This window comes from Micromonospora thermarum (assembly GCF_012034245.1).
Taxonomy (GTDB): Bacteria; Actinomycetota; Actinomycetes; order Mycobacteriales; family Micromonosporaceae; genus Micromonospora; species Micromonospora thermarum.
In genome coordinates this window covers 57,316-152,807 of sequence record NZ_JAATEO010000014.1, presented here as the reverse complement: position 1 = coordinate 152,807, position 95,492 = coordinate 57,316, and the positions used below count along the sequence as shown (strand labels likewise).

General features: G+C 72.6%; 85 protein-coding genes and 4 pseudogenes. 46 read left to right on the top strand and 43 right to left on the bottom strand.

Going from position 1 to position 95,492, the window contains the following annotated elements:
• Positions 1-259, bottom strand: a 259-nt coding sequence (locus HCJ94_RS15150; RefSeq protein ID WP_309227287.1) for an ATP-binding cassette domain-containing protein, incomplete at its 3' end; no start/stop codon positions are given.
• A gap of 255 nt (positions 260-514) precedes the next feature.
• Here HCJ94_RS15150 and HCJ94_RS15145 point away from each other — a divergent pair.
• The 7 genes from HCJ94_RS15145 to HCJ94_RS15115 all read left to right on the top strand — a co-directional run bounded on the left by HCJ94_RS15145 (position 515) and on the right by HCJ94_RS15115 (position 9,535).
• Complete coding sequence (locus HCJ94_RS15145; RefSeq protein WP_168001655.1) at positions 515-1,063, top strand: Uma2 family endonuclease; 549 nt, start codon at positions 515-517, stop codon at positions 1,061-1,063.
• A 32-nt stretch (positions 1,064-1,095) separates the two neighbouring features.
• On the top strand, positions 1,096-2,532 hold the full coding sequence (locus HCJ94_RS15140) for a TldD/PmbA family protein (RefSeq protein WP_168001654.1): 1,437 nt from the start codon (positions 1,096-1,098) through the stop codon (positions 2,530-2,532).
• Positions 2,529-3,956 (top strand): TldD/PmbA family protein, encoded by a 1,428-nt coding sequence (locus HCJ94_RS15135; RefSeq protein WP_168001653.1) that lies wholly within the window; start codon positions 2,529-2,531, stop codon positions 3,954-3,956. The genes HCJ94_RS15140 and HCJ94_RS15135 overlap by 4 nt, the downstream gene beginning before the upstream one ends.
• 190 nt (positions 3,957-4,146) lie before the next feature.
• Positions 4,147-5,478 (top strand): BtrH N-terminal domain-containing protein, encoded by a 1,332-nt coding sequence (locus tag HCJ94_RS15130; RefSeq protein WP_168001652.1) that lies wholly within the window; start codon positions 4,147-4,149, stop codon positions 5,476-5,478.
• 234 nt (positions 5,479-5,712) lie between these two features.
• Positions 5,713-6,540 (top strand): succinate dehydrogenase subunit SdhC, encoded by an 828-nt coding sequence (gene sdhC / locus HCJ94_RS15125; protein WP_168001651.1) that lies wholly within the window; start codon positions 5,713-5,715, stop codon positions 6,538-6,540.
• An 11-nt stretch (positions 6,541-6,551) separates the two neighbouring features.
• Positions 6,552-8,468 (top strand): fumarate reductase/succinate dehydrogenase flavoprotein subunit, encoded by a 1,917-nt coding sequence (locus tag HCJ94_RS15120; RefSeq protein ID WP_168001650.1) that lies wholly within the window; start codon positions 6,552-6,554, stop codon positions 8,466-8,468.
• Positions 8,468-9,535 (top strand): succinate dehydrogenase/fumarate reductase iron-sulfur subunit, encoded by a 1,068-nt coding sequence (locus HCJ94_RS15115; protein ID WP_168001649.1) that lies wholly within the window; start codon positions 8,468-8,470, stop codon positions 9,533-9,535. The genes HCJ94_RS15120 and HCJ94_RS15115 overlap by 1 nt, the downstream gene beginning before the upstream one ends.
• Before the next feature lie 106 nt (positions 9,536-9,641).
• On the opposite strand, the gene HCJ94_RS15110 is transcribed toward HCJ94_RS15115, so the two are convergent.
• On the bottom strand, positions 9,642-10,085 hold the full coding sequence (locus HCJ94_RS15110; protein WP_168001648.1) for a (deoxy)nucleoside triphosphate pyrophosphohydrolase: 444 nt from the start codon (positions 10,083-10,085) through the stop codon (positions 9,642-9,644).
• A 182-nt stretch (positions 10,086-10,267) separates the two neighbouring features.
• Between HCJ94_RS15110 and HCJ94_RS15105 the strand changes: the two genes are divergently transcribed.
• Both HCJ94_RS15105 and HCJ94_RS15100 read left to right on the top strand, forming a co-directional pair.
• The gene (locus HCJ94_RS15105; RefSeq protein WP_168001647.1) at positions 10,268-10,573 is read left to right on the top strand and encodes a 4a-hydroxytetrahydrobiopterin dehydratase; all 306 of its coding nucleotides are present in this window, start codon (positions 10,268-10,270) and stop codon (positions 10,571-10,573) included.
• A 208-nt stretch (positions 10,574-10,781) separates the two neighbouring features.
• The gene (locus HCJ94_RS15100) at positions 10,782-11,144 is read left to right on the top strand and encodes a PH domain-containing protein (protein ID WP_130320299.1); all 363 of its coding nucleotides are present in this window, start codon (positions 10,782-10,784) and stop codon (positions 11,142-11,144) included.
• 74 nt (positions 11,145-11,218) lie between these two features.
• On the opposite strand, the gene HCJ94_RS29650 is transcribed toward HCJ94_RS15100, so the two are convergent.
• The gene (locus HCJ94_RS29650; RefSeq protein WP_205801297.1) at positions 11,219-11,725 is read right to left on the bottom strand and encodes an RNA polymerase sigma factor; all 507 of its coding nucleotides are present in this window, start codon (positions 11,723-11,725) and stop codon (positions 11,219-11,221) included.
• Positions 11,726-11,936: 211 nt separating this feature from the next.
• Here HCJ94_RS29650 and HCJ94_RS15090 point away from each other — a divergent pair, with 211 nt between their 5' ends.
• A complete protein-coding gene (locus tag HCJ94_RS15090; RefSeq protein ID WP_168001646.1) occupies positions 11,937-12,815 on the top strand; it encodes a S1 family peptidase in 879 nt (292 codons plus the stop codon).
• A 116-nt stretch (positions 12,816-12,931) separates the two neighbouring features.
• Here HCJ94_RS15090 and HCJ94_RS15085 read toward each other — a convergent pair whose 3' ends face one another.
• Complete coding sequence (locus tag HCJ94_RS15085; protein ID WP_168001645.1) at positions 12,932-13,288, bottom strand: cupin domain-containing protein; 357 nt, start codon at positions 13,286-13,288, stop codon at positions 12,932-12,934.
• Between the two features lie 579 nt (positions 13,289-13,867).
• On the opposite strand from HCJ94_RS15085, the gene HCJ94_RS15080 reads away from it, so the two are divergent.
• Entirely contained in the window at positions 13,868-14,074 is a 207-nt protein-coding gene (locus HCJ94_RS15080) for a site-specific integrase (protein ID WP_205801296.1), read from the top strand.
• Between the two features lie 20 nt (positions 14,075-14,094).
• Here the strand turns inward: HCJ94_RS15080 and ychF are convergent, their stop codons facing one another.
• Entirely contained in the window at positions 14,095-15,180 is a 1,086-nt protein-coding gene (gene ychF / locus HCJ94_RS15075; RefSeq protein ID WP_168001644.1) for a redox-regulated ATPase YchF, read from the bottom strand.
• 79 nt (positions 15,181-15,259) lie between these two features.
• Positions 15,260-16,024: a Type 1 glutamine amidotransferase-like domain-containing protein gene (locus HCJ94_RS15070; protein WP_205801327.1), complete on the bottom strand. Its 765-nt coding sequence runs from the start codon at positions 16,022-16,024 to the stop codon at positions 15,260-15,262.
• Between the two features lie 183 nt (positions 16,025-16,207).
• On the opposite strand from HCJ94_RS15070, the pseudogene HCJ94_RS30775 reads away from it, so the two are divergent.
• A pseudogene (locus HCJ94_RS30775) lies at positions 16,208-16,588 on the top strand (EamA family transporter); the annotation flags it as partial.
• Positions 16,589-16,641: 53 nt separating this feature from the next.
• Here the strand turns inward: HCJ94_RS30775 and HCJ94_RS30205 are convergent.
• The gene (locus HCJ94_RS30205) at positions 16,642-17,124 is read right to left on the bottom strand and encodes a hypothetical protein (RefSeq protein WP_240944229.1); all 483 of its coding nucleotides are present in this window, start codon (positions 17,122-17,124) and stop codon (positions 16,642-16,644) included.
• Between the two features lie 120 nt (positions 17,125-17,244).
• Here HCJ94_RS30205 and HCJ94_RS15060 point away from each other — a divergent pair, with 120 nt between their 5' ends.
• The 5 genes from HCJ94_RS15060 (at position 17,245) to HCJ94_RS15040 (ending at position 23,658) form a co-directional block, all read left to right on the top strand.
• A complete protein-coding gene (locus tag HCJ94_RS15060; protein WP_168001642.1) occupies positions 17,245-17,784 on the top strand; it encodes an alpha/beta hydrolase in 540 nt (179 codons plus the stop codon).
• 64 nt (positions 17,785-17,848) lie between these two features.
• Positions 17,849-19,354 (top strand): AlkA N-terminal domain-containing protein, encoded by a 1,506-nt coding sequence (locus HCJ94_RS15055; protein WP_168001641.1) that lies wholly within the window; start codon positions 17,849-17,851, stop codon positions 19,352-19,354.
• Entirely contained in the window at positions 19,351-19,917 is a 567-nt protein-coding gene (locus HCJ94_RS15050) for a methylated-DNA--[protein]-cysteine S-methyltransferase (protein ID WP_168001640.1), read from the top strand. The genes HCJ94_RS15055 and HCJ94_RS15050 overlap by 4 nt, the downstream gene beginning before the upstream one ends.
• A complete protein-coding gene (locus HCJ94_RS15045) occupies positions 19,901-21,739 on the top strand; it encodes an ABC transporter ATP-binding protein (protein WP_168001639.1) in 1,839 nt (612 codons plus the stop codon). Before HCJ94_RS15050 ends, HCJ94_RS15045 begins: the two co-directional genes overlap by 17 nt.
• Entirely contained in the window at positions 21,736-23,658 is a 1,923-nt protein-coding gene (locus HCJ94_RS15040) for an ABC transporter ATP-binding protein (RefSeq protein ID WP_168001638.1), read from the top strand. Before HCJ94_RS15045 ends, HCJ94_RS15040 begins: the two co-directional genes overlap by 4 nt.
• Before the next feature lie 15 nt (positions 23,659-23,673).
• On the opposite strand, the gene HCJ94_RS15035 is transcribed toward HCJ94_RS15040, so the two are convergent.
• Positions 23,674-23,835 carry a hypothetical protein gene (locus HCJ94_RS15035; protein ID WP_168001637.1) on the bottom strand — a complete coding sequence of 54 codons (162 nt, stop codon included), beginning with the start codon at positions 23,833-23,835 and terminating at the stop codon, positions 23,674-23,676.
• The gene (locus HCJ94_RS15030) at positions 23,826-24,239 is read right to left on the bottom strand and encodes a hypothetical protein (RefSeq protein WP_168001636.1); all 414 of its coding nucleotides are present in this window, start codon (positions 24,237-24,239) and stop codon (positions 23,826-23,828) included. The genes HCJ94_RS15035 and HCJ94_RS15030 overlap by 10 nt, the downstream gene beginning before the upstream one ends.
• A gap of 185 nt (positions 24,240-24,424) precedes the next feature.
• Between HCJ94_RS15030 and HCJ94_RS31195 the strand changes: the two genes are divergently transcribed.
• Positions 24,425-25,981, top strand: a complete 1,557-nt coding sequence (locus tag HCJ94_RS31195) for a trypsin-like serine protease (protein WP_168001635.1) — start codon at positions 24,425-24,427, stop codon at positions 25,979-25,981.
• 61 nt (positions 25,982-26,042) lie between these two features.
• The gene (gene valS / locus HCJ94_RS15020; RefSeq protein WP_168001634.1) at positions 26,043-28,607 is read left to right on the top strand and encodes a valine--tRNA ligase; all 2,565 of its coding nucleotides are present in this window, start codon (positions 26,043-26,045) and stop codon (positions 28,605-28,607) included.
• Positions 28,608-28,699: 92 nt separating this feature from the next.
• Here valS and HCJ94_RS15015 read toward each other — a convergent pair whose 3' ends face one another.
• The 4 genes and pseudogenes from HCJ94_RS15015 to HCJ94_RS15000 form a co-directional block, all read right to left on the bottom strand.
• The gene (locus HCJ94_RS15015; protein ID WP_168001633.1) at positions 28,700-29,410 is read right to left on the bottom strand and encodes an ABC transporter permease subunit; all 711 of its coding nucleotides are present in this window, start codon (positions 29,408-29,410) and stop codon (positions 28,700-28,702) included.
• Complete coding sequence (locus HCJ94_RS15010; RefSeq protein WP_168001632.1) at positions 29,410-30,366, bottom strand: ABC transporter ATP-binding protein; 957 nt, start codon at positions 30,364-30,366, stop codon at positions 29,410-29,412. The genes HCJ94_RS15015 and HCJ94_RS15010 overlap by 1 nt, the downstream gene beginning before the upstream one ends.
• Positions 30,363-31,253 carry an ABC transporter permease gene (locus tag HCJ94_RS15005; protein ID WP_168001631.1) on the bottom strand — a complete coding sequence of 297 codons (891 nt, stop codon included), beginning with the start codon at positions 31,251-31,253 and terminating at the stop codon, positions 30,363-30,365. Before HCJ94_RS15005 ends, HCJ94_RS15010 begins: the two co-directional genes overlap by 4 nt.
• Positions 31,246-32,067 (bottom strand): annotated as a pseudogene (locus HCJ94_RS15000) (ABC transporter ATP-binding protein); the annotation flags it as partial. The gene HCJ94_RS15005 and the pseudogene HCJ94_RS15000, both read right to left, overlap by 8 nt.
• A gap of 219 nt (positions 32,068-32,286) precedes the next feature.
• Here HCJ94_RS15000 and HCJ94_RS14995 point away from each other — a divergent pair.
• From HCJ94_RS14995 to galT, 4 genes are all read left to right on the top strand, one after another.
• Positions 32,287-32,847, top strand: coding sequence for a DM13 domain-containing protein (locus tag HCJ94_RS14995; protein ID WP_168001629.1), 561 nt, complete (start codon positions 32,287-32,289; stop codon positions 32,845-32,847).
• A gap of 142 nt (positions 32,848-32,989) precedes the next feature.
• Complete coding sequence (cysC, locus tag HCJ94_RS14990) at positions 32,990-34,522, top strand: adenylyl-sulfate kinase (protein WP_168001628.1); 1,533 nt, start codon at positions 32,990-32,992, stop codon at positions 34,520-34,522.
• 116 nt (positions 34,523-34,638) lie between these two features.
• Complete coding sequence (locus HCJ94_RS14985) at positions 34,639-35,451, top strand: DeoR/GlpR family DNA-binding transcription regulator (RefSeq protein WP_168001627.1); 813 nt, start codon at positions 34,639-34,641, stop codon at positions 35,449-35,451.
• Positions 35,448-36,524, top strand: coding sequence for a galactose-1-phosphate uridylyltransferase (gene galT, locus HCJ94_RS14980; protein ID WP_168001626.1), 1,077 nt, complete (start codon positions 35,448-35,450; stop codon positions 36,522-36,524). Before HCJ94_RS14985 ends, galT begins: the two co-directional genes overlap by 4 nt.
• Positions 36,525-36,853: 329 nt before the next feature.
• Here galT and HCJ94_RS14975 read toward each other — a convergent pair whose 3' ends face one another.
• The 3 genes from HCJ94_RS14975 to HCJ94_RS14965 form a co-directional block, all read right to left on the bottom strand.
• A complete protein-coding gene (locus tag HCJ94_RS14975; protein WP_168001625.1) occupies positions 36,854-38,068 on the bottom strand; it encodes an NADP-dependent isocitrate dehydrogenase in 1,215 nt (404 codons plus the stop codon).
• 262 nt (positions 38,069-38,330) lie between these two features.
• Positions 38,331-39,281, bottom strand: a complete 951-nt coding sequence (gene mdh / locus HCJ94_RS14970) for a malate dehydrogenase (protein ID WP_168001624.1) — start codon at positions 39,279-39,281, stop codon at positions 38,331-38,333.
• 136 nt (positions 39,282-39,417) lie between these two features.
• Positions 39,418-40,278, bottom strand: coding sequence for a bifunctional methylenetetrahydrofolate dehydrogenase/methenyltetrahydrofolate cyclohydrolase (locus tag HCJ94_RS14965; protein ID WP_168001623.1), 861 nt, complete (start codon positions 40,276-40,278; stop codon positions 39,418-39,420).
• A gap of 449 nt (positions 40,279-40,727) precedes the next feature.
• Between HCJ94_RS14965 and HCJ94_RS14960 the strand changes: the two genes are divergently transcribed.
• The 5 genes from HCJ94_RS14960 (at position 40,728) to HCJ94_RS14940 (ending at position 46,532) form a co-directional block, all read left to right on the top strand.
• Positions 40,728-42,332 (top strand): peptide ABC transporter substrate-binding protein, encoded by a 1,605-nt coding sequence (locus tag HCJ94_RS14960; RefSeq protein WP_168001622.1) that lies wholly within the window; start codon positions 40,728-40,730, stop codon positions 42,330-42,332.
• A gap of 82 nt (positions 42,333-42,414) precedes the next feature.
• The gene (locus tag HCJ94_RS14955; protein ID WP_168001621.1) at positions 42,415-43,353 is read left to right on the top strand and encodes an ABC transporter permease; all 939 of its coding nucleotides are present in this window, start codon (positions 42,415-42,417) and stop codon (positions 43,351-43,353) included.
• A gap of 150 nt (positions 43,354-43,503) precedes the next feature.
• A complete protein-coding gene (locus tag HCJ94_RS14950; protein WP_168001620.1) occupies positions 43,504-44,472 on the top strand; it encodes an ABC transporter permease in 969 nt (322 codons plus the stop codon).
• A gap of 7 nt (positions 44,473-44,479) precedes the next feature.
• Positions 44,480-45,517 (top strand): ABC transporter ATP-binding protein, encoded by a 1,038-nt coding sequence (locus tag HCJ94_RS14945; protein ID WP_168001619.1) that lies wholly within the window; start codon positions 44,480-44,482, stop codon positions 45,515-45,517.
• Positions 45,501-46,532, top strand: coding sequence for an ABC transporter ATP-binding protein (locus tag HCJ94_RS14940; protein WP_168001618.1), 1,032 nt, complete (start codon positions 45,501-45,503; stop codon positions 46,530-46,532). Before HCJ94_RS14945 ends, HCJ94_RS14940 begins: the two co-directional genes overlap by 17 nt.
• Positions 46,533-46,596: 64 nt before the next feature.
• Here HCJ94_RS14940 and purH read toward each other — a convergent pair whose 3' ends face one another.
• Together purH and purN are read right to left on the bottom strand one after the other, a co-directional pair.
• Entirely contained in the window at positions 46,597-48,165 is a 1,569-nt protein-coding gene (gene purH / locus HCJ94_RS14935; protein ID WP_168001617.1) for a bifunctional phosphoribosylaminoimidazolecarboxamide formyltransferase/IMP cyclohydrolase, read from the bottom strand.
• The gene (gene purN, locus HCJ94_RS14930; RefSeq protein ID WP_168001616.1) at positions 48,162-48,782 is read right to left on the bottom strand and encodes a phosphoribosylglycinamide formyltransferase; all 621 of its coding nucleotides are present in this window, start codon (positions 48,780-48,782) and stop codon (positions 48,162-48,164) included. Before purN ends, purH begins: the two co-directional genes overlap by 4 nt.
• A 172-nt stretch (positions 48,783-48,954) precedes the next feature.
• On the opposite strand from purN, the gene HCJ94_RS14925 reads away from it, so the two are divergent.
• Both HCJ94_RS14925 and HCJ94_RS29645 read left to right on the top strand, forming a co-directional pair.
• The gene (locus HCJ94_RS14925; RefSeq protein ID WP_168001615.1) at positions 48,955-49,245 is read left to right on the top strand and encodes a CD225/dispanin family protein; all 291 of its coding nucleotides are present in this window, start codon (positions 48,955-48,957) and stop codon (positions 49,243-49,245) included.
• Between the two features lie 18 nt (positions 49,246-49,263).
• Positions 49,264-49,767 (top strand): DUF4190 domain-containing protein, encoded by a 504-nt coding sequence (locus tag HCJ94_RS29645; RefSeq protein WP_205801294.1) that lies wholly within the window; start codon positions 49,264-49,266, stop codon positions 49,765-49,767.
• Positions 49,768-49,925: 158 nt separating this feature from the next.
• Here the strand turns inward: HCJ94_RS29645 and HCJ94_RS14915 are convergent, their stop codons facing one another.
• The gene (locus tag HCJ94_RS14915; protein WP_168001614.1) at positions 49,926-51,200 is read right to left on the bottom strand and encodes a cell division protein PerM; all 1,275 of its coding nucleotides are present in this window, start codon (positions 51,198-51,200) and stop codon (positions 49,926-49,928) included.
• Between the two features lie 146 nt (positions 51,201-51,346).
• On the opposite strand from HCJ94_RS14915, the gene HCJ94_RS14910 reads away from it, so the two are divergent.
• Positions 51,347-51,610: a DUF4190 domain-containing protein gene (locus HCJ94_RS14910; RefSeq protein WP_155330334.1), complete on the top strand. Its 264-nt coding sequence runs from the start codon at positions 51,347-51,349 to the stop codon at positions 51,608-51,610.
• 100 nt (positions 51,611-51,710) lie between these two features.
• Here HCJ94_RS14910 and sucD read toward each other — a convergent pair whose 3' ends face one another.
• The 3 genes from sucD to icmB all read right to left on the bottom strand — a co-directional run bounded on the left by sucD (position 51,711) and on the right by icmB (position 54,629).
• Positions 51,711-52,598 carry a succinate--CoA ligase subunit alpha gene (gene sucD / locus HCJ94_RS14905; protein ID WP_168001613.1) on the bottom strand — a complete coding sequence of 296 codons (888 nt, stop codon included), beginning with the start codon at positions 52,596-52,598 and terminating at the stop codon, positions 51,711-51,713.
• Between the two features lie 3 nt (positions 52,599-52,601).
• Positions 52,602-53,780: an ADP-forming succinate--CoA ligase subunit beta gene (gene sucC, locus HCJ94_RS14900; protein ID WP_168001612.1), complete on the bottom strand. Its 1,179-nt coding sequence runs from the start codon at positions 53,778-53,780 to the stop codon at positions 52,602-52,604.
• Between the two features lie 444 nt (positions 53,781-54,224).
• On the bottom strand, positions 54,225-54,629 hold the full coding sequence (icmB, locus tag HCJ94_RS14895) for a coenzyme B12-dependent isobutyryl CoA mutase small subunit (RefSeq protein ID WP_168001611.1): 405 nt from the start codon (positions 54,627-54,629) through the stop codon (positions 54,225-54,227).
• A gap of 421 nt (positions 54,630-55,050) precedes the next feature.
• On the opposite strand from icmB, the gene HCJ94_RS14890 reads away from it, so the two are divergent.
• Positions 55,051-55,758, top strand: coding sequence for a M23 family metallopeptidase (locus HCJ94_RS14890; RefSeq protein ID WP_168001610.1), 708 nt, complete (start codon positions 55,051-55,053; stop codon positions 55,756-55,758).
• Positions 55,759-56,032: 274 nt separating this feature from the next.
• Entirely contained in the window at positions 56,033-56,791 is a 759-nt protein-coding gene (locus HCJ94_RS14885) for a M23 family metallopeptidase (protein WP_168001609.1), read from the top strand.
• A gap of 147 nt (positions 56,792-56,938) precedes the next feature.
• On the opposite strand, the gene pcrA is transcribed toward HCJ94_RS14885, so the two are convergent.
• On the bottom strand, positions 56,939-59,332 hold the full coding sequence (gene pcrA / locus HCJ94_RS14880) for a DNA helicase PcrA (protein WP_168001608.1): 2,394 nt from the start codon (positions 59,330-59,332) through the stop codon (positions 56,939-56,941).
• 314 nt (positions 59,333-59,646) lie between these two features.
• Between pcrA and HCJ94_RS14875 the strand changes: the two genes are divergently transcribed.
• Positions 59,647-59,985, top strand: a complete 339-nt coding sequence (locus HCJ94_RS14875) for a chorismate mutase (protein ID WP_168001607.1) — start codon at positions 59,647-59,649, stop codon at positions 59,983-59,985.
• 132 nt (positions 59,986-60,117) lie between these two features.
• On the opposite strand, the gene HCJ94_RS14870 is transcribed toward HCJ94_RS14875, so the two are convergent.
• The 5 genes from HCJ94_RS14870 to HCJ94_RS14850 form a co-directional block, all read right to left on the bottom strand.
• Positions 60,118-61,128: an ABC transporter ATP-binding protein gene (locus HCJ94_RS14870; RefSeq protein WP_168001606.1), complete on the bottom strand. Its 1,011-nt coding sequence runs from the start codon at positions 61,126-61,128 to the stop codon at positions 60,118-60,120.
• Complete coding sequence (locus HCJ94_RS14865; protein ID WP_168001605.1) at positions 61,121-62,158, bottom strand: ABC transporter ATP-binding protein; 1,038 nt, start codon at positions 62,156-62,158, stop codon at positions 61,121-61,123. The genes HCJ94_RS14870 and HCJ94_RS14865 overlap by 8 nt, the downstream gene beginning before the upstream one ends.
• 5 nt (positions 62,159-62,163) lie before the next feature.
• Positions 62,164-63,105 carry an ABC transporter permease gene (locus HCJ94_RS14860; protein ID WP_168001604.1) on the bottom strand — a complete coding sequence of 314 codons (942 nt, stop codon included), beginning with the start codon at positions 63,103-63,105 and terminating at the stop codon, positions 62,164-62,166.
• A 75-nt stretch (positions 63,106-63,180) separates the two neighbouring features.
• A complete protein-coding gene (locus HCJ94_RS14855) occupies positions 63,181-64,191 on the bottom strand; it encodes an ABC transporter permease (RefSeq protein WP_168001603.1) in 1,011 nt (336 codons plus the stop codon).
• Between the two features lie 100 nt (positions 64,192-64,291).
• Positions 64,292-65,929: a peptide ABC transporter substrate-binding protein gene (locus tag HCJ94_RS14850; RefSeq protein WP_168001602.1), complete on the bottom strand. Its 1,638-nt coding sequence runs from the start codon at positions 65,927-65,929 to the stop codon at positions 64,292-64,294.
• A 223-nt stretch (positions 65,930-66,152) separates the two neighbouring features.
• Here HCJ94_RS14850 and HCJ94_RS14845 point away from each other — a divergent pair, with 223 nt between their 5' ends.
• Positions 66,153-66,887, top strand: a complete 735-nt coding sequence (locus HCJ94_RS14845; RefSeq protein WP_168001601.1) for a PIG-L deacetylase family protein — start codon at positions 66,153-66,155, stop codon at positions 66,885-66,887.
• A 29-nt stretch (positions 66,888-66,916) separates the two neighbouring features.
• Here the strand turns inward: HCJ94_RS14845 and HCJ94_RS14840 are convergent, their stop codons facing one another.
• Together HCJ94_RS14840 and HCJ94_RS14835 are read right to left on the bottom strand one after the other, a co-directional pair.
• Entirely contained in the window at positions 66,917-67,603 is a 687-nt protein-coding gene (locus HCJ94_RS14840) for a response regulator (protein ID WP_168001600.1), read from the bottom strand.
• Complete coding sequence (locus tag HCJ94_RS14835) at positions 67,603-68,868, bottom strand: ATP-binding protein (protein ID WP_168001599.1); 1,266 nt, start codon at positions 68,866-68,868, stop codon at positions 67,603-67,605. Before HCJ94_RS14835 ends, HCJ94_RS14840 begins: the two co-directional genes overlap by 1 nt.
• Positions 68,869-69,040: 172 nt before the next feature.
• Here HCJ94_RS14835 and HCJ94_RS14830 point away from each other — a divergent pair, with 172 nt between their 5' ends.
• From HCJ94_RS14830 to HCJ94_RS14820, 3 genes and pseudogenes are all read left to right on the top strand, one after another.
• On the top strand, positions 69,041-70,639 hold the full coding sequence (locus HCJ94_RS14830; protein WP_168001598.1) for a PspC domain-containing protein: 1,599 nt from the start codon (positions 69,041-69,043) through the stop codon (positions 70,637-70,639).
• Positions 70,636-70,890: pseudogene (locus tag HCJ94_RS31190) on the top strand (hypothetical protein); the annotation flags it as partial. The gene HCJ94_RS14830 and the pseudogene HCJ94_RS31190, both read left to right, overlap by 4 nt.
• A gap of 420 nt (positions 70,891-71,310) precedes the next feature.
• On the top strand, positions 71,311-72,564 hold the full coding sequence (locus HCJ94_RS14820) for a phosphatidylserine decarboxylase (protein WP_168001597.1): 1,254 nt from the start codon (positions 71,311-71,313) through the stop codon (positions 72,562-72,564).
• Positions 72,565-72,625: 61 nt separating this feature from the next.
• Here HCJ94_RS14820 and HCJ94_RS14815 read toward each other — a convergent pair whose 3' ends face one another.
• The 3 genes from HCJ94_RS14815 to HCJ94_RS14805 all read right to left on the bottom strand — a co-directional run bounded on the left by HCJ94_RS14815 (position 72,626) and on the right by HCJ94_RS14805 (position 75,943).
• On the bottom strand, positions 72,626-73,528 hold the full coding sequence (locus HCJ94_RS14815; RefSeq protein ID WP_168001666.1) for a CDP-alcohol phosphatidyltransferase family protein: 903 nt from the start codon (positions 73,526-73,528) through the stop codon (positions 72,626-72,628).
• A gap of 430 nt (positions 73,529-73,958) precedes the next feature.
• Complete coding sequence (locus HCJ94_RS14810; protein ID WP_168001665.1) at positions 73,959-74,873, bottom strand: NUDIX hydrolase; 915 nt, start codon at positions 74,871-74,873, stop codon at positions 73,959-73,961.
• A gap of 122 nt (positions 74,874-74,995) precedes the next feature.
• Positions 74,996-75,943: an NUDIX hydrolase gene (locus tag HCJ94_RS14805; RefSeq protein ID WP_168001596.1), complete on the bottom strand. Its 948-nt coding sequence runs from the start codon at positions 75,941-75,943 to the stop codon at positions 74,996-74,998.
• Positions 75,944-76,087: 144 nt separating this feature from the next.
• Between HCJ94_RS14805 and HCJ94_RS14800 the strand changes: the two are divergent.
• Positions 76,088-76,387, top strand: a pseudogene (locus HCJ94_RS14800) (PspC domain-containing protein); the annotation flags it as partial.
• A 136-nt stretch (positions 76,388-76,523) separates the two neighbouring features.
• On the opposite strand, the gene guaA reads toward HCJ94_RS14800, so the two are convergent.
• Together guaA and HCJ94_RS14790 are read right to left on the bottom strand one after the other, a co-directional pair.
• On the bottom strand, positions 76,524-78,077 hold the full coding sequence (gene guaA, locus HCJ94_RS14795) for a glutamine-hydrolyzing GMP synthase (protein ID WP_168001594.1): 1,554 nt from the start codon (positions 78,075-78,077) through the stop codon (positions 76,524-76,526).
• A 160-nt stretch (positions 78,078-78,237) separates the two neighbouring features.
• Positions 78,238-79,935: an FAD-dependent oxidoreductase gene (locus HCJ94_RS14790; protein ID WP_168001593.1), complete on the bottom strand. Its 1,698-nt coding sequence runs from the start codon at positions 79,933-79,935 to the stop codon at positions 78,238-78,240.
• 144 nt (positions 79,936-80,079) lie between these two features.
• Between HCJ94_RS14790 and HCJ94_RS14785 the strand changes: the two genes are divergently transcribed.
• On the top strand, positions 80,080-81,201 hold the full coding sequence (locus tag HCJ94_RS14785; RefSeq protein ID WP_168001592.1) for an LCP family protein: 1,122 nt from the start codon (positions 80,080-80,082) through the stop codon (positions 81,199-81,201).
• Between the two features lie 40 nt (positions 81,202-81,241).
• Here the strand turns inward: HCJ94_RS14785 and HCJ94_RS14780 are convergent, their stop codons facing one another.
• The 4 genes from HCJ94_RS14780 to guaB are packed head-to-tail and all read right to left on the bottom strand — an operon-like array spanning position 81,242 to position 85,703.
• On the bottom strand, positions 81,242-81,526 hold the full coding sequence (locus tag HCJ94_RS14780; protein WP_373684305.1) for a M1 family aminopeptidase: 285 nt from the start codon (positions 81,524-81,526) through the stop codon (positions 81,242-81,244).
• A gap of 7 nt (positions 81,527-81,533) precedes the next feature.
• The gene (locus tag HCJ94_RS14775; RefSeq protein ID WP_168001591.1) at positions 81,534-82,946 is read right to left on the bottom strand and encodes a M1 family metallopeptidase; all 1,413 of its coding nucleotides are present in this window, start codon (positions 82,944-82,946) and stop codon (positions 81,534-81,536) included.
• Positions 82,947-82,991: 45 nt separating this feature from the next.
• The gene (locus HCJ94_RS14770; RefSeq protein WP_168001590.1) at positions 82,992-84,110 is read right to left on the bottom strand and encodes a GuaB3 family IMP dehydrogenase-related protein; all 1,119 of its coding nucleotides are present in this window, start codon (positions 84,108-84,110) and stop codon (positions 82,992-82,994) included.
• A 30-nt stretch (positions 84,111-84,140) separates the two neighbouring features.
• Entirely contained in the window at positions 84,141-85,703 is a 1,563-nt protein-coding gene (gene guaB / locus HCJ94_RS14765; protein WP_309227280.1) for an IMP dehydrogenase, read from the bottom strand.
• Between the two features lie 185 nt (positions 85,704-85,888).
• Here guaB and HCJ94_RS14760 point away from each other — a divergent pair, with 185 nt between their 5' ends.
• Positions 85,889-86,296 carry a DUF5319 domain-containing protein gene (locus HCJ94_RS14760; RefSeq protein ID WP_168001589.1) on the top strand — a complete coding sequence of 136 codons (408 nt, stop codon included), beginning with the start codon at positions 85,889-85,891 and terminating at the stop codon, positions 86,294-86,296.
• A 7-nt stretch (positions 86,297-86,303) separates the two neighbouring features.
• Here the strand turns inward: HCJ94_RS14760 and HCJ94_RS14755 are convergent, their stop codons facing one another.
• The gene (locus tag HCJ94_RS14755) at positions 86,304-87,128 is read right to left on the bottom strand and encodes a helix-turn-helix transcriptional regulator (protein ID WP_168001588.1); all 825 of its coding nucleotides are present in this window, start codon (positions 87,126-87,128) and stop codon (positions 86,304-86,306) included.
• A gap of 242 nt (positions 87,129-87,370) precedes the next feature.
• On the opposite strand from HCJ94_RS14755, the gene HCJ94_RS14750 reads away from it, so the two are divergent.
• Complete coding sequence (locus HCJ94_RS14750) at positions 87,371-87,754, top strand: WhiB family transcriptional regulator (protein WP_109946349.1); 384 nt, start codon at positions 87,371-87,373, stop codon at positions 87,752-87,754.
• A gap of 224 nt (positions 87,755-87,978) precedes the next feature.
• Here HCJ94_RS14750 and HCJ94_RS14745 read toward each other — a convergent pair whose 3' ends face one another.
• From HCJ94_RS14745 to groES, 3 genes are all read right to left on the bottom strand, one after another.
• The gene (locus HCJ94_RS14745; protein WP_168001587.1) at positions 87,979-89,670 is read right to left on the bottom strand and encodes a molybdopterin-dependent oxidoreductase; all 1,692 of its coding nucleotides are present in this window, start codon (positions 89,668-89,670) and stop codon (positions 87,979-87,981) included.
• A 129-nt stretch (positions 89,671-89,799) separates the two neighbouring features.
• Positions 89,800-91,443, bottom strand: a complete 1,644-nt coding sequence (gene groL / locus HCJ94_RS14740) for a chaperonin GroEL (RefSeq protein ID WP_168001586.1) — start codon at positions 91,441-91,443, stop codon at positions 89,800-89,802.
• A 70-nt stretch (positions 91,444-91,513) separates the two neighbouring features.
• On the bottom strand, positions 91,514-91,822 hold the full coding sequence (gene groES / locus HCJ94_RS14735; protein WP_507236337.1) for a co-chaperone GroES: 309 nt from the start codon (positions 91,820-91,822) through the stop codon (positions 91,514-91,516).
• A 335-nt stretch (positions 91,823-92,157) separates the two neighbouring features.
• On the opposite strand from groES, the gene HCJ94_RS14730 reads away from it, so the two are divergent.
• The 4 genes from HCJ94_RS14730 to ybaK all read left to right on the top strand — a co-directional run bounded on the left by HCJ94_RS14730 (position 92,158) and on the right by ybaK (position 95,439).
• Positions 92,158-92,958 carry a helix-turn-helix domain-containing protein gene (locus HCJ94_RS14730; protein WP_168001585.1) on the top strand — a complete coding sequence of 267 codons (801 nt, stop codon included), beginning with the start codon at positions 92,158-92,160 and terminating at the stop codon, positions 92,956-92,958.
• The gene (locus HCJ94_RS14725; RefSeq protein ID WP_168001584.1) at positions 92,949-93,140 is read left to right on the top strand and encodes a DUF397 domain-containing protein; all 192 of its coding nucleotides are present in this window, start codon (positions 92,949-92,951) and stop codon (positions 93,138-93,140) included. The genes HCJ94_RS14730 and HCJ94_RS14725 overlap by 10 nt, the downstream gene beginning before the upstream one ends.
• A 450-nt stretch (positions 93,141-93,590) precedes the next feature.
• Positions 93,591-94,820 (top strand): THUMP-like domain-containing protein, encoded by a 1,230-nt coding sequence (locus HCJ94_RS14720; RefSeq protein WP_168001583.1) that lies wholly within the window; start codon positions 93,591-93,593, stop codon positions 94,818-94,820.
• A gap of 139 nt (positions 94,821-94,959) precedes the next feature.
• Positions 94,960-95,439: a Cys-tRNA(Pro) deacylase gene (gene ybaK, locus HCJ94_RS14715; protein ID WP_168001582.1), complete on the top strand. Its 480-nt coding sequence runs from the start codon at positions 94,960-94,962 to the stop codon at positions 95,437-95,439.
• Positions 95,440-95,492: the final 53 nt, after the last annotated feature.

Sequence of the window (95,492 nt, the reverse complement as noted above, 5' to 3'; positions counted from 1 at the left end):
GCAGGCCGACCAACTGCCGGCCGCCGACGGAGATCTCGCCGGTGATGGTGCTGCGCTTCGGGTCGTGCAGGCCGAGGATCGCCAGGGACGTCACGCTCTTGCCCGAGCCGGACTCGCCGACGATGCCGAGGGTGCGGCCACGCTCCACCGCGAACGACACCCCGTCGACCGCACGCACCACGCCGTCGGTCGTGTCGAACCGCACGCGCAGGTCGCTAACCCGCAGGTACGGCCCGTCATGGGAACGCGGCTCCGGCACGCTGGGGCGGCTCGGCGCCGACTCCGGACTGCCCACGACCGCCTCCCTCGGATTGATGTAGGGAACCTACAGCAGAACTCAGAGGGTGAAAATAAGCTACAAGCCGGCGGCTGTCAGCGGGCCCCAGCGTAACGACTGGGCAACGGCCCCGACAGCCCTGACCTCGCGACCTCATGCACCGTTCGATCGCACGGCAGGTGCGACGATAGGGACGGCGGTCAGGTGAAGATCCCGTCGGACGAGGTGGAGGTGACCATGACCGTGGCGGTGTTCGACCACGAGGGCCCGTGGACCGAGGAGGAGTACCTCGCCCTCAGCGAGACGCAGGATCGCGTCGAACTCTTCGACTGGAGCCTTCACGTGACCCCAGGACCCACCCCTCTTCACCAGAACATCTCCGGTGAGCTGCGCGCCGCCCTCCGGGCGCCCGTGCGTGCGGCGGGGCTCCGCGTGCTCGAAGCGGTCAACGTCCGGCTTAGACCAGGTCGCATCCCGATTCCCGACCTCGTCATCACGAACGACATTGATCTTCGGATGCCGGTCATCAACGCGAGTGACGTCCGGCTGGTATGCGAGATCATTTCTCCGAGCAACGCTGCCACGGACAAGGTGCTCAAGATGCACTACTACGCGGCTGCGGGCATCGAGTGGTACCTGCTCGTCGACCAAGAGAGCCTCACGATGCACCTCTACCAGCGGCAGGGTGCGCACTATGTCGAGCGGTCAGTCACCAAGGCCGGTGAGGTGCTGGAGCTGACCGAGCCGGTGCGCGCGACCATCCGGCCGGAGGACCTGCTCGCCTGACGGATGTCGGTCGGCTCGCCTAGGGTCGGCCCATGACCGAGTTCGACGCGGCGTCCGCCGCCGTCCAGGCCGCCCTCGACGCGGGTGCCCGGTACGCCGACGCCCGGGTGATGCACCGGCGCTACGAGTCGATGTCGGCCCGCAACGGGGACATCGAGGAGCTGACCCAGGACGAGAGCGTCGGGCTGGGCGTCCGGGCGCTGGTCGGGTCGAGTTGGGGCTTCCATGCCGTACCCGACCTGTCCGACGCCGCCGCCCGCGACGCCGGCCGGCGCGCCGCGCGGACCGCCGCCGCGAGCGCCCGCGTGCCCGGGCCGCCCGTCGACCTGGTGCCGAGCGACCCGGTCACGGCGAGCTGGGCGTCGGCCTGCGAGGTGGATCCGCTCGGCGTGCCGCTGTCGACCAAGGGCGACCTGCTGGTCGAGGCGACCAAGCTGGTGGCCGACCACGGCGCCGACGTGGCCGAGGGCCTCTACCAGATCTGGGACACGGCGAAGTGGTTCGTCTCCAGCGAGGGCCACCGGATCGACCAGCGCATCCGCGAGTGCGGCGGCGGCATCTCGGCCACCTCGATCGGGGACGGGGAGACGCAGCGCCGGTCGTACCCGAGCTACCGGGGCCAGTACGGCACGACCGGCTGGGAGCTGGTCGACTCGCTCGACCTGACCGCGCACGCCGCGCAGATCGCCGAGGAGTCCAGGGCGCTGCTCACCGCGCCGCTCTGCCCGGCCGGTGAGACCGATCTGATCCTCGGCGGTGAGCAGCTCGCGCTCCAGATCCACGAGTCCGTGGGGCACGCCATCGAGCTGGACCGGATCCTCGGGTGGGAGGCCGCGTTCGCCGGCACCTCCTGGCTGGACCTGGCCCAGCTCGGGTCGCTGCGCTACGGCTCGGAGCTGATGACGATCACGATCGACCCGACGATCCCCGGCGCGCTGGGCAGCTTCGGGTACGACGACGAGGGCTCGCCGGCCGTCACGCGGGACGCGGTCCGCGAGGGACGCTGGGTGGGTGTGCTCGCCGGCCGGGACTCGGCCGCGGTCGCCGGTCTCGACTACGGCGGCAGCGTCCGCGCGGACGGCTGGGCGCGGCTGCCGATGGTGCGGATGACGAACGTGGGCCTGGAGCCCGGCCCGCACACCCTGGAGGAGATCATCGCGGCGACCGACGACGGGGTGCTGATGGACGTCAACCGCTCCTGGTCGATCGACGACAAGCGGCTCAACTTCCAGTTCGGCTGCGAGATCGGCTGGGAGATCAAGAAGGGCCGACGCGGGCGGATGCTGCGCAACCCGACGTACACCGGCATCGGGCCGATCTTCTGGCGCTCGATGGACATGCTGTCCCACGAGACCGTCGCGTGGGGCACGCCGAACTGCGGCAAGGGCCAGCCCGGCCAGGTCGGGCACACCGGCCACCCGGCGGCGCCGGCCCGCTTCCGCGGCATCCGGGTGGGGGTGCGGGCGTGAGTACCGAACTGGACCTCGCCGGTGAGGTGATCGAGCTGGTCCGTCGGCTCGGCGGGCCGGCCGCCCAGGCCGAGGTGGTGGTGACCCGGGCGGACGTGGCGTTGACCCGGTTCGCCAACTCGTTCATCCACCAGAACGTCGCCGAGTCCGGCGTCGGAGTGCGACTCCGGGTGCACGCGGACGGGCGTACCGCCGCCGGCAGCGGCAGCGTGGTGACGCCCGACGGGCTGACCGCGCTCGTCGAGCGCACCCTGGCCGCCGCGCGGCTCTGCCCGCCCGACCCGGCCTGGCCGGGCCTCACCCCGCCCGCACCGACCCCGTCCGGCCCGCCGGTCGACGAGGCCACCGCCTACGCGGAACCGGACGAGCGGGCCGAGCGGGTCCGGGCGTTCGTGGCGGCGGCCGGCGGGCTGGAGGCGGCGGGCTACTGCCGCACCGCGCTCCGGTCGTCGGCGTTCGCCAACTCGGCCGGCCACTCGGCGCAGGGCCGCACGGCCGAGGCGGCGATGGACGGCATCGCCCGTACCAGCGGCGCGGACGGGGTGGCGCGACTGGCCGCCGACCGCCTCGCCGACCTCGACGGTGCGGTGCTGGGTGCCCGTGCCGCCGCCAAGGCCCGCGCGGCGGCCGACCCGGTCGAGCTGCCGCCGGGCCGCTACGAGGTGGTGCTGGAGCCGGCCGCGGTCGCCGACCTGCTGCAGAACTTCTCCTTCTACGGCTTCAACGGCAAGCGGTACGCCGAGCGGCAGTCCTTCGCCGAGCCGGGCGTCGCCCAGTTCGACCCGGTGGTCACCCTGGTCGACGATCCGCTCGGCGGCTCGGGGCTGCCGTTCGACGTGGAGGGCACCCCGCGTGGCCCGGTGACCCTGGTCGACGCCGGCACCACCCGCGCCGTGGCGCACGACCGGCGCACCGCGGCGGAGGTCGGCGCGGTCTCGACCGGGCATGCCGTTCCCGGCGGCGCCACGTGGGGACCGATGCCCCACAACCTGCGCCTGTCCCCCGCGCCGGAGGCGCCGGTCGCCGTGCGGCCGGACGGCCCAGGGGCCGGCGGGTCCGAGTGGGTGGGTGGCGGCGACCTCTCCGGCGCGGTGGTCGATCCGGACACCGCCGCACTCGTCACCGGGGTGCGGCGCGGCCTGCTGGTCAGCGACCTCTGGTACACGCGGGTGCTCGACCCGAAGAGCCTGGTCGTCACCGGCCTGACCCGCAACGGGGTGTGGCTGGTGGAGGACGGCGTGGTCGCCCGCGCGGTCCGCGACTTCCGCTTCACCGAGGCCTATCCGCGGGCGCTGGGGCCCGGTGCGGTGCTCGGCCTGGGGCGGCGGCCGGTGCGCCAGCCGGACCGGGTCGACGGTGTCTGGTGGGAGGCGCCGGCGTTGCGGCTCGCCTCGTGGAACTTCACCGGCGGGGCGTCCGGCTGACCTCGGGTAGGGTGAATTCCGGCGCGCTCGCGCGCCGGACCTCCTGACCAGGCGCCCACGCCGCCCGGCCGAGCGGAGGCGAAGGTGGCCCGTTGCCATCGCGAGTTCCGCGTGTCGTTCAGGTGATCCGCCGGACGGACGTGACGCTGGCGTGGGGTACGGCGGTCACGCTGTCCAGAAGGCGCAGATCATGACCGAACGGAAGAAGCTCAAGCAGCGGGTCCGGGCCCGGATGGCCGCCACCGGCGAGAGCTGGACCACCGCCCGCAGGCAGGTGCTTGCCGCGGCGACACCGTCCGCCGGCGCCGCCCTCCCGCCCGGGCTGGTCCCCGGATACCGCACCTTCGGCGCGCGGCAGCACCACGAGTCGGCGCTCGTCGCCCATGTCCTCGACGCCCACGGGGTCCGTGCCCCGCACACCGGGCAGCCGTACACCGAGGCGATGCTCGCCGGGCTCGGCGGCGGCATCGGGTTCCTGTACGCGGTGTTCGAGTACCGTGACCTGCCGCCGCTGCTGACCATCGTGGCCCAGCACCACCCCGAGCCCTGGGTGCCGGCCGTGCTGGGCCGGCTCGGCATCGCGTACGTGGACGAGCGGAGCGGGCGGGCGGGCCCGGCGGTGGCGCGGCTGCGGGGGCACCTCGGCGACGGACGGCCGATGGTCGCCACCGTCGACCGCAGCCGGCTGCCGTGGCACGGCCTCGACCCCGGTCCCGGCGCCGACCCGTACCCGGTGGTGGTCGCGGGCCTCGACGGCGACGTGCTGCTGGTGGACGACGAGGGGCCCCGACCCCACCCGCTGCCGGTGGAGGTGTTCACCGCCGCCTGGTCGGCCCATCGCAAGGGGCGGCACCAGAGCGTCACCGTCACCGACCCGCACCAGGGGACCGCCCTGCCGGACGCGATCCGGGCGGCGGTCGCCACCACGGTGGCGCACCTGACCGGTCCGGTGCTCGGCAACAGCTTCGACGCCAACTTCGGGTTCCGGGGCATGGCGAAGCTCGCCGAGCAGCTCCGGGACGGGCGTACCCGGTCCGGGTGGGCCCGCCGGTTCGGCGCTCCCGTGCCGTTCTTCCACGGCGTACGCCGTCTCTACGAGTGCCTGGAGCTGGAGTACACGGCGCCGGGCGCGACCCGGCCGGTGTACGCCGACTTCCTGGACGAGGCGGCGCCCCTGGTCGACTCCCGGTACGCGGAGGCGGCCGTCCTGTTCCGCCGATCGGGTGAACACTGGTCCCGGCTCGCGGCGCTGGCCCTGGAGACGGTCCAGGGGCTCGGTGCGTACACCGAGCTGGCCGAGGAGCGGATGCGCCTGGTCTTCACCAGGGGTCGGGACGCCGAGGCCGAGATCCGGGAGCTGACCGGGCGCCTGGCCGTCCTCAGCGCGGAGTACGCGGCGGCCGACGAGCTCGGTGACGCCGGGCGGGCGGACCTCTTCGCCGCCCTCGCCGACCTGGTGGACTCCTGCCTGGACCTGGAACGGGAGGCGGTGGGAGTCCTCGCCGCCACCAGCCGGTCCTGACGGCCGGACATCGATTGTGACGGAAGGGCTTTCCAAGCGCCGGAACACACGGGACACTGCCTTGCGCGGACGGCTCGCAAAGATCGGCGTAACGTGTGTCACTTAGCTGCGCCGTATCGCCGGCGCGGTCGTTGGTGTGCGCAAGACGTGGCAGTGGACGCGGTCTGGCCGGTCCGCTGACCGAAGGGAACGTGATCCGCCGCCCGTCAGGGCCCCGTCAGGGAGACGACTGGAATGACATCAACGGCAACGAGGCCGGGAGGGCCGGGAGGGCCGGGCGCGCGGCCGCGCGCCGCCATCGCGGCGAGGACGTTGCGTACGGACCGCTGGTGGGTGCAGCCCGCCATCATCGCCGCGATCCTGCTCTTCTTCATCGTCTACTCGACGATCCGCATCTTCATGGCCAAGTGGTACTACGTCGAGGACTTCCACTACCTCACGCCGCTGTACTCGCCGTGCGTGTCGAACGAGTGCGTGCCGGGCGCGGCCCACTTCGGCACCCCGTTCGGCGACTTCCCGTTCTTCATCCCGCTCGGCATCATCGCGTTCCCGATCGTGGCCGGGTTCCGGGTGACCTGCTACTACTACCGCAAGGCGGGCTACCGCTCGCTGTGGGCGTCGCCCCCGGCCTGTGCCGTCACCGAGCCGCACAAGAAGTACACCGGCGAGACCCGGTTGCCGCTGTTCGTCATGAACTGGCACCGGTACTTCTTCTACTTCGCGGCGCTGATCCTGCTGGTCAACATCTATGACGCCATCCTCGCGTTCCGCGGCCCGGACGGCGGCTTCGGCATCGGCCTGGGCACGCTGATCATCCTGGTCAACGTCGTCGCCCTGGCCGGCTACACGCTCTCCTGCCACGCCTGCCGGCACGTCATGGGCGGGCGGCTCAAACACTTCTCCAAGAACCCGCTGCGGTACCGCTTCTGGACGTTCGTGTCCAAGCTGAACGTCCGCCACGGCACGTTCGCCATGGTGTCGCTGTTCACGGTGATCTTCACCGACCTGTACATCATGGCCGTCTCCGCCGGCTGGTTCGACGACCTGCGGTTCATCAACTGAGGGCCCCTGACATGACCACAACCACGCGAATCGAACGACACCACTACGACGTCGTCGTGATCGGGGCCGGCGGCGCCGGGCTGCGGGCGGCGATCGAGGCCCGGCTCGCCGGCAAGAAGACGGCGATCATCTCGAAGTCCCTCTTCGGCAAGGCGCACACGGTGATGGCCGAGGGCGGCGCCGCCGCCGCGATGGGCAACGTGAACAGCCGGGACACCTGGCAGGTCCACTTCCGCGACACGATGCGGGGCGGGAAGTTCCTCAACAACTTCCGGATGGCCGAGCTGCACGCGAAGGAGTCGCCGCAGCGCATCTGGGAGCTGGAGACGTACGGAGCGCTCTTCGACCGCACCAAGGACGGGAAGATCTCGCAGCGCAACTTCGGTGGCCACGAGTACCCGCGCCTGGCGCACGTCGGCGACCGCACCGGCCTGGAGCTGATCCGCACCCTCCAGCAGAAGATCGTCTCCCTCCAGCAGGAGGACAAGCGCGACCACGGCTCGTACGACGCGCGGATCAAGGTCTTCGCCGAGACCACCATCACCGAGCTGCTGCTCGACGGGGACCGGATCGCCGGCGCGTTCGGCTACTACCGCGAGTCCGGCGAGTTCGTCCTCTTCGAGGCCCCCGCGGTGGTGCTGGCGACCGGTGGCGTCGGCCGCTCGTACAAGGTCACCTCGAACTCGTGGGAGTACACCGGGGACGGCCACGCGTTGGCGCTGCGCGCCGGGGCGACGCTGATCAACATGGAGTTCCTCCAGTTCCACCCGACCGGCATGGTCTGGCCGCCCTCGGTCAAGGGCATCCTGGTCACCGAGTCGGTCCGCGGTGACGGCGGCGTCCTCAAGAACTCCGACGGCAAGCGGTTCATGTTCGACTACGTGCCGGACGTGTTCCGCAAGCAGTACGCGGACAACGAGGCCGAGGCGGACCGCTGGTACGACGACCCGGACAACAACCGGCGCCCGCCGGAGCTGCTGCCCCGCGACGAGGTCGCCCGCGCCATCAACAGCGAGGTCAAGGCCGGCCGGGGTACGCCCGCCGGCGGCGTCTACCTGGACATCGCCTCCCGGCTGCCGGCCGAGGAGATCCGCCGCCGACTGCCGTCGATGTACCACCAGTTCAAGGAGCTGGCCGACGTCGACATCACCAGGGAGCCGATGGAGGTTGGCCCGACCTGCCACTACGTGATGGGCGGCGTCGAGGTCGACCCGGATTCGGGCGCGGCGTTCGGGCAGGTGCGCGGGCTGTTCGCCGCCGGTGAGGTGTCCGGCGGCATGCACGGCTCCAACCGGCTCGGCGGCAACTCCCTGTCCGACCTGCTGGTCTTCGGCAAGCGCGCGGGCGGTCACGCCGCCTCGTACGCCGACGGTCTGGCCGCCCGCCCCCGGGTGCCGGTGGCGGCGGTGGAGGCCGCGGTGGAGACGGCCCTGGCGCCCTTGCAGCGGGACACCGGCGAGAACCCGTACACCCTCCAGCAGGACCTCCAGGCGGTGATGGGCGACCTGGTCGGCATCATCCGGCGGGAGGGCGAGCTGGTGGAGGCGCTGAGCCGGCTCGGCGAGCTGCGTGAGCGGGTGGCCAAGGTGAGCGCGGCCGGCGGCCGGCGCTACAACCCCGGCTGGCACCTGGCGCTGGACCTGCGCAACATGCTGGTCGTCTCGGAGTGCACCGCGAAGGCGGCGCTGGAACGGCAGGAGTCGCGGGGCGGCCACACCCGGGAGGACTACCCGGCGATGGACCCGGCGTGGCGCCGGGTCAACCTGGTCTGCTCGCTGGACGGCGACACCGTACGCCTGGACCGCAAGCCGCTGCCGAAGATGCGCCCGGAGTTGGTCGCGCTCTTCGACCGGGCGGAGCTGGCCAAGTACCTGACCGACGAGGAGCTGGCGGAGTTCGACGCCCTCGCTGAGGAGGCGGGCAAGTAATGGGCACCAAGAGGCAATTCCGCATCTGGCGGGGCGACGAGACCGGCGGCGACCTTCAGGACTACATGGTCGAGGTCAACGAGGGCGAGGTGGTCCTCGACGTCATCCACCGGCTCCAGGCCACCGACGCGCCGGATCTGGCCTGCCGCTGGAACTGCAAGGCGGGCAAGTGCGGCTCGTGCTCGATGGAGATCAACGGCAAGCCGAAGCTGGGCTGCATGACCCGGATGTCGACGTTCGCCGAGGACGAGACGATCACCGTCACGCCGCTGCGGACCTTCCCCGTCATCCGGGACCTGGTCACCGACGTCTCGTTCAACTACGAGAAGGCCCGGGAGACGCCGGCCTTCGCCCCGCCGCCCGGCGTGGCGCCCGGCGACTACCGGATGCAGCAGATCGACGTGGAGCGCTCGCAGGAGTTCCGCAAGTGCATCGAGTGCTTCCTGTGCCAGACGGTCTGCCACGTGATCCGGGACCACGAGGAGAACAAGGCGGCCTTCGCCGGGCCGCGGTACTTCATCCGCGCCGCCGAGCTGGACATGCACCCGCTGGACGCGCGGACGGACCGCAAGGAGTACGCGCAGGCCGAGCAGGGCCTGGGCTACTGCAACATCACCAAGTGCTGCACCGAGGTCTGCCCAGAGCACATCAAGATCACCGACAACGGGATCATCCCCATGAAGGAGCGGGTCGTCGACCGCAGGTACGATCCCCTCGTGTGGCTTGGTAGCAAGATCTTCCGGAGGGGCCAGGTGCCTCAGACCATCGTGACCGGTGAGCACTCCCCGGGCGCCGTCGGCGCCCACGCGGCCGGGCCGGCCGGGGTCCACTCGCACGCGGGTGGCTCGCACGACGCGCGGGCCGAGACGCAGGCGCAGCAGGGCGTCAACTGGCACCGGGAGGTGCCCAAGCCCACCGCGCCGGCCGTCGACGCGTCGGGCCGGATGCCCCTGACCGAGCTCACCTTCGACCGTGCGGCCGCACCGTCGCCATTCGGCGACGACGTGACGTTCCCGCTGCCGCCGGAGCACCTCAACTTCGCCCACCCGGAGCAGGACAAGCACTGAGAGACGCACCGACGATGACGGGGGCCGCGGCACACGCCGCCGGCCCCCGTCCGTTTTCGGCCCGCCCCTCCCGTTCGAGGGACGGCCAGTCGGCGGCCAGGGCCTGCTATGAAGCAGGTCCTAGGAGGGGACGGAGTGCGGCGACGATCGGGGCGTCGGCGGGAAGCCAGGTGACGGTGTCCAGTTCGGTGGCGGAGAGCCAGCGCAGCGCCGAGTGCTCCAGGGGCTGCGGCTGGTCGCCGTGCAGCAGGCGGGCCGCGTACACCTTGAGCACCGAGCGGCCGTGGGCCATGCGTACGTTGCGGCCGACGCGGGCGCCGATCTCGACGCGGACGGCGAGCTCCTCGGCGCACTCGCGGACCAGAGCGGCGGTCTCGGTCTCCCCCGGCTCGACCTTGCCGCCCGGGAACTCCCACATGCCCGCCACCTCGGGGGGCGCCGAGCGCGCGCAGGCGAGCACCCGCCCGTCCCGGATGATCGCCGCACCGACGATCACCTTCGGCTCCCGTCGCTCAACCTGCCCGCCGTCGTTGGCCCGTTCGGTCCGCACGGGCGTCCAGCGTGCCAGATCAATCGGCGGTTTGGGTACCGTGGCCGACCGTCAGGGCAAGAAGACACGGAAGTGTGGCCGTGGACACACTCACCGTACGGCGACAGACTAGAGCCACCGGCAAGACACGGGACGGCGACGATTTGGCCACAAGCCGGCAACGGCGCCTGGGAGGTGTGGTGATGCGTGTGCTGTTCGGCGGGCGGGGGAAGCACGACTACCTCAGCGACGCGTTGACCCTCCTCCCCGGCTGGACCCGGGAAGGCGAGCAGATCCGGCGCACCTTCGTCATCGACGATTCGCAGCACGCGGCGCTCACCGAGCGGGTCAAGGTGGTCGCCGACGCCCTGCACCTGCGCCCCGAGATCAGCCGCCGCGCCGACCGCACCCAGATCCGGGTCGGACACGGCAACGCGCCGCTGACCGAGGGTGAGGTCCTGCTGGCGGCCCGCATCGAGGACGCGTACCGCGCGGTCACCGAATCCTGATCTCCCGCCTCTGGCGATCCGGCGTCTGGTCAGGCCGGCACGTCCTGCGGGTACCACCGCGCGCGCTGGGTGGAGGCAGCAACTTCCCCGAACTTGTCGCCTCGCGCCGCGACGACGCGGCGAGGCCGCAACTTCCCCGAAGTTGCAGCCTCGCCAGCCCTATCGCTGTTGATCTTGGTGGTGGTCCGCCCGACCTACGCTGGGGGTCATGGCGAACGCGACGTACGACCGCAAGGAGCAGTTCCAGCAGATCCAGAGTGGCCTGCTCGAGGGTGAGCAGATCATCGCCGTCTACGACGCCGTCGGCACCGGCACCGGCTTCATCGGCCTGACCGACCGGCGCGTGATCATCCAGGACCGCTCGTTCATCGGCAAGCGGTACGCGATCACCAGCATCCCGTACTCGAAGATCACCAGCGTGAGCGTGGTCAGCAACAAGTCGTGGGGCGGCTCGTTCTTCTCCACCGGCGCCATCGCCATCCACGTCGGCACGCACACCTACGAGGTGGAGTTCCGCGGCGCCCAGAAGAGCCACCACGTCCACAACGTCATCCTGCACTACATCAGCTGACGTCTCCGGATGCGGCAGGTCGCGGCCCCCGCCCGCGGGACACCGCGAACTGCCGCACACCCTGTCGATCACGGTCAGCCGGCAAGCTCGCTGGCGCGGTCCAGCAGAGCGCGGCGTTCGGCCCCGGAGTGGGCGGCGGCGGCCTCCCGGAACAGGTCGACGGCCCGCTCGGTGTCACCCCGGCGGGCGGTCAGATCCGCCTCGACGGCGAGCACGAGCGGGTAGCCGTCCAGGGCGCCGCCCGCCCGCACCGCCGCGAGCAGCGCCAACCCGGCGTCCGGCCCGTATGCGTAGCCGTGGGCGACGGCCCGATTCAGCTCGATGACGGGTGACTGCTGGAGACCGACCAGCCGGTCGTACGTCCGCGCGATGGTCGGCCAGTCGGTGGCCTCGGCGCGCTCGCCGGTGCGGGGCTGTTCCTCCTGCTGGCGCGCACCCGCCGGCAGCCGCTCGCCGCCGCACTGGTGACCGTCGGCCTGCTGCCGGGGGCGCTGTGCCACCCGGCCGGCCGCGATCCACTCGACTTCCTGGATGTCGGGGTGTCCGAGCGCCCCGGACACCCCGACATCCAGGAGGTCCACGAGGGTCGCCCTGCGACCGTCGTCCTGCGTCTCGGAAGTTGCACATCCGCCGCACCTTTCTCGTGCCGCACCCTTGCACAAGTGATCGACGGACACCGATACTCGCTGAATCGTCGCCAGGAACACGGGATCGACGGCCCGCTGGTGCGGCTCCTGACGACAGCGCAGAGGACCTCCACCCACCGGTCCTCTCACCTCCGAGGAGGAGACAGTGAGAACCACTCACCCCCCGGTCGCCCGCCAAATCCCCCGATCCGTCCGACTGCTCGCGGTGGCCGTCGGCCTCATCGCCACCGCGGCGTTCGCCCCGCCGGCCGCCGCCGCGCCCGCCCAGGGATACAGCGCCGGCCAACTCGCCACCGTGAGCGCCGCCGTGGACCGGTCGGCCGTCGAGGGCATCGCGTGGTACGTGGACACCGCGTCCGGCCGCGTCGTCGTGACCGCCGACAGCACCGTCTCCGCTGCCGAGATCGCGACGATCCGGCAGGGCGCGGGCGCCAACGCCGGTGCCATCCGGGTCCAGCGCTCGCCCGGCGTCTTCACCCGGCTGCTGTCTGCCGGCGATGCCATCTACGGCAGCGGCTACCGGTGCTCGCTCGGCTTCAACGTCGTCAGTGGCGGCACCTACTACTTCCTGACGGCCGGGCACTGCGGAGACGTGGTGGACACCTGGTACACCACGTCCAGCCAGACCACCGTCATCGGCCCGACGGTCGGCTCCAGCTTCCCGGGGAACGACTACGCGCTGGTTCGGTACGCCAACACCTCGCTCAGCCACCCGGGCGGGTTCACCGTGGCCGACGCCTACGTCGGCGAGTCGGTCAAGCGCACCGGGTCGACCACCGGCACCCACAGCGGTACGGTCACCGCGCTCAACGTCACCGTCCGCTACGTCGGTAGTGGCACCGTGCGGGGCATGATCCAGACCAACGTGTGCGCCGAGCCCGGCGACTCCGGCGGCCCGCTCTACGACGGCACCAAGGCGCTCGGCATCACCTCGGGCGGCAGCGGCAACTGCCGGACCGGTGGCACCACCTTCTACCAGCCGGTCCGCGAGGCGGCCGAACAGTACAAGGTGACCATCTTCTGATCCACGCGGAGGGCCCGGCCGGAGAGTTTCCACCGTCCGGCCGGGCCCGACCGCGAACACCACCGCAGGCTGTCGAGCGTCAGGAACGACCGCAGGCCGCTACTCCCGGAGGCTGCTCAGAGGCCGTCCTGCAGCCAGTAGACGGAGATGGCGAGGAGCAGCTCGGGCCCGTCGTTGCGGATCTGGTGCGGCACCTGGCTCTCGAAGGCCACGACGTCGCCGGCGCCGACATCCGTCGTCCGGTCGGCCCACGTCAACGTGCCGGCGCCGGCCACGATGACCCACACCTCGCGGGACCGGTGGACATCGAGGTCATTGGACGTTCCGGGAGCCACCGACCACCGTGCGACCTCGAACGGGGCGGGCGCCGCCGACGGGAACGGCAGTAGCGCGCGGTCTACCGGACCGCCCTCGGCGAAGGTGTACCAGTGTTCGAAGGGCACCGGACCGCTGGCTCGGCGTGTACTCGGCATGCCGTCGAGGCTGCCGCCCCGACGCTCACACGTCTGGCGGCAATCGGTCATCGTGGTCGCCGAGCGGCTGCGGCCGCGCAATCCGGCGACTACCGTGCCTCGGCCAGCGGAGAAGGGCGTGTTCGCCGGCACCCTCGCGCCGACACCGACCAGAGCGATCGTGGTGCCTCCACCGCCCTCGGCCGCCCTCCCCCGGACAGCGACACAGCGAGCACCGGTGGTTCGGTTATTGGTCGCGAACCCGGACCGCGTGGATCCACGCGCCTGCACACCGCCGGAGCCGCCCGAGCGACCCGAGGTAGTCGCCCTGGTGGAAGCGCCGGGTCTGGACCTCGCCGAAACTGTGGTGACCCTCAGCTATGAGGTGTTCGGGACGGACTACCAGGGCGAGGTCCGGATGCGATACGACCCGGCCCGAAGGATGTTCGTCCACCGGTTGCCGCCAGCGGCCAGGGCAGCGGTCGGCGAGACCGCGAACGGCGTCTCGCCGACGGTCCAGGCCGCGCATCCGTCCGTCCGGTCGGCTTGGGTGCCGCCCCCAACGCAAGCCGACGGAACTCGAGCAGATTCTCCGGTTCTGTGCCGTCGCCCCAAGCCGAGGTCCTGCTGGTGCAGGGCGAGTCGGTCATCGTGGTCGCCGAGCGACTGGGGCACGAGAACGCGTCCCTGGTTCTGTCCTCGTACCGGCACCTGATGCCGGACTCGGAGGAGCGGACCCGCCGGGCGGTCGATGAGGCATGGGGTTGTGCCCCCGGTGTGCCCCAGGGCGAGGCACCAACCTCCTGACCTGCGGGAACAGGCCGGATTCAGACGTTGAAGCGGAACTCCACCACGTCGCCGTCCTGCATGACGTACTCCTTGCCCTCGATGCGGACCTTGCCCGCCGCCTTGGCCGCGGCCATGCTGCCGGCCGCGACCAGGTCGTCGTAGGAGACGACCTCGGCCTTGATGAAGCCGCGCTGGAAGTCGGAGTGAATGACCCCGGCGGCCTCCGGCGCGGTCGCGCCGATCGGGACGGTCCAGGCCCGCGCTTCCTTGGGGCCGGCGGTGAGGTACGTCTGGAGCCCGAGCGTACGGAAGCCCACCCGGACGAGCTGGTCCAGTCCGGGCTCGGACTGCCCGATCGACTCCAGCAGCTCGCGGGCCTCCTCCTCGGGAAGGTCCACCAGCTCCGACTCGATCTTGGCGTCCATGAAGACGGCCTCGGCCGGGGCGACCAGGGCGCGCAGCTCGTCGAGGAACTCCGCGTTGGCGAGCTCGGCCTCGTCGACGTTGAAGACGTACAGGAACGGCTTGGTGGTGAGCAGGTGCAGCTCGCGCAGGTGCTCCAGCTCGATCCCGGCGGCGGCCGCGCCCGCGTACAGGGTGGTGCCCCCGTCGAGCACGTCGACGGCGGCCTTGGCGGCGGCCAGGGCGGCGGCCCGGTCCTTGCGGAGCTTGGCCTCCTTCTCCAGCCGGGGTACGGCCTTCTCCAGCGTCTGGAGATCGGCGAGGATCAGCTCGGTGTTGATCGTCTCGATGTCGTCGGCCGGGGAGACCTTGCCGTCGACGTGCACCACGTTCGGGTCGGAGAAGGCGCGGACCACCTGGCAGATCGCGGAGGCGTCGCGGATGTTGGCGAGGAACGCGTTGCCCCGCCCCTGCCCCTTGGATGCGCCGCGCACCAGGCCGGCGATGTCGACGAACGACACCGGCGCGGGGATCACCTTCTGCGACGTGAAGATCTCGGCGAGCTTGTCCAGCCGCTCGTCCGGCAGGCCCACCACACCGACATTGGGCTCGATGGTGGCGAAGGGGTAGTTCGCCGCGAGCACGTCGTTCTTGGTCAGGGCGTTGAACAGCGTGCTCTTGCCGACGTTGGGCAGGCCGACGATGCCGATGGTGAGACTCACGACGGGCCAGCTTACGCCGTTGCCCGCCGGTGGCCGGCGGCTCCCTCCGGTTTTCGGGGCCGGGTGCCGGGCGGCCCGCTCAGCCGAGCAGGCGCGGGCCGATCGGCGTCTCGCGTACGCTGCCGTCCGGGCCCCGGCTGACCTCGTACGCCGACACCCCCGGACGGTCCGCGACCGCCTCGACCAGCCGTTCGCCCCGGTAGAGCAGGCCCGTGCCGTCGTCCGTGCAGTGGGCGGTCGGCAGCGTGCCGTCGCCGACCAGCTTGTGCATCAGCGGCCGGCGCTGCTCCTCACTGTCGTAGTGCACGCCGTTGCCGTACGGCAGCCAGCCCAGCCCGTCCGTGAAGCCGCGCAGCGTGGGGCCGAAGCTGTCGGTGGCGCCACCGGTGTGCCAGCAGATCGAGCCGGCCGACACCCCGCCCAGCACGACGCCGGCCTCCCAGCACTCGCGCAGGATCTCGCCCAGGCCGTGCACCCGCCACACGGCCACCAGGTTCGCCACGCTGCCGCCACCGACCCAGATCACGTCCTGCGCCCGCAGGTGCGCCCGGACGTCGTCCACGTTCGGCATCGGGAACAACGCCAGGTGGGTCATCCGGAAGCGGCTGCCGGCGAACGCCTCGTACACCCGGGTCAGTGTGGTGGGCTGGTCCCCCTCGGCCTGGTTGAGGAAGCAGATCCTCGGCTCGGGACCGGCTCCGGCCAGGTCGGCGGCCAGGTCGAAGACCGGGTTGATCCGCCGTGCCGCGCCGGCCCGGCGCGGCGCGTAGATGCCCATGCTGGTCGCGAGGATGGTCGGTTCGCTGGCGGCCACGGTCGTCCTTCCGTCGGGAGCGCCGCCCATCCTGCCGCAGCCGATGCCCGCCCCGCCCATCGGCCACCACTGCCGTCGGATCGCGTCGACCCAGCCGATCAAGAGCAATTGGCCGGTGGAGAGTGCTCCCGGATCCCGAAACCTCTTGATCAACAGAGGCTGCGACACGGCGGCGGCCGCGTCACGGTTTCTGGTTGGTCGGACGCCCTCGGCGTGGCGGCCGGACTGACCGCCACCGCGGCGATGGGGACCGGGCTGGTGCTGACCCGGCGGTGGGGACGCCCACCGGGGACCGGGACGCTCACCGCCACCGGGTGGCAGCTCACCGCCGGCGGGCTGCTGGTGGTGCCCGCCGCGCTGCTGGTGGAGGGAGCGGCGCCCGCCCCCGACCTGCCCGCACTGGCCGGGTACGCCTGGTTGACGCTGGCCGGCACGGCCCTGGCGTACGCCCTCTGGTTCCGCGGCGCCGCGCGGCTGCCGGTCACCCAGGTCTCCCTGCTCGGGGCGCTGAGCCCGCTGACCGCCGCCGTGCTCGGCTGGGCGGTGCTCGGCCAGGCGTTGGCCGGGTGGCAGCTCACCGGCTTCGCGCTGGCCGTCGGCGCCACCGTGGCCGGCCAGCTACCCCCGCGCCGGCCGACCGGCGAGCGTCAGTCGCGGGGACCGGGCTGGCGGGGGACGACGGGCTCGATCCGCAACGTGCCGGGGGCGAGCTCGGCGGCGGCGGCGAGCGGCAGGGTGAAGCGGGCGTCGGCGGCCGGGCCGGTGGCGTACGACTCGCGGAGCATCCAGCGGACCTCGTCGGCCGTCCAGCCCAGCCCCGGCCGGGCGGCGATCTCCCGCAGCAGGCGCAGCGCGGCCCGGGTGTCGTCGTCGTAGAACCGCATGCACCAGTGGTGCACCCACATGCCGAGGGCACGCAGCCCGTCGTCGTCGAGGGAGCGGACGAGCCGGCCGCAGGCGGTGTCGCCGAAGGCCCGCCCCGGGTCGCCGGAGCGGTCACGGTCGAGGGCGCCGACCGCCGCGGGAGCGACGGCGCGCATGCGCGAGTAGAAGCCCTGCACCACCGCCCGGTCCAGCGGAGGGTGCCCGTCCCGCGTCGACGCCGCCTGCCGACCCGCCCCGCTCGCCATCGCCGCACCCCTTCTTGAGTTGGTGCCGGGACGGTACCGACCACAACCGACAGTTTCCGCTCGACCGGAGCGAATGCGCGGCTAGGCTCCGCACGACGGGCCAGGTAGCCGGGGGGTGTCATGAAGCCCGACACGATCGTGCTCATCCACGGCTTCTGGGTGACACCACTGAGCTGGGAGGCGTGGAAGGCCCACTACGAGGCCCAGGGGTACCGGGTGCTCACGCCCCCCTATCCGGGCTTCGAGGTGGGTGTGGAGGCGCTGAACGCCGACCCGACGCCGATCGAGCGACTGACCGTGCCGGACATCATCGCGTCCTTCGAGGCCGTGCTCCGCGAGCTGGACCGGCCGCCGATCATCATGGGCCACTCCGCGGGCGGCGCGTTCGCCCAGATCCTGCTCGCCAACGTCCAGCCCGGCCGGCAGGACACCTGGGTCGACTACCGGAACGACTCCCGGGCGCCGCTGCTGTTCGTCTCCGGCGGCGAGGACCACCTGATGCCGCCCGCGGTGCAGCGGTCGAACGTCGCGCACTACACGCCGAACGCGGTCACGGAGATCCGCGAGTACCCGGGCTACGCCCACCTGCTGCCGGCGCAGCAGGGCTCGGAGGGGATCGCGGACGAGGCGCTGGCCTGGGCGCTGGAGCACGCCCGCTAGCCGGTCCACGCCCACGTCCGAATCCCGCCAGCAGGCGCGTCGGGGGCGGGGGCATCATCGGTGCGTGGACCTGGACTTCGAACGGTGTTACCGGGCCGTCGACAGCCGCGACCAGCGGTTCGACGGCTGGTTCTACACCGGCGTGACCTCGACCGGCATCTACTGCCGGCCGTCCTGCCCGGCGATCACCCCCAAACGGCAGAACGTCCGATTCTTCCCGTCGGCCGCTGCCGCCCAGGGCGCCGGCCTGCGCGCCTGCCGCCGGTGCCGGCCGGACGCCGCGCCCGGCTCCCCGCAGTGGGACGTCCGGGCCGACGTGGTGGGTCGCGCCATGCGGCTGATCGCCGACGGTGTCGTCGACCGGGACGGGGTGCCCGGCCTCGCGGCGCGGCTCGGCTACACCGAGCGGCACCTACACCGGATGCTCCGCGCCGAGTTGGGCGCCGGCCCGCTCGCACTGGCCCGGGCGCAGCGCGCGCAGACCGCCCGGACCCTGATCGAGACCACCGGGCTCGGGATGGCGGACGTCGCGTTCGCGGCCGGGTTCGGCAGCGTACGGCAGTTCAACGACACGGTCCGCGAGGTGTACGGGGTCGCGCCGACCGAGCTGCGGACCGCCCGGGGGCAGCGTCCGGCGCCGGCCGGGGCGGGCACGATCACGGTACGGCTCGCGTACCGGCCGCCGCTGCACGCCCGGGCGCTGCTGGACTTCCTCGCCCTCCGGGCGCTGCCGGCCGTCGACGAGGTGCGCGCCGGGACGTACCGCCGGGGCTTGCGGCTGCCGCACGGCACCGGCGAGGCCGCCCTGACCCCGGCGGACGGGCACGTGGTCGCGACGCTGCGGCTGACCGACATGCGGGACCTGGCACCGGCGGTGGCCCGCTGCCGCCGCCTGCTCGACCTCGACGCCGACCCGGTGGCCGTCGACCAGACGTTGGCCGCCGACCCGGCCCTGGCCCCGGCGGTCGCGGCGGAGCCGGGCGTCCGCGTCCCCCGCGCGGCCGACGGCTTCGAGATGGCCGTCCGCGCCGTGATCGGCCAACAGGTGTCGGTAACGTCCGCCCGCACCACCCTGACCCGCCTCCTGACCCACCTCCCTGCCCGGGCCGCCGCCGTCGATCATGAAGCTGGCGGGCGCGAAGGAGATCGACTCACCCGTCAGCTTCATGATCAACCCGAGGCGGGGCGGGGGTTGCGGGGGTTTCCCTCGGCCGAGGACATCCTGCGGGTGCCGGATCACGGGTTCGGGATGCCCGTTGCGCGGCGGGAGACGATTCGGGGGCTGGCGCGGGCGGTCGTTGACGGGGCGCTGGACCTGGAGCCGGGTGGGGACCGGGAGGAGACCCGGCAGCGGCTGCTGGCACTGCCGGGGATCGGGGCGTGGACGGCGGACTACGTCGCGCTGCGCGCGCTCGGCGACCCGGACGTGCTCCTCCCCACCGACCTCGCCGTACGCCGCGGCGCCGCCGCCCTCGGCCTACCCGACGACCCCAAGACCCTCGACACGTACGCGGACCGCTGGCGCCCCTGGCGCTCGTACGCGGTCATCCGACTCTGGAGAGCAGCATGAGCACGATCGACAGCACCGTCATCGCCACCCCGGCCGGCCCGCTCAGCATCGTCGCCGGGCCCGACGGGGCGGTCCGGGCCGCCGGCTTCACCCCCGACCCGCAGACCCTGGTCCCCCTCATCCACCCGAGCCTGCGGGCGCCGCTGCGGCACCGGCCCGACCTCGGCCCCGTCACCGTCGCCGTGACGTCCTACCTGGACGGCGACCTGACCGCGATCGACACGGTGCCGGTCGAGCAGCACACCGGAGGTGCGTTCATGGCGTACGCCTGGACGGTGCTGCGGGACGTGAAGCCGGGCGAGCCGGTCACGTACAGCGGGTTCGCCGGGCTGGCCGGACGCCCGGCGGCGGTCCGCGCCGCCGCGGCGGCCTGCGCCCGCAACGCCGCCGCGCTCTTCGTCCCCTGCCACCGGGTGCTGCGCACCGACGGGACGCTCGGCGGCTACCGCTGGGGGCTGGACGTGAAGAAGTGGCTTCTCGGTCATGAGCGGCAGTTGACGACAAGCCGACAGCGGCAACGCTCCCAATTGCCGCTACCGTCGGGTAGTGCCTGCGGAGTGTGAAGGAGACTCGATCCCCGCCACGGGCCGACATCCGCTGCACAACCTCTGGCGCCTGCGGCACTACCTGCGCCCGTACGCGACGGAGTTCGCCTGGCTGCTCGTCGCCGGGCTGGCCGCCACCGCGGCGGGAATCGCGGTACCGCTGGTGGCCCAGCGCGTGGTGGACGGCCCGGTCGCCCGGCAGGACCCGGGCGGGCTGGTCCGCCTCGCCGGCCTGGCGCTGCTGCTGGGTCTCGCCGAGGCACTGCTGATCTTCATCCGGCGCTGGGTGCAGTCGTCCTCCTCGGTGGGCATGGAGGCGGCCATCCGCGCCGACGTGTACGCCCACCTGCAACGGCTGCCGCCGAGCTTCCACGACCGGTGGCAGTCCGGGCAGCTGCTGTCCCGGATCACCACCGACCTGTCGGTGATCCGCCGGTTCCTCTCCTTCGGCCTGTTCTTCCTGATCCTCAACCTCGTCACGTACGTGGTCGTGGTGGTGCTGCTGATCCGGCTGCACGCCGTGCTGGGACTGCTGGTGGCGGCGAGCGCGGTACCGCTGTTCCGCATCGCCCGGCGCTTCGCGCAGGCGTACCACACCGCCTCCCGACGCATGCAGGACCAGCAGGGCGACGTGGCGACCCTGGTCGAGGAGACGGCGCAGGGGCTGCGCACGATGAAGGCGTACGGGCGGGGACCGGAACTGGCCGCGCGGTTCGCCGAGGGGGCCCGGGCCCTGCACGACACGGGGGTCGGCAAGGGGCGGCTGCTCGCCGCGACGTCGGCCCGGCTGGACCTGGTGCCGAACCTGACCCTGGGCGTCGTGCTGGTCGCCGGGGCGGCCGCCACCGCGAACGGCGTACTCACCATCGGGGAGCTGGTGGCGTTCGTCAGCCTCCAGCTCATGCTGGTCTGGCCGGTGCAGGGCCTCGGCTGGATCATCGCCGGCGGGCAGGAGGCGGCGACCGCGGCCGACCGGGTCCGGGAGGTGTTGGACACGCCGCCCGCCATCGTGGACCGTCCGCACGCGGTCGCGCTCGCCCGGGCCGACGTACGCGGTCGGCTGGTGTTCGAGGGAGTCTCGTTCCGCTACCCGGGCGCCCAAGCGCCCGTCCTGCAGGCCCTCGACCTGACCGTCGAGCCGGGCGAGACGGTGGCGCTGGTGGGCGCGACCGGCTCGGGCAAGAGCACCCTGCTGTCGCTGGTGCCCCGGCTGCACGAGGTGAGCGAGGGGCGGATCACGCTGGACGGGCACGACCTGCGGGACCTGCGCCTCGCCTCGCTGCGCCGGCTGGTCGGGGTGGCCTTCGAGGAGCCCACCCTGTTCTCGATGTCGGTGTGGGAGAACCTCACGCTCGGCCGGCCGGACGCCGGTGAGGAGGAGGTCCGTGCCGCGCTCGCGCTGGCGCAGGCCGACTTCGCGTACGACCTGCCGTGGGGGCTCACCACCCGCGTCGGCGAGCAGGGCCTGTCGCTCTCCGGCGGGCAGCGGCAGCGGCTGGCGCTGGCCCGGGCCGTGCTCGGCCGACCGGCGGTGCTGGTGCTCGACGACCCGCTGTCCGCCCTCGACGTGCACACCGAGGCGATGGTGGAGGCGTCGCTGCGGCGGGTGCTGCGCACCACCACGGCGCTGGTGGTGGCGCACCGGCCGTCCACCATCGCGCTCGCCGACCGGGTCGCCCTGCTGGAGGCGGGACGGATCACGGCGGTGGGCCGCCACTCGACCCTGCTCGCCACCGTGCCCGCGTACCGTGCGCTGCTCTCGGCGGAACCACCGGCGCGCCCGCCCGGTACAACGGCGGGTGATTCCGCACCCGGCGGACGGGGGCTGGTGCGGTCGTGACGGGGGCCGACGGCGACACCGGTGCGCCGCCCCGGCCCGTGCCGTCGCCACGGCGGCCGTCCGATCCGCCGCCGCGACCATCCGACCCGGACAGTTGGCGCGGGATCGCCACCGACCCCGACGCGGACCGCAGCCGCGCCGAGGACAGCGATCCCACGGCGGTGGCCCGCCTGCGCGCGCGCAGCCGGGTGCTGCTGCGGAACCTGCTGCGCCCGCACCGCTGGCGGCTCGCCGCCGCGGTCGCGTTGCTGCTCAGCCAGAACGCGGCCGGCATGGCCGGGCCGTACCTCGTGATGCTCGGGATCGACCGGGCCATCGCGCCGTTGCGGGCCGGGAACCCGGGCCCGCTGGTCGGGATCGCCGCCGCCTTCGCCGTCGCCGCCGCCGTGGAGTACGCGGCACGCCGCGGCTTCCTCGTCCTCTCCGCGCGGATCGGCCAGGCCGTCCTGCTCGACCTGCGACAGCGGGTGTACGGGAAGTTCCTGCGGCTGTCGGTGGCGTTCCACGAGCGGTACACGTCGGGGCGGATGGTCTCCCGGCTCACCAGCGACCTCGACTCGATCGGCGAGCTGGCCGGCGGCGGCATCGACAGCCTCGTGCTCGCCGCCCTGTCCATCCTGTCGGTCGCCGTCATCCTGCTCTGGCTCGATCCACCGCTGGCCGCCGTGACGCTGCTCGCGTTCCCGTTGCTCTACTGGCTGTCGCGCTGGTTCGCGCGCGCCTCGGCCGCCGCGTACCGGCGCACGCGGGAGACGATCGCGCTGGTGATCGTCCACGTCGTCGAGTCGATGCGCGGCATCCGGGCGGTGCAGGCGTTCCGCCGCGAGCCCCGCAACCAGCGGATCTTCGCCGCGGTCAGCGACGACTACCGGCGGGCCAGCCTGCGCGCCTTCCGGCTGATCGCCACCTACTCCCCCGGAATCAAAGTGATCGGCAACGTCACCGTGGCGGTGGTGCTCTGCTACGGCGGCTGGCGGGTGCTCGACGGCCACACCGAGATCGGCGTGCTCGCCGCCTTCCTGCTCTACCTGCGGCGGTTCTTCGAGCCCATGCAGGAGCTGAGCCAGTTCTACAACTCGTTGCAGTCGGCGACGGCGGCGCTGGAGAAGCTCGCCGGGGTGCTCGACGAGCGGCCGGCGGTGCCCGAGCCGGCCCGGCCGGTGCCGCTGCCGGCCGGGCGGGCCCCCGGCGCGGTCACCTTCCGGTCGGTCACCTTCGGGTACCGCCCCGACGCGCCGATCCTCACCGGCCTGGACCTGGACATCCCGGCCGGGCAGACCGTCGCCCTGATCGGCCCGACCGGCGCCGGCAAGTCGACCATCGCCAAGCTGCTCGCGCGCTTCCACGACCCGGTGGCCGGCGAGGTGCTACTGGACGGCGTCGACGTACGGGACGTCGCCGACGCCGAGCTGCGCCGCGCGCTCGTGCTGGTCACCCAGGAGACCCACCTCTTCGGCGGCACGGTCGCGGAGAACATCCGGTTCGGCCGTCCGGACGCCGACGACGCCGCCGTGCAGGCCGCCGCGCGGGCGATCGGCGCGCACGACTTCATCGCCGCGCTCCCCGAGGGGTACGCCACCCAGGTGCAGCGCCGGGGCGGGCGGCTCTCCGCCGGTCAGCGGCAGCTCGTCGCCTTCGCCCGCGCGTTCCTGGCCGACCCGGCGGTGCTGATCCTCGACGAGGCGACGTCGTCGCTGGACGTCCCCACCGAACGGGCGGTCCAGCACGCCCTCGGCACGATCCTGCGGGACCGCACGGCGCTGGTGATCGCGCACCGGCTGTCCACGGTCGAGATCGCCGACCGGGTGGTGGTGCTGGAGGCGGGACGGATCGTCGAGGACGGCCCGCCCGCCGAACTGGTCGCCGCCGACGGCCGGTACGCCGCGCTGCACCGGCAGTGGCGCGACTCGCTCGTGTAGGCCTATCCGCGTGCCCTACGTGGCGGACGCGGCCGCCTCGGCGCGCCGGTCCGGGCGGGGACGGTCGACCACGTCCGGGCGGACGACGAAGTCGGGACCGGGGCGGTAAGACCGGATCATCTCCATCCGCAGTGCCAGGCCCAGGATGAACAGCGCGGCGACGGCGATCACCGCCACGGGCGCTCCGGGACGGAACCGGGCCGGGCCGACCACGCCTTTCCCGCTCCCCCGGACGTACGTGACGACAGCGGCGACCACGACCAGCCCGAGGGCGAGCCAGAGCCGGGGCGGATGACGCCCGGTTCCACGCTCGGCACGGTCGTGCCGGACGGCGGCGACGCCGCGACGAACAGCTCGGTGCCGGCCGCCACCAGCCACCCCAGCAGCCGCGGCAGCAGCGGCAGCAGCGCCGGCACGGCGATCGCCGCGGCGAGCACCGCCGGCGCGTACACGCCCGGTCCCATCGGCCCGCGGGCCAGCACTTCCGTGAACAAGGCGAAGACCGCCAGAGGGAACTCGTCGGCCGCGGCGACGCCGACCACCTCGGGCCACACCGCGCGTGGTCGGAGATCCTCGTCCATGGTGGCCCTCCCCCGCGCGCCCTACGAACGCGATGATGCTGCCACAGGAACCCGCGGCCGTGTGTCCCCTGAATCGGCGTCCGGCCTGGTCACCCGGACCACAACTAGAATCACGGTTGGTCGATCGGCTCCGGCTTCCGGTACCCGCCGATCGCGCACCGCCGGACGAACGGGGAGGTTGCGGCGTGCGTACCAGGACACGGATCGCGGTCGCGGGACTGGCTGCCGCCTGCACGATCGGCGCGGCGGCCGTCGCGCTGGCGCCCAGGGATGAGGCCGGTCGGGCACCGGCCGCCCCGGTGGGCGCCGCGGAGGACCCCGGCGTCGACGACGGGAGCGGCCCGTCGACGGGCACCGACGAGGCGACCGGCGACACGCCGCCGTCCCCGGAGGAGAGTCGCGCCGCGGCCGGCGATGGCTCCGCCGCCCGGGCGCCGGTCGCGCCCGCCTCCGTCGCGTACCTCCGGGACCGCTACCGCGTGTCGGCGACCGAGGCCACCCGCCGCCTGGCCCTCCAGAACCGGTCCGCGTCGCTCGCCGAGCGGCTCGCCGACCGGTTCCCCGACACCTACGGCGGCATGTGGTTGGACCAGGCCGGGGGCGGTCTCCTCACGATCGCCGCGACGGACACCGCGCCGGTCCGGGCCGCGCTGTCCGACGACCCGGACCGGACGCGGATCCGCCTGGTTCCGGTACGCGTCCCGCTGGCCCGCCTCACCGCCGCCGCCTCCCGGCTCGCCACCGCGCTCGACGGGGCCGCGGGGACCGACGTCGTCGTGAACCAGCCGGCCAACGAGGTCATCGTGCTCACCGGCGACCGGATCGCCGCCGACGACCCACGACTGGGCGACGCGCTCGCCGACGCCGGCGTGGCCGCCCGCGCCCAGGCCCGGGGCGCCGGAACGAGCGTGTCGAAGGCCTGCGACCCCCGCTACTGCGCGCAGGCACCGATGCGGGGTGGGATCCGGCTGGACGTGCCCCGCGACGACGGCACGGTCGGTGGCTGCACCACCGGCTTCAACATCGTGGGCCGGGGCGCGGTCTCGTACGTGTTGACGGCCGGGCACTGCGTCGTCGGTGGGCGGCACCAGCACGTCGACCTGACCTGGCACCAGTACCTCGGACCGAAGGTCCGGGTGGGCATCGAGTCGACCACGCCCGTGCTCGCCGAGAACGCCTTCCCGTACGACTACGCGATCATGCCGTACGTCTCCAACGCGATCGAGCGCTGGGCGTACCCGAGGACGCCCGGCGACCAGCCCAGCCTGGTCAACTACTGGTGCGTGCCGGACAACCCGCGCTGCACGAGCAGCCGGGACGTCCGGATCACCGGTCTGGTGCCGGCGAGCGCCGTCCAGGTCGGCTGGGTGGTCTGCGCGACCGGCTCGGGCTACACCCCCAAGCCCGGTGAGCAGTACGTCGACTCCGGCGCCGGGGCCGGCTACCTGCCCGGTACCCGATGCGGCGAGGTCACCGACAAGACGAGCGGCGGCATCGGGGTTCGCATCTGCGCCCGGCCGGGCGACAGCGGCGGCCCGCTGTTCACCGAGTCGGACGGCAAGGCGATCGGCATCCTCTCCCACGGTGACCCGGGCAGCGGCCCGTGCACCAACCCGAACGAGCGCAACGTCTACGCGCCGGTCTCCACCATCCTCGACCGGGCGAACGCCCGGACCGGCGGGTCGCTCAGCCTCACGCTGGCCACCCGCGGCCCGATGCTCGTACGTCCCGCCCAGCGGTGAACGAGGAGCGCCACGCGGATAACCCGTCGTTCGGGGGTCGCCCCGCGCCTACCATCGACGGATGACCGATACGGCGAGGACGGCCCGCGCCGGCGTCCCCGAGCGTCCGACCCTGGACGGGCTCGAGGAGACCTGGGCGCGCCGCTGGCAGGAGGAGGGCACGTACGCGTTCGACCGCAGCAAAGCGCGCTCGGACGTGTACGCGATCGACACCCCGCCGCCGACCGTATCCGGCGAGCTCCATATGGGACACGTCTTCTCGTACACGCACACCGACCTGGTGGCTCGCTTCCAGCGGATGCGCGGCCGCACCGTCTTCTACCCGATGGGCTGGGACGACAACGGCCTGCCGACCGAACGCCGGGTGCAGAACGTGTACGGGGTGCGCTGCGACCCGGACCTGCCGTACGACCCGGCCTGGGTGCCGCCGGACGCGCCCGTGGACGACGCCGCCCGCAAGGACCCGAGGCCGATCTCCCGACGCAACTTCATCGAGCTGTGCGAACGGCTCACCGTTGCCGACGAGCAGGTGTTCGAGGCGCTGTGGCGGCGGCTCGGGCTGTCGGTGGACTGGTCGCTGACGTACACGACGATCGGGCGGGTCGCGCGGGCGACCAGCCAGCGGACGTTCCTGCGCAACCTGGCGCGGGGCGAGGCGTACCAGGCGGAGGCGCCGACGCTGTGGGACGTCGGGTTCGCCACCGCCGTCGCCCAGGCCGAACTGGAGGACCGGGAGCGGCCCGGCGCGTACCACCGGCTGCGCTTCCACGGGCCCGGCGACCGGGAGGTGCCGGTCGACACCACCCGCCCGGAGCTGCTGCCGGCGTGCGTGGCGCTGGTCTGCCAGCCCGGCGACGAGCGGTACGCGGACCTGGTCAGCACGCTCGTGCGTACCCCGGTCTTCGGGGTCGAGGTGCCGGTACGCGCGCACCCGCTGGCGGACCCGGCCAAGGGCACCGGCATCGCGATGGTCTGCACGTTCGGTGACCTGACCGACGTGACCTGGTGGCGCGAGCTCCACCTGGACACGCGGGTGGTGATCGGCCGGGACGGCCGGCTGCTGCCGGAGGCGCCGGCCGGCGTGCCGGCGGAGCCGTACGCGGCGCTCGCGGGGCAGACCGTCAACGGCGCCCGGCGGACGATCGTGGAGCTGCTGGCCGACGCGGGCGACCTGGTCGGTGAGCCGCGCCCGATCACCCACCCGGTGAAGTTCTACGAGCGGGGCGACCGGCCGCTGGAGATCGTGTCGACGCGGCAGTGGTACCTGCGCAACGGCGGCCGGGATCCGGAACTGCGCGAGGAGCTGCTGGCCCGGGGACGCGAGCTGCGCTGGGTGCCGGAGCACATGCGACACCGCTACGAGCACTGGGTGGGGGGCCTGACCGGTGACTGGCTGGTCAGCCGGCAGCGCTTCTTCGGCGTGCCGGTGCCGGTGTGGTACCGGCTCGACGACGCTGGCGAGCCGGACTGGAGCCACCCTCTCACACCGGAGGAGTCCGCGCTGCCGATCGACCCGTCCACCGACGCGCCGCCCGGGTACGACGAGTCGCAGCGCGGGGTGCCGGGCGGCTTCGTCGGTGACCCGGACGTGCTGGACACCTGGGCCACCTCGTCACTCACCCCACAGATCGTCGGCGGCTGGGAGACCGATCCGGACCTGTTCCGCCGGGTGTTCCCGATGGACCTACGCCCGCAGGGGCAGGAGATCATCCGCACCTGGCTGTTCGCCACGGTGGTCCGCTCCCACCTGGAGCACGGCGTGCTGCCCTGGCGGGACGCGGAGCTGTCCGGCTGGATCCTCGACCCGGACCGCAAGAAGATGTCCAAGTCCAAGGGGAACGTGGTCACGCCGATGGCGCTGCTGGAGCAGCACGGCTCCGACGCGGTGCGGTACTGGGCGGCCAACGGGCGGCCCGGCACCGACCTGGCGTTCGACCCGGCCCAGATCAAGGTGGGCCGGCGGCTGGCGACGAAACTGCTGAACGCGTCGCGGTTCGCCCTCGGGCTGGGCGCCGCCGACGCATTGCGGGCCCCGGCGACCGAGCCGCTCGACCGGTCGATGCTCGCCGACCTGTCCGGCGTGGTCGCCACCGCGACGTCCGCGTTCGAGGCGTACGACCACACGGCGGCGTTGCAGGTCGCGGAGGCGTTCTTCTGGCGGTTCTGCGACGACTACATCGAGCTGGTGAAGGAGCGCGCCTACGGCAGCGGGCCGGCGGCGGACTCGGCCCGGGCGGCGCTGGCCGGCGCGCTCTCGGTGCAGCTGCGACTCTTCGCCCCGGTGCTCCCGTACGCGACCGAGGAGGTGTGGTCCTGGTGGCGGTACGGCTCGGTGCACCGAGCGCCGTGGCCCACCACGTACGAGGTGGGGCGGACGATCTCCGGCGAGGGTGACCCGGAGCTGCTGCGCCTCGCCGGGGACGCGCTCAGCCAGGTGCGCCGCGCCAAGTCGGAGCGGAAGCTGTCGATGAAGGCGGAGGTGCCGCTGGCCGAGGCGCTCGGCCCGGCCGCGCTGCTCGACCAGCTCACCCTCGTCGCCGACGACCTGAAGGCGGCGGGGCGGATCGGCAAGCTCGACCTCCTCCCCGACCGCACCCCGGAGCTGGTCATCGCCTGCGCCTTCTGACCGGCGAGATCCGCGCTCCCTCACGGCCCTGAGCGCGTCGAGGGCACTCCTTCGGTGAAGGAGTGCCCTCGACCGGAGCGGCGGGCGCCGGGTCAGCTGGTTTCGCCGGCCACGCTGAACGAGCGGAGGCGGTCGATCGCCAGAGCGGTGAAGCCCACCGCGATGAGCGCGCTCATCACGGTCGCGACCGGCACCGACACGTCCGTGCTGAGCAGCTCGGTCGGTGCGAAACGGTCGGCGAGCGCGATCACGTACTGCTGGATGGAGAGCTGCTTCGTGCCGCTCACGAAGTTGCCGAGCAACCCCTCCCAGATCAGCACGTAGACCAGGCCGAGCAGCACCGGCCGCCGGGTGACCAGGCTGAGCGCCACGAAGAACGCCGAGTACGCCAGCGCCCCGATCGCGGCGGCGGCGGCGAGCGCCAGACCGAGGCGTACCGAGTCGGCGAGCACGCCCGCGACGTAGATCGGCACGGCGACGGTGACCGCGGTGACCCCGGCGGCGACCGCGAGCTTCGGCAGCACGATCTGCCAGCGCGGCAGCGGCTTGGTCAGGATGTGCACCACCGTGCCGTCGTCGATCTCGGCGCCGAGCACGCCGGTGCCGACGATCAGGGCGACCACCGGCAGCACCACGGCCAGTCCCAGGCCGACCAGGACCGGCGGGCCCCACTCGCCCGGGTCCACCCCGAGGGAACGGGACAGCACGGCGAGCAGCACCAGCAGCGCCGGCAGCGGAAGCAGCAGGAGGAAGCGGCGCCGGCCGAACAGTCCACGCGCCGTGATCCAGGAAACGGTAGACATCAGGCCTCCACCAGGTAGGAGAAGACGCTCTCCAGGGACTCGTCCTCGGGCACGAGCTGCCGGACCCGGATGCCCTGGGCCAGGGCGACCTTCGGCAGCGCGCGGGTGAAGGAGCCGTAGTCGCCCGCCCGCACGGTCAGTTCCGTGCGGCCCAGTTCCACGCCGGTCACCGACGGCTCCGCCATCAGTGCCACCGCCAGGGCCCGGTCGTCGGTGGACCGGATCGCGAAGACGTGCGGCCGGTTGGTCATCAGACGGCGGATGGTCCGGAAGTCCCCGGAGGCGGCGAGCCGGCCGGCCACCATCACCTGGACGGTGCCGGAGACCTGCTCGACCTCCTCCAGGATGTGCGAGCTGAACAGGATGGTCCGCCCGGCGGCGCCGAGGCGGTGCAGCAGGTCCATCATGTGCAGCCGCTGCCGCGGGTCCATGCCGTTGAACGGCTCGTCGAGCAGCAGCACCTGCGGGTCGTGGACCAGTGCCGCCGCCACCCGGGCGCGCTGCCGCATGCCCTTCGAGTACGTGCCGATCCGGCGGGACTGCGCACCCTCCAGCTCGACCAGCGCGATCGCCCGGCGGGCCGCCTCCTCGGGATCGGGCAGCCGGTGCAGCTTGGCGCTGGCCAGCACGAACTCGTACGCGGTGAGGAAGGTGTGCACGGCCTCCCGCTCGCTGACCAGGCCCAGCCGCCGGTAGACCTCGGGGTTGCGCCAGGTCGGCGACCCGTCCAGCGTCACCGTGCCCCGCGACGGCGACAGGAAGCCGGCCATCATGTGCAACAGGGTGGTCTTGCCGGCGCCGTTCGGGCCGAGCAGGCCGGTGACGCCCGGGCCGAGGGCCATGCTGACGTCGTTGACGGCGACCACGTTGCCGTACCAGCGGGAGACGCCCTTCAGCTCCAGGGTGCTCGTCGTGCGGGTGGGGGCCGGCGTCCGCTCGGCACTGATCGCGCTCATCGGGTGGCCACCTTCCGGTACCGGGCCAGCAGCAGGGTGACGCAGGCGGCGACGAGCAGCACGGCGGCGAGCGCGTAGACCGGGCCGAAGTCGCCGATCAGGGAGCCGGCCGCCTCGGCGGCGTCGTCGGTGATCAGCAGATCGCCGAGGGACCAGACCCCCACCCCCTGCACCAGGGTGGACGGTGACGCGAGGAAGGCCAGCTCGTTGACGGCGCGGGACGGCATGATCGACAGGACGCCGACGATGGGCGTGGTCATCAGGAAGACCGCCACGATGCCGCCGGCGGCGAACGCCCGCTTGCCGGTGAGCGAGGCGACCAGCAGGCCGATCGAGGCGAACACCACCGCCCAGAGGCCGGCGTAGAGCAGGCCCGGCAGCAGGTCGAGCAGCTCGTTCCACACGCCCCGCATCCCGTCCTTGGTGGTGAAGGCGGCGCCGAGGAACATCACCAGCTGCGGCCCGCCGAGCAGCAGCCACAGCGCGGTGACCAGGGCGAGCAGCTTGGCCAGCGGGTAGTCCGACCGGGGCAGCGGCCGGGAGAAGTACAGCGGCAGCACGCCGCTGCGCAGGTCGCGGCTGACCAGCTCGGGGGCGGCGACCGCGACGAAGAAGATGACCAGCCAGCTCATGTTGTCGGCGAACTGCGCGTACGTCATCACGACCTCGCCGATCTGGCTGCGGACCGCGGCGGCACCGGCGGCCACCACCGTCACGATGCCGACCACCAGCCAGGGGAAGATCTTGGCCTTGGCGCTGCGGCCGAAGCCGAAGACCGTCCGCAGCCCGTGCAGGTACAGGGCCCCGAACACGGCGCCCCGGCTCAGCCGGGGGCCGGTGTAACGCTGGTACCCGATGTCGTGGATGACACCGGCCGGCTCAGACATGGCTGGGCTCCCTCGTGGCGAAAAGCTCGGCCACCCGGTGCCGCCGCTGGTCCAGCCGGTGCAGCGGCAGGTCCAGCTCGGCGACCGCGCCGAGGATCAGGTCGTAGGTGGCCTCGTCGGCGAGCGGGACGAGCAGCAGCCGCCCCTCCCGGCTGACCGGCAGGCGGTACGCGGCGAGCCGGGCGGCCAGTTCCTCCGTGCCCTCGCTGACCTCGACCGCGAGGACGTCGGTGGCCGTGGTCATCGCGGAGATGTGGTCGGCGCGCAGCAGCCGGCCCCCGTCGATCGCGACGAGCGTGTCGCAGATCCGCTCCACCTCGCCGAGCAGGTGCGAGCAGACGAGCACGGAGATGCCGAACTCGGTGCCGATCCGGTGGATCAGGGCGAGCATGGCGTCCCGCCCGGCCGGGTCGAGGCCGTTGGTGGGCTCGTCGAGCAGCAGCAGGTCCGGGTCGTGCACGAGCGCCTGGGCGAGCTTGACCCGCTGCTTCATGCCGGTCGAGTAGCCGCCGACCGGCCGGTAGCGCTCCTCGTAGAGCCCGACGTGCCGCAGCGCCTCGCTGGCGCGCTCCCGGGCGACGGTGCGCGGCAGGCCGCTCATCCGGCCCAGGTGCGTGACCAGCTCGGCGGCGGAGAGGTCCGGCGGGAGGGCGTCGTGCTCGGGCATGTAGCCGACCCGGGCGCGCACCTGGTCGGACTGCGTGGTCGGGTCCAGGTCGAGGACCCGCACCCGCCCGCTGGTGGGAGGGAGCAGGCCGAGCAGGATCTTGATCAGCGTCGACTTGCCGGCGCCGTTCGCGCCGACCAGGCCGATGATCCCGGGCTCGACCGCGACGGTCAGGTCGGCCAGCGCGGTGACCCCACCCCCGTACGTCTTGGTCAGCGACTCGGTCGCGATGAGTGTCACGCCGACAGCCTAGGCAGGTCACGCACCTCCCCGGCATCCGGCGCGCCCCTGATCCGCCCACTAGGGGTAGGCGGTGTAAGGCGTTGGTAATCCCTCCGGCGGCCCCGGGGCGGAAGACTGTGCGGCATGCTCCTCCGACTGCTGCGCGCTCCGCTCACCTGGGTCGCGGTCGCCGTGCTCGCCGCCGGCGCCGCGTTCGGTCTCTGGTGGTTCCAGCCGTGGAAGCTGGTCACCGACACCGAGGTGGACGACGACCTGGCCGTGGTGGTGACCGCGGCACCGCCGTCCGCCGCCACCACCCCACCGTCCGGCGCGACCACCGCCCCGGCGGGTCCGGTGATCGTCCGCAGTGGTGAGTTCGTCACCCACGAGCACGACACGACCGGCACCGCCCGCGTCGTCCGCGCGGCCGACGGCCGGCTGCGGCTGGAGCTGGTCGGGCTGGACACGTCCAACGGGCCGGACCTGCGGGTGTGGCTGACCGACCAGCCGGTCCGCGACGGCACCGCCGGGTGGCGGGTGTTCGACGACGGCCGCTGGGTGGAGCTGGGCCGGCTCAAGGGCAACCGGGGCGACCAGGCGTACGACATCCCGACCGACGTGGACCTGGCCGGGCTCACCAGCGTGTCGATCTGGTGCAAGCGGTTCGCCGTGTCCTTCGGCGCGGCGCCGCTGGCCCCGGCCTGACCGGTCACCGTCCCGCCACCGGGCCGTCACCCGGGACCCGTCGCGCCGGTCACCCGCGTCTCCCCCGACACCGGGAGTGGCACTCGACCGATCCCGGTGCGGGCTGAGAAACTGTGTGCCGGTCAGCGGGTTGGGGGATTTGATGAGCAACGGCTGGGTGCTGCCGGACGAGCTGCTCCGGGACGCGCCGGCGTACACGCCGCGCCCCGGCGAGCTGGCGGATCTGGAGCTGTTGCTGACCGGGGCGTACGAGCCGCTGACCGGGTTCATGACCCGGGCCGACCTGGTCTCGGTGAGCCGGCGCGGCCGCCTCGCCGACGGCTCGACCTGGCCGGTGCCGGTGACCCTCCAGGTGCCCGCGGCGCTCGCCCAGGGGCTGGACGTGCGCGACCCGGCGCGCCGCACGCTGGTGTTGACCGACGGCGAGGGCGCTCCGGTGGCCGCGCTGGAGGTCACCGACGCGTGGCAGGTCCGCGACGGGGTGGCGGGCGTCGGCGGGCCGGTACGCCGGCTGGGCGACGGGGGCCACGGGCCGTTCCAGCGGCTGCGCCGCACCCCGGAGGAGGTCCGCGCGCTGCTGCCCCCCGGGCGGGTGCTCGGGGTGATCGCCGACCGCCCGCTGCACCGGCCGCAGCTCGCGCAGATCGCGCACGCCGCCCGTACCCTCGGCGCCCACCTGCTGGTGCTGATCCCGGTCGGCGAGGACGGCGGCGCCGGTGGGCTGCCGCCGGAGGCGCTGGTCCGCAGCGTCTTCGCCGCCCGGGACCGGATGCCCCCGGCGACGCTGGTCGCCGTGCCGCTGTCCCGCCGCCGGGAGGAGATCAGCGACGCGCTGCTGCGGGCCCGGGTGTCGGCGGCGTACGGGGTGACCCACCTGCTCTCCACCGGCGAGATGCTCTCCGGCGCCGGGCTGCGGGTGCTGGTGCCCCGCGAGCTGGCGTACGACAACCGGGACGGCCAGTGGCGCTGGCGGGAGGACATCCCGCCGCGCAACCGGCGGCTGGCACTGAGCCAGGCGGAGATCGACGACCTGCTGGACCGGGGTTTCCCACTGCCCGAGTGGCACACGCCGCCGGCGGTGGCGAAGGAGCTGGTGCGGGCCCGCCCGCCCCGGCGCTACCGGGGTCTGGTGATCTTCCTGACCGGCCTCTCCGGCTCCGGCAAGTCCACCATCGCCCGGGGTCTGGCGGACGCGCTGCGGGAGCAGGGCGAACGGACGATCACCCTGCTCGACGGTGACGTCGTCCGCCGGGAGCTGTCGGCCGGCCTGGGCTTCAGCAAGGCCGACCGGGACGCGAACGTCCGCCGGATCGGCTGGGTGGCCGCCGAGATCGCCCGGCACCGGGGCGTGTCGATCTGCTGCCCGATCGCCCCGTACGCACAGGCCCGGGCCACCGCCCGGGAGATGGCGCTGGCCGCCGGGGCGGGCTTCCTGCTGATCCACGTCGCCACGCCGCTGGAGGTCTGCGAGCAGCGGGACCGCAAGGGCCTGTACGCGCGGGCCCGGGCCGGCCTGCTCAGCGGGATGACCGGCATCGACGACCCGTACGAGGAGCCGACCGACGCCGACCTGGTGATCGACACGACCGATCTGCCGGTCGACGAGGCGGTGCGGTCGGTGCTGCACCACCTGACCGAGACGGGCTGGGTCGAGCCCCGCCACCCGACCGTCTAGACCGGCTGGACCACCCCTTCCCTTTCGTGGGTGACACCCGCGCGCTAGTGTTCATTCTTGTTGGAACACGTTCGACCGCGTGAGAGTGCGCGGTGACAGGTGCGGAGGTGCGGCGCATGCTGGCGCAGCAGCGGCAGGCGGCCATCCTCGACCGGGTGCGCGCCGCCGGCGGGGTACGGGTGACCGAGCTGGCGGCGGAGTTCGGCGTGTCGGACATGACCATCCGACGCGATCTCGACCTCCTGCACGAGCGCGGGCTGCTGGCCAAGGTGCACGGTGGCGCGACGGTCGCGGGGCCGGGCTCCACGGACGAGCCGGGGTTCCGCGCCAAGTCGGTGCGCCAGCTCGCCGAGAAGGCCGCCATCGCCAGCCGGGCCGCCGAGCTGGTCCGGCCCGGGGCCGCGATCGCCCTCTCCGCCGGCACCACCACCGCCGAGCTGGCCCGGCGGCTGGTCGACGTGCCCGGCCTCACCGTGGTCACCAACTCCCTACCGGTCGCCGAGATCCTGCACGCCGGCGGCCGGCCGGACCAGACGGTGGTGCTCACCGGCGGTGTCCGTACGCCTTCCGACGCGCTGGTCGGGCCGCTCGCCGTCGGCGCGATCCGCTCGCTGCACCTGGACCTGCTGTTCCTCGGCGTGCACGGGATCACCGAGCGGGCGGGGTTCACCACGCCCAACCTGATGGAGGCCGAGACCGACCGGGCCCTGGTGACCGCGTCCGACCGTCTGGTGGTGCTCGCCGACCACACGAAGTGGGGCACGGTCGGGCTCTCGTCGATCGTCGAGCTCTCGGCGGCCGACGTCGTGGTCACCGACGACCGGTTGCCGTCCGACGCCCGGCGGGTACTCGACGAGCAGGTGGGCGAGCTGGTGGTCGTCAGTGGCGCGGGCCGGACCACGCCGACGGGTGGAGGGGTGGCGGAGTGAAGCGCACCGCGATCGAGCTGGCCGACGGCCGCGAGCTGATCTACTTCGACGAGCGGGACGACGCCGTCCGCGACCAGCCGGACCGCCGGGAACTGCCGCCGCCCCCACCGGCGTCACAGCTGCGGTACGACCCGCTGACCGACGAGTGGGTGGCGGTCGCCGTGCACCGGCAGACCCGTACCTTCCTCCCCCCGGCCGACCAGTGCCCGCTCTGCCCGTCCACCGCCGACCGGCTCAGCGAGATCCCGGCCCCCGACTACGACGTGGTGGTCTTCGAGAACCGCTTCCCGTCGCTGAGCGGCCGGATCGCCGAGGAGCCGGCGGAGATCACGCCGTTCACCCCGGTCCGGCCGGGGCAGGGCCGGTGCGAGGTGGTCTGTTTCACCGACGACCACAACGCCTCGTTCGCCAGCCTCTCCCCCGGCCGGGTGCGGACCGTGCTCGACGCGCTCGCCGACCGCACCACCGCGCTGGCCGAACTGCCCGGCGTGGAGCAGGTCTTCCCGTTCGAGAACCGGGGCGTCGAGATCGGCGTGACGCTGCACCACCCGCACGGGCAGGTCTACGCGTACCCCTTCGTGACGCCGCGGACCCGGGCGATGCTGGCCGCCGCCCGCCGGCACGCCGACCGCACCGGGGGCCGCAACCTGTACGCCGACGTGCTCGCCGCGGAGCGCGCCGACGGGGGCCGCGTGGTCGCCGGCAACGAGCACTGGACGGCGTACGTCCCGGCGGCCGCCCGGTGGCCGTTCGAGGTGCACGTGGCGCCGCACCGGCCGGTGCCGGACATCCCGGCGCTCACCGACGCGCAGCGGGACGCCTTCGGGCCGCTGTACCTGGACCTGCTGCGCCGCTTCGACGGGCTGTTCGACGTGCCGATGCCGTACATCGCGGCCTGGCACCAGGCTCCGGTCCGCGTCGACCGGGAACTGGGCCACCTGCACCTTCAGCTGTTCAGCATCCGGCGGGCGAAGGACAAGCTGAAGTACCTGGCCGGGTCGGAGTCGGGGATGGGCGTGTTCATCAACGACATCGCCCCCGAGCGCGCCGCCGAACTCCTCCGCGCCGCCTGAGAGGGAGAACGTCGGCAGCGCCGGACCTGCCGCGCCGCACTGCGGACAGGGCGCGGGGGGCCCGGGACAGGGCCCCCCGCTGGGAAGGGACGGCTGGCTGCGCACGACAGCCGGGAAGGCTGGCTGATCGGCACGCACGTCGCGAGGCGACCGCGTCAACCTTCCTGGACGTGACTGGCATCTCGTCCACCCAGGTCAACGAGGCGCGCCGGGCAAAGTGACGCAAACCGGCGTGTCGCCTGCCCGACACGCCGCCCGCCCTCGTCGAAGGTGTGAGGAAGGGCCCCTGTGCAACGCGAGGCGTTGACAGGGCCCCTTCCTCACACACGTCAGGCGAGCTTGCGGGCCAGGTTCTCGTCCAGCGCGTTCATGAACTCGTCGGTGGTCAGCCACGGGGCGTCCCGGGAGATGAGCAGCGCGAGGTCCTTGGTCATCTGGCCGCCCTCGACGGTCTCGACGATGACCTGCTCCAGCGTGTTGGCGAACTCGGTGACCGCCGGGGTGTTGTCGAGCTTGCCCCGGTGGGCGAGGCCGCGGGTCCAGGCGTAGATCGACGCGATCGGGTTCGTCGAGGTCTTCTCGCCCTTCTGCCACTGCCGGTAGTGCCGGGTGACCGTGCCGTGCGCGGCCTCGGCCTCGACGGTCCGGCCGTCCGGGGTCATCAGCACCGAGGTCATCAGGCCCAGCGAGCCGAAGCCCTGCGCCACGGTGTCGGACTGGACGTCACCGTCGTAGTTCTTGCAGGCCCAGACGAAGCCACCCTCCCACTTGAGCGCGGCGGCGACCATGTCGTCGATGAGCCGGTGCTCGTAGGTGATGCCGGCGGCGTCGAACTCGGCCTTGAACTCGTTCTCGAAGACCTCGGCGAAGATGTCCTTGAACCGGCCGTCGTACGCCTTGAGGATCGTGTTCTTGGTCGACAGGTAGACCGGGTAGCCACGGTCCAGGCCGTAGCGCATGGAGGCACGGGCGAAGTCCCGGATCGACTCGTCGAAGTTGTACATGCCCATCGCGACACCGCCGCCGGGGAAGTTGGCGACCTCCATCTCGACCGGGGCGGAACCGTCGGCCGGGGTGTAGGTGATGGTCACCGTGCCCGGGCCGGGGACGACGAAGTCGGTGGCCTTGTACTGGTCGCCGTGGGCGTGCCGGCCGATGATGATCGGCTTGGTCCAGCCCGGGACCAGCCGCGGCACGTTGGACATGATGATCGGCTCGCGGAACACGACGCCGCCGAGGATGTTGCGGATGGTGCCGTTCGGCGACCGCCACATCTTCTTGAGGCCGAACTCCTCCACCCGGGCCTCGTCCGGCGTGATGGTGGCGCACTTGACGCCGACGCCGTGCTCCTTGATGGCGTTGGCGGCGTCGACGGTGACCTGGTCGTCGGTCTCGTCACGGTGCTGGATCGACAGGTCGTAGTAGTGCAGGTCGACGTCGAGGTACGGCAGGATCAGCTGCTCCCGGATCTGCTTCCAGATGATCCGGGTCATCTCGTCGCCGTCGATTTCCACGACCGGGTTGTTTACCTTGATCTTCGCCATCGGCCGGCGCTCCTCTCGGGGGACACGTGCTCAAGCAGTACGAGCGTACTGGAAACAGGCCGGCGGCCCCCAGGCGGCCTCACCGGTCGGGGCGGGCGGCGCGGAGGTCACTGGCAGGCGTCGCCGCGTGCCACTGAGCCGTACCCCTGGGTCTATCACGGCCGCCGCCCCGCGGCAGCGGCGAGGGCGGCATTGCGTACGGCGTCGGGAACGGCGGAGGGCCGCCAGCGACGCCGGCGGCCCTCCACGGGGATCGGTCAGCTCACATGTTGGCGACGTCGGCCTGCTTGGCGCGGACGGCCTCGGCGGCCTCCTTCAGGGCGGCCAGCTCGTCGGCGTCCAGGTCGGTCTCGACGACCCGCTTGACGCCCTCGGCGCCGATCTCGGCCTCCACGCCCAGGTAGACGCCGGAGATGCCGTACTGGCCGTCGACCCAGGCGCACACCGGCATGACCTCGCCGGAGTCCTCCGCCACGGCCTTCGCCATCCGGGCGGCGGCCGCCGACGGGGCGTAGTACGCGGAGCCGGTCTTCAGCAGCGCGACGACCTCGGCGCCACCGTTGCGGGTCTTGACGACCAGTTCCTCGATCTGCTCGGCCGGCATGACCTCGCGCAGCGGCTTGCCGTCCACCGTGCTCTTCGAGGGGACCGGGACCATCGTGTCGCCGTGCGAGCCCAGGGTCAGGGTCTTCACCGACTTCACCGGTACGTTCAGGGCCTCGGCCACGAAGTTGGTGAACCGGGCGGTGTCCAGCATGCCGGCCTGGCCGAGCACCCGGTTCTTCGGGAACTGGGTGGCGAGCTGGGCCAGCGCGGTCATCTCGTCGAGCGGGTTGGAGACGACGATGACGACGGCGTTCGGGGCGTACTTGGCGACGTTCTCGGAGACCTGGCGGACGATCTTGGCGTTGGTCTCCAGCAGGTCCATCCGGCTCATGCCCGGCTTGCGGGGCAGGCCGGCGGTGATGACGACGACGTCCGAGCCCTCGATGGCCTCGTAGCCCTCGCCGTTCGGGCCGGTGGTGACGCCGACGACCTTGGTCTCGAAGCCCTCGACCGCGCGCGACTGGTTGAGGTCCAGGGCGAGGCCGGCGGGCTTGCCCTCCACGATGTCGGTGATCACGACGGTGTCGAAGACGTCGTACTCGGCCAGGCGCTGTGCGGTGGTGGAGCCGTAGAAGCCGGCCCCGACGACAGTGACCTTCTTACCCATGGTCGTCCCACTCCCTGATACCAGTCGGTTTTCCGGACCGTATCAGCCATCCTGGCACCGTTCCGGCCAGGGGCGGACGGTTATGACCTCGATGGGTGGGACGTCTCAGAGGCTGCCGGGGTTTCCGGACGGCCGCTCAGTCGCGCTCGGCCCGCTCGACGACGTTGGTCAGCAGCATGGCGCGGGTCATCGGCCCGACGCCGCCGGGCATCGGCACCAGGGCGCCGGCCACCTCGGCCACCTCCGGGTCCACGTCGCCGGTGTAGCGGCCCTTGCCGTCGGGACCGATCACCCGCGTGATCCCGACGTCGACCACGACCGCGCCGGGCGTCACCATGTCGGCGGTGAGCAGCCCCGGTACGCCGGCCGCGACGATCACGATGTCCGCGGCGCGCGTGTGCGAGGCGAGGTCGAGGGTGCCGGTGTGGCAGAGGGTGACGGTCGCGTTCTCGCTGCGGCGGGTGAGCAGCAGGCCGAGCGGCCGGCCCACCGTGTTGCCCCGACCGACCACGGCGACCTTGGCGCCGCGCAGCGCAACGTCGTGCCGGCGGAGCAGCTCGACGATGCCGCGCGGAGTGCAGGGCAGCGGGCCCGGGTAGCCGAGCACCAGCCGGCCCAGGTTCACCGGGTGCAGGCCGTCGGCGTCCTTGTCCGGGTCGATCAGCTCCAGCACCCGCTGGGTGTCCAGGTGGGCGGGGAGCGGCAGCTGGACGATGTAGCCGTGACAGGCCGGGTCCGCGTTCAGCTCGGCGAGGACGGCGTCGACCTGCTCCTGGGTGGCGTCCGCCGACAGCTCGCGCCGGATGGAGGCGATGCCCACCTCGGCGCAGTCACGGTGCTTGCCGTTGACGTACGCCTGGGAGCCGGGATCGGTGCCGACCAGGACGGTGCCGAGCCCGGGCGTGACGCCCCGTTCCGCCAGAGCCTTCACCCGGGTCCGCAGCTCGTCCTTGATCTCGGCCGCGGTCGCCTTGCCGTCCAGAAGCGTCGCCGTCACGCCCAGATCGTCTCACGCCCGACCCGCCGCGGGCCGACGACCCGGCCAGCGGCCGCCGCACCGTCCGCGCCAGTGGACAGCGTGACGGTGTGTGACGTGGCTTTGGTCACCGTATGTGATTTGACGGGGCCGGCTGGCGGCGGTCATCCCGACGACCGCCGCGCGGCGGGGAGGATCGGGACAGCCGGGCGGACGGCTCGCAAGCGGCACCAAACGGTCCCATCTCGCGATGCGGCTTGCCGGTCATAAACCCTGGTGAGATGCCATTCCGGGGCTCGGCGCACTACCAGCACGGCGAGCCGGACGCAAGCCCCGACCTCACACCCTGTTATCGGTTCGCAACGGCATCGTTGTCGATCGCGATTGCGCGACCTACCGTTGCCCATCGTTGCGCAGCGTAAACCCAGCGCCGGGCCCGACTGCGCAGTGTGAGGAGATGAGGAGACTTCATGCGCGTTCGTAGGCTCGCCGCCTGGACCGCCCTCCCGCTCGCGGTGACCCTGGGCCTGGTGGCCTGCGGCTCGGGCGGCGACGGCGGATCCGGCGGGACCAACCCCGACGCGGCGGTGCGAATCGAGATCGCCGAGCCGCAGCACCTGGTGCCGACCAACACCACCGAGACGAGCGGCTCCCAGGTGCTCGCCGCCCTGTTCAGCCCGCTGGTCGACTACGACGAGGCCAACAAGGCGTACGAGGTGGCCGCCGAGTCGGTGACGTCCGAGGACAACAAGACCTGGACGGTCAAGCTGAAGGACGGCTACACCTTCCACAACGGTGAGAAGGTGACCGCCGACAACTACATCGACGCCTGGAACTACGGCGCGTACGCCCCGAACGGCCAGAACGCCAGCTACTTCTTCGAGAAGATCGCCGGGTACGAGGACCTGCAGGGCGAGCAGCCGAAGGCGAAGACGATGTCCGGCCTGAAGAAGGTCGACGACCTGACCTTCACCGTGGCGCTGTCGCAGCCGTACACCGAGTTCAAGACCATGCTCGGCTACACCGCCTTCTACCCGATGCCGAAGGCCGCGTTCTCCGCCCCGGGTGTGCTGGCCGAGGGCTACGAGCAGGCGCCGATCGGCCAGGGCCCGTTCAAGATGAAGGGCACCTGGCAGCACGACGCCAAGGTCGAGGTCGAGAAGTACGACGCCTTCCCCGGCGAGAAGCCGAAGGTGGCCGGCGTCGAGTTCCGGATCTACCAGCAGCAGACCGCCGCGTACGCGGACGTGCTGTCGGACAACCTGGACGTCATCAAGACGATCCCGACCGAGAACCTGTCGACCGCCGCCACCGACCTGGGCGACCGCTTCAAGACGAGCCCGGCGTCGACCTTCCAGTTCCTCTCCTTCCCGACGTACCAGAAGGAGTTCAGCAACCCGGACGTCCGGAAGGCGATCTCGATGGCGATCGACCGCGAGGAGATCACCAAGTCGATCTTCAAGGACTCACAGACGCCGGCGCGCTCCTTCGTCTCCCCGGTCGTCGCGGGCTACCGCACGGACACCATCGGTGAGGCCGGCAAGTTCGACGCGGCCAAGGCGAAGGCGCTGTACCAGGCCGCCGGCGGCCCGAGCCGGATCGAGCTGTCGTACAACGGCGACGGTGGCCACAAGGACTGGATCGACGCCACCTGCAACCAGCTCAAGGCGAACCTGGGCGTGGACTGCGTCGGTACCGCCGAGCCGAAGTTCGCGGACCTGCTGACCAAGGTCAAGGCGAAGCAGCCGGTCGGCCTGTTCCGGATGGGCTGGGTCATGGACTACCCGTCCATGGAGAACTACCTCGGCCCGCTGTACACCACCAACGGCTCGTCGAACTACTACGGCTACAGCAACCCGGAGTTCGACAGGCTGGTCGCCGAGGGCTCGGCGGCCGCCACCGAGGAAGAGGCGATCAAGAAGTACCAGCAGGCCGAGGAGCTTCTGGCCAAGGACATGCCGGTGGTCCCGCTCCGGTTCGGCCAGAACAACTTCGGTCACTCGACCAAGGTCACGAACGTCGAGGTGGACCTCTTCGACCGGGTCGACCTGGTGAAGATCGAGGCCGTTCAGTAACACGGCGCGACGGGTCGGGCCACTGCCAGTCGGTGGCCCGACCCGCCATCCTGTTCGCCCTTTTTCAGAGAGACTTCCTAGTATGTTCCGCTTCATTCTGCGGCGACTGCTCCAGATGGTCCTCGCGTTCTTCGGGACCACACTGATCGTCTACGCGCTGATGTTCGCCGGTCAGGGCGACCCGATCCAGGCACTCGCCGGCGAGCGCCCGGTCACCGCCGCCCAGCGGGCATACCTGACGGAGAAGTTCCACCTGGACAAGACCGGGATCGACGGCTTCTTCTACCGCTACTTCGACTACGTCACCAACCTGCTCCAGGGCGACCTCGGCCAGTCCCTCACCGGACGGCAGATCGGCGACATCCTCGCCGCCGCCTGGCCGGTGACGATCAAGCTGGCGCTGATCGCCATGGCGGTCACCATCCTCGTCGGGGTCACCGCGGGCGTGCTCGCCGGCATCCGGCGGGCCAGCATCTTCGACAACTCGACGCTGCTGCTGACCCTGCTGGTGCTCGGCATCCCGACCATCGTGCTGGCCCCGCTCGCCCAGTACTTCCTCGGCGTCAAGTGGCAGCTCTTCCCGCCCACCGCCGGCGCCGAACCCGACCTGTACGCGCTGCTCCTGCCCGGCATCGTGCTCGGCTCGCTCTCCCTGGCCACCGCCCTGCGGCTGACCCGGACCTCGGTGGCGGAGAACCTGCGCGCCGACTACGTCCGCACCGCCCGGTCCAAGGGCCTGGTCAAGCGGCGCATCGTCGGGATCCACGTGCTGCGCAACTCGCTCATCCCGGTCGTCACCTTCCTCGGTGTCGAACTGGGCAACCTGATGAGCGGCGCGATCATCACCGAGGGCGTGTTCAACATCCCCGGCGTCGGCTTCAACCTCTTCCGCGGCATCCGCACCGAGGACGGTCCCCTGGTGGTGGGCATCGTGAGCGTGCTGGTCGTGGTCTACCTCGTCTCCAACCTGGTGGTGGACGTCCTGTACGCCGTACTCGACCCGAGGATCCGCTATGAGTGAGCGCAGCGAACGAATCAGCAACGCAGCGTTTCGCGGCTCGCCGCGTCCCGGAGCGCAGCGAGGGGACGCGGCGACAGCGCGCAGCGAACGAATCAGCAACGCAGTGTGCTCGGTCGCTCAGGTCCGCACCGAGCGGAGCGAGGTGCGGGCATGAGTGACTTCGAAACCGTGGCGGCGTCGGAGGACCAGGCCGCGCGACGCGGGCCCTCCGGCGAGCCGGGCGCCCCGAACCAGGTCGGCGGCACGTCGACCGTCACCGGCCGGCCCCGCAGCCTGGCCGGCGACGCCTGGCGCGACCTGCGCCGCAAGCCGATCTTCTGGATCAGCCTCGCGCTGGTCGTGCTGTTCACCGCGATGGCCGCGGTGCCCGCCCTGTTCACCAGCAACGACCCGACCAACTGCGTCCTCGCGCGGCAGCACGCCGCACCGTCCGGCGGGGCCATCTTCGGGTACGACTTCCAGGGCTGCGACACCTACGCCCGGGCCGTGTACGGCGCCCGCGCCTCGCTCCTGGTCGGCGCGCTCTCCGCGCTGCTGACCGGGCTGATCGCGCTCACCGTCGGGATGCTCTCCGGCTACTTCGGCCGGTGGGTCGACGCGATCCTCTCCCGAGTGATCGACATCGTGCTCGGCATCCCGCTGCTGCTCGCCGCGATCGTCCTGCTCAAGCGGGTCGCCAGCGACAGCTCGACGGTCCGGATCGCCTCGGTGATCTTCGTGCTGGCGGTGCTCGGCTGGACCACGGCGGCCCGCGTGGTCCGCTCGTCGGTGATCACCGCCAAGGAGCAGGACTACGTCGCCGCCGCCCGGATGCTCGGCGCGAGCAACGGCCGGATCATGTGGCGGCACATCCTGCCCAACGCGCTCGCCCCCGCCGTCGTCGTGCTGACCATCGCGCTCGGCTCGTTCATCGCCGCCGAGGCGACGCTCTCCTTCCTCGGCATCGGCCTGAAGGAGCCCACGATCTCGTGGGGCATCGACATCAACAACGGCCGGGTGCACATGCGGGAGTCGGCGACCCCGCTGATCGTCCCGTCGACCTTCCTCGCGCTGACCGTGCTGGCGTTCATCATGCTCGGCGACGCCATCCGTGACGCCTTCGACCCGAAGCTCCGGTGAGGCCCTCATGACCCAGTCCGCTGTCCACCCCACCCCGGCCTCCCCCACCCCGGAGGGCGGTCACCTGCTCGAGGTGCGGGACCTGCACGTCGAGTTCCGCACCACCGAGGGCGTGGCGAAGGTGATCAACGGTGTCTCGTACCACCTGGACGCCGGTGAGACCCTCGCCGTCCTGGGCGAGTCCGGCTCCGGCAAGTCCGTCACCGCGCAGGCGATCATGGGGATCCTCGACACCCCGCCCGCGGTGATCCGCTCCGGCCAGATCCTCTACCGAGGCCGGGACCTGCTCACCCAGCCCGAGGAGCAGCGCCGGCAGGTACGGGGCAAGGAGATCGCGATGATCTTCCAGGACGCCCTGTCCGCGCTGAACCCGACCTTCCCCGTGGGCTGGCAGATCGGCGAGACGCTGCGCCAGCGCGCGGGGATGTCCCGGGGAGACGCCCGCCGCCGGGCGGTCGAGCTGATGGACCTGGTGAAGATCCCGGCCGCGGCCACCCGGCTCGGTGACTACCCGCACCAGTTCTCCGGCGGCATGCGGCAACGCGTCATGATCGCCATGGCGCTGGCGATGAACCCGAAGGTCCTCATCGCCGACGAGCCGACCACGGCGCTGGACGTCACCGTGCAGGCCCAGATCATGGACCTGCTCGCCGACCTGCGCCGCGACCTCGACATGGCGATGATCCTCATCACCCACGACCTCGGCGTGGTCGCCGGCGTCGCCGACCGGATCGCCGTCATGTACGCGGGTCGCATCGTCGAGCACGCCGACGTGCGGTCGCTGTACAAGGCGCCCGCCCACCCGTACACGAAGGGGCTGCTGGAGTCGATCCCGCGGATGGACGTCCGCGGCCAGCAGCTGTCGACGATCCGGGGTCTGCCGCCGAACCTGATGCGGATCCCGTCCGGCTGCCCGTTCCACCCCCGGTGCCCGTACGTCCAGCAGGTCTGCGTGGACGTCGTCCCGCACGACCTGGTCCTCGGCGACGGCCGGACCAGCGCGTGCCACTTCGCGCAGGAGGTCCGTGATGACAGCGCCCGCTAGCCCGACCAAGGTCCGGGGCGAGACGATCCTCGCGGTCGAGAACCTGGTCAAGCACTTCCCGATCACCCGCGGCGTCGTGTTCCAGAAGCAGATCGGCGCGGTCAAGGCGGTCGACGGGGTCAGCTTCGAGCTGCGCCGCGGCGAGACGCTCGGCATCGTCGGCGAATCCGGCTGCGGCAAGTCCACCCTGGCCCGGCTGCTGATGCGACTGGAGAAGCCGACCTCCGGCAAGGCGACGCTGGAGGGCCGGGACCTGTTCAAGGCCTCGGGCGCCGAGCTGCGCCGCCTGCGCCGCAACATGCAGATGGTGCTCCAGGACCCGTACACGTCGCTGAACCCGCGGATGACCGTCGGCGACATCATCGGCGAGCCGTTCGAGATCCACCCGGAGGCGGCGCCGAAGGGCAGCCGGCAGCGGCGGGTGCAGGAACTGCTGGACGTGGTCGGCCTGAACCCCGAGCACATCAACCGGTACCCGCACCAGTTCTCCGGCGGCCAGCGGCAGCGCATCGGCATCGCCCGCGCGCTCGCGCTGCGACCCGAGGTCATCGTCTGCGACGAGCCGGTGTCCGCCCTGGACGTGTCGATCCAGGCCCAGGTGATCAACCTGCTGGAACAGCTCCAGGACGAGCTCGGGCTCTCGTACATCTTCATCGCCCACGACCTGTCGGTGGTGCGGCACATCTCGGACCGGGTCGCGGTGATGTACCTGGGCCGGATCGTGGAGATCGGCACCGAGGACGAGATCTACGAGCGCGCCACCCACCCGTACACCCAGGCGCTGCTGTCGGCGGTGCCGGTGCCCGACCCGGAGCTGCGCGACAGCCAGAAGATGATCCGCCTGGTCGGCGACGTGCCGAGCCCGGCGAACCCGCCGAGCGGCTGCCACTTCCGGACCCGGTGCTGGAAGGCCCAGGAGGTCTGCGCGGTCGAGGACCCGGCCACGGTGCCCCGCGCCGCCGACCCGCACCCGTCGGCCTGCCACTTCGCCGAACTCCGGCCTGCCGCCGCCTGACGCCGCGACAGTGACGGAGGCCCCGTCCCTCGAGAGGGGGCGGGGCCTCCGGCGTCGGGGTCCGTCAGTGGAAGAAGTGGCGGGTGCCCGTCAGGTACATGGTCACGCCGGCCTCCTTGCAGGCCGCGATGGTCTCCTCGTCCCGGATCGAGCCGCCGGGCTGGACGATCGCCCGCACACCCGCGTCGATGAGGATCTTCGGGCCGTCGGCGAACGGGAAGAACGCGTCGGAGGCGCACACCGCCCCGCGCGCCCGCTCGGCGCCGGCCCGGTCGACCGCCAGGCGGGCCGAGTCGACCCGGTTGACCTGGCCCATGCCGACGCCGACGGTCGCGCCGTCCTTGGCGAGGAGGATCGCGTTGCTCTTCACCGCCCGGACCGCCCGCCAGGCGAAGGCGAGGTCGTGCAGGGTCGCCTCGTCGGCCGCCTCGCCGGTGGCCAGCCGCCAGGTCGCCGGGTCGTCGCCCTCGGCGTCGACCCGGTCCCGCATCTGCACCAGAACGCCGCCGGTGATCTGCCGCCACTCGGCCGGCAGCGGGGCGTACGCCGGGGCACGCAGCAGCCGGATGTTCTTCTTGCCCTGGAGGACCTCGACGGCGCCGGGCTCGAAGTCCGGCGCGACGACCACCTCGGTGAAGATCTCCGCCACCTGCCGGGCCAGCTCCACACTGACCGGGCGGTTCACCGCGATCACCCCGCCGAACGCCGAGACCGGGTCGCAGGCGTGCGCCTTGCGGTGCGCCTCGGCGACGTCCGCGCCGACCGCGATTCCGCACGGGTTCGCGTGCTTGATGATCGCCACCGCCGGCTGGTCGGCGAAGTCGTTCGCGGCCCGCCACGCGGCGTCGCCGTCGAGGTAGTTGTTGTACGACATCTCCTTGCCGTGCAGCTGCTCGGCCTGGGCGAGCCCGGCCGGGCTGGACGGGTCGGCGTAGAGGGCGGCCGCCTGGTGCGGGTTCTCGCCGTACCGCAGCACGGCCTGCCGGCGCAGCGCCAGACCGGCGAACTCCGGCCACCAGTTGTCCTCGACGAGCTCCTGCGCGCACCACTCGGCGACGGCCACGTCGTAGTCGGCGATCACCGCGAACGCGCGGGCCGCGAGCGCCTTGCGCTGCGCCAGCGTGAACCCGCCGGCCCGCACGGCCTCCAGCAGCACCGGGTACGCGGCCGGGTCGGTCACCACCGCGACCGAGGCGTGGTTCTTGGCGGCGGCCCGGACCATCGCCGGCCCGCCGATGTCGATCTGCTCGACGCACTCGTCCTGGCTGGCGCCGGAGGCGACGGTGGCCTGGAACGGGTACAGGTTGGACACCAGCAGGTCGATCCCGGCGATGCCGTGCTCGGCGAGCTGCGCGGCGTGCGACTCCTTGCGCAGGTCGGCGAGGAGCCCGCCGTGGATCTTCGGGTGCAGCGTCTTGACCCGGCCGTCGAGAATCTCCGGGAAGCCGGTCACCGACTCCACCGCGGTCACCGGTACGCCCGCACCGGCGATGGCCGCGGCGGTGCTCCCCGTCGAGACGATCTCCACGCCGGCGTCGTGCAACGCCCGGGCCAGCTCGACCAGGCCGGTCTTGTCGTAGACGCTGACCAGCGCCCGCCGGATCGGGCGGCGCTCGTCCTGACTGGAACTCACGGAACCGTGACCTTTCTTCCGGTGATCGTCCAACCTTCGCGGACCAGGCGGCCCACCTGCTCGACGAGCTGGCGCCGCTCGGCTTCCTTGATGCGCTCGGTGAGCGTCTCCACGTCGTCGTCGTCGAGCACCGGCACGGCCACCTGCGCGACGATCGGGCCGGTGTCCATCCCGGCGTCGACGAAGAAGAGGGTGGCCCCGGTGATCTTGACGCCGTAGGCGAGCGCGTCGCGAGGCCCGTGGATGCCGGGGAACGCCGGCAACAGCGTGTTGTGCGTGTTGAGGTAGCGGTCGCCGAACGCGGCGAGGAAGTGCGGGCCGACCAGCTTCAGGAAGCCGGCGGAGATGACCAGGTCCGGCTTGTGCTCGGCCACGCGCGCGGTGAGGGCGGCGTCCCAGTCCTCGCGGGTCGCGTGGTCCTTGACCCGCTCGACGAACGTCGGCACCCCCGCGGCGGCGGCCCGGTCCAGCCCCGCGATGCCGTCCCGGTCGGCGCCGACCGCGACCACCCGGGCCCCGTACGCCGGGTCGGCGGACGCGTCGAGCAGTGCCTGGAGGTTGCTGCCGGAGCCGGAGACGAGGACGACGATGCGGGCGACGGACGCGGGCTCGGTCACCGGACAACCCTATCGGGACGGCGGCGGCGTCCAGCCGCTGGGCGGCGCGCCGGTCACGGACGCCCTGACTGGCACGAACCGGGTACGCTGCCGGTCGCTCTGGCCGGCGTGTGCCCGGCCGTCACGATCCGACGCCCCCGGCGTCGACCCCCCGTTGAGGAGTTACCAGAAGATGCAGCCCGGATACCCGCCCCAGCAGCCGGCCCCCGTCGACAACAACATGACGATGTCGATCGTCTCGATCTTCCTGTTCTGGCCGCTGGCCATCCCCGCCATCATCAACGCCAGCAAGGTCAACCCGCTGCTCCAGCAGGGCGACTACGCGGGCGCCCAGGCCGCCGCCGCCGAGTCGAAGAAGTGGTCCAAGTGGGCGCTCATCGTCGGCATCGTCATCTGGGGCGTCACCATCCTCTGCTGCCTGGCCTCCTTCGCGCTGAGCGGCAGCACCACCAACAGCCTCTGACCGGACGCGGTGACACACATGCAGCCCGGCCCGGATCCGTACGGTCCACGGCCGACGGACCCCACCGCCCCGCCACCGCACGACCCGTACGCGCCGCCGTACGGGTCGGCACCCGGCCAGCCGCACGACCCGTACGGCCCGCCGCCGGCCCAGCCGTACGGCGCACCACCCGCCGCGCCGTACGGCCCGCCGCCCGCCGCGCCGTATCAGGACCCGTACGGCGGGACGCCGATGTACCCGAACGCGGGCTACCCGTTTCCGCAGGGGCAGCAGAACACGCTCGGGCTGATCTCCATGATCCTCGGCATCGCGTCGGTCCCGCTGGTCTGCTGCCACCTCGGCCTGCCGCTGGGCGTCGCCGCGCTGGTGACCGGTTGGCTCGGGAAGCAGAAGGCCGACCGGGGGTTGGCGGGGAACTCGGGTCAGGCCATCGCCGGAATGGTCTGCGGCGCGTTCGGGGCGGTGCTGGGCCTGGCCTGGGGCGCCCTGGCGATCGTCGGGTTCACCCTCTCCGGGCCGTGACCGGCGTACCCGTGACGCCTTCGGCGGGGGCGCCCGGACGATCCGGGCGGCCCCGCCGCCGTCTCGGCGCCGGGGCCGGTCGCACCGGACGGTGACCCGGCCGGCCACCTCGGCGCGTCGGGGCGGACCGGACGGCAGGATCGCCGCGGGCGGCGGCGTCAGGGGCGGGACAGGACCCGGGTGGCGGCGGCGCCGAGCAGCACACCGACGCCGGTCACCACGGTCGCGACGGCCGCCACGTGCCACGGCACCGGGCCGATGTCGGCGAGTCGACCGCCGCCCAGCGGCCCGGCGGAGGCCGCCGCGGCGAGCCCGGTCAGCAGGCCCGCGACGGGCCCGGCGAGCACCGCCGGCCGCAGCAGGGGCGCCCAGGGCAGCGGCGTCTTCTCGTCGGCGGCGGACCGGATCACCCGGCGGGCCAGCAGGCAGCCCGCCACCATCCCGGCCAGGACCGGCACCGCGAGCAGCGCGCCGGCGGGCCCGTCGACGGGCCCGCCGGGAAGCCCGGCCACCAGGGGTACGGCCGGCAGCGCGCCCACCGACACCTCGCTCGTCCGGACGGCGGTGTCGGTGCCGACGGCGAAACCGGGACCGAGCAGGTAACTGGCCGACCAGACGGCGGCGTTCGGTGCGTACGCCAAACTGACCAGCGTGATGCCCGCCTGGCCGGCCACGCCGGTGCGGTACGCCCCGATCAGGTCGGCCGCGTCACCGCCCCCGGTCGCCACCGCCAGGCCCGCCGCACCGGCGCCGCCCCCGAGCAGCAACAGCCCGGCGACCAGGCCGGCCCGAACCCCGTCGCGCAGCGGCAGCGGCGCCCGCTCGGCGAGCAGGTGGGCGACGCCGGTCGTTCGGGCGGCACCGACCAGGGCGGCGAGCGTGCCGACCACGGCCAGGGTCACTCCCGCCCGCACCGGCGACACCCCGGGCCCGCCGGCCGCCACCAGCAGGGCAGCGAGCACGCCGAGCACGGCGTACGCGACGCCGACCGCGCCGGCGGCGACGAGCGCCCGGCGTGGGGAGCGGCTGCCGCGGGCGCCGATCGCGCGGCTCGTGTGCACGCCGGCCCGGGTGAGCCGCCAGACGGCGAGCAACGTCATGGCCAGCGGGGCGAGCCCGAGCGGCCCGGCGTCGGTCGTCAACGGGACACCGTGCCCGAGGAGCCAGCCGGCCAGCCCGGCACGGACCGCGGCCGGCACGGTCGCGGCTCCCTCACTGAGCTGGAAGAGCCAGAGCACCACCGCCACCGGCAGCCAGGAGGTGAACGCGGCACCGGCGGCGGCGACCCCGGCGGCGACGGCGAGCGGCGGCCGGCGGCGGGGCGGCTCGCCCGTGCGCGGCGCGGGGATCCGTCGGGCCGCGCCGGGGCGCCCGGGTGGCCGCGGGCCCACCTCCGTGGGTCGGCTGGGCTGATCGGGGGTGACGAACGACATCGGGTCTACTCTGGCACGCCGCACCGCCGATGGCAGTCCGATACCGCGCCCGGACGGCGGCGAGTTCCGTGATCCACCGTTCCCCACCTCGGATCGGGTCTAGCCTCGGCCACAGGACCGTGATCGCGACGCGGAGGAGGCACGCCGTGAACGCTCCCTATCCACCGCCCCCGCCGCCACCGGCGGGCGGCCGGGACCGGACCACGCTCTGGGGTGTGCTCGGCATCATCACCGGCCTGCTCTGCTGCGGCATCCTGGGGATCGTCTTCGGCTACCTGTCGATCCGCGACGCCCGGCGCTTCGGTCAGTCACCGGTGCTGGGCTGGCTGGCCATAGCCTTCGGCGTGATCAACATCATCGGCAGCGGCATCCTCTGGGCCGGCGGCAACTATCCGCTCTACAACGACTAGGGCCTGTCCTGCCGATCATGTCGAGCCGAGGCCGGGATCCGGAGACGACCGAAGGGGCCGACCGTGAACGGTCGGCCCCTTCGTGACGATCACCGAGGGCTCAGCCCGCGGACATGATCTCCCGCATCAGCTTCGCGGTCTCGGTCGGGGTCTTGCCGACCTTGACGCCGACCGCCTCCAGCGCCGCCTTCTTGGCGTCGGCCGTGCCGGCCGAGCCGGAGATGATGGCGCCCGCGTGACCCATGGTCTTGCCGGGCGGCGCGGTGAAGCCGGCGATGTAGCCGACCACCGGCTTGGTCACGTTCGCCTTGATGAACTCAGCGGCCCGCTCCTCGGCGTCGCCACCGATCTCACCGATCATGACGATCGCGTCGGTCTCCGGGTCGGCCTCGAACGCGGCCAGCGCGTCGATGTGGGTGGTGCCGATGATCGGGTCACCGCCGATGCCGACGCAGGTGGAGAAGCCGATGTCGCGCAGCTCGTACATCATCTGGTAGGTCAGCGTGCCGCTCTTGCTGACCAGGCCGATCCGGCCGGTGCCGGTGATGTCGGCCGGGATGATGCCGGCGTTGGAGGCGCCCGGCGAGGCGATGCCGGGGCAGTTCGGGCCGATGATGCGGGTCCGCTCCCCCTGCGCCACGTTGTACGCCCAGAAGGCGGCGGTGTCGTGCACCGGCACGCCCTCGGTGATCACCACGGCCAGCGGGATGGCGGCGTCGATCGCCTCGATCACCGCGCCCTTGGTGAACTGCGGCGGCACGAAGATGACCGTCACGTCGGCGCCGGTCTCCTTCATGGCGTCCGCGACGTTCGCGAAGACCGGCAGCTCGGTGCCGCCGAAGTCGACGGTGGTGCCCGCCTTGCGCGGGTTCACGCCACCGACGACGTTGGTGCCCGCGGCCAGCATCCGCCGGGTGTGCTTGGAACCCTCGGAACCGGTCATCCCCTGAACGATGACCTTCGAGTCCTTGGTCAGCCAGATCGCCATGTGTCAGACCCCCGCAGCGGCCAGCTCGGCGGCCCGCTCGGCCGCGCCGTCCATCGTGTCGACCCGCTGCACGAGCGGGTTGTTCGCGCCGTCGAGGATCGCCCGACCGGCCTCGGCGTTGTTGCCGTCGAGGCGGACGACCAGCGGCTTGGTGACCTTCTCGCCACGCTGCTCGAGCAGGGCCAGCGCCTGCACGATGCCGTTGGCGACCTCGTCGCAGGCGGTGATGCCGCCGAAGACGTTGACGAAGACGCTCCTGACCGACGGGTCGGACAGCACGATCTCCAGGCCGTTCGCCATCACGGCCGCGCTCGCGCCGCCGCCGATGTCGAGGAAGTTGGCCGGCTTGACGCCGCCGTGCCGCTCACCGGCGTACGCGACCACGTCGAGGGTCGACATGACCAGACCCGCGCCGTTGCCGATGATGCCGACCTCGCCGTCGAGCTTGACGTAGTTGAGGTCCTTCTCCTTGGCGGCCTGCTCCAGCGGGTCCACCGCGGCCTGGTCGACCAGCGCCTCGTGGTCGGGGTGCCGGAAGGCGGCGTTCTCGTCCAGGGTCACCTTGGCGTCGAGCAGCAGCAGCTTGCCCTCGCCGGTCTTGGCCAGCGGGTTCACCTCGACGAGGGTCGCGTCCTCGGCGACGAAGGCCTTCCACAGGCCCACGGCGACCTCGACGACCTGGTCGGCGACCTCGGCCGGGAACCCGGCCGCGGTGACGATCTCCCGCGCCGTGGCCTCGTCGACGCCGGTGTTCGCGTCGATCGGGGCCTTGACGACCTTCTCCGGGGTCTCGGCGGCGACCTGCTCGATGTCCATGCCGCCGGCGACGCTGGCGATGCAGAGGAAGGTGCGGTTCGCCCGGTCCAGCAGGTAGGAGAAGTAGTACTCCTCGGCCACGTCCGCGGTCACGGTGATCATGACCTTGTGGACGGTGTGCCCCTTGATGTCCATGCCGAGGATGTCGGTGGCCCGGGCCACCGTCTCCTCCGCGCCCTCGGCCAGCTTCACACCGCCGGCCTTGCCGCGGCCGCCGACCTTCACCTGCGCCTTGACGACCACCCGACCGCCGAGGCGTTCGGCGATCGCGCGGGCCTCCTCCGGGGTCGTGGCGACGCCGCCGGCGAGCACGGGCAACCCGTGCCGCTCGAACAGGTCCCGCCCCTGGTACTCGTACAGGTCCACGATTGCGCGTCCCGTCCCGTCTCCGCGGCGCGCCGTCGCGCCGCCACCAGCGATATGGAAAACAGTTTGACGCCTGTCATCAGTTGAAGCAGGCCATTGGGCGCAGCCTAGCGAGGTCGACACCGCTGGCAACCGAGCGGGTGCGCGGTGTGCGGTAATGCACAACCGCCCCGCCGCAACCCGCCGGTCACCCCCGCGTCAGCCTTCTGGGCGATGTTGTCGGGGGTGCGTAACCCCTCCGGAGGGGCGTCGTTGAGTCAGGTGTCGGAGCGCTGGTTCGGCGCGACGACGGGAGACGGCCGATGCCCTGTCGGTCGAGGGGTGGCGGCGGGGCATCGTGCATAGAGGGGCCGGACGTGTGAGGGGTGCGTCCGGCCCCTCCCCCTGTCCGGGTACGGCCGCGGGCCGACGGTCTCCGCCGGCCCGGCGCGGAGTCGATGCGCCTCAGCTGACGGGCTGCGCCACGTTCTGCCGGACCCACTCCACGATCGACTGGGTGGTCGCCCCCGGCGTGAAGATCTTGGCGACTCCGAGCTTCTCCAGCTCCGGGATGTCGGCGTCCGGGATGATGCCGCCGCCGAACACGACGATGTCCCGCGCGTCCCGCTCGCCGAGCAGCTCCAGCACCCGACGGAAGAGCGTCATGTGGGCCCCGGAGAGAACGGAGAGCCCGACGGCGTCGGCGTCCTCCTGGATCGCGGTCTCGACGATCTGCTCGGGGGTCTGGTGCAGCCCGGTGTAGATGACCTCCATACCGGCGTCCCGAAGGGCACGCGCGACGACCTTGGCGCCACGGTCGTGGCCGTCCAGGCCCGGCTTGGCGACGACGACCCGAACACGAGAGCTCATCTGCGCATCCCTTTCACCGGCTCCGCGGCTTTACCTGAACGAACGGTAACCCGACCGGGCCGGGCCCGGAAATCCGGGCCGCATCACATCGGGCGGACGACGGACACCGGTGCGTGGCCGGGCAGTGACAGACAGGGCCTCGGTCGTCAAGCGGGACGACTCCGCCGATCGGTCACGGTGCGCGACGAACGGTCGGTATCGGGGCACGTTCACCGGGTCACGAGGTGCCACAATCAGGGACGCAATCGGACAGATCGCAACACCAATTCGGCGATGCGGCTTGTGACGGGCGTGGCGGTTGGCTAACGTGTCCACGGTTGTCATCAGGTCCATGGACGGGTGGCGACGCGGTCAGCGGAGGTTCAGCAGAGCTTCACGAACGCCCCGGGCCGCTTCGGTACCCCGACAACGGAGGGTGTGCGTGCGCCAGCGCCTGTCGTCTGAGCCCGATCGATATCGCGGTCGCCGCCGCGTACCCACCCCGCCGCGGAGCCGCTACGCCGCAGTCGTCACCACCGCTTTCGTCGGTGCCGGCGGAGTCGCGCTCCTCGCGGGCGCCCTGCCGGACGCCAAGAGCGTCAGCCCGTCGGTCCTCGACGAGCTGAAGGCCGCGTCCACGCTGAGCCAGGACGCCGCCGACCGCGCCGACGCCGCCGCCCGGGCCGACCGCTCCACCCGCGGCGGCGCCGAGGCCGAGCCCGAGGTCTGGCTGCTCCCCCTCCAGGGTTACGACTTCAACTCCCCGTACGGGGTGCGCTGGGGCAAGCTGCACACCGGCGTCGACCTGGTCGCCCCCGAGGGCACCCCCTACGTCGCCATCCACGACGGCACGGTCGAGAAGGCCGGCTGGTTCGGCGGGTACGGCTACACGGTGATCGTCCGCCACGCCGACGGCAGCGAGGCCATCTACGGCCACTCCTCCGCGGTGACGGTCAAGGAGGGCCAGCAGGTCAAGGCGGGCGACCAGCTCGGCCTGGTCGGCAACACCGGCCACTCCTACGGCTCCCACCTGCATCTGGAGATCCATGTCAAGGGCGAGCCGCTCGACCCGGTGCCCTGGCTCAAGGAGCGCGGAGTGGACATCAAGCTCCAGGTGGAGGCAATCTACAACGAGGTGGCCGCGTCCTGACGCTGCGTCACGCCCGATGACCGCCCGGATCGCTCGATCCGGGCGGTTTTTCCTTGGGCGTCCCGACCTGAAAGTGTCTCCGGTCACGTGGCGTGATGTGACCAAGGGCACGGCCGGCCATGATCACTTTTGCCGGCATTCCGGACGTCGACGGACATAGGGTCGCCGACTACATCGGACCCGACCGCAACTCCCCCGATCCCCTTACCCGGCCTGATCTGGACCGACACCAGTATTTCGAGGTCACGTGTCCCTCGATCAGTGAAGGTCCGTAGTGCAGGACGACAGCTTCAACCCGACCGAGAACATCGCCCCCGCCCGGCATCGCAGGCGGGCCAGCACCCGTACCCGCGTGCTGGTGACCACGGCGGCCGCGGTGGCCGGGCTCGGCCTCGGGGGCGTCGCGGTCGCCGCCACCGGCAACGACGACGCCACCGTGCCGGCCGCCGCCGCGATCGACGCGCAGGCCCGCGCCGACGCCGCCGCCCGGGCCGACCGCTCCACCCGCGAGTCGGCCAGCCCCACCCGGGCGAGCCCGACCCCCGGCCCGTCCACCAGCCCCTCCCCGAAGGCCACCGCCAAGCCGAAGGTGACGGCGAAGCCGACGCCGACGAGGACCACCAAGCCGAAGCCGACGTGGGTGATCCCCATGAAGGGCGCGGAGATCACCTCCTGCTACGGCCCCCGCTGGGGAGTCCTCCACGCCGGCATCGACTTCGCCATGCCGGCCGGCACGCCGGTCCGCGCCGTGTACCGCGGCACCGTGGAGAAGGCCGGCGACGCCGGCGACGGCTACGGCATCTCCGTCGTGGTCAACCACGGCAACGGCTACCTCACCCACTACGCCCACCTCAGCACCGCGAAGGTGAACGTCGGCGACACGGTCGGCGCCGGGGAGACCATCGGCCTGGAGGGCTCCACCGGCGACTCCACCGGTCCGCACCTGCACTTCGAGGTGCACAAGGGCCAGATGTGGAACCAGATCGACCCGGCGCCGTTCCTGCGCGCCCGGGGCATCGACGTGGCCTGCTGACGGCCACGGCACGAGGAGGGGCCCGGCCCGGCGCTCAGCCGGACCGGGCCCCGCGGCGTTGCCGGCCCGGCCCGGGGCGCTCGTGGCGGGACCGCCTGGGCGACCTCGTACCTGCGGCCCCGGCCTCCCGGACCGGCCCCGACCGACTCAGAGCTTGTCGATCGGGGCGTGCCGCAGGACCAGCCACATCGTCTGGTCGCCGAAGTCGATCTGCGCCCGCGCCCCCGGACCGTGCCCCTCCACGGCGAGCACCCGGCCCAGCCCGTACCGCTGGTGGTTGACCCGGTCCCCGACCGCCACCTTGGGCGCCTGGGGCAGCTCGCTGGCCGTGGCCAGCCGGCTGCCGTCCACGCCGAGGCGCCGCGCGAGCTGCGCCGCCTTCGGCGTACCCCCGGTGAAGCCGCCACGGCCGCGGTCCGGTCGGTCCGCGCGGCCGCCCACGCCCCCGCCACCGCCGGCCCACGACGTGTACGAGCCCTCGGTGCGCTCCCAGCGCACCAGCTCCGTGGGAAGCTCCTCCAGGAACCGGGACGGCGGATTGTAGGCCGGCTGCCCCCACGCCGAGCGGGTCACCGCCCGGGACAGGTAGAGGCGCTGGCGGGCCCGGGTGATGCCCACGTACGCGAGGCGCCGCTCCTCCTCCAGCTCCCGCGTGTCGCCGAGCGCGCGCAGGTGGGGGAAGACGCCGTCCTCCAGGCCGGTCAGGAACACCACCGGGAACTCCAGGCCCTTGGCGGTGTGCAGCGTCATGAGGGTGACCACGCCCTGGTGCTCGGGGTCGTCGCTGGGGACCTGGTCGGCGTCGGCGACCAGCGCGACCTGCTCCAGGAAGCCGGCGACCGTGGCCCGCTCCCCCTCGGCGCCGAGCGCCTCGACGCGCTCCGTGTACTCCCGGGCGACGCTGACCAGCTCCTGGAGGTTGTCGACCCGGCCGGCGTCCTGCGGGTCGAGGCTCTCCTCCAGCTCGGTCAGGTAGCCCGAGCGGGTCAGCAGCGCCTCCAGCACCTCCTCGGGCGTCCCCGTCTCGGCCAGCTCCCGGGCGCCGTCGAGCAGCGCGACGAACTCGGCGATGCCGTTGGCGGCCCGGGTGGAGATGCCCGGCGCGTCCTTGGCCCGGCGCAGGGCCGCGCCGAAGGAGATCCGGTCCCGGCCGGAGAGCGCCTCGACGCACGCCTCGGCCCGCTCCCCGATGCCCCGGCGCGGCGTGTTCAGGATCCGGCGGAGGCTGACCGTGTCGTCGTCGTTGACCACCGCACGCAGGTACGCCAGGGCGTCGCGGACCTCCTTGCGCTCGTAGAAGCGCACCCCGCCGACCACCTTGTACGGCAGGCCGACGCGGATGAACACCTCCTCGAAGACGCGGGACTGGGCGTTGGTGCGGTAGAACACCGCCACGTCCCCCGGGCGGGTGCCCCCGTCGTCGACGAGCCGGTCGATCTCCCGGGCCACCCAGTCCGCCTCGGCGTGCTCGGTGTCGGCGACGTAGCCCACGATCGGGTCACCGGACCCGGCGTCGCTCCACAACCGCTTCGGCTTGCGGGAGGTGTTGCGGTCGATCACGGCGTTGGCCGCGTTGAGGATGGTCTGGGTGGAGCGGTAGTTCTGCTCCAGCAGGATCGTCCGGGCGTCGCTGAAGTCGCGCTCGAACTCCAGGATGTTGCGGATCGTCGCGCCCCGGAACGCGTAGATCGACTGGTCGGCGTCGCCCACCACGCACAGCTCGGCCGGGTCGAGCCCCTCGGTGCCGGAGACCAGCTCCTTGATCAGCACGTACTGGGCGTGGTTGGTGTCCTGGTACTCGTCGACCAGCACGTGCCGGAACCGGCGGCGGTAGGTCTCCGCGACGTGCGGGTGCGACTGGAGCAGGTGCACCGTCGTCATGATCAGATCGTCGAAGTCGAGCGCGTGCGCCTCCCGCAGCCGCCGCTGGTAGAGCGTGTACGCCTCGGCGAGCGCCCGCTCGTTGGGGCCCTTGGCCCGGGCGGCGAACGCCTCCGGGTCGACCAGCTCGTTCTTCAGGTTGGACACCTGGGCCGCCAGGCCGCGTGCCGGGTAGCGCTTCGGGTCGAGATCCAGCTCGCGGGCGACGAGCTGCATCAGCCGGCGGGAGTCGTCCGCGTCGTAGATCGAGAACGTGGACTTGAGGCCGGCGTGCTCGTGCTCGGCCCGCAGGATGCGGACGCAGGCGGAATGGAACGTCGACACCCACATCAGCCGGGCGCGCGGGCCCACCAGCGCGGCCACCCGGTCCTTCATCTCGCCGGCGGCCTTGTTGGTGAAGGTGATCGCGATGATCTGGCCGGGGTGCACGTCCCGCGCCGCCAGCAGGTACGCGATCCGGTGGGTCAGCACCCGGGTCTTGCCCGAGCCGGCGCCGGCCACGATGAGCAGCGGCGACCCGGCGTGGGCGACCGCGTCCCGCTGGGGGCCGTTCAGCCCGTCGAGGAGCTGCTGCGGGTCGAGGCGCACAGCGGCGGACCGGCGCGGCGGGGCAGGCGCGGGCGCGGGCGGGGACACGGGGATGTCGAAGAGAGGATGCATCGCACGGCGAGTCTATGCCGCCGCCCCGACGAAACCCGCCACGCACGCCTGGGGTGTAAGGAAGGGCCCCTTCGCCACGCATCCGGTCGTGGAAGGGCCCCTTGTTGACAGCTTTCCTTGCGCCGGCCGCAGCGCCCACGGCATACTCGACGGCGTGTTCGGTCAGCGCTTCTACTTTTACTACGGCTCCGGGAGTCCGGCAGCCGTAGGTCGCGCCTGATCAACCAGACCTACGAAAGCCCCGGGCTCCGAGAGCCCGGGGCTTTTCCGTCCCGGGATCCGGGCACCGGGCCCGACATCCGGAGGGTACGGCGATGATGACAGACGTGGCGGAGCAGAACGGGAGCCGGGCCGAAGCGGGCGGGGCCGGCGGATCCGTCGATCCCCGCACCGGCACCCAGGAGCCGATGGCGGCGGCCCGGATCGCGGAGATCCGCCAGCGCATCGACGAGATCGACCAGGCGCTGATCGAGCTCTGGCAGGAGCGGGCCCAGCTCTCCCAGCAGGTCGGCGCCACCCGGATGGCCTCCGGCGGCACCCGCCTGGTGCTCTCCCGCGAGCAGGAGATCCTGGAGCGGTTCCGGTCGGCGCTCGGCGCGGACGGCACCCAGTTCGCCCTGCTGCTGCTCCGGGCCGGCCGCGGCCCGCTCTGAGCCTCTCTCGTCGAGGGGGGGAGACGAGGACCGGGGCGCCGGCCGTGGTGCGGCCGACGCCCCGGATCACTGAGGAGGCACTACCTTCACCGCCGGCCCGGTCAGGGTGGTCGGGCGACGGCGTCTGCAGGGCTACTCGACCGCGTGCACCACGTCGCGGACCTCGGCGAAGTGGCAGGCGCTCGGGTGCGCCGACTTCTCCCGCACCGCCAGGGCCGGTTCCTGCTGGGCGCAGATGTCCTGGGCCTTCCAGCAACGGGTCCGGAACCGGCAGCCCGACGGCGGGTTCGCCGGCGACGGGACGTCGCCGGTGAGGACGATCTGGTCCCGCAGGCCGCGCAGCTTCGGGTCCGGCACCGGCACCGCCGAGAGCAGCGCCTGGGTGTACGGGTGGGTGGGGTTCTCGTAGATCTGGTCCTCGGTGCCGATCTCGACGACCTTGCCGAGGTACATCACCGCGACCCGGTCGGCGATGTGCCGGACCACGGACAGGTCGCGGGCGATGAAGATGTACGACAGACCCAGCTCGTTCTGGAGCTTCTCCAGCAGGTTGATCACCTGCGCCTGGATCGACACGTCCAAGGCGGAGACCGGCTCGTCGCAGAGGATGATCTCCGGGTTGAGCGCGAGCGCCCGGGCGATGCCGATGCGCTGGCGCTGGCCGCCGGAGAACTGGTGCGGGTACCGGTTGATGTGGTCGGGGTTGAGGCCGACCAGCTCCAGCAGCTCCTGCACCCGCGCCCGCCGCTTCGACTTCGGCAGCACGTCGGGGTGCACCTCGAAGGGCTCACCGACGATGTCGCCGACGGTCATCCGCGGGTTGAGCGACGTGTACGGGTCCTGCATGACGAGCTGGATGTTGCGCCGGCCACGACGCCGCTCGGCGGCGCCCACCTTCGACATGTTCTTGCCTTGGACGAACAGGTCACCGGAGGTCGGGGTCTCCAGGCCCACCAGCATCCGGGCCAGCGTCGACTTGCCGCAGCCGGACTCGCCCACGACGCCGAGGGTCTCGCCCCGGCGCAGCTGCAGGTTGATCCCGTCGACCGCGCGGACCGCGCCGATCTGCTTCTTGAAGACGACACCCCGGGTCAGCGGGAAGTGCTTCACCAGGTCGCGGGTCTCCAGCACGATGTCAGACATCGCCCTTGACCTCCTTCCAGAAGTGGCAGGCGGCGGTCCGGACCGGCGACACCTGGTACAGCGGCGGCGCCGGGTCCTGACGGCAGACGTCCTGCGCGTAGCGGCACCGCGGGTTGAACGCGCATCCCTTGGGGATGTTCGTCAGCGCCGGCGGCAGCCCCTTGATGGCGGAGAGCTCCTGGCCCTTGAGGTCCAGCCGCGGGATCGACTCGAGCAGGCCCTTGGTGTACGGGTGGGCCGGGCTCGCGTAGATGTCGTCGACCGGCGCCTCCTCGATGACCCGACCGGCGTACATCACGGAGATCCGGTCGGCCACGTCGGCCACCACGCCCATGTCGTGCGTGATCAGCACCAGGCTCATGTTCCGCTCGCGCTGGAGCTCGGCGAGCAGCGACATGATCTGCGCCTGCACGGTCACGTCGAGGGCGGTGGTCGGCTCGTCGGCGATCAGCACCTCGGGGTCGAGCGCGAGCGCCATGGCGATCATGACGCGCTGGCGCATGCCACCGGAGAACTGGTGCGGGTAGTCGTTCACCCGCTGCTTCGCCGCCGGGATCTTCACCAGGTCGAGCAGCTCGACCGCGCGCGCCTTGCCGTCCTTGCGGGACATGCCGCGGTGCTTGCGGAACAGCTCACCGAGCTGGAACCCGACGGTGAAGACCGGGTTCAGCGCGGACAGGGCGTCCTGGAAGATCATGGCGATCCGGTTGGCCCGGACCTTGCGCCGCTGCGCCTCGGGCAGCTTGAGCAGGTCCACACCGCGGTACAGGATCTCGCCACCGGTGATGAAGCCGGGCGGGCTGTCCAGGATGCCCATGATCGCCTGGGCGGTGACGCTCTTGCCGCAGCCGGACTCGCCGAGGATGGCCCGGGTCTCGCCCGGCCGCAGGTCGAAGCTCACGCCGTTGACCGCGTGGGCGATGCCGTTGCGGGTGCGGAACTCGACGTGCAGGTCCTTGACCTGGAGCGGCATGGCGTTCGGGTCGAGGCCGGGCAGGGCGTCCAGCTTGACGTTCACATCAGTGCTCATGGGACTCACCGGAACTTCGGGTCGAGGGCGTCACGCAGGGCGTCACCCATGAGGATGAAGGACAGCACCGTGCCGACCAGCAGACCACAGGGGAAGAGCAGCAGCCACGGGTCCTCCAGGAAGTAGACCTGGTGGTCGGAGATCATGATGCCCCACGACTCCTCCGGCGGCTGGAGGCCGACACCGAGGAAGGTCAGCGTGGCCTCCGCGGCGACGAACGCGCCGAGCACGATGGTCGCGTACACGAGCATCGGGGCGATCGCGTTCGGCAGGATGTGCCGCCACATGATCCGGCCGTTGCTGGCGCCCACCGCCTTGGCCGCGTGCACGTAGTCCAGGTCCTTCGAGGAGATGACGCTACCCCGGATGATCCGCGCGATCGTCGGCCAGCTCAGCAGGAACAGCACCAGGGCGATGGTCAGGATGTTCTGCCGCTTGATCACGGTGAGGAACACGATCGCGCCGAGCAGGAACGGCAACGAGAAGAAGATGTCCATCAGCCGGGAGATGATCGTGTCGACCCAGCCGCCGTAGTAGCCGGCGAGCAGGCCGAGCGCGCCGCCGACGACCACGATCGCGCCGGTGGCCATGATCGCGATCACGATCGACGGGCGAGCCCCGTAGATGGCGTGCGAGTAGTAGTCGCAGCCCAGGATGTTGAAGCCGAACGGGTGGTCCCCGCTCGGGGCGAGGCGCGACCGGTCGGTGCTGCAGTTGCGCGGGTCCTGGCTGGTCCACAGCGTCGGGAACGCCGCCATGGAACCGACGACGAGGACGTAGACGAAGGCGAGCATGAAGACCGGGTCGCGGACCAGCTGCCGTCGGGCGTCCGCCCACAGGCTCGCGCTGCGCTCCTTGCCGCCGGTGGCCGGCGCATCCGGCACCGGGCCCTCGGCGCCCACCGGTGCGCCGCCGATGGCGGTGCCCGCGCTCGTCAGGTCGCTCATGTCCACACCTCGTTTCGCTTCGCCCTGCCAGGGACGGTCGGGGTCGCCGGCCGCCGCACGCTGACCATGGTGCCGTCACTCATAGCGGATCCTCGGGTCGAGGACGGCGTACAGGATGTCGACCAGCAGGTTGGCGACCAGCACGACCAGGACGAGCATCGTCACCACGCCGATGACGACGGAGGACTCGCCGGTCCGTGCGGAGAGGGTCACCAGCCGGCCGATGCCGGGCACGTTGAAGATGGTCTCGGTGACCACCGCGCCGGCCATGGCGGCACCGATGTCGACGCCGAGGAAGGTGATGACCGGGATCAGCGAGTTGCGCAGCGTGTGCACGCCGATGACCCGCTTGTTGGCCAGGCCCTTGGCCCGCGCGGTGCGGACGTAGTCGGCCCGGATGTTCTCCATGATGCTGGTCCGGGTGAGCCGCGCCGTGGTGGCCAGGGACACCGCACCCAGCACCATGCCGGGGATGATCAGGCTGGCGAAGGGGTAGTCGGGCTTGAAGCCCGGGCTGAACATGCCGTTCGAGATGACCTCGGGGATCCAGGCCTGGTCCCGCAGGACGTTGCCGAACTTGACCCCGACGAACTCCCGCACCACGACGCCGAGCACGAAGATCGGCACCGAGATCACGAAGACCGTGCTGATCTTGACCAGGTTGTCGGCGAAGCTGCCGCCCCGCAGACCGGCCCACACACCCGCGGCGATACCGACGACCGCCTCGAAGACCATCGCGATCACCAGCAGCTTCAGCGTGAACGGGATGGCGTCGGCCACCAGTTCGGTGACCTCACGCTGGCGCAGGTTGATGCCGAAGTCGAAGCGGAGGAAGACGTCGGCCACCCGGTCGAAGAACAGCCCGAAGCAGGGGTTGCCCCGCTGGTCCAGGCAGGGGTCGGCGTAGCCGAGCCGCTCGGTGACCGCCTCGAGCAGAGCCGGCGGCGGGGTCCGGTCGCCGAAGAGGGCGCGGACCGGGTTCCCGCTGAACTGGATAGCCAGCGAGGTCATGTAGTGGAGCAGGAACATGGTGCCCAGCACGGTGGGGATGAACTGGAGCAACCGTCGTATGACGTAGCGCCCCATGTCGGGGTCTCCTCTCGGCGCTGACGTGGCGGCAACGATCGCCCTGGTGGGGTGATCGTTGCCGCCACGTCGTGTTACGGCTGGATCAGGGAACTGAAGCTCAGTTCTGCTTCAGCGAGGTCGCACCGTAGTCGGCGTCCGAGACAGCGTTCCAGACGAACTTGTCCACGTTCTCACCGTAGACCGCGCCGACCTTGCCCCACCACATCGGGATGACCGGCAGCTCCTCGACCAGGATGTCCTCCGCCTTCTGGTAGAAGGGGATCGCCTCGTCGATGGACTTGGCCGAACCACCCTGCTGCAGCAGCGAGTCGAACTCGGGGTTGCTGAAGGTGGAGTTGTTGCTGTCGGCACCCGTGCTGTACAGCGGACCCAGGTAGGTCTCGAGGTACGGGTAGTCCGGGCCCCAGCCGAGGCGGAACGGACCGGTGAACTTCTTGCTGTCCGCGGTCTCCAGGTACTCGGCGAACTGCAGGTTGACCTTCAGCTCGTAGTCGATGCCCAGCGCGGCCTTGATCTGGTCGCCGACGGCCTGCAGCCACTTGTCGTGACCGGCACCGGCGTTCGCCCACAGCTGCAGCTTCTTGCCGGCCGGCCAGCCGCCAGCCTCCTGCAGGAGCTGCTTGGCCTTCTCGACGTCCTTCTTGCAGTAGGTGCAGACGTTCTCGCGGGCGCCCTGGAAGGACGGCGCGATGTAGCCCGTGGCCGGGGTGAACCGGCCGTCGAAGACGGCGTCGATGATGGACTGCCGGTCGATCGCCAGCGAGAGCGCCTGGCGGACCCGCTTGTCCTTGAACTCCGGCATGTAGATCGGCATGCCGACGTAGGTGAAGTTGTCACCCGGCTGCTCGTACAGGCGGTCGCCGTAGGTGGCCTTGGCCTCCTTGTAGCGGGCCGGCGGCAGGGTGTACATCACGTCCAGCTCGCCGGCCTGGAAGGCGGCGTAACCGGCGTCGACGTCCGCGAAGATCCGGTAGGTGATCTTGTCCGGCTTGCCGGCCTCACCCTTCCAGGTGTCGCTGCGGACCAGGTTGATGGCGACGTTGTGCTGCCAGCTGCCCTCGATCTTGTAGGGGCCGTTGCCGATCGGGGTCTCGTTGCACTTGTCGGCAGCGTCGACGCACGCCTGGGCCATCGGGAAGAAGCCCGAGTAGCCGACCGTGGTCGGGAAGCCGGAGAACGGCTCCGACAGCTCGACGGTGAAGGTCTGGTCGTCGACCTTCTTCAGGCCGGACAGCTCCTTGGCCTTCGGCTCGGGAGCCTTCTTCGGGCCCTCGCCGTCCGGGTCCTCGGACGAGACGTCCTTGATGCCGGCGATCCGCTTCATGAAGTAGCTGTTGTTCTGGGCGTTCGGCCCGTAAGCAGCGTAGTTCCACGAACGGATGAAGGCGTCGGCGTTGACCGGCTCACCGTTGTCGAAGGTGTAGCCGCTCTTGATCTTGATCGTCCAGGTCTTCTGGTCGTCCGAGGTGATCGACTCGGCCAGGTCGTTCTCCGGGGCGCCGGTCTCGGCGTTGTACTTGACCAGACCGCGGTAGAGCTGGCGGATCACGTAGATCGACGGCTCGTCGTCACCGGCGGACGGGAGCAGGAACGCCGGCTCCGCCGCGTAGACGCGGAGCTCGCCACCGGCCTGCCCGGCGGCGTCGTCCGAGTCATTGCCGCCACCGCTGCAAGCAGTGGCCAACATGGCGGTGGCGGTCGCCGCGACCGCCACCTTCAGGAATTTCCCGCGCATGGGAGTGCCTCCTCAGGGCGCTCGGCTCACGAGGGGGTTGTGAGGTGCCTGCCACTGTAACACCCGATGCGTCCTGGCGGGAAGGCGTGTTATCAACCCGATACCCGGCCGGGACGGCGCCGACACCGATCCGGAGGTGACGTCGACACGCCCGGCCAGGCATGGTAAGAGCTGCGAGAACGCCGCCGCCGGGCCGATTCGCGACGGGTAGGGTCGATCCACGATGACCTTTCCGCCCTCCGCCACGCCCCTGGCCGACGTGCGCCGGGCCCTCGCCATCTTCGCCCATCCGGACGATGTCGACTTCGGCTGTGCGGGCACCGTGGCCACCTGGACGGACAACGGGATCGAGGTCGCCTACCTTCTGGTCACTCAAGGTGACGCCGGGGGCTACGACGGGACGCCGCGGCCGGAGCTGGTGCGGCAGCGCGCGGAGGAGCAACGCGCGGCGGCCGCCGCCGTCGGCGTCCGGCAGGTCGACGTCCTGACCGGGTACGCCGACGGCACGCTCGCGCCGACACCGCAGCTACGCCGGGACCTCACCGCGGCCATCCGCCGGTTCCGCCCGGACCGGGTGCTGACCAGCTCGCCGCTGCGCCGGTGGGAACACATCGCCGGGCCGGGCCACCCCGACCACCAGGCGGTCGGCGAGGCGGCCACCTGCGCCGTCTACCCGGACGCGCGCAACCCGTTCGCGTACCCCGACCTGCTCGCCGCCGGCCTGGAGCCGTGGGTCGTGCGGGAGGTCTGGTACGCGGGCGGACCGGCACCCGATCACACCGTCGACGTCACGGACAGTTACCACCGCAAGGTCGCCGCGATGCGCGCCCACCGGTCGCAGACCGCCCACCTCGACGTGGACACCTGGGTACGCGACCAGCTCGCCGCCATCGCGGCCGACGCCGGCCTGCCTCCGGGCCGCCTGGCCGAGGCGTTCACCGTCCTCCGGACGGAGTGAGCGGCGGCCGGGCCGGGCACCCGGCACGATCAGACGAGGCGGCGGTCGGCCGCCCAGCGGGACAGCTCGTAGCGGTTGGACATCTGGAGCTTGCGCAGCACGTTCGACACGTGCGTCTCGACCGTCTTTATCGAAATGTACAGCTCCTTGGCGATCTCCTTGTACGCGTACCCCCGGGCGAGCAGGCGCAGCACCTCGCGCTCGCGGTTGGTGAGCTGGTCCAGTTCGGGGTCGGACACGGGCGCGTCGGGCCGGGCCGCGAACGCGTCCAGCACGAACCCGGCCAGCCGGGGGCTGAACACGGCGTCCCCGTCGGCGACCCGGCGGATCGCCGCCGCCAGCTCGTCGGGTGAGATGGTCTTGGTGACGTAGCCGCGGGCGCCGGCGCGGATCAGCCCGATCACGTCCTCGGCGGCGTCCGACACGCTCAGCGCCAGGAACCGCACCTGCGGGTGCGTACGCCGCATGGCCTCCAGCACCGCCCGGCCGCCGCCGTCGGGCATGTGCACGTCGAGCAGCACGACGTCGGGCTCGGTGGCGGCGATCCGGCTGACCGCCTCGGCCACCGTGCTCGCCTCACCCACCACCTCGACGTGCGCGCCCAGCTCGGCGCGTACCCCGGCCCGGAACATCGCGTGGTCGTCGACGAGGAAGACCCGCAGCCGCTCCGGGGCGGCCTCCGTCTCCTCGACCGGGCCCGTCGTCTGGTCCACCATCACCTGTCCCTTTCCGCCGTGGACGAGTCCCGGGAGATCGGCAGGATCAACCGGACCTCGGTCCCCTCCCCCGGCTCGGACCGGATCTCCGCCCGGCCGCCGTGCCGCTTCATCCGCCCGATGATCGAGCCCCGGACGCCGTGCCGGTGGTCCTCCACCGTATCCGGGTCGAAGCCCTTCCCCCGGTCCCGGACGAAGACGCTGACCTGTTCCGGCTCGACCTCGGCGTACAGCGAGACGGTCTGCACGCCGGCGTGCCGGGCGGCGTTGACCAGGGCCTCCCGCGCGGCGGCCACCAGCGCGCCCACCCGTTCGTCGGTCTCCCGGTCACCGACGACCACCGTCTCCACGGTGATCGCGAAGGTGTCCTCCACCTCGGCCGCCGCCTGCTCGAGGGCCGCCGCGAAACGCTCCGTCGGGGAGCCGGTCGGCTTGTAGAGCCAGTTGCGTAGCGAGCGCTCCTGACCCCGGGCGAGCCGTTGCACCGTTTTCACGTCACCGGCGTTGCGCTGGATCAGCGCGAGGGTGTGCAGCACCTGGTCGTGCACCATCGCGGCAAGCTCGGCCCGCTCCTGTTCGCGGATGCGCCCCTCGCGCTCCGAGCGGAGCTGGTTCCACGTCCGCCAGAGCACCGGCGCGGCGACCACCCCGACGCCGGCGAGCCCGACCAGCGCGAAGATCACGCCGTTGAGCACCGCGTCGAAGTTCTGCGCCGGGGAGTAGACGGCGGCGACGCCGATGATGCCCACCGCGACCAGCACGCCGCCGCCGATGAACCGCAGCACGAACGCCCGCCGGTCGCTCTCCTCGACCACGGCGCTCAGCCAGGGCACCGGCATCGCCTCGCCCCACTGCCGCCGCCGCTCCGGGGCGGACTGGTGCCAGATCACCCCCGCGCCGACCGCGATGATCGCCACCAGCCAGCCGGCGGTGCCGGCCGCGCCCACGGAGTCGAAGAGCACCATCTGGAGCAGCAACACCACGAGCCCGATCGCCACGAACGGCAGCAGTTGCGCGACGTCGCGGCGCGGGGGTACGGCGGTGTCGCCCGGGCGCAGCGGCACCACCGCCCAGAAGGCGGCGTAGAGGAGCAGACCGAGGCCGCTCAGCCCGAGCAGCACCATGAAGGCGACCCGGACGCGGAGCACCGAGATGCCGAGGTGCTCGGCGATGCCCGCGGCCACCCCGGCGGCCATCCGGTGCTCGGGGGCGCGGTAGAGGCGAGGGGGCTGCGTCACGGTGCTGATCGAGGGCTCCCTGGTCACGACGGGTACGGTGTGGGCGACCGTCCGCTGCCGGCGCCGGTTCGATCGTCACACGGCACGCCGCCGCCCGGCCACGGGGACGCCCCGGACATCCGGGCCTCCCGGATCTCAGGGTGGCGTCAGGGTCTCCTCCTGAGGTCGCCGACGCGACGCGGGGAGCAGGATCGAGGACATGACCGAGGAAGCCGCCCAGCCCCCGACGCCCGGGGCGACGCCGCCACCCGCGGCGTCCCCGCCGGCCGGCGGGCCGCCGCCCCCGCCAGGGGACCCGACCGGCGCACCGCCCACGGCGGGCGCCACCCCGCCGCCGGGTGGGGGCACCAGCTTCACCTCACGGTACGGGCTGGTCCGCCCGCACGACGGCCGCTACCTGGCCGGCGTGTGCGCGGCCATCGGCCGGGCGACCAACACCGACCCGGTGCTCTGGCGGGTGCTGCTGGCGGTGCTCGGCTTCTTCGGCGGCATCGGCATCCTGGTGTACGTCTCGGCCTGGCTGATCATCCCGGGCGAGGGCGACAGCGCCTCGCCGGTCGAGTCGATGCTGGGACGCGGGCGGTCCAGCATGTCCCCGGTCACCGTGATCGTCCTCAGCATCCTGGTGGCGGTCAGCTTCGCCTTCATCGTCACCGACGCGTTCCGGGCCGTGCTGCTCGGCGCGGCCATCCTGGTCTGCGGGGCGCTGCTGCTCAACCGGGAGCGCCCCGGTGGCCCGCCGGTCGGCGCCGCGCCGCCCGGTGCCGTTCCCGCGCCGCCCGGCCCGGTGCCGCCGGTCGCCTACCCGGCCCCGGTCGGGTACCCGGCGCCGGCGGACGCGACCCTGGCGGCCGGCGCCGTTCCACCCGCCGCGCCGGCGGAGCCGGCCGGGACGACGACCGTGCCGCTCCCGGTGGCCGCGTCCGGGACCGCCGAGCCGACGGCCGAACTGCCGACAGCGGCACCCGCGGGCGTGGCCCCGCCGGCGTGGGGGGCTCCGGTCACCGGTACGCCGGCTGCGCCGGCCTGGCCCCCGGCGCCGTCCGGGCCGCCGACCGCACCCCGGCCCCCGGGCGGGTACCGGCCGCCGTTCGCCCCGCACGGCCCGTACGCCGGCCGGCCGGCGGCACCGCCCGCACCGGCGCCCCGGCCGCCGAAGCGGCCACGGGAGCGGTCCGCACTCGGTGCGGTGACCTTCTCGCTGATCTTCCTGACGCTCGGCGTGGTGACCGTCCTCGACCTGCTGGACGTCTTCCCGGTCGGCGCCTCGGCGTACTTCGCGGCGGCCCTGGCGACCATCGGTCTCGGCCTGCTCGTCGGCACCTGGTTCGGCCGGGCCCGGTGGCTGATCGCGCTCGGTCTGGTGACCGCCGCCGCGCTGACGGTGGCGACCGTCGCCGAGTCGTACGACCACATCCGGGGTGTGGACGGCGCGGTGACCTGGGCCCCGGCCAGCCACGCCGAGCTCGCGACCCGGTACGAGAACAGCTTCGGCGACTCGGTGCTCGACCTGCGCGCGGTGGACTTCAACGGGAAGGACACCGAGATCGTCGTCGCGGTCAACTTCGGCGAGGCGACCGTGGTGGTGCCGCCGGACGTCGACGTGACCGTCCTGGCCGACGTCAACGCCGGTGACGTGGTCGTCTTCGGCCGCCGGTCGGGGACGCTCGACGAGCGCGCCGGCGGTGTCGACGGGCCGCTGCGCGAGACCACCGACCTGGGTGCGAACGGCCCCGGCGGCGGGAAGCTGCACCTCTACATCCACGTCAACGCTGGCAAGCTGGAGGTGACCCGGTGAGGGCGCATCGCACGGACCTCGTGTCCCTGGCGTTCGGGCTGCTCTTCGTCGGCCTCGCCGCCTGGTGGCTGATCGCCCGGCTGCTCGGGTTCGTCCTGCCGCCGGTCGGCTGGTTCCTGGCCGGCGCGCTGCTGCTGGTCGGCGTACTCGGTCTGGTGGGTGCGCTGCGCGCGGCGCGCTCGCCCCGCCCGGGCGCCGCCGACAGGACCGCCGCGACGGACGGGACGGTCGGCCCGACCTCCGGGCATCCGGATCCCGAGGTGGCGGCCTGGGAGACCGGCAGGGCGGACGACACGAACGGATGGCCGGTGCCCGACCAGCACGACCGGGACGTGTCGGCGCCCCTGTCGGGTGCCCCGGCGACCGGGAACGCCGGTCGGGAGGAGGCCGACGAGTGGCCGACCGAGGCGGTCACCGATCGCCGTGACGAGGCCGTCGAGGACCGGTCGGCGGACGTTCCCGAGGACTGGCCGCCGGCCCCGCCGGTCGGAGGCGACCGTCGCTGACCGCGGCGGTGCGTCGCCCGTACGGCGGCGCATATGCTGGCCGGTGGAGACCGTCCCGGCCGGCCGCCTCACGCCCGCGCCGGCCCGCACGCGGCCGAGCCGGCGCCAGCCGTGCCGGAATTCCGCCTCAACCGTCGTCCCGACCCCGTCAGGAGCCCGCCCGACATGACCCAGTCCCCCGCCGTGCGCCCCTCCGGCCGGTCCGGTCCGGTCCGCATCGGCGAGCGTGCCGCCCGTACCCTCGTTGCCGAGTTCGCCCGGATCAACGACCCGAAGGCCGCCCTCCTGGTCGGTGCCAGCCCGGAGTCCCCGGTGCTCGCCGCGGCGATCGAGGCGCTGCTGCCCGGTGACACGCTCACCGTGGTGCCGGCCGCCTCGATGAGCGCCACGCTGCTGCGCGAGCACGTCTCCGCGCAGGGCCGCTGGGTCGCCGACCGGGTCCGCGTCGTCGACACGCTGGCCGAGGCCGAGGTCGCGGCGGTCGCCATCGTCGGTGAGCCGTTCACCGGCACCGCCGAGGAGACCCGCGCCGCCATCGAGGGCCTGGGCAAGTACCTGGCCGACGGGGCGGTGCTCAGCGTCGCCGCACCGGTCGCCCCGGGTCGCAGCGCCGGCGCCGCCGACGAGTTGGACCGCCAGGGGGCGCTGTACGGCGTCGGCAGTGACCTGGTGCTGCGCAACAACCCGCCGCTGCGGGTGCACCGGCTCCGGTTCACCCCGGTGGACGCCGCCGCGGCCGCGCGGCTGGCTCCGGCGTACCGGCCGTCCAGCGTGCCGCTGACCCGCACCATGCACATCGACTCCAACGGCGTGGCCGCCGCGGGCATCGCGCTCGGCCTGGCGGGGCTGGCCCGGCTGACCCGGCCGAAGTCCAAGCTGTGGCTGCTGCCCGCGCTGGCCGCGGCACCGGTGGCCGCCTTCTTCCGCGACCCGGAGCGGGACGTGCCGGAGGACCCGTCGGCCGTGGTCGCCGCAGCCGACGGGCAGGTGCTCTCCGTGCAGCGGCTGCACGACGAGCGGTTCGGCGAGGGCGAGTGGCTGCGCATCGCGGTCTTCCTGTCGGTGCTCGACGTGCACGTCAACCGCTCCCCGGTGGCGGGCAAGGTGGTCGACTACTTCGTGGCCGACGGCGGCTTCGTCAACGCGATGAAGCCGGAGGCCGAGCACAACGTCGCCGCGTACACGGTGCTGGAGACCGCGCACGGCACGGTGGTGGTGGCGCAGCGCACCGGGCTGATCGCCCGGCGGATCGTGCAGCGGGCGCCGATCGGTGCGCTGCTGGCGAAGGGCGAGCGCTTCGGGCTGATCCGGTTCGGCTCACGCACCGACGTCTACCTGCCGGCCGAGGCGGCGGAGCCGCTGGTCGGGCCGGGCGACAAGGTGGTCGGCGGATCGACCGTCATCGCCCGCTGGAGCTGAGCACGACACGCGAAAGGGGCGCCGCGGATCTTCCGCGGCGCCCCTTTCGTCGTCAGAGGGATCAGACGGCGCGGCGCTGGCGCAGCCAGAGCACCGGGCCGCTGAGCAGGTAGCCCGCGACGATGACGGCGAACGTGAGCCGGACGTCGATCAGCGCGCCGAGGACCGGGGCCAGCCACACCCACGCCGGCAGCTTCACCAGGCGGGCGAGCTTCGCGTACGGGAAGCTGGAGACCATGGCGAAGGCGAGCAGCGCCACCCCGCCGACCAGCACCAGCCCCGACACCGGCAGGCCGATGGCGACCGTCAGCGCGAGCACGGCGGCGGCCATGGTGGTCGGCACGCCGCAGAAGAAGCGGCCGTCCTTCGGCGAGACGTTGAACCGGGCGAGCCGGATCGCGGCGCAGGCCGCGACGAGGGCGCACGCCACCGCCGCGGCGGCCGGCGGCACCGAGCCGGCCAGGGAGGCGTAGACCACCACCGGGGCGGCGAGGCCGAACGAGCACATGTCGGCCAGCGAGTCCATCTGTGCGCCGAACGGGCTGGCCACGCCGAGCTTGCGGGCCAGGGCGCCGTCGAGACCGTCGAAGGCGACGCAGGCGATCAGGCAGAGGGCCGCCACCCGCACCTCACCCTGCATGGCGAGGAAGATCGCCAGCATGCCCAGCATGAGGCTGGCCAGGGTGCACGCGTTGACCACCGCGAACTTCATCCGGCGGGCGGCGGTCCGCTCGCCGGGGAGCAGCGGGATCGACATCGCCGTCGGGTCGTCGACCGGCGACGCGGGAGCGAGGGCTGGGCTGACCGGGACGACCGCCTCGATCTCGGCGTCGTACCGGCCGTACCGGGGCTCCGCGTACCGGCGCTCGGCGAGCGCCACGTCGGTGCGGGCGCGGAGGTCGCCGTCACGGCGGCCCACCCGGACCAGCAGCACCTGGCGGGCGAACGTGCTGCTGCGGCGCAGCCGGCCCGCCCATCGACGCCCTGCGGGGCGCGGACTGTCAGTCGTACGACGCCGGCGCCATGGGGCTCTCGGCACGTTTCCTCCATCACCGGATCGGCTTACCGCCTGGGCGGCGGGTGCCCGGCTGTCTCGTGCCGGACCTTCCTGGCCCGGCAGCCGTTTTGCGGAGTACACCATCGCATAGGGGAACGGGGATTGGCGATAGCTGCCGGCGGTACTTATATCTCCCTTAAACCGCGCGAACCGCTCTCATATTCCCATCCCGGGCCGCATCGCCCGTTTCACCGCCAACTCCCACACTTGAATGTACCGGACCTGGGCGAGGTCGTCGCGACGAGCGGGTTCGGGCATCCCCGCTGACCGATGTGTACGATTTGTCGTCACCGGCCCCGCTCCCTGTCGCCACCTGCGGCTGCGCGCGGCGGACGGTTCAGCCAACACGCTCCGTGAGTGCGCGGGTGGCGATGTCGGTGAGCGGGAGGCCCGCGAGTTGCCCGACGTCGAACCACGCCGCCTGCTCGGTCGACCCCCCGGCCAGCTCGGTGACCCGCGGCTCGGTCGGCTCGTCGACCGCCACCCGGTAGATCACCCGGACGCCGTGCCAGTCGAGCGGGTACCCCTCCGGCCCGAGCGCGGCCGGGTTGTGCAGGTTGTCCACGTCGATCAGCCCGACGACGCGCCCGAGCTGGCCGGACTCCTCCACGAGCTCGCGCAGCAGCGCGGGCTCCGGCGCCTCGCCGTGGTCGGTCCCGCCGCCGGGCAGGTGCCAGCGGCCGGCGCCCGGGTAGCCGTCCGCGATCCGGGTCAGCAGCACCCGCCCGCGCGGGTCGGTGACCAGCCCGTACGCCCCGAAGCGCTGCCGCCGGCCGGCCGGAAGCGGGGCGGCCTGGGCGGCCGGCAGCGTCGTGGGGAGCCCCGGCGGCAGGGGTGTGACGGCCAGCCCGAGCAGCTCGGCGGTGAAGGGCATCAGCGGGACGGTCGCCGCCTCGGCGGGCGTGAACCAGCCCAGCTCGTCGCTGCCGCCGGCCGGCTCCGGCCGGAGCGCGCCACCCTGCGCCGTCACGTCGAACACCAGCCGGTCGGTGTGCACGGTGATCCCGGCGTCGGCGAAGGTGGCCACGTCCGCGACGGCCGCCCGGATCCCCGCCACCGCCACGACCAGCCCGGTCTCCTCGGCGAACTCACGCACGACCGCGTCGGCGGGGTGCTCGGCGTGCGTCAGCCCGCCGCCGGGCAGCTGCCAGACGCCCGGGTACGGGCACGCGGCCGACCCCCGCGCGAGCAGCACCCGCCCGTCGGCATCCCGCAGGACCCCGTACGCCGCCACCCGTCGCCGCTGCTCCACGAACCCGCTCCCCCCGCCCCGCACTGCGTCGATCATGAAGTTATCGCCGTCGACACCGGTGTGTCCCGACAATAACTTCATGATCAGCGCGTGCGGTGCCCGGCGGGCCCGCGGGTGGGAGCTCAGGTCAGGTGGGCGGCCTGGACGGCCTCCGCCGTCACCTCCGTGAGGCGGTCGGTCGGGAGGGCGCCGAGTTCCTCGCGGGCGAACCAGCGGGCCTCGCAGGTGGAGCCGCCGACGTCGGCGACGGTCGGCGGGGCGGGCTGGTCGACCACGACCCGGTAGAAGGCGCGGACGCCGTGCCAGTCGATCGGGTACCCCTCCGGCCCCAGCGAGGCGGCGTCACGGTGGCTCGCCACCCCGAGCAGCTCGACCAGACGCCCGGTCTGCCCGGTCTCCTCCACCAGCTCCCGGATCAGCGCCGCGCCCGGCTGCTCGCCGTAGTCGGTGCCGCCGCCGGGCAGGTGCCAGCAGCCGGCCCCCGGGTAGCCGTCGGAGACGCGGGTGAGCAGCACCCGCCCGTCCGGGTCGGTGACCACGGCGTACGCGGCGAAGCGCTGCGCCCGGTGCAGGCCGTCCGGCCCGGGCACCGCGTAGAACGAGGGGAACTCGGGCGGCTCGTCGGGCACGACGTCCGCCGAGGAGGCCGGCAGGCCCAGGGCGCGGGCGGTGAACGAGCGCAGCGGCAGCTCGCGGGCCTCGTCGAGGGTGAACCAGCGGGCCAGGTCGGTGGGCCGGTCGACCCGGTCGGTGAGCGTCCCGCCACGGACCGACACGTGGTAGAGGAGCCGGTCGGTGTGGATGGTGATGCCCCGCTCGGGCAGCGCCCGCATGTCGGCCAGGACGTCCTTCAGGCCGGCGACGCTGACCGAGAGCCCGGTCTCGGCGGCCGTCTCCCGGACGACGGTGTGGTGCGGATCCTCGCCGTGGTCGACCGCGCCTCCGGGCAGCGACCACGTGCCGGGGGTGCCGGAGCGCTCCGATGCGCGGACCAGCAACACCCGACCGACTGAGTCAGTGCAGACTGCGTACGCCGCGATCCTGCGGAGCGGCTCCAGCATGGTGGTCACGGAGCCAAATTCTCCCCGCAACCGGTTACCGGCATCGAAAAGAGTCAGATTCCTGACTTTAGGCTCCCGCATCAGGGACGGGTCAGGGTATGGATCCGGGCGGTCACCGAGGTCGATCGGACGCCCGGCGCGGACCGTGGAGACATGACGACCACCGGTTTTCCCCAAGCCCCGTACAAGCAGCTCCGCCGCCCCGTCACCGACCGGATGGTCGCCGGGGTGGCCAGTGGCGTCGGCCGCTACTTCGACGTCGACCCCACCCTCGTCCGGGTGATCTTCGCGGTCACCGGCCTGCTCACCGGCGGCCTCGCGCTGCTCGCGTACCCGATCATGTGGTTCCTGATGCCCGAGGAGCCGGCCGGCGCGCCCGCCTGGCCGCACCCGACGGCCGCCGCGCCCACCACGCCGACGGCCGGGACCGGGACGCCCGCCCCGACGGCCGGGACCACGCCGACCGGCGCGCCCGCGCAGCCGACCCCGTGGCCGGCCACGACGCCCGAGCCGACCACGGCGCCGGTCCCGGCGCCGGAGTCCCGGCCGGCGCCTCAGCCGCCCGCGCCGCCGACGGCGTGAGCCCGGCTCACTCCCACTCGATGGTGCCCGGCGGCTTGCTGGTCACGTCCAGGACCACCCGGTTGACCTCGGCGACCTCGTTGGTGATCCGGGTGGAGATCCGGGCGATCACCTCGTACGGCAGCCGGGACCAGTCGGCGGTCATCGCGTCCTCGCTGGAGACCGGGCGCAGCACCACCGGATGCCCGTAGCTGCGCCCGTCTCCCTGGACGCCCACGCTGCGCACGTCCGCCAGCAGGACCACCGGGAACTGCCAGACGCCCCGGTCCAGGCCCGCGGCGGACAACTCCTGCCGGGCGATCAGGTCGGCCTTCCGGAGCACGGCCAGCCGCTCCTCGTCCACCGCGCCGATGATCCGGATGGCCAGGCCCGGCCCCGGGAACGGGTGCCGCCAGACCATCGCCTCGGGCAGGCCGAGCTGGAGGCCGAGGGTGCGGACCTCGTCCTTGAAGAGCGTGCGCAGCGGCTCGACCAGGGCGAACTTCAGGTCCTCCGGGAGCCCACCGACGTTGTGGTGGCTCTTGATGTTGGCGGTGCCGGCGCCGCCGCCGGACTCGACCACGTCCGGGTAGAGGGTGCCCTGCACCAGGAACTCCACGTCGCCGTGGGCGGCGATCTCCCGGGCGGCGGCCTCGAAGACCCGGATGAACTCCCGGCCGATGATCTTGCGCTTCTGCTCCGGGTCGGTGACCCCGGCGAGCGCGCCGAGGAAACGCTCCTGCGCGTCGACCACCTTCAGCTTGATGCCGGTGGCGGCGACGTAGTCCTTCTCCACCTGCTCCGCCTCACCGGCCCGCAGCAGGCCGTGGTCGACGAAGACGCAGGTGAGCTGGTCACCGACGGCCTTGTGCACCAGCGCCGCGGCGACCGCGGAGTCCACGCCGCCGGAGAGGCCGCAGATGACCTCCTTGTCGCCGACCTGCTCGCGGATCCGGGCCACCTGCTCGTCGATGATGTTCTCGGACGTCCAGGTGGGCTCGATGCCGGCGATGTCGTACAGGAAGCGGGTCAGCATCTCCTGACCGTGGGCGGTGTGCCCCACCTCCGGGTGGAACTGCACGCCCGCGCGGCGGCCGGCCAGGTCCTCGAAGGCGGCCACCGGCGCGCCCGCCGACTCGGCGGTGACCGTGAAACCGGCGGGGGCCTCGGTGACGCAGTCGCCGTGGCTCATCCAGACCGGCAGGTCGTCGGGGAGGTCCCGGAGCAGCACACCGGCCTCGGGGCGGGTGTGCAGCGGGGTGCCGCCATACTCCCGGTTGCCGGTCTTCGCGACCGTGCCGCCGAGGGCCTGGGCCATCGCCTGGAAGCCGTAGCAGATGCCGAACACGGGCACCCCGGCGTCGAACATGCCCGCGTCGATCCGGGGCGCGTCGGGCGCGTAGACGCTGGCCGGGCCGCCGGAGAGGACGATGGCGGCCGGGTTCTTCGCCAGCATCTCGGCGACCGACATCGTGTGCGGGACGATCTCCGAGTAGACCTTCGCCTCGCGCACCCGGCGCGCGATGAGCTGGGCGTACTGGGCTCCGAAGTCCACCACCAGGACGGGGCGAGGCGTGCTCATGTGCAGAAAGCCTACCCACCGTCACCGCCGCCCCGCCCCGCGACCCGCGGCACACCCCCCGATCTCCGCGATCTTGCGGTTATGGCCTCCGTTTCGCGGCTTCTGCACCCTTTGCCGGGGCATGAAGTGCAAGATCGCGCGCGAGGGCGGAGGGCGGGGGTCAGGGGTGGAGGGCGCCGGGGGCGTCGGCCGGGACCGCCGGGTGGTGCGGGGGGACCGGCGTTAGGCGGGTGTAGCGGGAGCCGAGGGGTGGGCGGGGGTCGGGCTCGTCCTTGTTGGGCCAGAAGGACATGGCGCGTTCGGCCTGGGCGGTGATCGTCAGGCTCGGGTTGACGCCGAGGTTGGCCGAGACCGCCGCGCCGTCGACCACGTGCAGGCCCGGGTGCCCGTAGACCCGGTGCCAGGGGTCGATCACCCCGTCGTCGGGCGTGGCGCCGATCACCGCGCCGCCGAGGATGTGCGCGGTCATCGGGACGTTGAACGGCTCGGTGAGCGCGCCGCCCGGCACCCCGTCGATCTCCTCGGCGAGCAGCCGCACCGCCTGGTTGCCGGCGGGGATCCAGGTCGGGTTCGGGGCACCGTGGCCGGGGCCGGAGACCAGCCGCCGGCCGAGCGGCCCGCGCCGCATCCGGGTGGTGAGGGAGTTGTCCGCCGACTGCATGACCAGGGCGATCACCGTACGCTCCGACCAGCCGCGGACCGACAGCATCCGGGCGGCGACGCCCGGCTGCCGCACGATGGAACCCAGCCAGCGGCGCACCCGGTGCGGGCCGCCGTCGACCAGCAGCGACTGGAGCAGCCCCATCGCGTTCGAGCCCCGCCCGTAGCGGACCGGTTCGATGTGGGTCTGCGGGTCGGGGTGGAACGAGCTGGTGATCGCCACCCCCTCGGTGAAGTCCGTCCCGTCCGCCCGGGCCCGCCGGCGGGGCACCGACGCGCCCAGGATCGCCTCCGAGTTGGTCCGGGTCAGCTCGCCGAGGCGGGGCGAGAGCCGGGGCAGCGCTCCGCTCGCCTTCATCCCGTGCAGCAGCCGCTGGGTGCCGAGCGCCCCCGCCGCGAAGACCACCTGGTCGGCGTGGATCACCTGGCGGCGCTTGCGCAGCCAGGCCCCGGTGCGGACGGTGTGCACCGCGTACCCGCCGCCCTCGACCGGGCGTACGGCGGTCACCGTCGTCAGCGGGCGCACGTCGGCACCGAGCCGCTCGGCGAGCCACAGGTAGTTCTTCACCAGCGTGTTCTTGGCCCCGTGCCGGCACCCCGTCATGCAGGCGCCGCAGTGCGTGCAGCCGGTCCGCTCCGGGCCGGCGCCGCCGAAGTACGGGTCGGGCACCCGCTGCCCCGGCCGGCCGATGTGCACCCCGACCGGGGTGGCGTGGAAGGTGTGCCCGACCCCCATCCGCTCGGCCACCGACCGCATCGCCCGGTCCGCGCCGGTGGTGACCGGGTACGTGGTGACGCCGAGCATCCGCTTCGCCTGGTCGTAGTGGCGGGCCAGCTCGTCGCGCCAGTCGGTGATGTCCCGCCACTGCGGGTCGCTGTAGAAGGCGTCCAGCGGCTCGTACAGCGTGTTCGCGTAGACCAGCGAGCCACCGCCAACCCCGGCACCGGAGAGCACCATGACCCCGCCGCCGGCCTTCCGGTCGGCCGCCCGCAGCAGGGTGATCCGCTGGAGGCCGTAGCACCCCAGCCACGGCGCCCAGAGGAACCGGCGCACCCGCCACGAGGTCTCCGGGAACTCCTCGTCGGCGAAGCGACGCCCGGCCTCCAGGACACCGACCCGGTAGCCCTTCTCGGCGAGCCGCAGCGCGGTGACGCTGCCGCCGAACCCGGACCCGATGACGACCACGTCGTACCGCATGAACGCATCATTACCAGCCGGTAGCCGTCGCGCCAGGGGCAGTTTGCCGCGATCATGGACCCCGTTCGACGGACCGCCGAGCCCGGGCTGCAACCCGGTGCCCCGTCCGCACGTTTCATCAGGTACGGGGGAAGGGGTCGCCGGATGGTCGTCGGGTCGGAAGGACGCCGTGGGTGGCGCCTCGCCCTGATCGTGGTCGCCGCCGTCCTGCTCACGGCCGGCGGGGTGGCGGTGGTCCGCACGCTGGCCGACCGTGGCCCGCAGCGGCCCGTGCCCAGCGCGAGCACCCCCGGAGCCACCCTCACGCCGACACCGTCGCCCTCCCCGACCGGTCCGCCCCCGGGCGCCGCCGCCATCACCGGGCCGCTCAACCTGCTGCTGGTGGGAGTGGACACCCGGGTGAGCGACCCCGCCTGGGAGCCGCACTCGGACGCCGTCCTCCTGCTGCACGTGCCGCGCGGGCTGGACCGGGCGTACCTGTTCTCGCTCCCCCGCGACCTGCTGGTGGACATCCCGGCCTTTCCCCGGGCCGGCTACCGCGGCGGACGCACCAAGCTGACCCACGCCATGGGCTACGGCAGCCGGGTGCCCGGCCGGCCGGGCAAGCCGGACCCGGCCCAGGGGTACGACCTGCTGCGCAGCACGGTCAGCGGCTACACGGGCCTGCGGATCGACGCCGGCGCGGTGCTCACCTTCGGCGGCTTCGACCGGCTGGTGGACACCCTCGGCGGCGTGGACCTACGGGTCGACCAGCGGGTGGTGTCGCTGCACCGCCAGCCGGACGGCAAGCACCGCGCCCCGAAACCGGGCGGCGGCGGGTACGTCGGGCCGCAGATGGTGTACGAGCCGGGGGTACGACACCTCAACGGGTGGCAGGCGCTGGACTACGCCCGCCAGCGCTACATCACCGGGGGCGACTACGCGCGCCAACGCCACCAGCAGCAGCTGATCAAGGCGCTGGTCGCGAAGATCCTCGACGAGAATCTGGCCCGGGACCCGGCCCGGGTGGAGCAGGTGGTGGCGGCCCTCGGGGACACGCTGATCTACGCCGGCGGGCCGCGGATCGTCGACGTCGCGTACGCCCTCGGCGGCCTGGACCCGGACCGGCTCGTCCTGGTCGGCCTCCCCGGTACCTCCGTCGGCCGGGGCAGCGGCTACCGCGGCGAACAGCTCACCGAGGTCGGCCGCGGGTTCCTCCCGGAGCTGCGGGCCGGCCGCGCGGACGCGTACCTGGCCGCCCACCCCGAGCTGCGGCAGAAATCCTGAGCCCGCCCCGCCACCGAGCGGCGGCGGGGCGGGGACGACCTCAGAGCGGCTTGGGGGCGGTGGGCTTCTTCGTGCCGTACAGCCACGCGTCGAAGAGCTTGTCCAACTGCTTGCCGGAGATCCGCTCGGAGAGCTCCACGAACTCCTCCGTGGTGCCGGTGGCGTTCCGCTGCTCCTGCACCCAGGTCTTCAGGATCTCGAAGAACGCCTTGTCGCCGACCGACACGCGGAGCGCGTGCACGGTCATCGCACCGCGCTCGTAGACCGATTCGCTGAACAGGTTCTTCACCCCGGGCTTACCCGGCGGGGACCGATGGACGATCACGCACCCGTCACGGCAGGGCCGGCGCGGTCCGCCCGCTCAGCCAGGCGTCGAAGAGCGGCCGCAGGCTCTTCCCCGAGACCCGCTCCGCGAGCGCGACCAGGTCGTCGGTGGTGGCGTTGCCGCCGCGCCGCTCGGTCGTCCACGTGCGAAGGATCGTGAAGAAGGCCTCGTCACCGACCGTACGACGCAGCGCGTGCACGGCCAGCGCGCCGCGCTTGTAGACGGCGCTGCCGAACATCTGCCCCCGTCCGGGGTCGAGCGTCGGTCGCGACCAGTCGGTCATCGCGTACTGGAGCTCGAAGTTCCGCTGCGCGGTCCGGCCGCCGTCGTGCTCCTCCCACAGCCACTCGGCGTACGTGGCGAAGCCCTCGTTGAGCCAGATGTCGCGCCAGCGGGCCACCGCGACGCTGTTGCCGAACCACTGGTGCGCCAGCTCGTGCGTGACCACTGCGGGGTTGGGCTGCCCGCCCCGGAAGAAGCCCGGCCCGTAGACCGGCCGGGACTGGGTCTCCAGCGCGTACCCCACCCGCGGGTCGGTGACCACGATCCCGCCGTACGACTCGAACGGGTACGGCCCGAACCGGCCGGCCAGGAAGTCGGCGATCTCGGCGGTGCGGGCCAGCGAGGTCGCCTCCGGCCCGGTCGCGGCCAGCCGTTCCGGCACCGCCGTGACGATCGGCTTCCCGGCGTGGGTGCCGCTGGTCACCCGGTACTCCCCGATCACCAGCGTGCTCAGATAGCTCGCCATCGGCGTGCGCTCGGCCCACCGCCACGTCGTCCGGCCGCCCGTGCTGGTCCGTTCGCCCGGCACCCCGTTGCTGAGCGCCTCCAGCCCGTCCGGGACGGTCACCTCGATCTCGTACGTGGCCTTGTCTGCGGGGTGGTCGTTGACCGGGAACCAGGTGGCGGCCGAGTACGGCTGGCCGAGGGCGATCGCCCCGTCGTCGGTGTGCAGGAAGCCGCCGCTGCCCAGTTGCCCGTCGGGTCGGGCGGTGGGGACGCCGGCGTACGCCACCTCGACGGTGAACCGGCTCCCCCGGGCCAGCCCCCGCCCCGGGGTCACCACCAGCTCGTCGCCGTCGCGGCGGTGCTCGGCCCGGGTGCCGTCGACGGTCACCGTGGACACGTCCAGCCCGACCAGGTCCAGGTTGAACCGGGACAGCGGCTCGGTGGCGGTGGCGGTGACCACGGCCCGGCCGGAGAGCCGGTCGCTGGGCGGGTCGTAGTCGACGGCGAGGCGGTAGCTGTCCACGTCGTACCCGCCGTTGCCGGCCCCCGGGACGTACGGGTCACCGATCTCGGCGGCGCCGGGGTGGAAGCGGTCGTCGTCCCGGCCGGACGCGAGGCAGCCGGCGAGCACGACCGCCGCCGCGACGGCCACGGCCAGAGCCGGGCGAGCCGGGGCAGAAGTACGACGCACCGGTCGAGCCTATCGGCGCGACCGGTGCGTACGGTGCTTCTCGGGTCAGCGGTCCAGGACCAGGCCGACCTTCTGGAACTCCTTGAGGTCGCGGTAGCCGCACTTGGCCATCGCGCGGCGCAGCCCGCCGAACAGGTTGAGCTGGCCGTCCGGCTCGTCGGCCGGGCCGAAGAGCAGCTGCTCCATCGAGCCGAGCGGCTCGCCGGCCACCTCGAACGCGCCGCGCGGCAGCGACGGGTGGCTGGCGGCCGAGTGCCACCACGCGCCACCGGCCGGCGCCTCCGCGCACAGCGACAGCGGCTCGCCGAGCATCACCGCGTCCGCCCCGCAGCCGAGGGCCTTGGCGATGTCGCCCGAGGTCATGACGTCGCCGTCGGCGATGAGGTGCACGTACCGGCCGCCGGTCTCGTCCAGGTAGTCGCGCCGCGCGGCCGCCGCGTCGGCGATCGCGGTGGCCATCGGCACCCGGATGCCGAGCACGGAGTCGGTCGTGGACCAGTCGTCGCCGCCGATGCCGACGATGACGCCGGCCGCGCCCGTACGCATCAGGTGCAGGGCGGTCTTGTAGTCGGTGCAGCCGCCGACGATGACCGGCAGGTCCAGGTCGGCGATGAACTCCTTGAGGTTGAGCGGCTCCTCGGTCGTCGAGACGTGCTCGGCGGAGACGATGGTGCCCTGGATGACCAGGATGTCGACGCCGGCGTCGAGGATGACCGGGGCGAGCGCGAGGGTGTGCTGCGGGGAGACCCGAACGGCCACCGTGCCGCCGCCGGCGCGCAGCTCGCGGACCCGCTCGGCGATCAGGTCGGGGCGGATCGGCTCGGCGTACACCTCCTGGAGCCGCTTGGTGTGCCGCGCGTCCTCGTTGAGGCCGGCCAGCTCCTCAAGGACCTTGGTCGGGTTCTCGTAGCGGGTCCACAGACCCTCCACGTTGAGCACGCCGAGGCCGCCGAGCTGGCTCAGCTTCACCGCCGAGGACGGGCTCATCGTCGCGTCGGACGGGTGCCCGACGCAGGGGATGCCGAACTGGTACGCGTCGAGCTGCCAGGCCGTGGAGACGTCGTCGACGTCCCGGGTGCGGCGGCTCGGCACGATCGCGATGTCGTCCAGGTGGTAGCCGCGCTGCGCGGTCTTGCCCAGCCCGATCTCGACCACGTCACGCATGGGGGACTCCAGGTGGTTGGGGGTGGTGGGTCAGCGGGAGTGGTAGTTGGGCGCCTCGACGGTCATCTGGATGTCGTGCGGGTGGCTCTCCTTGAGGCCGGCCGCGGTGATGCGGATGAGCTGGCCACGGCGGTGCAGCTCGGGAATGCTCTCCGCGCCGACGTACCCCATCGCCGCCCGCAGCCCACCGATGAGCTGGTGGGCGACCTGGGCCAGCGGGCCCCGGTACGGCACCTGGCCCTCGACGCCCTCGGGGACCAGCTTGTCCTCGGCGAGCACGTCCTGCTGGAAGTAGCGGTCCTTCGAGTACGACTTGCCCTGGCCCCGGGACTGCATGGCGCCCAGCGAGCCCATCCCCCGGTACGCCTTGTACTGCTTGCCGTTGATGAAGATCAGCTCGCCCGGGCTCTCCTCGCAACCGGCCAGCAGGCTGCCCAGCATGACCGTGTCGGCCCCGGCGACGAGCGCCTTGGCGATGTCGCCCGAGTACTGGATGCCGCCGTCGCCGATCACCGGGACGCCGGCCGGCCGCGCCGCCCGCGCCGCCTCCATGATCGCCGTGATCTGCGGTACGCCGACACCGGCGACAATCCGCGTCGTGCAGATCGCGCCCGGGCCCACCCCGACCTTGACGCCGTCCGCGCCGGCCTCGACCAGCGCCTTCGCGCCCGCGTACGTGGCGATGTTGCCACCGACGATGTCGATGGCGACGTCCTTCTTGAGCCGGGCGACCATCTCCAGCACGGCCCGCTGGTGGCCGTGCGCGGTGTCCACGATCAGCACGTCGACACCGGCGTCGACCAGGGTGCGGGCCCGCTTGTACGCGTCCTCGCCGACGCCGACCGCCGCGGCCACCCGGAGGCGGCCCGCCTCGTCCTTGGTGGCGTTCGGGTACTGCTCGCTCTTGGTGAAGTCCTTGACGGTGATGAGCCCGCGCAGCTTCCCGGCGCCGTCGACGATCGGCAGCTTCTCGACCTTGTGCTGGCGCAGCAGGCCGAGCGCGTCCTCCTTGCTGACGCCGACCGGGGCGGTGATCAGCGGCGGGCGGGTCATGATCTCGTGGACCGGGGTGGCGGGGTCGGACACGAACCGCATGTCGCGGTTGGTGACGATGCCGACCAGTTGCCCGTCGCCGTCGACCACCGGCACGCCGGAGATGCGGTACCGCCCGCAGAGCGAGTCGACGTCCCGGAGCGTGTCGTCCGGGCTCGCGGTCACCGGGTTCGTGATCATGCCGGACTCGGAGCGCTTCACCAGGTCGACCTGGAGCGCCTGGTCCTCGAGGGAGAGGTTGCGGTGCAGCACGCCGATCCCGCCCTGGCGCGCCATGGCGATCGCCATCCGGGCCTCGGTCACCGTGTCCATCGCGCTGGACAGCAGCGGGACACTCAGCTCGATGGTGCGGGTGAGCTTCGTGCGGGTGTTCACCCGGCTGGGCACGACGTCCGACTCGCCGGGCTGGAGCAGAACGTCGTCGAAGGTCAGCCCGAGCGGCACCACCCGCGCCGAGCCGGCGGGCAGCTCCGGCAGGTGACCGCCCAGCTCGCCGTCGTCGGCGCCGGTCGGATGAGCCGTGCTGGGCGAAATTTCCACGATTGCTCCCCTGAGCTGCTCGGACGGGCTTCAGCGAGGTGGCGCGGGCGGGCACCGGCGCACGCCGGGTGACGGCGCGTCGCCCCATCGTACCCAGTGACCCGCCCCGCCCCCGCCGGTGGCGGGGCAGGTCACGCACGGCCCGGGGGCAGGCGTCGGCGAGGTGTTGGGTCTACGGTGAGGGGGTGCACGACGAGCCCATCGACCCCTTCAACGGCGACCCGGCCGATCCGGCAGCGGGCCTGCACGACCCCGGCGACGAATCGCTCGACCCGCTGAGCGACGTCGAGCGGCAGGACGTGCTTGAGGACCTGGCCGACCTGGAGATCTACCAGGCCCTGCTGACGCCGATCGGGGTACGCGGGCTGGTCATCGAATGCGAGGACTGCCGGGAGCCCCACTACTTCGACTGGGACCTGCTCCGGGGCAACCTGCGCCACCTGCTCAGCTCCGGCCGTCCCCGGGTGCACGAGCCGGCGTACGACCCGGATCCGGACCACTACGTCAGCTGGGACTACGCCCGCGGGTACGCCGACGGCGTGCACGACACGCTGAGCGAGGGCTCGGACGAGGAGCCGGGCTCGGGGCGCTGACGCCCGCTCAGGCCACCAGCCCGGCACGGAAGCCGGCGGCCACCGCGTGGGCGCGGTCCCGCGCGCCGAGCTTGCGGAAGAGCCGCCGGGCGTGGGTCTTGACCGTGTCCTCGGAGACGAACAGCTCGCGCCCGATCTCGGCGTTGCTCTTGCCCTCCGCCATCCCCAGCAGCACCTGCAGCTCGCGCTCGGTCAGTCCGATCGCCGCCCGCCCGTTCCGGGCGGCGGAGCCGTTGCGCTGGTTGCCCGGCACCGCCCCCTCCGGCTCGCCGGCCGGCTCGGCGGGATCGTCACCGCGCTGAACGGGCACCACCGCCGGATGCCCGCCGGCCGGGTCGGTGGAGTTGGCCGACCAGGCCGGGGGCGGGTCGGTGGGGGCCCGGCCAGCCGGCGTGGAGCGGGCCGGCCCGCCGACGGAGGCGGCGTCCCGCGCGGGGTCGGTGACCCGGTGCCGGTTGGTCCGCCCGGGGGCGGAGAGCAGCAGCAGGGCCTTCGCCACCGCGCTGGTGAGGTCGTGGTCGGTGCCCTGGATGAGTCCACGGGCGCCGGCGCTGATCGTCGCGGCGGCCGCCTCGGACTCCTCGGCGCCGAGCAGCAGCACGGCGGCCTGCGGCGCCCGGGCGAGCACCCGGCGGACGAACCCGGCGCTGTCCGGCCGGGTGAGCGCCGTGTCGGCGAGCACCACGTCGGCGGGACGCTCCGCGAGCCGCAGCATCACCTCGGGATCGGAGACGGCGGTCCGCACCGCACCGGACAGTCCCAGCCGCGCCGCCGCGGAGGTCAGGTGCTGCGCCGCCAAGGGCGTCCGAACGCACACGAGAACCGTACGCACAGTGATCTCCTCTCCGCTCATGAGCAGACCATGAGCGGTTCCCCTCGGGAGGAGGTTCCGGGCAATCCTCCGAACTTTTCCGACAGTTGGGGCATATGCCGCGAGTTGTCCGAGGTTTTGGATCACAGAAGTGTGAGCCGCGCCGAGCCCGGGTACCGGGACGTCGAGCCGGACACGGCGCGCCAGCGTGGACGCCGGTAACACAGCGAACTCCGCGGTGCCGCGCGGAAGGAGGGGTGCTGATGTCGAACGTACGTAGACTTCCCGGACCCATCGTCGACCTCTGGGACTGGCAGCGTCTCGGCGCGTGCCGAGGTCGGGACAGCGCCCAGTTCTTCCACCCGGACGGCGAGCGGGGCTCCTCCCGCCTGCGCCGGGAGTCGGGCGCCAAGGCCGTCTGCCGCACCTGCCCGGTCCGGGCCGAGTGCGCGGCGCACGCGCTCTCCGTCCGCGAGCCGTACGGCGTGTGGGGCGGCTTCAGCGAGTCCGAGCGGCTGCGCCTGCTCGCCCTGGGCTGGGAGGACCTGGCCGACCGCCGGCAGACGCGGGTCGACGTCGCCCGGCTGGAGGCCCGCCTGGGCCGGCCGCACAAGTCGACCGTCCCCGCGCAGCGCAAGATCGCCTGATTCCGGCCCGAGAACCGTTCCGACGCCGCGCCCCACCGGGGCGCGGCGTCGTGGTGGGGAGGGCACTCGCCCTCGGTTCGTCCTCCGGCCCGCCCCGCCCGCCCGCATGCTCAAAAGGGCGTGGGCGGGGTGCCGGGGTGTCCGCTGTCGGGTGGCGGACCGGCACCGGTAGGGGCACCGGCGAACCCGTCCCGACCGCCGGCGGTCGGTGCCGTGCCGGACGGTCAGCGGACGGTCACCCGGACCGTGTGCCAGCCGGTCGCACCGTCCGGGGCCACCCCCGTCCGCCGGGCGGTCTGCGTCTCGCCGGTCGAGTCCGTGGCCCGCACCTCCAGCTTGTGCTCGCCCGGCGTCGCGTCCCAGCGCCACGACCACTGCACCCACGTGTCCACCGAGACCGCCGGGGCGAGATCCGCTTCCTGCCACGGGCCCTCGTCGACCCGGACCTCGACCCGGCGGATGCCCCGGTGCTGGGCCCACGCCACACCGGCGACGGTGATCCGTCCGGCGGTCAGCCGGTTGCGCGGGCGCGGGGTGTCGATCCGCGACTGGGTCTTGATCGGCCCCTGGGCGGACCAGCCCCGCGGCACCCAGTACGCGTCGAAGTCCGCGAAGCTGGTCAGCTCCAGCTCGGTGACCCATTTGCAGGCGGACACGTACCCGTAGAGGCCGGGCACCACCACGCGGGCCGGGAAGCCGTGCTCGACCGGCAGCGGCTCCCCGTTCATGCCCACCGCCAGCAGGGCGTCCCGCCCGTCCCGCAGCACCGCCGTCGGGGTGCCGCACGTCCAGCCGTCGACCGACCGCCCGACGACCTGGTCGGCGCCCTCCTCCGGCTCCGCCTCGTCCAGCAGTTCCTTCAGCGGTACGCCCAGCCAGCGCGCGTTGCCGATCAGGTCGCCGCCGACCTCGTTGGAGACGCAGGCGAGGGTCACGTAGCGCTCGACCATCGGCCGGGCCAGCAGGTCGTCGAAGGTGAGCGTGATCGGGTTGCGTACCCGGCCGTGGATGCGCAGCCGCCACGTGGCCGGGTCCACCTGCGGCACCACCAGGGCGGTGTCGATCCGGTAGAACCCGGTGTTCGGGGTGACGTACGGCGCGAGCTGCGGCACGCTGAGGTCGGCGCCGGCCGGCACGGCGGGCGCCGGGGACGCGGGCGGCGGCAACGTCACCGCGTCGCGGGCCGCCGACACTCCACGCCGGCCGGCCAGCCAGCGGCCGCCGAGCCCGGCCACCCCGGCCGCACCGAGCAGCAGCCCGGTGGCGGCGAGAAAGCGCCGCCGCGACTCCGGGCCCGGCGGCGCGGGCTCCGCGGCGGCCTGCCACCGGCCCGGGCCGTCCGGAGCCGGCAGCACGGCCGGGCCGCCCGAGGCCGGCGGCGCCGCCGGGCCAGCCGTGGCGGGAGCAGCCTCGGTCACCCCGGGCGCGGCCGGCGGCGGGGGCGCGGCGGGTGGCGCGGGTGGGGACCAGGGCCACGGGTCCAGCTCCAGCGGGCCGGCGACGAACGCCCAGAGCACCACCGCGCCGAGGCCGCCCCCGACCAGCGCCGGCAGGGCGTCGGCGGCGTTCGCGCCGGACCGGGTCAGGGCCGCCCCGACCCCCAGGGCGGTGAACGCCGCGACGCCGGTGAGGCCGTAGGCCAGCCGGCGCCGGGACACCACGCCCAGCAGCGCGGCGAAGCTGGCCAGCAGCAGCGCCGTCCCGACCAGCAGCGCGATCTTGTCGTACGTGCCGAACAGCGCGATGCCGAGCTGCTTGAGCGGCTCGGGCACGGTGTCGACGACCAGGCCCCCGACGGCGACCAGCGGCGCCGAGCGCGGGCCGGTCAGCACCGCCACGAGTTCCGCCGACCCGAGCGCCACCGCCGCGGCGGTCACCCCGGCCAGGGCGGCGTGGCGCCTCGTCGTCGTGGTCACGCCGCCCAGTGTTTCCGATCGGAGCGGCGGCCCGGTAGTGCCGTCAGCGTTCCGTAAGCACACCCCGGAAAGCGCGTCGGGGCGCACCGCCTGCGTGGCGGTGCGCCCCGAGCGGGCGTACGACGTGGGTCAGAAGCCCGGGCCGTGCTGGTGGCTGTGGCCGTGACCGTGGCCGTGACCGCCCGCGGCTGGCTCCGCCTCCTTCGGCTTCTCCACCACGAGGCTCTCCGTGGTGAGCAGCAGACCGGCGATGGACGCGGCGTTGGTGACCGCGTTGCGGGTCACCTTCACCGGGTCGAGGATGCCGGCCTTGGTCATGTCGACGTACTCGCCGGTGGCCGCGTTGAGGCCGTGGCCCCACTCCTTGCCGGCGACCTTCTGCACCACCACGTAGCCGTCGTGGCCGGCGTTCTGGGCGATCCAGCGCAGCGGCTCGACCAGCGACTTGCGGACGATCGAGACACCGACCTTCTCGTCACCGGTGAAGCCGAGGTCGTCGTCGAGCACCGGCAGGATCTGGGCCAGGGCGGCACCGCCGCCGGGCACCGTACCCTCCTCCACCGCGGCCTTGGTCGCGGCGATGGCGTCCTCGATGCGGTGCTTGCGCTCCTTCATCTCGACCTCGGTGGCCGCGCCGGCCTTGACGACGGCGATGCCGCCGGAGAGCTTGGCCAGCCGCTCGGCGAGCTTCTCCCGGTCCCACTCGGAGTCCGAGGCCTCGATCTCCTTGCGGATCTGGGCGACCCGGTCGGCGACGTCGGCGGCCTGGCCGCCACCGTCGACGATCGTGGTGTTCTCCTTGTCGACCACCACACGACGGGCGGTGCCGAGCACCTCGAGGCCGACCTGGTCGAGCTTGTAGCCCAGCTCCGGGGCGACCAGCTCGGCGCCGGTGAGGATCGCGATGTCCTGGAGCATCGCCTTGCGGCGGTCGCCGAAGCCGGGGGCCTTCACCGCGCAGACCTTGAGGGTCTTGCGGATCGCGTTGACCACCAGGGTGGACAGCGCCTGACCCTCGACGTCCTCGGCGATGATGAGCAGCGGCTTGTTGTTCTGGAGGACCTTCTCCAGCAGCGGCAGCAGCTCCTCGATCGCCGAGATCTTCTGCGTGGTGATCAGGATGTACGGGTCCTCCAGGACCGACTCCTGCGCCTCCACGTCGGTGACGAAGTTCGGCGAGACGAAGCCCTTGTCGAACTGGAGACCCTCGGTCACTTCCAGCTCGGTGGCGAGGGTGGAGCCCTCCTCGACGGTGATGACACCGTCGCGGCCGACCTTCTCCATCGCCTCTGCGATCAGCTCACCGATCGTCGAGTCCTGTGCGGAGATCGTCGCGACGTGCGCGATCGCCTTCTTGTCGACCACCTCGACGGCCTTGCCGAGCAGCGCCTCGGAGACCTTCGCGGCCGCCGCGTCGATGCCCCGCTTCAGGCCGGTCGGGTTGGCGCCGGCCGCGACGTTGCGCAGGCCCTCGCGGACCATCGCCTGGGCCAGCACGGTCGCGGTGGTGGTCCCGTCGCCGGCGACGTCGTTGGTCTTGGTCGCCACCTCCTTGACCAGCTGCGCGCCGAGGTTCTCGTACGGGTTGGTGAGCTCGATCTCCTTGGCGATCGTCACGCCGTCGTTGGTGATCGTGGGCGCACCAAACTTCTTGTCCAGGACGACGTTGCGCCCGCGGGGGCCGAGGGTCACCTTGACCGCGTCCGCGAGGGCGTTGACACCGTGCTCCAGCAGGTGCCGGGCGTCGTCCGAGAAGCTCAGGATCTTCGCCATGAATGTCCCTTCGAAGCGACGTTGCCCCGGCCCGGCGAGCCGGACCGGGGCAACGACACTGATCGGTTGCTTACTTCTCGATGACCGCGAGGACGTCGCGGGCGGAGAGCACCAGGTACTCCTCGCCGGCGTACTTGACCTCGGTGCCGCCGTACTTCGAGTAGAGGACGGTGTCGCCGACCTTGACGTCGAGCGGCACGCGGTTGCCCTTGTCGTCGATCCGGCCCGGGCCGACAGCGAGGACGGTGCCCTCCTGCGGCTTCTCCTTGGCGGTGTCGGGGATCACGATGCCCGACGCCGTGGTGGTCTCAGCCTCGTTCGCCTGGACCACGATCCGGTCCTCGAGCGGCTTGATCGCAACCTTGGTCGCGGTAGTCACGGGCATACCCTCCTGGGGTACTGGTTTCGTTACCGGCCGGCAAGCCGACCAGCGCAATCTGCCACATGCCACCGGGCGGGGCCGTCGTCGCGGGTGCCGGTCCGCCTGGCGTTCACCTCCCGGACACCGGGGCCCGGGGGTTGGCACCCTCAGGGTGAGAGTGCTAATCGCAGGTTATTCCTCGGCTAGCACTCCGTCAAGGAGAGTGCCAACGGGACACCCGGCGCGTCGCCACACTCTCGCCACTCTTCACCGCAACACGCCGGCACACCCTTCCTCAGCCGGTGAGCGCGCCCTTACGTTCCGGCATCGGTCGGAACGCAAAGGACGGGCGGATGATCAAGGTACCGACACTGGCATTCGTGCGCGACCAGTTGCGCCGGGCTCGCCAGGCACGCGGGCTCAGCCAGGAGGAGCTGGGCAAGCTGGTCAGCTACTCGTCGTCGTACGTGAGTGCGGTTGAGACGGGTCAGAGTCCGGTCAAGCCGGACTACCTGGCTCGGCTCGACTCGGCGCTCGACACCGGCGGCCTCTTCGTCGGCATGCTGGAGCTGATCCGCTTTCACGCCGCGCCGGAGTGGTTCCGCCCCTGGGAGGAGAACGAGCGGGAGGCGGCGGCACTGCGCTGGTACGACCCGACGGTGATCCCCGGCCTGCTCCAGACCGAGGGCTACGCCCGGGCGATGCTCGGTGTGATCGGTGAGCTGACCGCGGAAGAGGTGGAGACGCGCGTGGTCGCCCGGCTCGCCCGGCAGTCCCTGCTGACCGCCAACCCGCGCCCGCACCTTGTCGCAGTGCTGGAGGAGCACACGCTGCGGCGGCAGGTCGGCGATCGGGAAACCATGCGTGAGCAGCTACAGCACCTGCTGGTCGTCGGCACCGAGCCGAACGTGCAGGTCCGGGTCGTGCCGGCGGACTCCCCCTGGCACATCGGGCTCCACGGCCCGTTCGTCCTGGCCCGACTCAGCAGCGGCGCCGCGTTGGCCCACCTGGACAACCAGCTCCGGGGGCAGACCATCGACGGCCCGAACGACGTTGCCGCCCTGGAGCGACGCTGGGAGACTGTGACCGGTGAAGCGCTGCCATGCCGGCAGTCCGCCCGCCTGATTGAGGAAGTGGCTGAGACATGGACCTGACCCGCGCCGCCTGGCGCAAGTCCACCCGAAGCAACGCCAACGGCGGTGCCTGCGTCGAGGTCGCCGACAACCTGCCTGACGTGATCGCGGTGCGGGACAGCAAGGACCCGGCCGGACCGGTGCTCGCCTTCACCCCGGCGAGCTGGCGATCCTTCGTCGCCGCCTGCCCGACACCTCGCTGACACCGCAGGCGCCCCGCGCCTGCCCATCGCCGGTCCGCCGGATGCCGAGACTCGGGGCACGCAGAGCTCGGACTGGTGGGGCGGCCCGGGCCTGACGGAACAACCGTGATCGACTCCGTGTCGGCGGCATCGCGGCATACCGGGGTGCCGAATGCCGCGATGCCGGCGGCATGAAGCGGATCATGCGGATCGAGGTCCGAGCCGCGTAAGCGGGACAGCGGCGGCCCGACTCCTCGCCCTGCCCCGGCCAGGCGGTCCTGGTCGCCCGGCCGGGGCGAGCCACCCCTGCGCCGCCTTGACATGATCCACTCGAGTTCCTGGATGTCGGGGTGTCCACGCGAGCGGGACACCCCGATGTCATGGAAGGCGAGTCGATCATGCATGGGCCGGCCCGTGCGAGCCCGGGCTCCCCTGCCCGCCCGGTCTGGCCGGGCAGGAAGAATGGCCCGGGTGGACCTGGAACAGCTGGCGGAGCTGCGTACGCCCGAGGGGTCGGCCGCGCTCGCGGCGGCGGCCGAGGTGGCCGGCGGCGACCCGCTGGCCGCGGCGGCGGCGCTCCGCTCGGCCGGGGTGCCCGCTGGGCTGGCCGCGGCGGCGCTCACCCAGGCCGAACTGCGCCGCCGCGCGGTGGGCAAGTTCGGCCCGGTAGCGACGCGGATGTTCTTCACCCGCGCCGGGCTGGAGCAGGCCACCCGGGGCGTGGTGGCGCGCCGGCGCGCCGACCGGCTCCGCGCCGCCGGTGTCACCACCCTGGCCGACCTCGGGTACGGTCTCGGCGCCGACGCGCTCGCCGCCGCCCGTGCCGGCATCCGCGTGTACGGAGTGGAGGCCGACCCGCTCACCGCCGCGATGGCCGCCGCGAACGCCGAGGCGACCGGGCTGGCCGACCGGTTCACCGTGGAGTGCGGCGACGCGACCGCGTTCGACGTGGACCGGGTCGACGGAGTCTTCTGCGACCCCGCGCGCCGGGCGTCCGGCCGGCGGATCTTCGACCCGAACGCCTACTCGCCACCCTGGGACTTCGTGGTCGGGCTGGCCGAGCGGGTGCCGCGCACGGTGGTGAAGGTGGCGCCCGGGCTGGACCACGCCCTGATCCCGCCCGGCGGGGAGGCGGAGTGGGTGAGCGTCGACGGCGACCTGGTCGAGGCCGCCCTGTGGTGCGGCGAGCTGGCAGCCGTCGCCCGCCGGGCGACCGTGCTGACGGAGAAGCCCGGCACGTCCGGAGTCGGGGAGCCGGCCGTGGCACACGAGCTGACCGGTTCGGGCACGGTCGAGGCGCCGGTCGGGCCCGTGCGCCGGTACGTGTACGACCCGGACCCGGCCGTGGTCCGCGCCCACCTCGTCGCCGAACTGGCCGGTGAACTCGGCGCCACGCTTGCCGACCCGGCGATCGCCTACCTGTACGCCGACTCCCCGACGCCGACGCCCTTCGGCCGCTGCCTGGAGGTCACCGACGTGCTGCCGTTCTCGCTGAAGCGGCTGCGCGCGCTGCTACGCGAACGCCGGGTGGGCCGGGTGGAGATCCTCAAACGCGGCTCCGCCCTCGAACCGGAGAAACTCCGCCGCGACCTGAAGCTCACCGGCAACGAGCCGGCGAGCCTCGTGCTGACCCGGGTAGCCAACGCCCCGACAGTCCTGATCGCCCGCCCGCTCCCACCCCGACCGCCCCGCCCGGGTTGATCAAGAAGATCTGGTCACGACACGCCCGTGCAGACGCCCCGAACCTCTTGATCACCCGGGCTGGACGGAACGGACCGTGGCGGGGACGGCCGACGAATCCGGCTGGCCGGGTGGGATCGGTGGCACTAGGTTGGCGGGCGTGGCGGGACAGGGGACTCCGGCGACCGCGCTGCTGGCGAAGCGGAAGGTCGCGCACCGCACCCATCCGTACGACGTCTCGCCGGAGGCGCCGAACTACGGGGCGCTGGTGGCGGCGGCGCTCGGCGTGCCCCCGGAGCGGGTGTTCAAGTCCCTGGTGACCGAGGTGGACGGCGTGCTCACCGTCGCGGTCGTGCCGGTGACCGGCGAACTGGACCTGAAGGCTCTGGCCGCCGCCGTGGGCGGCAAGCGGGCCGCGATGGCCGACCGGGTCGTGGCCGAACGCGCCACCGGGTACGTGCGGGGCGGCATCAGCCCGCTCGGCCAGCGGCGCCGTCTGCCCACCGTGCTCGACGAGACGGCCCTGCGCCACGACACCGTGTACGTCTCGGCGGGCCGCCGGGGCCTCCAGGTGGAGCTGTCCCCGCAGGATCTCGCGGCCCTCACCGACGCCACGAGCGCGCCCATCGCCTCCGCCTGATTCCGGGCGTTTCAACCGGCTCACCCCGCTGATCCGGCTTGCCCCGGCTCGTC

Bases quoted from the DNA above. Each gene is read 5' to 3' on its own strand.
- HCJ94_RS15145 (WP_168001655.1), top strand. From the start codon at position 515: ATGACCGTGGCGGTGTTCGACCACGAGGGCCCGTGGACCGAGGAGGAG.
- HCJ94_RS15140 (WP_168001654.1), top strand. From the start codon at position 1,096: ATGACCGAGTTCGACGCGGCGTCCGCCGCCGTCCAGGCCGCCCTCGAC.
- HCJ94_RS15130 (WP_168001652.1), top strand. From the start codon at position 4,147: ATGACCGAACGGAAGAAGCTCAAGCAGCGGGTCCGGGCCCGGATGGCC.
- sdhC (WP_168001651.1), top strand. From the start codon at position 5,713: ATGACATCAACGGCAACGAGGCCGGGAGGGCCGGGAGGGCCGGGCGCG.
- HCJ94_RS15120 (WP_168001650.1), top strand. From the start codon at position 6,552: ATGACCACAACCACGCGAATCGAACGACACCACTACGACGTCGTCGTG.
- HCJ94_RS15115 (WP_168001649.1), top strand. From the start codon at position 8,468: ATGGGCACCAAGAGGCAATTCCGCATCTGGCGGGGCGACGAGACCGGC.
- HCJ94_RS15105 (WP_168001647.1), top strand. From the start codon at position 10,268: ATGCGTGTGCTGTTCGGCGGGCGGGGGAAGCACGACTACCTCAGCGAC.
- HCJ94_RS15100 (WP_130320299.1), top strand. From the start codon at position 10,782: ATGGCGAACGCGACGTACGACCGCAAGGAGCAGTTCCAGCAGATCCAG.
- HCJ94_RS15085 (WP_168001645.1), bottom strand. From the start codon at position 13,288: ATGCCGAGTACACGCCGAGCCAGCGGTCCGGTGCCCTTCGAACACTGG.
- HCJ94_RS15070 (WP_205801327.1), bottom strand. From the start codon at position 16,024: ATGGGCGGCGCTCCCGACGGAAGGACGACCGTGGCCGCCAGCGAACCG.
- HCJ94_RS30205 (WP_240944229.1), bottom strand. From the start codon at position 17,124: ATGGCGAGCGGGGCGGGTCGGCAGGCGGCGTCGACGCGGGACGGGCAC.
- HCJ94_RS15060 (WP_168001642.1), top strand. From the start codon at position 17,245: ATGAAGCCCGACACGATCGTGCTCATCCACGGCTTCTGGGTGACACCA.
- HCJ94_RS15050 (WP_168001640.1), top strand. From the start codon at position 19,351: ATGAGCACGATCGACAGCACCGTCATCGCCACCCCGGCCGGCCCGCTC.
- HCJ94_RS15030 (WP_168001636.1), bottom strand. From the start codon at position 24,239: ATGGACGAGGATCTCCGACCACGCGCGGTGTGGCCCGAGGTGGTCGGC.
- valS (WP_168001634.1), top strand. From the start codon at position 26,043: ATGACCGATACGGCGAGGACGGCCCGCGCCGGCGTCCCCGAGCGTCCG.
- HCJ94_RS15015 (WP_168001633.1), bottom strand. From the start codon at position 29,410: ATGTCTACCGTTTCCTGGATCACGGCGCGTGGACTGTTCGGCCGGCGC.
- HCJ94_RS15010 (WP_168001632.1), bottom strand. From the start codon at position 30,366: ATGAGCGCGATCAGTGCCGAGCGGACGCCGGCCCCCACCCGCACGACG.
- HCJ94_RS15005 (WP_168001631.1), bottom strand. From the start codon at position 31,253: ATGTCTGAGCCGGCCGGTGTCATCCACGACATCGGGTACCAGCGTTAC.
- HCJ94_RS14995 (WP_168001629.1), top strand. From the start codon at position 32,287: ATGCTCCTCCGACTGCTGCGCGCTCCGCTCACCTGGGTCGCGGTCGCC.
- cysC (WP_168001628.1), top strand. From the start codon at position 32,990: ATGAGCAACGGCTGGGTGCTGCCGGACGAGCTGCTCCGGGACGCGCCG.
- HCJ94_RS14985 (WP_168001627.1), top strand. From the start codon at position 34,639: ATGCTGGCGCAGCAGCGGCAGGCGGCCATCCTCGACCGGGTGCGCGCC.
- HCJ94_RS14975 (WP_168001625.1), bottom strand. From the start codon at position 38,068: ATGGCGAAGATCAAGGTAAACAACCCGGTCGTGGAAATCGACGGCGAC.
- mdh (WP_168001624.1), bottom strand. From the start codon at position 39,281: ATGGGTAAGAAGGTCACTGTCGTCGGGGCCGGCTTCTACGGCTCCACC.
- HCJ94_RS14960 (WP_168001622.1), top strand. From the start codon at position 40,728: ATGCGCGTTCGTAGGCTCGCCGCCTGGACCGCCCTCCCGCTCGCGGTG.
- HCJ94_RS14955 (WP_168001621.1), top strand. From the start codon at position 42,415: ATGTTCCGCTTCATTCTGCGGCGACTGCTCCAGATGGTCCTCGCGTTC.
- HCJ94_RS14950 (WP_168001620.1), top strand. From the start codon at position 43,504: ATGAGTGACTTCGAAACCGTGGCGGCGTCGGAGGACCAGGCCGCGCGA.
- HCJ94_RS14945 (WP_168001619.1), top strand. From the start codon at position 44,480: ATGACCCAGTCCGCTGTCCACCCCACCCCGGCCTCCCCCACCCCGGAG.
- HCJ94_RS14940 (WP_168001618.1), top strand. From the start codon at position 45,501: ATGACAGCGCCCGCTAGCCCGACCAAGGTCCGGGGCGAGACGATCCTC.
- HCJ94_RS14925 (WP_168001615.1), top strand. From the start codon at position 48,955: ATGCAGCCCGGATACCCGCCCCAGCAGCCGGCCCCCGTCGACAACAAC.
- HCJ94_RS29645 (WP_205801294.1), top strand. From the start codon at position 49,264: ATGCAGCCCGGCCCGGATCCGTACGGTCCACGGCCGACGGACCCCACC.
- HCJ94_RS14915 (WP_168001614.1), bottom strand. From the start codon at position 51,200: ATGTCGTTCGTCACCCCCGATCAGCCCAGCCGACCCACGGAGGTGGGC.
- sucD (WP_168001613.1), bottom strand. From the start codon at position 52,598: ATGGCGATCTGGCTGACCAAGGACTCGAAGGTCATCGTTCAGGGGATG.
- icmB (WP_168001611.1), bottom strand. From the start codon at position 54,629: ATGAGCTCTCGTGTTCGGGTCGTCGTCGCCAAGCCGGGCCTGGACGGC.
- pcrA (WP_168001608.1), bottom strand. From the start codon at position 59,332: ATGCATCCTCTCTTCGACATCCCCGTGTCCCCGCCCGCGCCCGCGCCT.
- HCJ94_RS14875 (WP_168001607.1), top strand. From the start codon at position 59,647: ATGATGACAGACGTGGCGGAGCAGAACGGGAGCCGGGCCGAAGCGGGC.
- HCJ94_RS14870 (WP_168001606.1), bottom strand. From the start codon at position 61,128: ATGTCTGACATCGTGCTGGAGACCCGCGACCTGGTGAAGCACTTCCCG.
- HCJ94_RS14865 (WP_168001605.1), bottom strand. From the start codon at position 62,158: ATGAGCACTGATGTGAACGTCAAGCTGGACGCCCTGCCCGGCCTCGAC.
- HCJ94_RS14860 (WP_168001604.1), bottom strand. From the start codon at position 63,105: ATGAGCGACCTGACGAGCGCGGGCACCGCCATCGGCGGCGCACCGGTG.
- HCJ94_RS14855 (WP_168001603.1), bottom strand. From the start codon at position 64,191: ATGGGGCGCTACGTCATACGACGGTTGCTCCAGTTCATCCCCACCGTG.
- HCJ94_RS14850 (WP_168001602.1), bottom strand. From the start codon at position 65,929: ATGCGCGGGAAATTCCTGAAGGTGGCGGTCGCGGCGACCGCCACCGCC.
- HCJ94_RS14845 (WP_168001601.1), top strand. From the start codon at position 66,153: ATGACCTTTCCGCCCTCCGCCACGCCCCTGGCCGACGTGCGCCGGGCC.
- HCJ94_RS14840 (WP_168001600.1), bottom strand. From the start codon at position 67,603: ATGGTGGACCAGACGACGGGCCCGGTCGAGGAGACGGAGGCCGCCCCG.
- HCJ94_RS14830 (WP_168001598.1), top strand. From the start codon at position 69,041: ATGACCGAGGAAGCCGCCCAGCCCCCGACGCCCGGGGCGACGCCGCCA.
- HCJ94_RS14820 (WP_168001597.1), top strand. From the start codon at position 71,311: ATGACCCAGTCCCCCGCCGTGCGCCCCTCCGGCCGGTCCGGTCCGGTC.
- guaA (WP_168001594.1), bottom strand. From the start codon at position 78,077: ATGAGCACGCCTCGCCCCGTCCTGGTGGTGGACTTCGGAGCCCAGTAC.
- HCJ94_RS14790 (WP_168001593.1), bottom strand. From the start codon at position 79,935: ATGCGGTACGACGTGGTCGTCATCGGGTCCGGGTTCGGCGGCAGCGTC.
- HCJ94_RS14785 (WP_168001592.1), top strand. From the start codon at position 80,080: ATGGTCGTCGGGTCGGAAGGACGCCGTGGGTGGCGCCTCGCCCTGATC.
- HCJ94_RS14770 (WP_168001590.1), bottom strand. From the start codon at position 84,110: ATGCGTGACGTGGTCGAGATCGGGCTGGGCAAGACCGCGCAGCGCGGC.
- HCJ94_RS14750 (WP_109946349.1), top strand. From the start codon at position 87,371: ATGTCGAACGTACGTAGACTTCCCGGACCCATCGTCGACCTCTGGGAC.
- groL (WP_168001586.1), bottom strand. From the start codon at position 91,443: ATGGCGAAGATCCTGAGCTTCTCGGACGACGCCCGGCACCTGCTGGAG.
- HCJ94_RS14730 (WP_168001585.1), top strand. From the start codon at position 92,158: ATGATCAAGGTACCGACACTGGCATTCGTGCGCGACCAGTTGCGCCGG.
- HCJ94_RS14725 (WP_168001584.1), top strand. From the start codon at position 92,949: ATGGACCTGACCCGCGCCGCCTGGCGCAAGTCCACCCGAAGCAACGCC.